Source organism: Kitasatospora sp. NPDC058218, assembly GCF_042882445.1.
Taxonomy (GTDB): Bacteria; Actinomycetota; Actinomycetes; order Streptomycetales; family Streptomycetaceae; genus Kitasatospora.
Window position 1 is genome coordinate 1 of the sequence record NZ_JBHVWC010000041.1, and the last position, 95,833, is coordinate 95,833.

Sequence of the window (95,833 nt, forward strand, 5' to 3'; positions counted from 1 at the left end):
GGCGCGGCCGGGTGGGCCCGGCCGGGCGGCCCCCGCCCGGGCCCCCCCCCCCCGGGCGCGCCGGCGGGCGCCGTGGCCCCCGGGTGGGGCCCCCCACGGCGCCCTTTTTGTCGCCCGCTCGCGGAGTTCGTCGGCTCGCCTGGGGCCCGGCGTCACCGCGCTGAGCAGGGCCGAAGGGTCGGGACGGGCCCCACGCGATAGCCTGGTCGACGATTGAGCGGGGCCGGGCCCACTGGGTGCGGCGCCCAGCAGCGCCCGGGGGCGCCCCGGGCGGCCGACGAAGCGAGGGGTAGCCCAGCCGTGCGCATTGCCAGGTTTTCCGTCCGAGAGGGGAGCCCTGCCGCCGGCAGCGTCTCCTTCGGTGTGGTCGAGGGCGACCCGGCCCAGCCCGAGTCCCTGGTCGTCCACGCCCTGGCCGGTCACCCGTTCGGGCAGCCCCAACCCACCGGCGAGAGCTACCGCTTCCAGGACGTGCGGCTGCTCAGCCCGATGCTGCCGAACAAGATCGTCGCGGTCGGCCGCAACTACGCCGCCCACGCGGCCGAGCTCGGCAACGACGTCCCGGACGTCCCGCTGACCTTCTTCAAGCCGTCGACCTCGGTGATCGGCCCGACCGAGTCCATCGCGTACCCGCCGTTCTCCTCCGACGTCCACCACGAGGCCGAGCTGGCCGTGGTCATCGGCAGGATGTGCCGCGAGGTCCCGCTGGACCGGGTGCCCGAGGTCGTCCTCGGCTACACCTGCGCCAACGACCTCACGGCGCGCGACGTCCAGCAGCGCGAGGGCCAGTGGGCCCGCGCCAAGGGCTTCGACACCGCCTGCCCGCTGGGTCCGTGGATCGAGACCGATCTCGACCCGAGCGACCTCGCCATCACCTGCACGGTCAACGGCGAGCTGCGGCAGACCGGGCGCACCTCCCTGATGATCCGCTCGGTCGCCGAGCTGATCGTCCACATCTCCGAGGCCATGACGCTGCTGCCCGGCGACGTCATCCTCACCGGCACACCCGCTGGGGTGGGCCCGCTCAACGTCGGCGACGAGGTCGCCGTCTCCATCGAAGGCATCGGCACTCTCGCCAACAAGGTGATCAAGCGTGGCTAACACTGACCCGAGCGTTCGGGTTCGCTTCTGTCCGTCCCCGACCGGCAACCCGCACGTGGGTCTGGTCCGTACGGCCCTCTTCAACTGGGCCTTCGCCCGCCACAACGGCGGCACGATGGTCTTCCGGATCGAGGACACCGACTCCGCCCGCGACTCCGAGGAGTCGTACCGGCAGCTGCTCGACGCCATGCGCTGGCTCGGCTTCGACTGGGACGAGGGCCCGGAGATCGGCGGCCCGCACGAGCCGTACCGCCAGTCGCAGCGGATGGAGATCTACGCCGACGTCGCGCGCCGGCTCCACGAGGCCGGCCACGCCTACCACTGCTACTGCTCCACCGAGGAGCTCGACGCCCGCCGCGAGGCCGCCCGCGCGGCCGGCCGGCCCTCCGGCTACGACGGCCACTGCCGGGAGCTGACGGACGACCAGGTCGCCGTCTACAAGTTGGAGAAGCGCGAGCCGATCCTGCGGTTCCGGATGCCCGACCGCACCATCTCCTTCGACGACCTGGTGCGCGGCACGCTCACCTTCGAGCCGGAGAACGTGCCCGACTACGGCATCGTCCGGGCCAACGGCGCGCCGCTCTACACCCTGGTCAACCCGGTGGACGACGCCCTCATGGGCATCACCCACGTGCTGCGCGGCGAGGACCTGCTCTCCTCGACCCCGCGCCAGGTCGCGCTGTACGCCGCGCTCGCCGAGATCGGCGTCGGCGACGGCAGCACCCCGCGCTTCGGCCACCTGCCGTACGTGATGGGCGAGGGCAACAAGAAGCTCTCGAAGCGCGACCCGCAGGCCTCGCTCAACCTGTACCGCGAGCGCGGCTTCATCCCCGAGGGCCTGCTCAACTACCTGTCGCTGCTGGGCTGGTCGCTCTCCGCGGACGACGACATCTTCTCCGTGGAGCAGTTGGTCGCGGCCTTCGACATCGCGGACGTCAACGCCAACCCGGCCCGCTTCGACCTCAAGAAGTGCGAGCACATCAACGCCGAGCACCTGCGCCGGTTGGCCCCGGAGGACTTCGTCCGCCGGCTGGTGCCGTACCTGCAGGCGCCCGGTCTGCTGCCGGCCGAGCCGACCGCCGAGCAGCTGGAGCTGCTGGCCAAGGTGGCACCGCTCACCCAGGAGCGGATGGTCGTGCTGAGCGAGATCGTCACCATGGCGGGCTTCCTCTTCGTCGACCCGGCGGACTTCGCGCTGGACGCGGACGACGCCGCCAAGGTGCTGACCGCGGACGCCCGTCCGGTGCTGGAGGCCAGCATCAAGGCGCTGGAGGAGCTGGCGGACTTCTCGCCCGAGCCGATCCAGGCCGCACTGCGCGCGGCGCTGGTGGAGGGGCTGGGCATCAAGCCCAAGTTCGCCTTCACGCCGCTGCGGGTGGCCGTCACCGGCCGTCGGGTCTCCCCGCCGCTCTTCGAGTCGATGGAGCTGCTCGGGCGCCCCGAGACGCTGCGCCGGCTGAACGCCGCGCTGGCCGCCGTCCCGGCTGCCTGAGGCCGTCGCGGGCGGCTGCGGGCCAGGTTCTGACCTGGTCCGCAGCCGCCCCGGCCGCTGCCTGGGGTTATCGATTTTGGACCGGGGCCGGACGTCGGGTAATGTTCTTTCTGCGCCGCCCGGGAGGGAACGGACGAGGGAGTGAAACCCCGTCGGGACCGAGCGAGGGGCGCAACGCCTGAGAAGGGCCCGCAGGGGTTCAACTCTGGTGGGGTATGGTGTAATTGGCAGCACGAGTGATTCTGGTTCATTTAGTCTAGGTTCGAGTCCTGGTACCCCAGCGCAGTACGAGCAGTACCGCAGTACAAACAAAGATCAAGCCCCCGTTGTGTAGCGGCCTAGCACGCTGCCCTCTCACGGCAGTAGCGCCGGTTCGAATCCGGTCGGGGGTACTGATCCCGCAAGGGATCACCTGGAAAGCCCCCGTTGTGTAGCGGCCTAGCACGCTGCCCTCTCACGGCAGTAGCGCCGGTTCGAATCCGGTCGGGGGTACTGATCTCGCAAGAGGTCGTTAGGAAGCCCCCGTTGTGTAGCGGCCTAGCACGCTGCCCTCTCACGGCAGTAGCGCCGGTTCGAATCCGGTCGGGGGTACCAGAGCATTAAGCCGGTGGGCTTGACCCATCGGCTGATTGCTTTGTTGGGGTATGGTGTAATTGGCAGCACGAGTGATTCTGGTTCATTTAGTCTAGGTTCGAGTCCTGGTACCCCAGCCAGTAGTGAAGCAAGGCCCTGGTCCGCCAGGGCCTTTTGTGTTTTCCGGTCGCATTTCCGGGTGATTCCTCGGAAAGGGCCCGCGCACCTCGGTGCGCGGGCCCTTTCGGTGTTGTGGGGGTGGTCAGCCGCGGCGCAGGGCCTCGGTGAGCCGGTTGGCGGCCTCGATGATGGCCTGGGCGTGCAGCCGGCCCGGGTGGCGGGTCAGGCGCTCGATCGGGCCGGAGACGGAGACGGCGGCCACGACCCGGTTGGAGGGGCCGCGGACGGGCGCGGAGACGGACGCCACGCCCGGCTCCCGCTCCCCGATCGACTGGGCCCAGCCGCGGCGTCGGACGCCGCTCAGCGCGGTCGCGGTGAAGCGGGCGCCCTGGAGGCCGCGGTGGAGCCGCTCGGGCTCCTCCCAGGCCAGCAGGACCTGGGCGGCGGAGCCGGCCTTCATCGGCAGGGTGCTGCCGACCGGGACGGTGTCCCGCAGACCGGAGAGCCGCTCGGCGGCGGCGACGCAGATCCGCATCTCGCCCTGCCGGCGGTAGAGCTGTGCGCTCTCGCCGGTGACGTCGCGCAGGTGGGTCAGGACCGGGCCCGCGGTGGCGAGCAGCCGGTCCTCGCCCGCCGCGGCGGAGAGTTCGGAGAGACGGGGGCCGAGGATGAACCGGCCCTGCATGTCCCTGGTGACCAGTCGGTGATGTTCGAGTGCGACGGCGAGCCGGTGGGCCGTGGGCCGCGCCAGACCGGTGGCGGCGACCAGCCCCGCCAACGTGGCGGGGCCCGACTCCAGTGCGCTCAGCACCAGAGCGGCCTTGTCGAGAACGCCGACGCCGCTAGAGTTGTCCATGCCCTAAGACTGCAGTCTCATTCCGCGAGACGCAAGTTCAATCTTCCGAGAAAAGCGCCACTCTGGATGCAGCAGCCCGGGAGACATCCAGGATGCGGCCTCAACAGAGTGTCCGCATGGTGGACACCGATCCGGCGTGCAGGTCACGCGGCGCGCCTCACAGGGCGGCGGAAGCAGTGACCCCGATGACACGAGAAGGCCGGCAACGCGGCCGGCTGGAGGGAATCCGATGGGACGGACACTCGCAGAGAAGGTCTGGGACGACCACGTCGTGCGGCGCGCGGAGGGCGAGCCCGACCTGCTCTTCATCGACCTGCACCTGCTCCACGAGGTGACCAGCCCGCAGGCCTTCGACGGCCTCCGGCTGGCCGGACGCACGGTCCGCCGGACCGATCTCACGATCGCCACCGAGGACCACAACACCCCGACCCTGGACATCGACAAGCCGATCGCCGACCCGGTCTCCCGGGTCCAGCTGGAGACGCTGCGCCGCAACGCCGCCGAGTTCGGTGTCCGGATCCACTCCCTGGGCGACGTCGAGCAGGGCGTCGTGCACGTCGTCGGCCCGCAGCTCGGTCTGACCCAGCCGGGCACCACCGTGGTCTGCGGCGACTCCCACACCTCCACCCACGGCGCGTTCGGCGCGCTCGCGTTCGGCATCGGCACCAGCCAGGTCGAGCACGTCCTGGCCACCCAGACCCTGCCGCTGGCGCCGTTCCGGACGATGGCGATCACCGTCGAGGGCGAGCTGCCCGAGGGCGTCACGGCCAAGGACCTGATCCTGGCGATCATCACCAAGATCGGCACCGGCGGCGGCCAGGGCTACGTCCTGGAGTACCGCGGCTCGGCCATCCGCAGCCTCTCCATGGAGGCCCGGATGACCATCTGCAACATGTCCATCGAGGCGGGCGCCCGGGCCGGCATGATCGCCCCCGACCAGACCACCTTCGACTACCTGCAGGGCCGCCCGCACGCACCCCAGGGCGAGGACTGGGACGCCGCGGTCGAGTACTGGAAGACCCTGGGCACCGACGAGGACGCGGTCTTCGACCACGAGATCTTCATCGACGCCACCCAGCTGACCCCGTTCGTCACCTGGGGCACCAACCCGGGTCAGGGCGCGCCGCTCGGCGCCAACGTCCCGGACCCGGCCTCCTTCGCCGACCCGCAGGAGCGGACCGCCGCCGAGAACGCCCTGAAGTACATGGGCCTGGAGGCCGGCACCCCGCTGCGCGAGGTCAAGGTGGACGCCGTCTTCGTCGGCTCCTGCACCAACGGCCGGATCGAGGACCTGCGGGCCGCCGCGGCCGTCCTGGACGGCCGGAAGATCGCCGACGGCGTGCGGATGCTGGTCGTCCCCGGCTCGGTGCGGGTCGCCCTGCAGGCCGTCGAGGAGGGCCTGGACAAGGTGTTCACCGCCGCCGGTGCCGAATGGCGCCACGCGGGCTGCTCGATGTGCCTGGGCATGAACCCCGACCAGCTGGCCCCCGGCGAGCGCTGCGCCTCCACCTCGAACCGCAACTTCGAGGGTCGCCAGGGGAAGGGCGGCCGCACCCACCTGGTGTCGCCGCAGGTCGCCGCCGCGACCGCGCTGCTCGGCCGACTGGCCGCACCCGCCGATCTCTCGTCCAACGTCGCTGTGGAGGCCTGAGCAGCATGGAGAAGTTCACCACCCACACCGGCCGGGCCGTTCCGCTGCGCCGCAGCAACGTCGACACCGATCAGATCATTCCGGCCCATTGGCTCAAGAAGGTCACTCGTTCCGGTTTCGAGGACGGACTGTTCGAGGCCTGGCGCAAGGACGAGTCGTTCATCCTGAACCGGCCCGAGCGGCAGGGCGCGACCGTCCTGCTGGCCGGCCCCGAATTCGGTACCGGCTCCTCCCGCGAGCACGCCGTCTGGGCCCTGCAGAACTACGGATTCCACGCGGTCGTCTCGTCCCGCTTCGCCGACATCTTCCGCGGCAACTCGCTGAAGAACGGCCTGCTCACGGTCGTGCTGCCGCAGGAGACCGTGGAGCGGCTCCAGGAGCTCGTGGAGGCCGATCCGACGGCCGAGATCACCGTCGACCTGGAGGCCCGCGAGGTGCGCGCCGAGGGCATCACGGCCCCGTTCGAGCTGGACGACAACGTTCGTTGGCGGTTGCTGAACGGCCTGGACGACATCAGCATCACCCTGCAGAACGAGGCCGACATCGCGACCTTCGAACAGACCCGGCCCGCCTTCAAGCCGCGTACTCTGCCGGTCGCCTGAGCCCCGTGAGAGAACAAGCATTCTGACGTTCCACCGGATGGTCCGCCTCCCCTCGGGGGGGCGGACCATCCGCCGTTCCGGGCCCGGAGTTACCGTCCGGAGCCGGCCCCCGATTGCCGATTTGGCATTGCCGCAGAGGCCCCGCGCAAGCACAACTGCGGGTAGATGGCACAATCAGTACATGCACCGGCACCATGAACCTCCGTACGCGGGCGGCGAACCCGCGTCACCGGAGTCCACGGGCCGGGGATCCGAACGCCGAATTGACGATCGGCCGGACGCCGCCACCTCACCTGCTGAGGGGCCGGACGACCCGGAAGTCGCAGCGCTCTACGCGCTTGTGGCCGAGCGGTTGAAGCAAGCTCACGCCCGCGTGCATGCGCTGAACGTGTCTGCCGATGCAAAGACCGCTCTCACCCGTCAACTCCTCATCGTCACCGAGGCCGCCAAGCGCGATCTTCCGGAGGCGGCAAGGCGGTTGAGTCGCTTTGTGCATGACCTCGACGAGGGGCGCCCGCCCGTCGCCTGAGGTCGCCGACGCGCAAATCCATTGCGACACTAGGGTGATTCGCGCGTTTGGTAATTGAAAGTCCGCAGATACATACCTAACGTGCGAAATGAACGGATGGAATCATCCGGCGCCCGTTTCCGAAGGGGAAGACGTGAACAAGGCTCAGCTTGTCGAAGCGGTGGCCGAGCAGCTGGGCGGTCGCAAGGCTGCCGCAGAGGCCGTCGACGCAGTGCTCGACACCATGGTCCGTGCCGTTGTGGCCGGTGACCGGGTGTCGGTCACCGGTTTTGGCACCTTTGAGAAGGTGGAGCGCTCCGCGCGCTTCGCCCGCAACCCGCAGACCGGCGAGAAGGTCAAGGTCAAGAAGACCTCGGTGCCCCGCTTCCGTCCCGGCCAGGGCTTCAAGGACCTGGTCAGCGGCAGCAAGAAGCTGCCGAAGGAAGGCCCCTCGGTGAAGAAGGCCCCCAAGGGCTCCCTCACCCCGGGCAAGAGCGGTGTCGCCGCGACCCCGGCCGCCAAGCGCGCCGCCACCAAGCGTGCCGCCGCGGCCGCCGCGACCCCGGCCGCCGCGACCAAGAAGGCCGCTGCCAAGAAGACGGCGACCACGGCCGCCGCCAAGAAGACCACGGCCACCGCCGCCAAGAAGGCGACCGCCACCAAGAAGACCACGGCCGCCGCCGCCAAGAAGACCACGGCCGCCGCGACGAAGAAGACGGCCGCCGCCGCCAAGAAGACGGCGACCACCGCCGCCGCCAAGAAGACCACGGCCACCGCCAAGAAGGCGACCGCCACGGCCAAGAAGACGGCTCCCGCGAAGAAGACCGCCACCCGCAAGACCACCGCGCGCAAGACCAGCGCGAAGTAGTCGTCGGACGGCTTTCCAGGGCCGTGGCGCACCCCCACCCGGAATTCCGGGTGGTCGGGCCGCCACGGCTCTTCCGTTTTCCGGGCCCGGTGGTCCGCTCGGCAGGTCTCCCGCACCGGCCGGCGGGGAGAACGGGGAGGGAAACCGCCGGGGCGCCCGTGCGGGGCCGGTCAGGCCTCGGCCGGGTCCGGGAAGGTCTGCAGCGTCAGGAAGACCACCCGGCGGGCATCGCCCGCGCCCTCGGTGCGGATCCGCACCCGCTGGCCGGGGCGCAGCAGCCGCAGGCCGCCGGCGTCGAAGGCGGCCGCGTCGAACGGCACCGGGGTCCCGTCGTCGAGCAGCACGGAGCCGGCCCGGGTGGCGGGGTCGAAGGTGAACGCGGTGGCCTGCATGGAAGCAGCATAGCGAGCACCACCGACAGGCCCGGGAGGCAGTTCAGCGCCGGCCGCGGGGGCTCCCGGAGCGCTTCGGCGCGGGGAGCCCGAGCGCGTCCGCGAGCCGGGCCGACAGGGCGCCGGTGTGCGGGCCGACGCCGAGCGCGAGGGCCTCGCCGAGGTCGGCGCCGGTGTCCACGTCCCGGCGCACCGACTCCACGCCGTCCAGGCGCAGTTCGCGGGCGCCGCCGGCCGCGTGCCGGGCCCGGGAGCCGTCGCCGAAGGCGGGGGCGAGCGGACGGCCGGGGGCGCAGGCGAGCAGGGTGGTGCCCAACCCGGGGGTGTCGGCCAGGAACGCCCGCCCGGCGGGTCCGGCCGCGGCCAGCACCCGGGCCAGTTCGGCCGGGCGCAGGGCCGGCAGGTCGGCGGAGAGCGCGGCCAGCGGGGCGCGCGGGGCGAGGGCCAGCGCGGCCGCCGCGCCGTGCGCCAGTGCGTCGTTGAGGCCGCCGCCCGGTTCGTCGCCGACGACGACCGCGCCGAGCGCGGCCAGGCGCTCGCCCGCCGCCGCGTCGCGGGTGACCACCAGGACCCGGGACACGCCCGGGGTGGCCAGCGCGGCGGTCACGGTGTCCAGCGCGAAGGAGAGCGCCAGGTCCGCGCGGTGCGGTCCGGCGAAGGGCGCCAGGCGGGTCTTCGCCAGGGCGAGCCGCTTGAGCGGCAGCACCAGCGACCAGCCGGCGGTGGGTGCGGGGGGCGCGACGGGCCCGCTGGGGCGTACGGTGTCCTGGGTCATCGGCGTCATTGTGACGCCGGTCCCGGAACCCTCGCCAGGCCGTCCGAACTGTGCGGACGTGCGTTTGGTCACGCCCGCCCGACGTGCTGGCGGGGTTGCTCGACAGCCGGTTCGCGGTCGGGCGAGACTGTTCCGCGCCCGGGCCCCGTCCGACGGGGGTCGCGGGAGGCGAGAGACTGCGGCACCCCACGTGCCGCACCGGATGAGGAGGACCTGGGGTGGCCCGCCGCTCGTACGCCAGCTTCGGCAACGCCGACTACGGCATCTGGTACCGCTTCGCGGCCGTGCTGGTGAAGCCGGTGACGACCGCGCTGGTCAAGCCCGACTGGCGGGGCTGGGAGCACCTGCCGAAGGAGGGCGGCTTCATCGCCGCGGTCAACCACAACTCGATCATCGACCCCGTGGTGTACGCGCACTGGCAGTACAACAGCGGACGCCCGCCGCGCATCCTCGGCAAGTCCTCGCTGTTCTCGGTCCCGTTCATCGGCTTCATGCTGCGCAAGACCGGGCAGATCCCGGTGTTCCGCGAGTCGACCGACGCCGCGCACGCCTTCCGGGCCGCCATCGACGCGGTGAACGGCGGGCAGTGCGTCCAGTTCTACCCGGAGGGCACGCTCACCCGGGACCCGGACCTGTGGCCGATGACCGGCAAGAGCGGGGTGGCCCGGGTCGCGCTGATGACCGGTGCGCCGGTCATTCCGGTGGCGCACTGGGGTGCGCACGAGATCATCCCGCCGTACGGCCGGGGCGGCTCCGGGAAGAGCCGGTTCAACCTGTTCCCGCGCCACCGGGTGACGGTGGCGGCCGGGCCGGCCGTGGACCTGAGCAAGTACCAGGGCCAGGAGCTGACCGCCCAGGTGCTCCGGGACGCCACCGAGGACATCATGCAGGCGATCACCGAGGTGCTGGCCGGGATCCGCGGCGAGGAACCGCCGCCCGAGCGCTACGACATGCGCGCCGCGGCCCGGCACCGGGCGGAGGCGGCCGCGGCCGAGCGGCAGCGGGCCGCCGGAACGCGCAGGAACGGTACCGAGGAGGCCGGCAAGTGACCCGATGTGCGGTGTTCGGAACGGGGTCCTGGGGGACGGCGTTCGCGATGGTGCTGGCCGACGCGGGCTGCGAGGTGACGCTCTGGGGGCGCCGGTGGGAGCTGGTGGACGCGATCCACACCACCCACGTCAACCCGGACTACCTGCCCGGCGTCCCGTTGCCCGAGTCGATCCGGGCGACCGTGGACCCGGCACTGGCGCTGGCCGGCGCCGACTTCGCGGTGCTCGCCGTGCCCTCCCAGACGCTGCGCGAGAACCTGGCCTCCTGGGCCTCGCTGATCGAGCCGCAGACCGTGCTGGTCAGCCTGATGAAGGGCATCGAACTCGGCACCGCCAAGCGGATGAGCGAGGTCATCGCCGAGGTCGCCGGGGTCGTGGCGGAGCGGGTGGCGGTCGTCAGCGGCCCCAACCTGGCCCGGGAGATCGCCAACCGGCAGCCCGCCGCGAGCGTGGTGGCCTGCACCGACGAGGCGGTCGCCAAGCGGTTCCAGGCGGCCTGCCACACCCCGTACTTCCGCCCGTACACCAACACCGACGTGATCGGCTGCGAGCTGGGCGGCGCGGTGAAGAACGTGATCGGCCTGGCGGTCGGCATGGCCAACGGCATGGGGCTCGGCGACAACACCAAGGCGACGCTGATCACCCGCGGGCTGGCCGAGACGACCAGGCTGGGGCTGGCGCTCGGCGCGGACGCCCACACCTTCGCCGGACTCGCAGGGATGGGCGATCTGGTGGCGACCTGCTCCTCGCCGCTCTCCCGCAACAACACCTTCGGCACCAACCTGGGCCGCGGGATGTCGCTCGCCGAGACCATCGCGGCCACCCGGCAGACCGCGGAGGGCGTCAAGTCCTGCGAGTCGGTGCTCGACCTGGCCCGGCGCAGCGGCGTCGACATGCCGATCGTCGAGGCCGTGGTGGACGTGGTGCACAACGGGCGCCCCACCCAGGAGGCGCTGCAGACGCTGATGTCGCGCTCGGCCAAGGCCGAGCGGCACTGACGCCCGGGGCGCGCGGGCCGGGTGGCTGACTCCTCCGGAAACCCCTCGCACGGTAGTCTCAAACCCGATATGAGCATCGAACAGACCCCCCCGAATCCGTCCGCGAAGCCGCGCGTAGCGCTCGTCTTCGGTGGCCGCAGCTCCGAGCACGCCATCTCGGTGTCCACCGCGGGCAGCGTGCTCAGGGCGATCGACCGCGAGAAGTACGACGTGCTGCCGATCGGCATCACCCATGAGGGCCGCTGGGCGCTGGTCAGCGACGATCCGGCCCGGATGGCCATCACCGACGGCCGGCTGCCGGACGTCGCCCAGGTCGCCGAGGCCGTCGACGGCCAGGTCGTGCTGCCGGTGAGCCCGGACAGCCGCGAGGTGGTCTGGAGCGAGCCGGGGGCCGCTCCCAAGGTGCTCGGCGAGGTGGACGTGGTCTTCCCGCTGCTGCACGGCCCCTGGGGCGAGGACGGCACCCTGCAGGGTCTGCTGGAGCTGTCCGGCGTGCCCTACGTCGGCAACGGCGTGCTCTCCAGCGCGGTGGGCATGGACAAGGAGTTCACCAAGCGGGTCCTGGCCTCGCACGGTCTGGGCGTCGGCTCGTACACCATCGTCCGGCCGCGGGAGTGGGAGAGCGAGGCCGGCCGCGCCGCCGTCCGCGAGCGGGTCGGGCAGCTCGGCCTGCCGCTGTTCGTCAAGCCCTGCCGGGCCGGCTCCAGCATCGGCATCACCAAGGTCAAGGACCTCGCCGACCTGGACGCCGCGATCGAGGAGGCCCGCCGGCACGACCCCAAGCTGATCATCGAGGCCGGGGTCTCCGGTCGCGAGATCGAGTGCGGGGTGCTGGAGTTCGAGGACGGCCCGCGCGCCAGCGTCCCGGCCGAGGTCCTGGTCGGCGGCGACTACGAGTTCTACGACTTCGAGGCCAAGTACATCGACTCCTCCGAGGTGCGCATCCCGGCCGAGCTGGCCGGGGCCGAGCTCGCCGAGATCCGCCGTCAGGCGGTCGCCGCGTTCGAGGCGCTCGGTTGCGAGGGCCTGGCCCGGGTGGACTTCTTCCTGCTGGACGACGGCAGCTGGATGATCAACGAGGTCAACACCATGCCCGGCTTCACCCCGATCTCGGCCTACCCGAAGATGTGGGAGGCCAGCGGCCTGTCCTACCCGGAGCTGATCGACCGGCTGCTGCGGGCGGCGCTGCGCCGCTCGACCGGTCTGCGGTAGGCGCACGCGGCACGGAGAAGGGCGGTCCGGGAACCTCCGGACCGCCCTTCTCCGTGCGGCCGCTACGGGATGTTGGCCTTCACCGCGCCGTTGACGGCGGCGACCGGGTCGAGCGGGTTGGCGAAGGCCCCGCCGGGGACGGTCACCTCGACGTTCGCCCGGCGCAGCGTCGTGGTGAAGCGGTAGCCGCCGTCGTCGAGCTGCTGCGACCACCAGGTGACGCCGTCGATGGTGGGGGAGAGGTCCTTGGCGTGCTCGCCGTTCAGCTCCTCCGGCCGGTCCACGCCGCAGCGCAGCACGGTGCGGGGCGAGCTGGCCCAGGCGGCCACGTACGGGGACGCGGGCGACGGGTCCTTGCGGGCGTGGCCGAGCACCTCCGACGGCAGTGCCGCGGCCAGCGCCTCGCAGTACGCGGCGACCTTGCCGGTGGGGGTCGGCACTTCGATCTTCTCGGGCGCGCCCCAGCTGCCGAGCAGCACCACGACGGTGCAGCTCAGCGCCAGGGGCAGGGCCAGCCACCGGATGGGTGCGGGCAGAGCCGTCAGGAAGCGGGGACAGCGCAGTTCTCGGGCCACCCGCCGATGTTAGCCGGGGCTTACAGGTGGACCACCGGACAGGTCAACGTCCGGGTGATGCCCTCGACCTGCTGGACCTTGGCCACGACCAGGCGGCCGAGGTCGTCCACGGTCTCGGCCTCGGCCCGCACGATCACGTCGTACGGGCCGGTCACGTCCTCGGCCTGGAGGACGCCGGGGATCTCGGAGATGGACCGGGCCACGGCGGTGGCCTTGCCTACCTCGGTCTGGATCAGGATGTATGCCTGTACCACGGGGGGACCTCCCGGCGGCTGGGTACGGGGAACGGCGCCGTGATCGCCCGCTCGGGCGTCGGGGGTGGGGAACGGGCTCACCGGCATTCCGATCACCACGCTACCGCGCAGCGGGCCGGGGAGGGGAGACTTCTGCACCCCCGGAGGGCGTACGCTGCGCGCGGGGGAGCGGGGGGCACGAGTTCTGATTCCGATGGAAACGCGAGAGGACGGCAGATGCAGGGGACCGTGGGCGAGCTCGGCGAGTTCGGACTCATCAGGGAGCTGACGGCCCGGGTACCGCTCACCGACGCGGTCGACCTCGGTCCGGGCGACGACGCCGCGGTGGTGAAGGCGCCGGACGGCCGGGTGGTCGCCACCACGGACGTGCTGATCGAGAACCGGCACTTCCGCCGGGACTGGTCGACCGCCTACGACGTGGGCCGCAAGGCCGCCGCCCAGAACCTCGCCGACGTGGCCGCGATGGGCGCGGTGCCCACCGCGATCCTGCTCGGTCTGGTCGCCCCCGCCGACCTGCCCACCACCTGGGCCACCGAGCTGATGGACGGGCTGCGCGACGAGTGCCAGGTGGCCGGCGCGACGGTGGTCGGCGGCGACGTGGTGCGCGGCGACGTCATCACCCTGGCCATCACGGCGCTCGGGGATCTCCAAGGGCGCGCGCCTGTGACGCGCGCCGGGGCTCAGGTGGGCGACGTGGTCGCGGTCACCGGCTGGCTCGGCTGGTCCGCCGCCGGACTGACCGTGCTGCAGCGCGGCTTCCGCTCGCCGCGCGCCTTCGTCGAGGCGCACCGCCGGCCCGAACCGCCGTACCACGCGGGCCCGGCCGGGTCCGAGTTGGGCGCCACCGCGATGGTCGACGTGAGCGACGGGCTGGTGGCCGACCTCGGCCACGTCGCCCGGGCCAGCGGGGTGGACATCGACCTGCGGGCCGCCGACTTCGACGTCCCGGCGCAGATGGCCGACATCGGTCAGGCGGTCGGGGTGGACCCGCTGGTCTGGGTGCTCTCCGGCGGCGAGGACCACGCGATCGTGGCGACCTTCCCGCGCGGTGTCCAACTGCCCGCGCGCTGGCGGGTGATGGGCGAGGTGACCGGTCGGGCCCGGCCGTCCCGCGGCGGCCGGGTGACGGTGGACGGCGAGCCCTGGGACCGGGTCGGCGGCTGGGACCACTTCGCCGAGTGACCCCGGCCCGCTCGCCCCGGCCCGCCCGGCGCCCCGGTGCGCGGATGGCGCGTGACGCTCCGGGCGAGCGGCGCACGGGCCCGGGCGGGGGGACGGCGTAGGCTTGCGCTCAACCGGGCCCACCCGCGTCCACACGCGAGTGGTCTGAACCACTGCGGAGCGGGAGAGCACAGCCACCATGCGCATCGGTGTCCTGACCAGCGGCGGCGACTGCCCCGGTCTCAACGCGGTGATCCGCTCCGTGGTGCACCGGGGAACCGATGTGCACGGCGACGAGATCGTCGGTGTCGAGGACGGCTTCCTCGGTCTGATCGAGGGCCGCGCCCGGTCGATCTCGCACGACGACGTCACCGGTCTGCTGACCCTCGGCGGCACCATCCTGGGCTCGGCCCGGGTCCAGCGCGACCGGATCGCCTGGGCGGTGGAGAACGCGCAGACCCTCGCCCGCGACATCGGCATCGACGCGCTGATCGCGATCGGCGGCGAGGGCACCCTGACCGCGGCCAAGATGTTCAGCGACGCCGGCCTGCCGGTGGTCGGCGTGCCGAAGACCATCGACAACGACATCGACGCGACCGACGTCACCTTCGGGTTCGACACCGCGGTGCACGTCGCGACCGACGCGATCGACCGGCTGAAGACCACCGCCGAGTCCCACCAGCGCGTGATGGTGGTGGAGTTGATGGGCCGGCACACCGGCTGGATCACCCTCACCGCCGGGATGGCCGGCGGCGCCCACGGCATCCTGATCCCGGAGAAGCCGTTCGACATCGAGGCGGTGGCCCGGATGGTCGAGGACCGCTTCTCCCGCGGCAAGAAGTTCGCCATCATCGCCGTCGCCGAGGGCGCGGCCCCGATGCCCGGGACGATGCGCTTCGACCACGGCGCCGTCGACCAGTTCGGCCACCGGACCTTCGGCGGGATCGGCAACCGCCTCGCCAACGAGCTGGAGAACCTGCTCGGCAAGGAGGCCCGGCCGGTCATCCTCGGCCACACCCAGCGCGGCGGCACCCCCACCGCCCGGGACCGGGTGCTCGCCACCCGGTTCGGCTGGCACGCCGTGGAGGCCGTCCACAAGGGTGCCTTCGGCCACTTCACCGCGCTGCGCGGCAACGACATCGAGCTGGTGCCGGTCGCGGAGGCGGTCACCCGCCTCAAGACCGTGCCGCAGGACCGCTGGGCGGAATCGGAAGCCGTGCTCTGAGGCGGCGCGGGTAGGTTGGGGCCCATGTCCCTCCCGTCTTCCGCCCCCGCACCCGGCGGCCGCCCCCCGGCCGGCCCCTCCACCGCACCCCCGCGGGTGCTCACCGTCGCCGGCTCCGACTCCGGCGGCGGCGCCGGCATCCAGGCCGACCTCAAGGCGATGCTGGCCCTCGGCGTCCACGGCATGAGCGTGATCACCGCCGTCACCGCGCAGAACTCGCTCGGCGTCCAGGGCTACTGGGAGCTGCCGGCCGAGGCCGTCCGGGCGCAGTTCCGCAGCGTGGTGGACGACATCGGCGTCCAGGCCGTGAAGACCGGCATGCTCGCCTCGATCGAGCTGGTCGAGACCGTCTCCGAGCTGCTGGCCGGGGTGGACGCCCCGGTGGTGGTCGACCCCGTCGGCGTCTCCAAGCACGGCGACGCGCTGCTGGCCGCCGAGGCCGTCGCCACCGTCCGGGAGAAGCTGCTGCCGGTCGCCACCCTCGCCACGCCCAACCTGCACGAGGTGACGCAGCTCACCGGGCGCACCGTCGAGGACGAGGCGCAGATGCTCGACGCGGCGAAGGCCCTGCTCGACCTCGGGCCGCGCTGGGTCCTGGTGAAGGGCGGGCACCTGGAGGGCGAGGCCGCCGACCTGCTGTACGGCGGGGCGGGGGAGGAGCACTGGTACCGCGCACCCCGCTACGACAACCGGCACACCCACGGCACCGGCTGCACGCTGGCCAGCGCCATCGCCGCCGGACTGGCCAAGGGCGAGCCGCTGCCCGGGGCGGTGGCCTCGGCGAAGGCCTACATCACCGGCGCGATCGCCGGCGGTTTCGCGCTCGGGGCCGGCATCGGCCCGGTCGACCACGCCTGGCGCTGGCGCTGAGCGGTCCGGCCGCGAACGACCACGGGCGGGCCCGAGGGCCCGCCCGTGGAGGCTCCGAGCGAGCTCGGAGAAACCGGCCGGTACTGAGAAACAGGAAGCCGGCCCATCCGAGGATGGACCGGCTTCCTGGAGGACCGGCTTACCGGTCTGCGCGTCAGCGCGAGACCTTACCGGCCTTGATGCACGAGGTGCAGACGTTGAGCCGCTTCGGCGTCCGCCCAATCACAGCGCGCACCGTCTGAATGTTGGGGTTCCAACGACGGGGGGTACGGCGGTGAGAGTGGGAGATGCTGTTGCCGAAGCCCGGCCCCTTGCCGCAGACGTCGCAGTTGGCAGCCACAGGAGTCACTCCAAGACTTCAGATCATTTACGTTCGAAACCCCGCCAACCCACCGGAGCACTCACGTGAACCAGATCAGATCAATGGGGTGAGCCTGGACTGTTCCAGGCAACCGGAAGAGCATACAACGCTTGCTTCCGTTCAACGAAACTACCACGTCTGCGCAGGTGATCGCTGCGCTCGCTGCTTCCGGCAGCCGCCCCCGGCCCCCGATAACCTGCCGGTACCACCCCTCGCCGTTCATTCTCAGGCCATCACGGCGTCCCATCCGGAGGAGACCTGGTGCTGACCACGCTCGACGCCCCGGCCGTGCGCAGCTGGTGCCAGCTGGCCCTGCGCGCGCTCGGCCAGGCCCGCGAGGAGATCGACGCACTCAACGTCTACCCGGTCCCGGACGGTGACACCGGCACCAACCTGTACCTGACCGTGGAGTCCGCCGCCGCCGCGGTGGAGAGCCGCTTCACCGATCCGGCGGGCGGCCCGGTCCCCGGCCTCGCCGAGACCGCCAGGGCGATGGCCCGCGGCGCGCTGATCGGCGCCCGGGGCAACTCCGGCGTGATCCTCGCCCAGTGGCTGCGCGGCACCGCCGAGCAGCTGGCCCAGGGCGGCGGCGCCGACCAGCTGCGGGCCGCCCTCCAGCGGGCCGCCGAGTCCGCCTACCAGGCGGTCGCCGAGCCGGTCGAGGGCACGCTGCTGACCGTCGCCCGGGTGGCCGCCCGGGAGGCGACCAGGGCCGGCGACGGCCTCGGCCAGGTCGCCGACACCGCCTACCGGGCGGCCCGGGACGCGCTGCGGCACACCCCCGAGCAGCTCGCCGTACTGGCCGAGGCCGGTGTGGTGGACGCGGGCGGGCGCGGCCTGGTCGCCGTCCTCGGGGCGCTCGCCGACGCGGTGGCCGGCCACCAGCCGATGGGCCCGGTCGCGCTGCGCGGGGACGTCCGGCCGGCCGAGGGCTGCGGGAGCCACGTCCGACCCCCCGGCCCGGGCCACCCCGCCTTCGAGGTGATCTACCTGCTGGACGCCCCCGACGAGGCGCTGCCCGCGCTGCGCGAGCGGCTCGCCGGACTGGGCGACTCGCTGGTGGTCGGCGGCGGCGACGGCCTCTGGAACGTCCACGTCCACGTGGACGACGCGGGGGCCGCGGTGGAGGCCGGCCTCGGGGCCGGCCGGCCGCACCAGATCCGGATCACGCACTTCGCCGAGGCCGCCGCCCGGGCCGGCGCCGCCGACGACCGGGGCGAGCGCGAGGAGCGCACCCGGGCGGTGCTCTCGGTGGTCTCCGGCGCGGGCCTGGCCGAGCTCTGCGAGCAGGCCGGCGCCGTCGTCCTGCACGCCGACCCGGACCGCCCGCCGGCCAGTGCCGAACTCGCCGCCGCCGTCCGCCGGGCGGGTGCCCGCGAGGTCGTCCTGCTGCTCAACGACCCCGAGCTGCGGGCCGCCGCCGGGGCCGCCGCCGACCAGCTGCGCGAGGAGGGCGTGCGGATCGCCGTGCTGCCCACCCGCTCGCCGGTCCAGGGCCTGGCCGCGCTCGCCGTGCACGAGGCCGGCCGGCGGTTCGACGAGGACGTGGTCGCCATGACCTCCGCGGCCGGCGCCACCCGGTACGCCGAACTCGCCGTCGCGGAGGGGGAGTCCTGGACGATGGCCGGGGTCTGCCAGGCCGGGGACGTGCTCGGGCTGATCGACGGGGACGTGGTGGTGATCGGCACCGGCCCGACCGAGGTCGGAACGAGGGTGCTCGACCGGATGCTCGGCGCGGGCGGCGAACTCGTCACCCTGATCCTCGGCGAGGGCGCGGACGAGGAGCTGGCCGAGCGGCTGGTCGCGCACGCCCGGCACCGGCGGCCGGAGGTCGACGCGGTGGTCTTCCACGGCGGCCAGGAGTCCGCGCCGCTGCTCATCGGTGTGGAGTAGCGGGCCGGGCGGCGGGCCACCCGGCCCGCCGGGCGCCGCCGGGCAGCGGGTGGCGCCCGGAATGTCGGTCCGGTGGTGTAAACAAGGGCCTGATGGGCGCTCTCGATGAATCACTGACCAAGCTCGTCGGCGACCGTACCGCCAAGGTGCTCGCCGACAGCCTCAAGCTGCGCACGGTCGGTGACCTGCTGCACCACTACCCGCGCCGCTACGTCGAGCGCGGCCAGCTCACCAGCCTGGACGAGCTGGAGATCGACGAGCACGTCACCGTGCTGGCCCGGATCGAGAAGGTCACCCTGATCCCGTTCCGCGGCCGCAAGGGGGACCGCCTGGAGGTGGTCGTCACCGACGGCCGCAGCCGGCTCTCGCTGGTCTTCTTCAACCAGGGCTGGCGGCAGAAGGAGCTCCGGACCGGCGCCCAGGGCCTGTTCGCCGGCAAGGTCGGCGTCTTCAACCGGACCCGCCAACTGGTCTCGCCGGACTACCAGCTCCTCGACGAGGAGGCCGGGTCGGACGCCGCGCAGCAGTTCGCCGGCCGGCTGATCCCGGTCTACGGCGCCAGCGCCCAGATGCCCAGCTGGAAGCTGTCCATCTGCATCGAGACCGCGCTCACCAAGCACCTGGCCGACGTCGGCGAGCCGCTGCCCGCGGAGCTGCGCGAGCGGCACGCCCTGATCCCGTTGCCCGAGGCGCTGGAGCTGATCCACCGCCCGCGCAACCAGGCCGACCGCGAACGCGCCCAGAGCCGGCTCCGCTGGGACGAGGCCTTCGTCCTCCAGGTCGCGCTGGCGCAGCGCCGGGCCGCCGACTCCGCGCTGCCGGCCAAGCCGCGCCGGGCCCGTGAGGGCGGACTGCTGGACGCCTTCGACGCCCGGCTCCCGTTCACCCTCACCGACGGCCAGCACAAGGTCTCCGCCGAGATCGCCGCCGACCTGGCCACCGAACACCCGATGCACCGGCTGCTCCAGGGCGAGGTCGGCTCCGGCAAGACGCTCGTCGCCCTGCGCGCCATGCTCGCCGTGGTCGACGCGGGCGGCCAGGCCGCCCTGCTGGCGCCCACCGAGGTCCTGGCGCAGCAGCACCACCGCTCGATCGTCGAGATGATGGGGGACCTTGCCGAGGGCGGCCTGCTGGGCGGCTCGGACCTCGGCACCCGGGTGGTGCTGCTGACCGGCTCGATGGGAGTGCCGGCCCGCCGCCAGGCGATGCTGGACATGGCCTGCGGGGACGCGGGCATCGCGATCGGCACCCACGCGCTGATCGAGGACAAGGTGCAGTTCCAGGACCTCGGCCTGGTCGTGGTGGACGAGCAGCACCGCTTCGGCGTCGAGCAGCGGGACGCGCTGCGCGCCAAGGGCGATCAGCCGCCGCACCTGCTGGTGATGACGGCCACCCCGATCCCGCGCACCGTCGCGATGACCGTCTTCGGGGACTTGGAGACCTCGGTGCTGGACCAGCTGCCGGCCGGCCGCTCACCGATCTCCACCCATGTCGTCCCGGCGCTGGAGAAGCCCAACTTCCTGGCGCGGGCCTGGGAGCGGGTCCGCGAGGAGGTGGCCAAGGGCCACCAGGCGTACGTGGTCTGCCCCCGGATCGGGGACGAGGAGCCCGCCGACCCCAAGAAGAAGCGCAGGTCCACGCCGGCCGAGGACCTGGAGGAGCTCACCGGCGCGGAGCCGGACGCGGGCGCCGGCAGCGACGACCGGCGCCCCCCGCTGTCGGTCGTCGAGACCGCCGAGAAGCTGGTGAAGGGCCCGCTGGCCGGGCTCCGGGTGGAGATCCTGCACGGCCGGCTCGCGCCCGACGCCAAGGACGAGGTGATGCGCCGGTTCGCGGCCGGCGCGGTGGACGTCCTGGTGGCGACCACGGTGATCGAGGTCGGGGTCAACGTCCCCAACTCCACCGCGATGGTGATCATGGACGCCGACCGCTTCGGCGTCTCCCAGCTGCACCAGCTGCGCGGCCGGGTCGGGCGCGGCAGCGCCGCCGGCCTCTGCCTGCTGGTCAGCGACATGCCGGCGGGCAGCCCGGCCCGGGCCCGGCTGGAGGCGGTCGCCGCCACCCTGGACGGCTTCGAGCTGTCCCGGATCGACCTCGAACAGCGGCGGGAGGGCGATGTGCTCGGCCAGGCGCAGTCCGGGGTGAAGTCCTCGTTGAAGGTGCTCTCCGTCCTGGAGGACGAGGAGGTCATCGTGACCGCCCGCGCCGAGGCCACCCGGCTGGTCGCCGAGGACCCGGGGCTGACCGACCACCCGGACCTGCGCACCGCGTTGGAGAGCCTGCTCGACGCCGACCGCGCGGCCTACATGGAAAAGGGATAGGCACCCGGAGCCGGGCCGAGCCTTCGGGGAGCCCGTCGGCGGAGCCCGATTGTCAGACCCCCGCGAGAGAATGTAGTTGTTCAGGACGCACCCTCAAGGTGCGTACCTGGCACGACACTTGGGGGTCCTGCCATGGCATTCCGTCATCTCAACGAGCTCCCGCTGGGCGACAAGGTCTTCCGGATCGAACTCGCCAGCGACGACGACCGCGAGGTCACCCTCACCCTGACCGGCTGGCGCGAGGGGGCGGCCGCCGCGCCGCTCGCCTCGGGCAAGCTCCGCCTGCCGGTCGAGGACGTCGCCTCGCTGCGGATCGCGCTCAACCGCGCGCTCCGGGCGCTGGCGATCGTCGCCGATGTCTCCGAGCCCATCCCCGACCGCGACGTGCTGCGTGAGCTCTACCCCGGACACGGCGCCCCCTGGGTGCCGCAGCACGAGGAGGAACTGGTCCGGCGGTTCCACGACAGTGAGACCGTCGCCCGGATCGCCGCCCGCTTCGGCCGCACCCCCGACTCCGTCCGCACCAAGCTGCGCGAGCTCGGGCACGACCCGCGCCGCCCCGAGTTCTGCCCGCCCGACGGCTGCCTCTCGTGGTCCCGCTACGCCTCGCCGGCACTGCTCGGCGCGGCGATCCCGCCCCAGGCCACCTCGGCCGACGCCAGCTGACCCGGGGTGAACGCGACGCCCCGCCGGTCCGGCCGGCGGGGCGTCGCCCGCCCTGCGGCGCGCCCCTTCGACCCGGGGCGGGAGCGGGCCGTATAGCGTGGTCGGGCAGCGACGAAAGGACCTCCCACCACCATGACCCGCGTCATCGCCGGGGCGGCCGGCGGCCGCCGGCTGGCCGTACCGCCCGGCCGGGGCACCCGCCCGACCTCCGACAAGGCCCGCGAGGCGATGTTCTCCACGCTGGAGGCGTTGCGCGGCACCCTGCACGGCGCCCGGATGCTGGACCTGTTCGGCGGATCGGGCGCGGTCGGCCTGGAGGCGCTGTCCCGCGGCGCCGAGCACGTCCTGCTGGTCGAGGCCGACGGCCAGGCGGCCCGGGTGATCCGGGAGAACGTCCGGACGGTCGATCTGCCGGGCGCGGTGGTGGCGGCCTCCCGGGCCGAGAAGGTGATCGCCGGCCCGCCCCCGGAGACCCCGTACGACCTGGTCTTTCTCGATCCGCCGTACGTCGTCACCGACGACGAGGTGCGCGAGATGCTGATCACACTCCTGGCCGGGGGCTGGCTCGCGGCCGACGCACTCGTCACCGTGGAGCGCAGCACCCGAGGCGGCGAGTTCGGCTGGCCCGAGGGCTTCGACGTGCTGCGCTCCCGCCGCTACGGCGAGGGCACGCTCTGGTACGGTCGCGCCGCCGCCGAGGCCCGCCCACACTCGTAGCGGGCCGAGGCCCGCAGGACCCGTCACCCCACGAGGGAGCATCCACGCCATGCGCCGCGCCGTCTGCCCCGGATCGTTCGACCCGATCACCAACGGTCATCTCGACATCATCGAGCGGGCCTCGAAGCTGTACGACGTGGTTCATGTCGCGGTCGCGATCAACCGGAACAAGCAGGGCATGTTCACCATCGAGGAGCGGATCGCGCTCATCGAGGAGACCACCGCCAAGTACGGGAACATCGTGGTCGAGTCGCACCTCGGTCTGCTGGTGGACTTCTGCCGGGAGCGCGGCATCCCGGCGATCGTCAAGGGCCTGCGTGCCGTCAGCGACTTCGACTACGAGCTGCAGATGGCCCAGATGAACCACGGGCTGACCGGCGTCGAGACGCTCTTCCTGCCGACCTCGCCGACGTACAGCTTCCTGTCGTCCACGCTGGTCAAGGAGGTCGCCTCGTACGGGGGCGACGTCTCGCACCTGCTGCCGGAGACGGTGCACCGCCGGCTGGTCGAGCGGATCGAGCAGCGGAAGGCCCAGTAGCGGTCCGGTCGGCGCCCGGCCGGTCCGTTTCTGCCGATTCGTCACCACTTGTCCCGAGCCCGGTCCGGCGGGCCGGTCCGGGCGTTGTGACCTCGCCCCGCAGTGGCCGTAAAGTCTGTCTTCCTGCCCTGCGGTGAGGTCCACCGCGCCGGGCCTGCCTCCGCCGGACCGTCGGCGGCACACGGAAAGACGAAGCCCCGTGGACGTGCAGAACAAGGTCGACGAGATCGTCGCGGCCGTCGAGAACGCCCGCTCGATGCCGATGTCGGCCTCCTGCGTGGTGAACCGAGCCGAGCTGGTCGGGCTGCTCCAGGACCTCAGGGCTGCGCTGCCCGCCGAGCTGGCCCAGGCCCAGTCGGTGATGGCCGACCACGAGCAGGTGGTCGCCGGCGCCGAGGCCGAGGCCGACCGGATCATCCAGGGCGCGCACGCCGAGCGCGGCTCGTTGATCTCCGACACCGAGGTGGTCCGGCGGGCCCAGGCCGAGGCGGACCGCATCCTCGCGGAGGCGCGGGCCGAGGTCGAGACCAAGCGCGCCGAGGCCGACGACTACGTGGACAGCAAGCTCGCCAACTTCGAGGTCGTGCTCACCAAGACGCTCGGCGCGGTCGGCCGTGGCCGGACCAAGCTGCGCGGCGACTCCAGCGTCTTCGAGACCGGGTACGAGGGCGAGGGCGACGGCGAGGAGTTCCGGCCGCAGCCGCGGATCACCCCGAGCCCCGAGGTCGACGAGTACGTCGATGTGAAGCTCGCCACCCTGGAGAACGTCCTCAGCGCGACCCTGGAGGCGGTCGGCAAGGGCCGCGACAAGCTGCTCGGCAAGGCCCCGATCGACGAGCTGGGCGCCTACCTGGCCGCCGCCGACCAGGCCCAGCAGGCCAAGAACCGCGCCGAGGCGGTCGCGGCGGGCTTCGCTGCCGACCCCGACGGCGAGGAGGTGCCGTGGTACCGCGAGGAGGTGCCGCAGCAGCAGACCTGGCCGGAGCAGACGCCGGCCGCGGCCGGCTGGCAGGCCCCCGGCACGGACCAGTACGCCGCCGCGCAGCAGCCCGGCGGGCAGTACGCCGAGGTGTACGGCGGCGGCTTCGACCCGGCGGGTCAGGGCGATCCGTACGGCGGGCAGTACGGGTACGGGCAGCAGCCGCAGCAGCAGCCGCAGGGGTACCCGGTCGCGCAGGAGCAGGGCGGCTACGGCTATCCGCAGCAGGGCTACCCGGCGCAGCAGTACGACGCGTGGGGGCACCCCCAGCCGGAGGCCGGGGGAGGCTACCCGCAGCAGCCCGCCAATCCGCCGGCCGTCCCGCAGCAGCAGCAACAGCCGGGCCTGGACGAGACCAGCTTCTTCGACACCAGCATGATCGACATGACCAGGCTCCGGGAGCTCGGCGGCCGCTGAGGCCTCCCGCCGGCCGGGACCGAAGTTGGGCCTGGCGGGAGACTCCGGTAGTCTGACCACTCCGGCCTCTCCGTGTCGGGCCGTCGGTCTGCCCACGCATCGTCCGGTGAGCAGCGCCGCACATCAGTTTTCTCAGGAAGTCAGGACACCTTGAACCGCCTCGACCACCGCGACCCCCTCGTGTTCGACACGCACGAGCTCGGCCGTCGCCCGGGCTCGCTGCGCAAGGTGTCCCGCACCCTGGAGGCCCCCGAGGGCCTCGGGATCATCGATGTGATCGGCGTCCCGGAGAAGAGCGAGCTGCGGCTGGAACTCCGCCTGGAGTCGGTGGTCGAGGGCGTGCTGGTGACCGGCACCGCCGAGGCCCTGATCGAGGGCGAGTGCGTACGGTGCCTTGAGCCCGTCGAGGACGACATCGACGTGGACTTCCAGGAGCTGTACTACTACCCGGAGTCCGACGAGCGCCACCGCGCCCGGACCGCCGGTGCCGAGGACCTCGACGAGGACTCGGAAGAAGAGACTTACCGTCTGGAGGGCGACTTCTTCGACCTCCAGCCGGTGCTGCGTGACGCGGTGGTGCTCGCACTGCCGCTGCAGCCGGTGTGCCAGGAAGACTGCCTGGGCCTGTGCTCCGAATGCGGAGCGCGCCTGAGCGACGACCCGACGCACCACCACGACGCCGCCGACCCCAGGTGGGCGGCTCTGCAGGGACTCTCCGCCGCCCCCGGCGACGAGGGTGACGGAATCAAGAACAGCGACACCCGTGAGGGTGCCGCCGAGAACCAGGAGAAGTAGCCGTGGCTGTTCCGAAGCGGAAGATGTCGCGCAGCAACACGCGCCACCGCCGTTCCAACTGGAAGGCCGTCGTTCCGGCCCTCGTGGCGTGCGACCGCTGCCACGAGCCGAAGCTCGGCCACATCGCGTGCCCGAGCTGCGGCACGTACAACCGCCGCCAGGTCCTCTCGGTCTGATCGGCGGGTGTACGGATCGATGTCGGACGGTAACTCTTCCCGCAAGGCGGCCATCGCCCCGAAGGCTTCTTCGGGCGGCGGAAAGGCCGGCGGGCCGGCTTCGACCGAATACGACGTCCTGGAAGGGCGCCTCGGGTACACGCTCGAGCGCGCCCTTCTGGTGCGTGCCCTGACCCACCGCTCGTACGCGTACGAGAACGGCGGGCTGCCCACCAACGAGCGCCTGGAGTTCCTCGGCGACTCGGTGCTGGGCCTGGTGGTGACCGACACCCTCTACCGCGTCCACCCGGACGTCCCGGAGGGCACGCTCGCCAAGCTCCGCGCCGCGGTGGTCAACTCCCGCGCGCTCGCGGACGTCGGCCGGGGCCTGGAGCTCGGGACGTTCATCCGCCTCGGCAAGGGTGAGGAGGGCACCGGCGGCCGCGACAAGTCGTCGATCCTCGCCGACACCGTCGAGGCCGTGATCGGCGCCGTCTACCTGGACCAGGGTCTGGACGCGGCCACCGAGTTCGTCCACCGCCTGTTCGACCCGCTGATCGAGGAGTCCTCTCAGCTGGGCGCCGGCCTGGACTGGAAGACCAGCCTCCAGGAGCTCACCGCCTCGGTGGGCATCGGGGTGCCGGAGTACGTGGTCGAGGAGTCCGGTCCGGACCACGAGAAGACGTTCACCGCCGCGGCCCGGGTGGCCGGCGAGGACTTCGGCAGCGGCGTCGGCCGCTCGAAGAAGGAAGCCGAGCAGAAGGCCGCGGAGAGCGCCTGGCGGGCGATCAAGGAGAAGTACGCCGACCGCCTGCCCGCCGGCGCCTGAGCACGCAGTAGCCTTCCTCCTGCAGATCACTGTCGCAGGAGGCTTGTTCCCGTGCCCGAACTCCCCGAGGTCGAGGTCGTCCGCCGAGGTCTGGCGAACTGGGTCGCCGGACGGACCGTCGCCGGCGTCGACGTGCTCCACCCGCGCGCGGTTCGCCGTCAGCCGGCCGGCGCGGCCGACTTCACCGCTCGGCTGACCGGCACCACGCTCGGCGCCGCCCAGCGCCGGGGCAAGTACCTCTGGGTGCCGCTCTCCGGCGCGGCCGGCAGGACGTCGGCCGGGGGGTTCTCGCTGATCGGCCACCTCGGCATGAGCGGCCAACTGCTCGTCCAGGACCCGTCGGTGCCCGACGAGAAGCATCTGCGGGTGCGGCTGCGGTTCACCGACGGCGGGCGCGAGCTTCGCTTCGTCGACCAGCGGACCTTCGGCGGGCTGGCCGTCGAGGAGGCCGAGGAGGGCGACCCGGAGGGCACCCCGCTCTCCATCGCGCACATCGCCCGGGACCCGCTCGATCCGCGCTTCGACGACGCCGCCTTCGTGGCCGCGCTGCGGGCCAGGCGCACCACGGTCAAGCGGGCGCTGCTGGACCAGACCCTGATCAGCGGGGTCGGCAACATCTACGCCGACGAGGCGCTCTGGCGCTCCAGGCTGCACTACGACCGCCCGACCGCTTCGCTCACCCGCCCGCAGGCCGCCGTGCTGCTGGCCCACGCGCGGGACGTGATGACGGCGGCCCTGGCCGTCGGCGGCACCAGCTTCGACAGCCTCTACGTCAACGTGAACGGCGAGAGCGGCTACTTCTCCCGCGACCTCGACGCCTACGGCCGCGAGGACGAGCCCTGCCGTCGCTGCGGCACCCCGATCCGCCGGGCCGCCTGGATGAACCGCTCCAGCTACTTCTGCCCCCGCTGCCAGCGCGTCCCCCGGGCGCGCAGCGGGGGCTGAGAGCCGCTACCGCTTGCTGAGTTCGGGCTGCGGGTGCTCCGACCCGGCCGGGCCGTGGGTGTCCTGGCCGAAGTAGGCGACGCCGACCGCCGAGACCACGGCGAGCAGGAAGCCGGCCGCACCGAGCCAGGCCAGGCCGTCCTTGGAGGAGTCCCCGAGCCAGATCACGCCGACGGCCCCGGGCAGCACCGTCTCGCCGACCACCAGCGCGGCGGTCGCGCCGTTCACCGAGCCGATCTGCAGCGCCACGGTGTGCACGTACATGCCGCCGATGCCGCCGACCAGGATCGCGTACAGGGCCGGGTCGGAGAGCAGCGCGCCGAGTTCGAACGGCTCGACGCCGTTGAGGATCCGCACGCCGACGCCGAGTGCGCCGAAGCCGAGTCCGGAGAGCAGACCGGCGACGATCGCGCCGTTGGCGCCCATCCGCCGGACCAGCAGCCCGCCGCCGACCAGCAGCACGGTGGTGATCAGCAGCAGCCACCAGTGGAAGGACATCTCCGCGTGGTGGCCGCCCTCCGGCCCGGCGGAGACGGCCAGCAGCACCAGCGCCGAGCAGAGCACGCCGATCGACGCCCACTCCAGCTGCTTGAGCCGGATACCGAGCAGCTTGATGCTCAGCACCGCGGTGATCACCAGGTTGGCGCTGATGATGGTCTGGGAGAGGAACAGCGGCAGCAGTCGCGCGGCCAGTGCGCCGAGTCCGAAGCCGATGAAGTCGAGGACCGTGCCCAGGATGAACTCCCAGGTGACGGCGGCCTTCGCGGTGGAGGCGAGGCTGGGCCCGCCGTGTGCGGTGACCCCGGCGGAGTCGCCCCCGGCGGCGGCCTCCTCCCGGGCGGAGCGACGTGATCCGACGGCCTGCAGGACCGAACCGGTGCCGTAGCAGGCGGAGGCCGCCACGGCGGTGACGAGGCCGATGAACACCCAGTTGCTCCGATCGAGAGAAGCGGTCAAGAGTAGGTAATGGGACGCAGGTCCGGCCACCACTATGCCTGGTCGCGGGGTAGGGTCCGATCGCCCCGTGACTGCCCTGTGCCCGCCGGGACGGACGACCGGGCCGGTCGCCGGGTTCCCGTCGCGGGCCGGCCTCAGGGGCGGCCGGGGGAAACATCATCCCCGAGGAGGGGAGCGACCCCGGCGGTCGGTGGGGGTGCACCGGGTCGCCCGTACGCGGCGGGGATGCCCTGCCGATGCGCCCGGAGGGGTAGCGTCGATGACATGAGAACCCTTGCTCGACGACGTTCCCGGAGCGCCGGGCCGGCGGCCCTGGTGGCGGTGCTGCTCGGGCTGCTGCTCCTGCTGGCCCCGGCGGCCTCCGCGGCCGGCGGGCTGGACGACGCGGCCGCCGCGCTCAAGCAGGGCCAGGTGTACGTCGACCCGGCGATGACCAGCCGGTTCAGCCAGAGCCAGGCCGATGCCCTGACCGAGAAGATCCGCAAGACCGACAAGCCGATCTTCATCGCGGTGGTCCCGGCCGCCGACCCGTACGGCGCGAACACGGTGTTCCCGGACCTGCGCACCAAGGTCGGCATCGCCGGTGTCTACGGCATCTGGCGCGGTGACCAGTTCCAGGCCCGCTCCGACCGGGGCGCGCTGCCGACCGGGAGCGCCGAGCGGATCGCGGGCGCCTCGGTGCGCTCGCACCCGGGCGACATCGACGCGGCCCTGAACGACTTCGTCGACACCGCCGCACCCCAGGTCAAGGGCCACGGGGTGAACAGCACCTCCGGCGGCATCTCCACGGCGGCGGTCGTCGTCCCGCTGGCCCTGCTGGCGCTGGCCGGTACCGGCGTCTTCCTGCTCTTCCGCCGCTCGAAGAAGCGCAAGGAGGAGCAGCGCCGGGCCGAACTGGCGCAGCTGCGCCGGGTGGTGGACGAGGACATCACCGCCTTCGGCGAGGAGCTGGACCGGCTCGACTTCAACCCGGGCGCCCCGGCCGCCGACGACGTCCAGCGCGCCGACTACGCCCACGCCCTCGACTCCTACGAGCGGGCCAAGCGCAGCATGGACGAGGCCAAGGGGCCGGGGGACGTCAAGCCGGTCACCGAGGCGCTGGAGGACGGCCGGTTCGCGCTGGCCACCCTGGACGCCCGGCGCGAGCGGCGGCCGCTGCCGGAGCGGCGTCCGCCGTGCTTCTTCGACCCGCGGCACGGCCCGTCGGTGCAGGACGCCGACTGGGCCCCGGCCGGCGGTGCGGCGCGCACCGTCCCGGTCTGCCGGGCGGACGCCGACCGGCTGGCCACCGGGCAGGACCCGGAGATCCGGACCGTGCCGACCGAGCACGGCCCCCAGCCGTACTGGAACGCCGGCCCGGCGTACGGCCCCTGGGCGGGCGGGTACTTCGGCGGCTTCGGCGGCGGCGGACTGCTGCCGGGCCTGCTGGTCGGCACCATGCTCGGCTCGATGATGAGCTCCCCGGCCTACGGGGCCTCGCTCGACGGCTCCGGGTACGAGGGTGGCGACTACTCCGGCGGCGACTTCAACTCCGGTGACTTCGGCGGCGGCTTCGACGGCGGCGGCGGTGGGGGCGACTTCGGGGGCGGCGGCGACTTCGGCGGCGGCTTCTGACCCCGTCGACGCGACCACCCGGGCGGGGCCGCACCGATCGGGTTTGAGAACGCAACCCTGTGTGGCAGGCTGGCCGTGTGACCTCCCACACGCCTTCGGCCCCGCCCGCGCTCCCCGGCCGGCCCTGCTCGATCGCCGCCGCGCTCCACGTGGTCGGCGAGAAGTGGGCCCTGCTCGCCGTCCGCGAGCTGTTCTACGGCAACCACCGCTTCGACCGGATCGCCCGCAACACCGGCGCCCCGCGCGACCGGCTCACCGCCCGGCTGCGCGCACTGGAGGAGGCCGGCGTGGTCGAGCGACGCGCCTACAGCGAGCGGCCGCCGCGCTACGAGTACCACCTGACCGAGGCCGGCCGCGATCTCGCCCCGCTCACCCAGGCGCTGCTCGGCTGGGGCGACCGCTGGCTGCTCCCGGAGCCGCCGGTGAGCCTCGAACACACCCCCGGCGGGCACGAGCCGCACCCGTACGACCCGGCCTGGGTCTGCCGCACCTGCGGCGAGGAGGGCCGGCGCGCGGACCTGAGGGTGGAGATCCACAGCCCGGACTGGACGATGGCCGGCCCCACGGCGCCGTAGCGCGGGCCGTGACCCGGCCGGATAGGGTCGGGGCCATGCACGGTCGCGACGCACACAGTGATGAACCGGTCCGGGTGACCGCCTGGGTGCGGGGCAAGGTCCAGCAGGTCGGCTTCCGCTGGTGGACCAGGGCGCGGGCGTTGGAGATCGGTCTGACCGGCTACGCGAGCAACCTCGGCGACGGCCGGGTCCAGGTGGTGGCCGAGGGGCTCGCCGCCGACTGCGAGGACCTGCTGGCCCTGCTGCGCGGGCCGGACACGCCCGGCGGCGTCACCGGTGTGACCGAGATCTGGACGGCCGTCGGTACCGGCTACCCGGGCTTCGAGATCCGCTGAGCGGGGTGCCGCGGGCCGTGGCGGGCCCGCCGGGGTCCGCTCCCGTGAAATGATCGGCGGCCGTCGGTGTCATACGGTTGCCATCTGGGCAGACTCGTGGTTGACTCCGCATCGAACGATGATCCACGAGCACATGGTGGACCGGCCCGAGACCGCCTGGTGTGACCACACCGCCAGGCAGGTGACAGGGGCGCGGTAGCGTGCGGTGATCGTGTTGACCCTTTCCGTCTTTGGTGAGACGCTGGAAGCCCGCGCACACGACCGCGTTTACCCGGTAGGCGCACGCCCTCGTGAGCCCAGCTCACGGTGGTTGTGCCGTAGTGCCCAGCCAGCACTGCCGGTGGCGCGCCGCGCGTGCGTCCCCCTTCCCCCTAGACCTGTACCGTTCCGGTTCGGTCACTCAGCGTGGAGGACCATTCATCATGGCAAAGGCGCTTCTCGGGTACGTCGGCGGCCCCGACCCGCGAATGCTCTCCGAGATGCGACGGCTTCAGCAGCGCGTCCAGGATCTTGAGTCCGAGCTCCTTCGGATGCAGGCTGAGAACGACGCGCTCACCGCTGTCGCTGACGAGCACTCGCTGCTCAACAGCATCGACCTGGATCAGCGGGAGCCGGCTCTCACCTGAGTCCCGCCCGGTCCTCGCAGATCGACGCCGTTGTGCACTGAGCCGCCCCGATAAGGGACGCAGCTTGCAAGGGACGCCCTGTGTGGCGTCCCTTCGTCGTGTCCGGACGCCGTTGCCGCTGGTCCGGCCGGATACAGTCGCCGCTGGGGCCCTGGCGAGCGACGAGGAGACCGGCGCGTGCACCTGAAGAGTCTGACGCTGCGCGGGTTCAAGTCCTTCGCCTCCGCCACCACCCTGCGGTTCGAGCCCGGGATCACCTGCGTGGTCGGCCCCAACGGCTCCGGCAAGTCCAATGTCGTCGACGCGCTCTCCTGGGTCATGGGGGAGCAGGGCGCCAAGTCGCTGCGCGGCGGCAAGATGGAGGACGTCATCTTCGCCGGGACCAGCGGGCGCGCCCCGCTCGGCCGCGCCGAGGTCAGCCTGACCATCGACAACTCCGACGGCGCGCTGCCGATCGAGTACGCCGAGGTGACCATCACCCGGACGATGTTCCGCAACGGCGGCAGCGAGTACGCGCTCAACGGCGACACCTGTCGGCTGCTGGACATCCAGGAACTGCTCTCCGACTCCGGCATCGGCCGCGAGATGCACGTCATCGTCGGGCAGGGACAGCTCGACTCCGTGCTGCACGCCGACCCGATGGGCCGCCGCGCCTTCATCGAGGAGGCGGCCGGCGTGCTCAAGCACCGCAAGCGCAAGGAGAAGGCGCTGCGGAAGCTGGACGCGATGCAGGTCAACCTCAACCGGGTGCAGGACCTGGTCGCCGAACTGCGCCGCCAGCTCGGACCGCTCGGCCGGCAGGCGAAGATCGCCCGCCGGGCCGCCGGCATCCAGGCCGAGCTGCGCGACGCCCGGCTGCGGCTGCTCGCCGACGACCTGCTCGCCCTGCGCCGGGCCGTCGAGGCCGAGGTCGCCGACGAGCTGGCACTGAAGCTGCGCCGCTCCACCGTCGAACAGGAGCTGGCCCGGGCGATCCAGCGGGAGGCCGTCCTGGAGGCGCAGGTCCAGCAGCTCGGCCCGAGCCTGGAGGCGGCCCGGCAGACCTGGTACCGACTCTCCGCCCTGGCCGAGCGGACCCGCGGCACCGTCGGGCTGGCCGAGGCCAGGGCCCGGCACGCGGTCGCCGGGGGAGCGGTGGAGGAACGGCGCGGCCGGGACCCGGAGGAGCTGGAGCGGGAGGCCGAGCACGTCCGGGAGGAGGAGGCGGCGCTGGCCGAGGCCCTGGAGGAGGCCCGCTACGCGCTCGCCGAGGCGGTCGAGTCCAGGGGCGGGCTGGAGCGTGAACTCGCCGCGGAGGAACGGCGGCTGAAGGACGCCGCCCGGGCCATCGCGGACCGCCGCGAGGGGCTGGCCCGGCTGCAGGGGCAGGCCGCGGCCGCCGGCTCCAAGGCGGCGGCCGCCGAGGCGGAGATCGGCCGGCTCACCGAGGCCGGGGACGAGGCGCTGCTGCGCGCCGAGGCCGCCCTGGCCGCCTACGAGGAGCTGCGGGCACAGGTCGACGCGCTGGCGGGGGACGACGAACGGGCCGACGCCGCGCACGAGGCCGCCCGGGCGCGGCTCGCCGCCGTCGAACGCGAGCTGGCCGCCGCCCGCGAGAGCGCCGGCGCCGCCGAGCGCGAGCGGGCCGGGCTGATCGCGCGGCACGAGACACTGGCGCTCGGGCTGCGCCGCAAGGACGGCAGCGGCGCGCTGCTGGCGGCCGGTGACCGGCTGGCCGGGCTGCTCGGCCCGGCGGCCGCGCTGCTGCGGATCGAACCCGGACACGAGAGCGCCGTCGCGGCGGCGTTCGGCGCCGCCGCGGACGCGGTGGCGGTCGACTCGCCCGCCACGGCCGCCGAGGCCCTGCGCCTGCTGCGCACGCAGGACGCTGGCCGGGCCGCGCTGCTCATCGCGGGTGCGCCCGAACCGTCCGCGCCCGAACCATCCGCGCCGGCACCGGAGTTGCCGCCCGGTGCCCGTTGGGCCGCCGAACTGGTCGACGGCCCGGCCCCGTTGCTGCCGGCCGTGCGGGCACTGCTGGCGGCGGTCGCGGTGGTCGGCTCGCTCGACGAGGCGGTGCGGCTGGTGACGGAGCACCCGTCGCTGAGCGCCGTCACCGCCGAGGGGGACCGGCTCGGCGCGGGCTTCGCCCACGGCGGCGCGGGCGGTGCGCCGAGCCTGCTGGAGACCCAGGCGGCGGTGGACGAGACGGCCCGGGCGATCGGTGAACTGGACGTCCGCTGCGCGGAGTCCGCCGAACGGCTGGCCGAACTCACCGGACTGCGGGGGGAGTCGGCCGCCGAGCTGGAGCAACTGGCCGTCACCCGACGCAAGGCCGAGCGGGAGCGGGCCGAGGTGGCGGGCGCGCTCGGCCGGCTCGGCGGGCAGTCCCGGGCCGCGGCCGGCGAGGCCGAACGGCTCACGGCCGCCGCCGCCCGTGCCGAACAGGGGCTGGCCGATCTGCTCGCCACCGCCGAGGAGCTGGCCGAACGGTTCGCGGCCGCCGAGGAGTCGGCCGACGCGGGGGAGGACGAACCCGACGCGGCCGAGCAACAGCGGCTCACCGAGGCAGCCGTCGGCGCCCGGCAGGCCGAGCTGGAGGCCCGGCTCGCCGTGCGTACGCACGAGGAGCGGGTGCGCGCGCTCACCGGCCGGGCGGACCAGCTGGACCGGGCCGCCCGGACCGAGCGCGAGGCGCGCGCCCGGGCGGCCGAGCGCCGGTCGCGCGCCGAGCACGACGCCCGGGTGGCGAACGCCGTCACGGCCGGCGCCCGGCAACTGCTGGCCTGTCTGGAGGTGTCGCTGGCCCGCGCGGACGCCGGGCGGGCCGCCGTCGAGCAGGCCCGTGCCGAGCGTGAGGCGCAGCTCCGTGAGCACCGCGAGCACGGCCGGGAACTCAAGGCCGAGCTGGACAAGCTGGTCGACGCCGGCCACCGGGACGAGGTGCTGCGCGCCGAGAAGCGGCTGCGGATCGAGCAGTTGGAGGCCCGGGCGCTGGAGGAGTTCGGCATCGAGGGCGGTGAGCTGCTCGCCTCGTACGGGCCGGACCGGCTCGTGCCCGCGCCGGCGCACGAGGAGGGCGAGGAGCCCGGCGAGCCGCGTCCCTACGTCCGGGCCGAGCAGGAGAAGCGGCTCCGGGCGGCGGAGAAGGCCTACCAGCAGCTCGGCAAGGTCAACCCGCTGGCGTTGGAGGAGTTCGCGGCGCTGGAGGAGCGGCACACCTTCCTCGGCGAGCAGCTGGACGACCTCAAGCGGAGCCGGCGCGACCTGCTCGACATCGTCAAGGACGTGGACGAGCGGGTCGAGCAGCTGTTCACCTCGGCGTACCACGACACCGCCGCCCAGTTCGAGGGCGTCTTCTCGCGGCTCTTCCCCGGCGGGGAGGGGCGGCTGGTGCTGACCGACCCGGACAACATGCTGACCACCGGGGTCGAGGTCGAGGCCCGACCGCCGGGCAAGAAGGTCAAGCGGCTCTCGCTGCTCTCCGGCGGGGAGCGCTCGCTGACCGCGGTGGCGCTGCTGGTGTCGATCTTCAAGGCCCGGCCCAGCCCGTTCTACGTGATGGACGAGGTGGAGGCGGCGCTGGACGAGACCAACCTGCGCCGGCTGGTCGGGATCATGGAGGAGCTGAGGGAGAGCTCCCAGCTGATCGTGATCACCCACCAGAAGCTGACCATGGAGTCCGCCGACGCCCTCTACGGCGTGACCATGAAGGGCGACGGCATCTCCCAGGTGATCAGCCAGCGGCTGCGCGAGGCGGCACCGGCCGCTCGGCGGGCCGGCGGGGAGCACCGGGAGCGCCCCCCGGCGAGCCGTACCGTTTCCGCCTAGTCCGCCTGCGGTCCGTCCGCGCCGCCGTCACGGATACTGGACGGGTTATGGAATACGTGATCCTTGCCGTAGTCATCGCCGTGGTCGCCGTCGGCGCGATCGCGGGCCTCGTCGTTTCCGGCAGACGACGCCAGCAGCTCCCCCCGAAGTCGCAGGCGCCGGTCATCACGGCGCCCGGGACCCCACAAGAGCCCCAGGTCGGCGAGGAGGCCGCGCCGCCGACCCAGGAGCCCCGTCGCACCGTCGAGGAGGTCGAACTCCCCGAGGCCGAGGCCGTCCCCGAGACGGTCGAGGCGGTCGAGGCCGAGCAGGTCCCGGCCCTCGAAGTCCCCGAGCCCACCGCCGGCCGGCTGGTCCGGCTCCGCTCCCGGCTCTCCCGCTCGCAGAACACGCTCGGCAAGGGGCTGCTCTCGCTGCTCTCCCGCGAGCACCTCGACGAGGACACCTGGGAGGAGATCGAGGACACCCTGCTGACCTCCGACGTCGGCGTGGCCCCCACCCAGGAGCTGGTCGAGCGGCTGCGCACCCGGGTGAAGGTGCTCGGCACCCGCACCCCGGACGAGCTGCGCGCCCTGCTGCGCGAGGAGCTCGTCGAGCTGATCGGCAAGGACGCCGACCGCACGGTGCACTCCACCAAGCACGAGGACGGCCCGGCCGTCGTCCTGGTGGTCGGCGTCAACGGCGTCGGCAAGACCACCACCACCGGCAAGCTGGCCCGGGTGCTGGTCGCCGACGGTCGCACGGTGGTGCTCGGCGCGGCCGACACCTTCCGGGCCGCCGCCGCCGACCAGCTGCAGACCTGGGGCGAGCGGGTCGGCGCGCGGACCGTCCGCGGCCCCGAGGGCGGCGACCCGGCCTCGGTCGCGTTCGACGCGGTCAAGGAGGGCATCGCCGAGGGCGCCGACACCGTGCTGGTGGACACCGCCGGCCGGCTGCACACCAAGACCGGCCTGATGGACGAGCTGGGCAAGGTCAAGCGGGTCGTGGAGAAGCACGGTCCGGTGGACGAGGTGCTGCTGGTGCTGGACGCCACCACCGGCCAGAACGGTCTGATCCAGGCCCGGGTCTTCGCCGAGGTGGTCGCCATCACCGGCATCGTGCTGACCAAGCTGGACGGCACCGCCAAGGGCGGCATCGTGGTCGCGGTGCAGCGTGAGCTGGGCGTCCCGGTCAAGCTGATCGGGCTCGGCGAGGGTGCCGACGACCTGGCGCCGTTCGAGCCGGGTGCGTTCGTGGACGCACTGATCGGGGACTGAACCCCGTCTTCCCGATGAAGGGTCCGCTCCCGTGGGGGCGGGCCCTTCGGCGTTCCGCCCGAACGGGCGAGCCCGCTCGTCTTGAGCTCCGCCCCGCGCCGAACCCGCCCCGAGCCGAAGGGCCGCGCCGGTGCCGAAAGGGAGAAGGGACGGAGTGACGCAGGAGCGACGGAGCGCCGACCGTCGGCACCGGGTCGAGCGGCCCGGAGGCGAGCGGGCGAAGTTTACGAAGCGAGCCAGGCGGGCTCGGCGCTGCGCTCGCGGCCGCGGTGGCAGGCGTAGGCGAGGGTACCGAGCAGCAGCCGGGCCTCGGGCGGACAACCGGCGTTGTCGCGGGTGGGCCGACGCAGCCAGCGGACCGGGCCGAGGCCGCCGAGCACGGTGGGCGGAGCGGCGACGTAGCTGCCCTCGCCGTGGCAGGTGAGGTCGAGCGCGGCGTCGTCCCAGCCCATCCGGTACAGCAGGTCGGGCAGCCGGAGGGCGGTGCCGGCGGCGACCAGGAACTGCAGCCGGCCGGTGGGCGAGGCCAGCACCGGGCCGACCTGGGTGCCCATGCGCTCCAGCCGGACCAGTGCCTGGAGGCCGGCCTGCTCGGGGACGTCCAGGACGTCGAAGGCGCGGCCGGTGGGGAACAGGACGGAGACGTCCGTCTCGGTGCGGGCCGCCGGCGCGCCGGCGGGGGCGGGGTGCAGACCGGGCGCGGCGCAGTGGGTGGCGCCGCAGTGGCAGCGGGCCGCGGTGGCGGCCGGGCCGGCCGGGTTGCCGACGGTGACCGCCCAGCCCCAGCGACCGGTGTACTCCGCGGCCGCCCGGGACGCGGTCACCCGGGTGCGGCGGCGCGCGCCCAGCGGGGCCAACCGCAGGTGCCCCAGTCGAAGTTCGCCGAACAGGTTGTCCATGCCTCCCCCAACAGGATCTCGTTGCCGATGGTTACGGGATGGTGACTTTGTGTTGATTGTCCGTTGCGTGGTGCGTGGTGCGGTGGCGGCGCGCAGCGCGTGGCGTGCGCCTATTGCGGTGCTGTGCCTCGGGCGCCGCCTTGTGGGGGGCGGTGCCGATGCCGGATCGTCGTCTGCGCGAGGTGGCCGTCGACCGGAGTGGGCGGCAAACTCGCCTGGGGCTGCTGTGGGTTGCAGGTGACGGACGGTGGTGCCGGTGGGGACTTGGCGGCCCGCATATGCCGGACCGCCGGGACTATCCAGTGAAGCGTGTGCGGACTTGGATCGGTTCACTCCTGGGGGTGGCGAAAGGTGGCGTTTCGCCAGGGCCGCTCCCCCGGACCCCGCGCGGGGCATTACGTTCAGCACGCAGACATCGTCGTGGAGTCCGCTTCCGCCCCTGTGGGGGCGGGAGTTGGGGAATCTGACGCCTCGTCCGCGAGGATGGCACACCAGTGCGACGAGTGGTCCGGCAGGCGGTCTCGACAGCACCTCGGAAGCAGCACGTCTGGCAAGAGCCCGCAACCGTCGGGCGGTCACGATCGGGGGCCCCGCAGCAGGGGCCGGGCGGGATGGGGACGTTCCCATGGCAGAGAAGCAACCCAATGAGAAGCTGACCACGTGGTTCGCCCGCAGCGGCTGGTCCAAGGGCGAACTGGCCCGCCAGGTCAACCGCCGGGCCCGCCAGATCGGCGCCCACCACGTGTCCACCGACACCTCGCGGGTGCGGCGCTGGCTCGACGGGGAGCAGCCCCGCGAGCCGATCCCCAAGATCATGTCGGAGTTGTTCTCCGAACGCTTCGGCTCCGTGGTCTCCATCGAGGACCTCGGGCTGCGCGCCGCCATCCCGGTCTCCACCGTGGGCGGCGGCGTCGACCTGCCGTGGAGCGCGCCGCAGACCGTCCAGCTGATCAGCGACTACTCGCGCAGCGACCTGATGCTCAACCGGCGCGGCTTCCTGGGCACTTCGCTCGCCCTCACGGCCGGCGCCGCGCTGATCGAGCCGATGCAGCGCTGGCTCGCCCCCGGCCCGAACGGTACCCCCACCCCGATCCTGACGGCGGCCAACGGCGGCGAGCCGTTCACCGGCCGGCTCTCCGAGCCCGAGCTGGAACTGTTGGAGCAGACCACCGTCATGTTCCGGCAGTGGGACGCGCAGAACGGCGGCGGGCTGCGCCGCAAGGCCGTCGTCGGCCAGCTCCACGAGGTCACCGACCTGCTCCAGGAGACGTACCCCGAACAGACCACCAGGCGGCTGTTCCGGCTCACCGCCGAGCTGGCCCACCTGGCCGGCTGGATGTCCTACGACGTGGGCATGCACCCCAGCGCGCAGAAGTACTACGTGCTGGCGCTGCACGCCGCCAAGGAGGCCGGCGACCGCCCGTTCGGTGCGCTGATCCTCACCGACATGAGCCGCCAGATGATCCACCTCAACCGCGGCGAGGACGCCCTGGAGCTGATCCACCTCGCCCAGTACGGCAGCCGCGACACCGCCACCCCGCGCCAGCAGTCCCTGCTGTACGCGATGGAGGCGCGCGCGTACGCCACCATCGGCGAGGTGAACCGCTGCGCCCGGGCGGTCCGGCTGGCCGAGGACACCTTCACCGACATCCGTGACGGTGACGGCGACCCGGACTGGCTGAAGTTCTTCTCGCCGGCCGAGCTGAACGCCGAGAACGCCCACTCCTTCCGCGACCTCGCCTACCACTCCGACCGGGCCGAGCTGTACGCCTCGATGTCCGCGCCGGTCATGGAGCGGGCGGTCGACCTCTTCCGGCAGGACGGCGACCACGTCCGCTCGTACGCCTTCAACCTGATCGGCATGGCCAGCGTGCACCTGCTGCAGCGGGAGCCGGAGCAGGCCGTGGTGATGGCCGAGCAGGCGGTGGACATCGCCACCAAGGTGCGCTCGGAGCGGCTGAACTCCCGGGTGCGCAAGACCACCGAGGCCGCCGCCGCCCGGTACGGCGGGGTGGACGCGATCAGCCGGCTCAAGGAGCGGGTGGTCCAGGACATCCCGGAGTACGTCTCGGTCGTCTGACCTGCACCGACGCACCTCCCCAGCCCCCACCGACCGTGACGGCCGCCGCCGCCACGGTCGGTGGTGTGTCCGGCACTCCTCGTGCCGCGCGGCGGCACGGTAACCCATCGCACCCGGCGGCACGGCCGTGGTTCACGTAGGCGTAACCCGCGCGTCGCCGTCGTCACGGTCGCGAAACACCGGGCCGCATCGGCCGAAACCCGCCTTCGGCACGCTCCTTCCCATCGCCGACACCCCGGGTGGCACGGGACAGGTATCCCGGGTGTGGAGCGGCTTCCATTCATGAGGAGACGCCGATGCCGGACGGCTTCAGCGCGGGTGATACCGCCTTCGTGCTCATTTGCGCGGCCCTGGTCATGGTGATGACCCCGGGCCTGGCCTTCTTCTACGGGGGCATGGTCAGGGCCAAGAGCACCCTCAACATGCTGGCGATGAGCTTCCTCTCGCTGGGCATCGTCAGCGTGCTCTGGGTCCTCTACGGGTACTCGCTCAGCTTCGGCCCCGACGCGGGTGCCGGGCTGATCGGCAACCTGGACTTCCTCGGGATGCACGGCATCGGGCTGAACGACCTGACCGGGACGATCCCGGTCACCGCGTTCTCCGCCTTCCAGCTGATGTTCGCGATCATCACCCCGGCGCTGATCAGCGGGGCCGTCGCGGACCGCGCCAAGTTCACCGCCTGGGGACTGTTCATCGCACTCTGGGTGACCGTCGTCTACTTCCCGGTCGCGCACTGGGTCTTCTTCTTCGACGGCGGCAACGGCGGCTGGCTCGGGGACCGCAACGGCGTGATCGACTTCGCCGGCGGCACCGCGGTGCACATCAACGCCGGTGTCGCGGGCCTGGCGCTCTGCCTGGTGCTGGGCAAGCGGGTCGGCTTCCGGAAGGACCCGATGCGCCCGCACAGCCTGCCGCTGGTGATGCTCGGCTCCGGGCTGCTCTGGTTCGGCTGGTTCGGCTTCAACGCCGGCTCGGCCCTGGCCGCCAACGGCGTCGCCGCGATGGCCCTGGTCAACACCCAGGTGGCCACGGCGGCCGCGCTGCTCGGCTGGCTGATCTACGAGAAGCTGCGGCACGGCGCGTTCACCACGCTGGGCGCCGCCTCCGGCGCGGTGGCCGGTCTGGTCGCCATCACCCCCGCCTGCGGCTCGGTCAGCCCGCTCGGCGCGGTCGCGATCGGCCTGATCGCCGGTGCCGTCTGCGCCGCGGCGATCAGCCTCAAGTACCGCTTCGGCTTCGACGACTCGCTCGACGTGGTCGGTGTGCACGCGGTCGGCGGCGCCATCGGCTCGCTGCTGGTCGGGCTCTTCGCCACCGGCACCGTCGGCCAGAGCGCCAAGGGCCTGTTCTACGGCGGCGGCCTGGAGCAGCTCGGCAAGCAGGCGATGGGCGTGGCCGTGGTCGGCGCCTACTCCTTCGTCCTCTCCTGGCTGCTGGCCAAGGCGATCGACAGCACGATCGGCTTCCGGGTCGCCGAGGAGGTCGAGGTCGCCGGTATCGACCAGGCCGAGCACGCCGAGTCCGCCTACGACTTCAGCGCGCTGGGCTCCGGTCCGGCCAGGATCGCCCCCGCCCCGGCGGTGGCCGTGGTCGCCGAGTCCGCCCCCGGCACCGCCCCCAGGACCGCTGACAAGAACGCCGAGAAGACCGAGGTCGACGCCTGATGAAGCTCATCACCGCAGTCATCAAGCCGCACCGCCTGGACGATGTGAAGGCCGCCCTGCAGGCCTTCGGCGTGCACGGCCTGACCGTCACCGAGGCCAGTGGTTACGGCCGGCAGCGCGGCCACACCGAGGTCTACCGTGGCGCGGAGTACACCGTGGACCTGGTGCCCAAGGTCAGAATCGAGGTCCTGGTCGAGGACGACGACGCCGACCAGCTGATCGACGTCCTGGTGAAGGCCGCCCGGACCGGCAAGATCGGCGACGGCAAGGTCTGGAGCGTTCCGGTCGAGACCGCGGTCCGGGTCCGGACCGGTGAGCGCGGCCCCGACGCCCTCTGACCGGGACCCCCTCCCCCCGGGACAGGGCCTAGCATTCAGCACGATCCCGCAGGCGGGCCCGTGACCACCCCGTGGTCGCGGGTCCGCTGACGGCGTATCAGCGCTCTTCGTTCGAATCGGTGCTCCTCGCTCGAAATCAGCGCTCACGCTCAACCGGACGACGACGGACGGGGACCCCGTATGACCACGCAGCCCGACCCGCCCTCCCGGCCCGCCGCCGGGCCCGGGACCTCCTCCGGTGACCCGGCCGGGGGCGACGGCCCGACCGACCACGCCACCGCCCGTGCCCGGCTGCTGGACACGCCCGGTCTCGCCGGCACCGCCCGCCGCACCGCGCTGGCCGCGCTCACCGACGACTGGCTGGCCGGCCTTCTCGCGGCGGCCGGTGCCCCCGCCGGCGTCGCCCTGGTCGCGGTCGGCGGCTACGGGCGGGGCGAACTCTCCCCGCGCAGCGACCTCGACATCCTGCTGCTGCACGACGGCCCGCTCGACCCGGAGCTGCCCGAACGCGTCTGGTACCCGGTCTGGGACGCCGGTGCCTCCCTCGACCACTCCGTCCGCACCCCCGCCGAGGCCCGGACCGTCGCCGCCGCCGATCTCAAGGCCCAGCTCGGCCTGCTCGACGCCCGGCACATCGCCGGTGACCCGGCCCTCACCGCGGGGCTGCGCTCCGCCGTCCTCGCCGACTGGCGCACCGGCGCCCCGAACCGCCTGCCCGAGCTGCGCGAACTCGGCCGCGAGCGGGCCGAGCGGCACGGCGAGCTCTCCTTCCTGCTGGAGCCGGACCTCAAGGAGGCCCGGGGCGGCCTGCGCGACGTGGTCGCGCTGAACGCGATCGCCGCCACCTGGCTGGCCGACGCCCCGCGCGACGGCCTGGACGCCGCCGCGCTGCGGCTGTCCGACGTCCGGGACGCGCTGCACCTGGTCACCGGCCGGGCCACCGAGCGGCTCAGCCTGCAGGACCAGGACCAGGTCGCCGAACGGCTCGGTGTGCTGGACGCCGACACCCTGCTGCGCCAGGTGTACGAGGCCGCGCGGACCGTCGCCTACGCGAGTGACGTCACCTGGCGGGCGGTGGACCGGGTGCTGGCCGCCCGCACCACCCGGGGCCGGCGCTCCTCCCGGCTCTCCTTCCCGTTCACCGGCACCGGACGGGGCGCCGGCGCGGTGGCCCGCGGCGCCGTCCAGCGCCGCCCGCTCGCCGAGGGCGTGGTCGAGCAGGACGGCGAGGCGGTGCTCGCCCAGGGCGCCCGCCCGGCCGCCGACCCGGTGCTGCCGCTGCGCGCCGCGGCCGCGGCGGCCCAGAACGGGCTCACCATCTCCTACGCGACGGTGCGTCGGCTGGCCGCCGAGTGCCGCCCGCTGCCGGTGCCCTGGCCGGACGAGGCGCGCGAGCAGCTGGTCACCCTGCTCGGCGCCGGCGAGGCCTGCCTACCGGTCTGGGAGGCGCTGGAGGCGGAGGGCCTGATCACCCGGTTGCTGCCGGACTGGGAGCGCGTCCGCTGCCGCCCCCAGCGCAACGCCGTGCACCGCTGGACCGTCGACCGGCACCTGGTGGAGACGGCCGTGCGGGCCGCCGCGATGACCCGTCGGGTGGCCCGGCCGGACCTCCTGCTGGTCGCGGCCCTGCTGCACGACATCGGCAAGGGCTGGCCCGGCGACCACAGCGAGGCGGGCGAGGTGATCGTCCGCGACGTGGCCGTCCGGATGGGCTTCGACCACGAGTCCGTCGAGACCCTGGCCGTGCTGGTCCGCCACCACCTGACCCTGGTGGACACCGCGACCCGGCGGGATCCGGACGACCCCGCCACCGTGGAGGCGATCACCAAGGTGGTCGCCACCCTGCCGCAGCTGGAGCTGCTGCACGCGCTGACCGAGGCCGACGCGACCGCCACCGGCCCGGCGGCCTGGAGCCGCTGGCGGGCCTCGCTGGTGGACGGGCTGGCGGCCCGGGCCGCCGCTCAGCTGGCCGGCGCGTACCCGTCGCCGGCCCCGGGCCGTTGGGGCTCCCACGCGGGGGAGGCGGCGCCGACCGCGGAACAGGAGCGGCTCGCCGTCGAGGCCGCCCGGACGGCCGGTCCGGCGCTCTCCCTGCTGGCCCAGGCCGAGGTCGACGAGCCGGGCACCGAAGCGATGGGCGTGCGGCTGACCCTCGCCGTACCCGACCGGCCGGGCCTGCTCGGCACGGTCGCCGGGGTGCTGGCCCTGCACCGGCTGACCGTCCGCTCGGCGGGCCTGCGCGAGCTGGACCCGATCGGCGCCGGCCCGGTGCTGCTGCTCTCCTGGACGGTGGCGGCCGAGTTCGGCGAGCTGCCGGAGGCGGCCCGGCTCCGGGCCGACCTGCGCCGGGCGCTGGACGGGTCGCTGGACGTCTCGCGCCGGCTCGCCGAGCGCGACGCGGCCGCCCCGCGCCGGCGCGGCATCCCCACCCCGCCGCCGCTGGTCGCGGTGGCGCCCGCGGTGGCCTCGGCCACGGCGACCGTGCTGGAGGTGCGCGCCCACGACGCCCCCGGCCTGCTGCACCGGATCGGGCGGGCGCTGGACGGCGCCGGCGTCCGGGTGCGGACGGCACACGTCAGCACGCTCGGCGCGGAGGCCGTGGACTCCTTCTACCTGACCGACCAGGCGGGCCGGCCGCTCGCCGCCCAGCGGGCCGGGGAGGTGGCGGCGGCCGTCCGGGCGGCGCTGGGCTGAGCACGCCCCGCCGGGGCGGGCGGCCCTTCCGTTCCGGGCGGCGCCGGACGGCGGCGGCCCGCCGGAGCGCCCCCGTCGGAGCGCCCCCGGGGCCGGTTCGCCCGGGGGTGGAGACCGTTGCCAGGGCGGCCGGATACGCTTGGGGGCGACGACCGTACTGATACCGATGCCGCAAGGGACCCGCGACGACGTGTTCGACACCCTTTCCGATCGCCTCGCAGCGACGTTCAAGAACCTCCGGGGCAAGGGCCGCCTCAGCGAGGCGGACATCGACGCCACCACCCGCGAGATCCGCATCGCGCTGCTGGAGGCGGACGTCGCGCTGCCGGTCGTGCGGGCCTTCATCAAGAAGGTCAAGGAGCGGGCCCTCGGCGCGGAGGTCTCCGGCGCGCTGAACCCCGCCCAGCAGATCATCAAGATCGTCAACGAGGAGCTCATCGCCATCCTCGGTGGCGAGACCCGCCGGGTGAAGTTCGCCAAGAGCGGCCCGACGGTGATCATGCTCGCCGGCCTCCAGGGCGCCGGTAAGACCACCCTCGCGGGCAAGCTCGGCCACTGGCTGAAGCAGCAGAAGCACACCCCGCTGCTGGTCGCCTGCGACCTCCAGCGCCCCAACGCCGTCAACCAGCTCCAGGTGGTCGCCGAGCGCGCCGGCGTGGCCTTCTACGGCCCGCAGCCGGGCAACGGCGTCGGCGACCCGGTGCAGGTCGCCCGCGACTCGATCGAGTACGCCAAGCAGAAGCAGTACGACGTCGTCGTCGTCGACACCGCCGGCCGTCTGGGCATCGACGCCGAGCTGATGCAGCAGGCCGCCGACATCCGGGCCGCGGTCGACCCGGACGAGGTCCTGTTCGTCGTCGACGCGATGATCGGCCAGGACGCGGTCACCACCGCGCAGGCCTTCCTCGACGGCGTCGACTTCACCGGCGTGGTGCTCTCCAAGCTCGACGGTGACGCCCGCGGTGGCGCCGCCCTGTCGGTCGCGCACGTCACCGGCCGGCAGATCATGTTCGCCTCCAACGGCGAGAAGGTCGACGACTTCGACGCCTTCCACCCGGACCGGATGGCCTCGCGCATCCTCGGCATGGGCGACATGCTGTCGCTGATCGAGAAGGCCGAGCAGACCTTCTCGCAGGCCGAGGCCGAGAAGATCGCCTCCAAGCTGCAGGGCGGCGGCAAGGACTTCACGCTCGACGACTTCCTGGACCAGCTGGAGCAGGTCCGGAAGATGGGCTCGATCTCCAAGCTGCTGGGCATGCTGCCCGGCATGGGCCAGATCCGCGAGCAGATCAACAACATCGACGACAAGGACGTCGACCGGGTCGGCGCCATCATCAAGTCGATGACCCCGGCCGAGCGGACCGACCCGAAGCTCATCAACGGCTCGCGCCGGCTGCGCATCGCCAAGGGTTCCGGTGTCCAGGTCGGCGAGGTCAACAACCTGGTCGAGCGGTTCTTCGAGGCCCGCAAGATGATGTCGGCGATGGCCTCCGGCAAGGGCATCCCCGGCATGCCGGGCATCCCGGGGATGGGCGGCGGCTCGAAGAAGTCCGCCAAGAAGGCCCCGGCGGCCAAGGGGAAGCGCAAGAGCGGCAACCCGCTGAAGCGGGCCCAGGAGGAGGCCGCGGCCGCCGAGCGCCGCGCGCTCGGCCCGGGCGCCGGCCAGGCTCCGGCCCAGGGCGGGGCGTTCGGCCTGGGCGCGGGCAAGGGCCCGGCCGACTTCGAGCTGCCCAAGGAGTTCAAGGACCTGCTGTAGGTCCGCCCGCCCCGTGCGTCCGGCCCCGCGGCCGGCGCGCCCGTCGGGCACGAGTGCGGCCCGCCGCCCCGGTACATCCCGGGCGGCGGGCCGTTCGCATGTCCGATGATGGTGGGGTGAGAGTGACGATCAGGGCCCCGCGGGCCGAGGACGAGGTTGTGTACGCCGAAGCGGTCCGCCGGTCCGCCGAGCACATCGGGCGGTGGAACCCGGTCGAGCCGAACGGGCTTCCCGACCTCCTGGAGCGCCAGGGTGCCGGTCTGCGGACCTTCCTGATCATCGATCAGGCGACCGGCGGGCTGGTCGGCAAGGTGAACGTCGCCAACATCGTGATGGGCCGGTTCTGCAACGCCGCGCTCGGCTACGACTCGTACCTGCCGTTCGCCGGGACGGGCCGGATGGCCGAGGGCATGCGGCTGGTGGTGGACCGCTGCTTCGCCCCGCAGGCGGCCGGCGGCCTCGGCCTGCACCGGTTGGAGATCAACGTGCAGCCGGACAACGGGCGTTCGATCGGGCTGGCCAAGCGGCTGGGGTTCCGGCACGAGGGGTACACGCCCCGGATGCTGTTCCTGAGCGGTGCCTGGCGGGACCACGAGCGGTTCGCGCTGACCTCCGAGGAGTGGCCCGGGCCGGGGGAGTAGCGGGCGCCCGGGCGGGGGGTTCGGGGCGCGGCGTTGCGGCTGTATCGCCCGAGTGAATGTCCGTATTGTCCGACAGGTGACCGATCCCGTGCCGCCGCGCCAGACCCCCGACCAGCCCTGGCGCTCCGAGGGCGCCCCACCCCCGCCGCCGCCCCGCCGCAGGATGCCCGGCGGCTGGACGGGTCTCGTGCTCACCGCCCTCGTGGTGTTCCTGATCACCGACCTGCTGCTGTCCTTCTTCGGCACCGCCGGCGCGACCACGATCTCCTACACCGAGTTCAACAACCAGCTGAACAACGGCAACATCACCAAGATCTACTCCAAGGGCGACTCCATCGAGGGCACCCTCAAGAACGCGGCGCCCAAACCGGACGGCGGCAAGGGCGACTACACCGAGTTCGACACCCAGCGCCCGTCCTTCGCCGGCGACAGCCTCTGGACCACCCTCCAGCAGCAGGGCGTCGAGGTCACCGCCAAGCCGGTGGTCCAGCAGCGCAGCTTCCTCGCCAACCTGCTGATCTCGCTCGCGCCGATGCTGCTGCTGATCCTGATCTGGGTGCTGCTCGCCCGCCGGATGGCCGGTGGCATGGGCGCCGGCGCACTCGGCCGCAAGGCCCCGCCCAAGCCGATCACCGCCGAGCCGGGCAAACGCACCACCTTCGCCGACGTGGCCGGCATCGACGAGGTCGAGGCCGAACTCGCCGAGGTGGTCGACTTCCTGAAGAACCCGCAGCAGTACCGCCGGCTCGGCGCCAAGATGCCGCGCGGTGTGCTGCTCGCCGGTCCGCCCGGCACCGGCAAGACCCTGCTGGCCCGGGCCGTCGCCGGCGAGGCCGACGTGCCGTTCTTCTCGGCCTCCGCCTCGGAGTTCATCGAGATGATCGTCGGCGTCGGCGCCGGCCGGGTCCGGGAGCTGTTCGCGGAGGCCCGCAAGGTCGCCCCCGCGATCGTCTTCATCGACGAGATCGACACCATCGGCCGCCAGCGCGGTGGCAGCGGCGCAATGGGCGGCCACGACGAGCGCGAGCAGACGCTCAACCAGATCCTGACCGAGATGGACGGCTTCACCGGCTCCGAGGGCGTCATCGTCATCGCCGCCACCAACCGGGCGGACGTGCTCGACCCGGCCCTGCTGCGCCCCGGCCGGTTCGACCGGCGGATCACCGTCAGTCCGCCGGACCGCGACGGCCGCGCGGCCATCCTGCGCATCCACACCCGGACCGTCCCGCTCGCCGGGGACACCGATCTCAACCGGCTGGCCAAGGTCACCCCCGGCATGACCGGCGCCGAACTGGCCAACCTGGTCAACGAGGCCGCCCTGCTCGCCGTCAAGCGCAAGCAGGACGCGGTGGGGGAGCGGGACCTCTCGGACGCACTGGAGAAGGTCCAGCTGGGCGCCGTCCGGCCGCTGGTCATGCCGCAGGTCGAGCGGGAGCGCACGGCGTACCACGAGAGCGGCCACGCCCTGCTCGGCATGCTCCAGCCGGGAGCCGACCCGGTCCGCAAGATCACCATCGTGCCGCGCGGCCGCGCCCTCGGCGTCACCCTGTCCACCCCCGAGACCGACCGCTACTCGTACACCGAGCCCTACCTGCGCGGCCGGATCATCGGTGCGCTCGGCGGGATGGCCGCCGAGCAGGTGGTCTACGGCGTGATCACCACCGGCGCGGAGAGCGATCTGGAGCAGGTCACCAACATCGCCCGCGGGATGGCCGGCCGCTGGGGCATGAGCGAGCGGGTCGGTCGGCTCACCGCCGTCCCCTCCGACCCGCAGGGCGCGTACGGACTCTCCGCCGCGCCGACCACGCTGGACGCGGTCGACGAGGAGGCCCGGCGGATCGTCGCCGAGTGCTACGAGGAGGCGGTGCGGCTGCTGACCGAGCAGCGGGCCCGGCTGGACGCGCTGGCGGCGGCGCTGCTGGAGGGCGAGACGCTGGACGAGGAGGCGGCCTACCGGGCCGCCGGGGTGCCCCGGAAGGCGCTCGACCAGGCGTGATCCGGCCGAACGGGGGCGTCCGCGACGGCTGCGGGCGCCCCCGCCCGGTGTCTTCGACGTGCCGGGTGTGTCCGATGTGCGGTGTGTGTCCGACGTGCCGGGTGTCTCCGACGCGCGGTGTGTGTCCGCCGTGCCTGGTCTTCGAGGTGCGGTCGTCTCCGGGCTGCCGGGGTCGCCGGGACCGGGCGGGTCACCGGGGCTGATCGGCGACCAGGTACCGGAAGACGTTCTCCATCCGGACCGAGCCGTCCGGGCGCAGGTACGGATGCAGTGCCTCCTCCAGCTCCTTCGCCACCAGTGACAGCCCGGAGAACTCCGCCGCCGCGTCGTACAGGCCGGTGGAGAGCAGCCCGCGCACCGCGCTGTCCAGGTCCGGATAGGCGAACGGGCAGCTCACCCTGCCACTGCCGGCCGGGCGCAGGCGGGCCGGTGCGAGCAGGTCCTCCAGGGCCCCGGGCGTGCTCAGCCCGAACGGATCGCGCGCGGTGGTGCGCCCGGCCATCCGCCGGGCCACGTCCAGGACGGACGCGCTCTCGCAACGCTCCGACGGCCCCCAGGCGGCCAGCACCACGTGCCCGCCCCGAAGTGTCAGCCGTGCCGCCTCGGTCACCACGCGCTGCGGATCGGCGGCCCCCGGCAACTGCTCGAAAACCGTGACCAGCGAATAGGCCGAGCGGGGGACGGCCGCCGCCGGCCGGGCGCCCCCGCCGACCTGCAGTCGGCGGCCCCTCGCCAGCTCGCGCAGCTCGTCGTGCGGCTCCAGGCCGGCGACCTGGGCACCCCGCTCGGCGGCGAGCAACAGTGCCAGGCCGGAGCGGCAGCCCAGGCCCAGCACGCTGGTCGCCGGGCCGACCTCCAGCCGGGCGTACACCGCCTCGTAGAGCGGCACCAGCATGCGTTCCTGGATCTCCGCCCAGTCGCGCGCCCGCGCGGGCCAGGCGTTCGCGGACTGCCGGTCGTGCGGTCGTGCGCCTGCGGGTCGTACGGTCGTGCCGGTCGTTCGAGCTGAAGCCATCGCGGCCTCCCATCCGGTCCTTCGGTGTCCTGCTACGGCTCCCCCAAAGTCCCGCCCCACTCCAGCGAACAGCGGCTCGGGCGCGGCGTCCAGAGGGGTGCAGGGTGGTGCGCGCGTGTCGCGGTCGTGCGCCCCCTGGCGGAGCCGGGGCGCCCTTCGCCCGACGCGCCGGTCGGGCGCCGTCGCGGCCCGGGCGGGACGGGGACTGCTTGCGGGCGAACGGGTTCCGCGGAACGGATTCGAAGTCAGGCCCCTTGGCCCCGTACCATTCGCCCCATGGCAAAGGCACCCGTTCTCACCCCCCAGGCGGACGACTTCCCGCGCTGGTACCAGGACCTCATCAACAAGGCCGAGCTGGCCGACAACGGTCCGGTGCGCGGCACCATGGTCATCCGACCGTACGGCTACGGCCTGTGGGAGCGGATGCAGCAGGAGATGGACGCCCGCATCAAGAAGGCAGGCGCGCAGAACGCCTACTTCCCGATGTTCATCCCGCAGTCGTACCTGACCAAGGAAGCGGAGCACGTCGAGGGCTTCGCCCCCGAGCTCGCCGTGGTCACCCACGGTGGCGGCAAGCTGCTGGACGAGCCCGTCGTCGTCCGGCCCACCTCCGAGACCATCATCAACGAGTACTTCTCGAAGTGGGTGCAGAGCCACCGCGACCTGCCCCTGCTGATCAACCAGTGGGCCAACGTGGTCCGCTGGGAGCTGCGCCCGCGGGTCTTCCTGCGCACCACCGAGTTCCTCTGGCAGGAGGGCCACACCGCCCACGCCACGTACGAGGACGCCCGCGAGTACGCCTCGATGATCCACACCCAGGTCTACGGCGACTTCATGACCAACGTGCTCGGCATCGACGTCGTGCTCGGCCGCAAGACCGCCAAGGAGCGTTTCGCCGGCGCGATCAACACCCTCACCCTCGAGGGCATGATGGGCGACGGCAAGGCGCTGCAGATGGGCACCAGCCACGAGCTGGGCCAGAACTTCGCCAAGGCGTTCAACACCACCTACCAGCTCCAGGGCGCCGAGCGCGAGTACGTCTGGCAGACCTCCTGGGGCGTCTCGACCCGTATGGTCGGCGGCCTGATCATGTCCCACGGCGACGACAACGGCCTGCGGGTGCCCCCGCGCCTGGCCGCCGTCCAGGCCGTCGTCCTCGCGATCAAGGGCGACGACGCGGTCATCGCCAAGGTGCGCGAGATCGGCGCCCGGCTGGAGGCCGTCGGCATCCGGGTGGTCGTCGACGACCGCACCGACACCCCGTTCGGCCGCCGTGCCGTGGACTGGGAGCTCAAGGGCGTGCCGCTGCGCATCGAGGTCGGCCCGCGCGACCTGGAGAACGGCACCGCGATGCTGGCCCGCCGGATCCCCGGGGGCAAGGAGCCGGTCTCGATCGACGCGCTCGCCGAGCTGCTCCCGGGCATCCTGGAGGAGGACCAGGCGCTGCTGCTGCGCCAGTCCCGCGAGCGCCGTGAGGCCCGCACGGTCGACGTGACGAACCTCGACGAGGCCGTCGAGGCCGCCGCCACCGGCTGGGGCCGGATCTCCTGGGCCGAGCTGGGCCCGGAGGGTGAGGCCAAGCTGGCCGAGCAGGGCGTCTCGGTGCGCTGCATCGTCGCCGCCGACGGCTCGGTGCCGCAGACGGACGACCAGGACGGCAACATCGCGATCGTCGCACGCGCCTACTGACCGGCGCGTGCATCCGCCGGCGCGCCGACCGCGGCGCGCCGGCGGCGGTGTGTCGACGGACGTTCGGCACCTCGGACGCGTCGACGGATGCCGGTGGTCGGCGGTGTCGGAAACCGACAGGTACTGGCGATTGCTGGCGATTGCTGGCGGCCGGTGGCAATGATCCGGTAGCTGCCCGACAACCGTCGGACATCCGTCGGACATCCGGTCGACAACCGCCGTCGGAAATTCCGGCGGTAACCGTCCGGGGTCCGTCTCACCAGTCGACATCCCTACTGGCCGGTCAACTGCCGGTATTAACGGAATAGCGGTACGGTGTACGGCCCGTGGCCCTGTCAACTCGACAGGACCGCGGGCCGTACGTCCTGGGGGCGACAGCCCGTCCCCCGGACGGAAAATGACGAGGCCCGCCGAGCTGCGACGGGCCCAAACCGGCAGGGGGTTGGTCTTGCGTCAGATCCGGAACGCGCATTTCGCGCGGGCTCGTACATTCCTGAGAGTTTCCTGGGAATTCCAGGCGAACGGGAACACGCGGAACATCGGCTCGCACTCCATCGTTGGTCTAGCGTGAGCACGACACAGCCCCTCGTTCTCGCGGCCGAACTGGCCGCCGCCTGGAGTGACATCCAGGCCTTCCATCAGGATCTCCCCGACCTCGCCTCGCCCGAGGCGTTGATCGGCGAATCCTCCTCGGCCTGTGGCACGCGGCTCGGTTTCGAGCGGCTCCTCCACGAGGCTGCCCACGGTCTGGCCGCGGCCCGGGACATCCGGGACACCTCGCGGGCCGGCCGCTACCACAACCGGCGCTTCCTGCTCCTGGCTTCCGAGCTGGGCCTGGCGCACCCGGTCGAGCCGCACGCGAGCAGCGGCTTCTCCCAGGTGACCATGCTCAAGGAGACGCAGGAGCGGTACGCCGAGACCATCGAACGCCTGGATCGCGCCCTCGGCGCCCACCAGGAGGCGGTGGCCGGCGACGGTGTGTCGCGCGCCTTCCGCGGCCCGGCCGCCCGACACGGTTCCTCCGGGGGCGGCGTCCGGGTCAAGGCGGTCTGCGGATGCGGGCGGAACGTCCGCGTCGTGCCGTCGGTGCTCGCGCAGGCGTCCATCGTCTGCGGTGCCTGCCAGCAGCCGTTCAAGATCGCGTAGCGTGGGGAGCCGGCCGGCGACTGTGCGGGCAGCGCGTCCGGCCGGAGCGATCGACGGCCCTGGTCGGCAGGGCTGATCGGCACGGCCGATCGACAGCCCTGATCGACCTCTGTGGTGTGTTGGGCTGACCGGGAGCGGGGGCTCCCGGTCGGACCGGTTCCCTCCGGGGCGGCCTCGGGCCCTCCGATTCTCGGCGGCCCCGCTTCGGCGCTTCGCTCCCTCCGCCGCCTTCTTCGGCTTCTTCGACGTCGGCTGTCTCGTCGGCGCCCGGCCCGTTCGACCGGCCTTTCCGGTCCGGGTCGGTCCCGTCTGGCCCTGTCCGGTGCCCTTCGGCTGCTCTCCAGGCCGACCGGCCGTCCTTCGCTCCGTCTCGATCCTTTCTCGGACCGCGCCCCGTCGGGGTTGTCCCGGCCGGGTTCCTGCGGTCCGTATGCGGCCCGTGGGTGGATGCGTACGTGGTCCGTGTGCGGGTCGGCGCGTGCTCCGCGCGCGGCCGGCCGGGGTCGGGCCGTGCGGGCGGCGTCGAGGCGGTTCGCGCCGGTATGGCAGAATGGACAGCTGAGTACTCGGCAGCCGAGCAGGACCCCTCTCTCCTACGGCTGGCGTGTCCCTTGAACGGCCAGCCTCGCAACCCCACGCGACGGTGCGGCCGCTCACCCACGTCAACACCAGGAGAATCCACTCCCGTGGCAGTCAAGATCAAGCTCAAGCGTCTCGGCAAGATTCGCTCCCCGCACTACCGCATCGTCGTCGCCGACGCCCGCACCAAGCGTGACGGTCGCGCGATCGAGGAGATCGGCATCTACCAGCCGACCTACAACCCCTCGAAGATCGAGGTCGACGGCGAGCGCGCCCAGTACTGGCTGTCCGTCGGCGCCCAGCCGACCGAGCCGGTGCTCGCCATCCTCAAGCTGACCGGCGACTGGCAGAAGTTCAAGGGTCTGCCGGCTCCGGCGCCCCTGCTCGTTGCCGAGCCCAAGGTCGAGGACTTCTCGCACCTGTTCGCGAAGGCCGTTGCCGGCTTCGAGGACGCCACCACCGGTGTTGCCATCACCCCGAAGGCCAAGAAGTCGGACAAGGCCGAGGCTGACGCCGACGCCGCCGCCGAGGCCTGATCGTGATCGAGGACGCCCTCGACCACCTGGTGAAGGGCATCGTCGAGCACCCCGACGAGGTGCAGGTGCGTTCGCGCAACCTGCGTCGGGGTAACACCATCGAGGTGCGTGTGCACCCCGATGACCTCGGCAAGGTGATCGGCCGGGGCGGCCGCACGGCGCGCGCACTGCGCACCGTGGTCGGCGCCCTCGGCGGTCGCAACGTCCGGGTCGACCTGGTCGACGTGGACAGCATTCGCTGACGCTGCTGCTCGTTCAGCCGCCAGGCTTGAGGCCGACCGGGACGCATGTCGTCCCGGTCGGCCTCTCCTTTTTCCCAGCAGCTTTCTCGCAGCGCCCTCGCCTTCCCGGCCCTGCACTCCCGGCACCAGCACCCAGCGCCGGCACCCAGTACCCAGTACCCAGTACCCAGTACCCAGCACCCATCCAGGAGAACGATCACCGTGCAGCTCGTCGTCGGCAAGATCGGCCGCGCCCACGGCATCAGGGGGGACGTCAGCGTCGAGGTCCGCACCGACGAGCCGGAGCTCCGGCTCGGCCCCGGTGCCGTCCTGCTCACCGACCCCGCGTCGGCCGGACCGCTGACCGTCGAGTCCGGCAAGGTGCACAGCGGCCGGCTGCTGCTGCGTTTCGCCGGTGTCAAGGACCGCAACGACGCGGAGGCGCTGCGCGGCACCATCCTGATCGCCGAGATCGATCCGGAGGAGAGCCCCGAGGACCCGGAGGAGTACTACGACCACCAGCTGATCGGTCTGGACGTGGTCCTGCTCGACGGCACCCCGGTCGGTGAGCTCACCGAGGTCGTCCACCTCCCGTACCAGGACCTGCTCACGGTGGAGAAGCCCGACGGGACCGAGGTGCTGGTGCCGTTCGTCACCCGCATCGTGCCGACCATCGACCTGGAGAACCAGCGCATCGTGATCGACCCGCCGGGCGGCCTGATCGACCCTGAGCAGGCCGAGGTCGTGCGGGACGAGTCGAACGGCTCGGACGAGTCGGATGAGTCGGACGAGTCGGGTCGGTCGGCGGATCCGGAGGAGTCGGAGTGACCGCCGAGGAGCTCTCCCCGCAGGAGCCGACCGCAGTCCAGGAGCCCACCGCAGTGCAGGAGCAGCCCGTCGTGCAGGGGCAGCCTGCGACGCAGGGTGTCCAGGACGGGATGCGGATCGATGTCGTCACGATCTTTCCCGAGTACCTCGAGCCGCTGAACATCTCCCTGGTCGGCAAGGCCCGCGCGCGCGGCCAGCTCGATGTGCACGTCCACGACCTGCGCGAGTGGACGTACGACATCCACCGGACGGTCGACGACAGCCCGTACGGCGGCGGCCCCGGCATGGTGATGAAGCCCGAGCCGTGGGGCGAGGCGCTGGACGGCGTGCTGAGCCGGGGCCCCGAGGGAGAGGTGCCCACGCTGGTGGTGCCCACCCCGAGCGGGCGCCCGTTCACCCAGGAGCTCGCGCAGGAACTCGCCGGGCGTCCGTGGCTCACCTTCACCCCCGCCCGGTACGAGGGCATCGACCGGCGAGTGATCGAGGAGGCGGCCACCCGGATGCCGGTGGTCGAGGTGTCGATCGGCGACTACGTCCTGGCCGGCGGCGAGGTCGCCGTTCTGGTGATGGTCGAGGCGATCGCCCGGCTGCTGCCCGGGGTGCTCGGCAATGCCGAGTCCCACCGGGACGATTCCTTCGCGCCCGGTGCCATGGCCGACCTGCTGGAGGGTCCGGTCTACACCAAGCCCGCCGAGTGGCGCGGTCGGAGCGTCCCGGACGTGCTGCTCAGCGGCAACCACGGTCGGATCGCCCGCTGGCGCCGAGAACAGGCCTTCGCCCGGACCCTGGCGAACCGGCCCGATCTGGTCGAGCGCTGGCAGTACGGCAGCTTCGACAAGAAGGAGCGCGAGGCTCTGAGCATTCTCGGCCTGGCCTGGGACGAGCGGCTCGGCCGATTTCGGTCTGTGGTCGATGGTGTGGAAGAATAGGTCGCTGCTGTCTGTCGCTGGGTCCCTCTCGTAGGGGTCACGTGGTCCGGTGCCCCCGCCACGGGGGGATCATCGCCAGCCGATGCGGCCCGCAGCTAACCCCATTGTGACGAACTTCCGTGGGCGGCCCGTGGCGCCTGCGATGGAGAGCAACATGAGCAACAAGCTCGCTGCTGTCGACGCGGCCTCGCTGCGTAGCGACATTCCGGCCTTCCGCGCCGGTGACACCCTGAAGGTCCACGTCCGGGTCATCGAGGGCAACCGCTCTCGTGTCCAGGTCTTCCAGGGCGTCGTCATCCGCCGCCACGGCGCCGGTGTCGGCGAGACCTTCACCGTTCGCAAGGTCAGCTTCAACGTCGGCGTGGAGCGCACCTTCCCGGTGCACACCCCGGTCGTCGAGAAGATCGAGGTCGTGACCCGCGGTGCGGTTCGCCGCGCCAAGCTGTACTACCTGCGTGACCTCCGCGGCAAGGCCGCGAAGATCAAGGAGAAGCGCGACCGCTGATCCACCGGCCCCCGGTTCTTCCGGGGGATCGGAGCGCTCTAGGGGGCGCGGCTGCCGCACGGTAAGCTCAGCCCCCGATGAGCACGCACGAACCATCCGCGGACCGCGACGGCTGTCCCGCACCCACCGGTGCGGACTCGCCGTCGCGGTCCGCGGCCGTTTCCGCAGTCGTACCTGCTGTACCTGCGGTGGAGCCGCCGGTTGAGCCGGCCGCTGGGCCGGGCCCCCGGTCGGCCACCGAGGCGCCCCGGGAGGCTGCCCGGGGGACCGAGCAGGATGCGGACGGCGACCCGGCGGACGAGCCGGGGGCGTCGCCCCGTTCGCGCTCGCGTGAGCTCCTTCTGCTGGCGGGTACTTGCCTGCTCGCCCTGCTCCTGGTGAACGCCTTCGTGGCACGGCCGTTCGCGGTCCCGTCGGGGTCGATGGAGAACAGCCTGCGTACGGGCGACCGCCTGATCGCGAACCAGCTGGCCTACTCCTTCGGGGGCCATCCGCAGCGCGGCGATGTCGTGGTCTTCGACGGGACGGGTTCCTTTCGGCGTGGATCGGCCGAGCCGACCGGGTTCGGAGGGGCGTTGCGCACGCTCGGTCGGGACCTCGGACTGGCACCGGCCGGCGACTCGGTCTACGTCAAGCGCGTCATCGGCGTCGGTGGAGACCGGGTGACCAGCACCGGGCCCGGTGAGCGGATCACCGTCAACGGTGTGCCGATCGACGAGTCCTCCTACCTCGCGCCGGGGGACGAGCCGTCGAACGTGGCCTTCGACGTGCTGGTTCCGGCCGGCAAGCTGTGGGTCATGGGGGACCACCGCAGTGCCTCCCGCGACTCGCGGGACCACCTGGGCGAGCCCGGGGGCGGCTTCGTTCCCGAGGGAAAGGTGATCGGACGGGCGGAGTGGGTGGTCTACCCGGTCGGTCACTGGGCCGGCTTGGACCGGTCGGCGGCGTTCGCCGCAGTAGGGGGGACCGGTGGCCATGGGGACCAGAGGTAGGGGCCGACTGGCCGACCGACCGGCTGCCGCGTCCTTGGACGAACCGGCGGGAGTGGCCGGGCCCGAGGCGTCGGCGCCCGCACGCGGTCGGGCCGACCGTCGTCGCACCGCGCGCCGGGCCGCCCGCCGTCGCAAGCGCTCCCTCCTGCACGAGATCCCGTTGATCGTCCTGGTGGCGCTGCTGGTGGCACTGGTGATGAAGACCTTCATGGTGCAGGTCTTCGTCATTCCGTCCGGCTCGATGGAGCAGACCATCCAGATCGGTGACCGTGTGCTGGTGGACAAGCTCACCCCCTGGTTCGGCGCCGAACCGGAGCGCGGCGACGTGGTGGTGTTCAAGGACCCGGGTGGTTGGCTGGAGGCCGACCACAAGCCGTCCACGGACGGCCCGGTGCTTCGCGGGGCCAAGCAAGTCCTCACCTTCGTCGGGCTGCTGCCGTCCGACAGCGAGCAGGATCTGATCAAGCGGGTGATCGGTGTCGGCGGGGACACCGTCGAGTGTTGCGACGAGCAGGGCCGTCTCAGCGTCAACGGCACGGCGGTGGACGAGCCGTACCTGGCGCCGGGGAACCCGCCGTCCCGCCAGCCCTTCAAGGTGAAGGTGCCGCAGGGGCGACTCTGGGTCATGGGTGATCACCGGGACGTGTCAGCCGACTCCCGTTTCCACATGGGGAATCCGGGGCAGGGCACCATCCCGCTGAGCGGTGTGGTGGGTCGGGCGTTCGTCATCGCCTGGCCGGTCGGCCGGGTTCATCAACTTGATGCGCCGGGTTCACTCTCCTCGCTGGCGCGGTCCCGTAACGCCCCCGGAACTGGGCCGGATTCGATGAGTGTTGGGCCGCTTCCGATGGAACCTCCGCTCGTTATGGGTGTGTTGGGCATCCTTCCGCTCGTCGGCCGAAGGCCGGGGCGGCCTCCGGAGTAGGCCCGGTCGACCCCCGGCCTGCCGGGCAGCGCGCGTGGGAGCGCGAGCCGGATGTCTGGGAGTGATAGAGAAGTGCTGGTGCGGCCGGTACGCGACAACGGCCGCGTCCGGAGGCTGTGCCGGTGTCAGGTGTCCCCGAGGAGGGCGGCCCTGGGGCCGCGTCACGGTCGATGGTGGAGGTAGTGCCCGCTGTGCGGCACTGTGAGCGCGGACGCGCAGGCGTCCGCACAGCTGGGAGGAGACGTTGTGGGGGATTTGGTGATCGGCGCCCGCTCAGGCGCCGGAGAGCCCGAGGGCTCCGGTCATCGGGCGGAACGGTCGACGGAGTCCGCGGTGTCTTCGAGTTCTGTGGAGGATGCGGCGGTGCAGTCCGCCGACGAACAGGGCAGCGGCGCGGACGACGCCTCCGACGGCTTTCGGGACGAGGTGAGCTCTGAGGGCGAGTCGGACGAGAAGACGGCCGGCAAGGAGCACAAGCAGCGCTCTTTCTGGAAAGAGCTGCCGATTCTGGTCGGTATCGCGCTGGTGCTGGCTCTGGTGATCAAGACTTTCTTCGTCCAGGCGTTCTCCATTCCGTCGGAGTCGATGCAGAACACGCTTCAGGTCGGCGACCGTGTCCTCGTGGACAAGCTGACCCCGTGGTTCGGGGCCGAGCCCGAGCGTGGCGAGGTCGTGGTGTTCCATGACCCGGGCGGCTGGCTGGCGGACGAGCCGACCAAGCAGAGCAGCAACTCCTTCGTCCGGGGTGTTCAGGACGTGCTCAGCTTCGTTGGCCTGATGCCCTCCGAGAACGAGAAGGATCTGATCAAGCGGGTCATCGCGATCGGCGGGGACACCGTCGAGTGCGAGGGCGAGGGACCGGTCAAGGTCAACGGGATCGCCCTCGACGAGCCCTACGTCTACCCCGGCAACACCCCCTGCGGGACGAAGCCCTTCGGCCCGGTGAAGGTGCCGGACGGTCGGATCTGGGTGATGGGCGACCACCGAGCTGACTCGCTGGACTCCCGGTTCCACATGGACCAGCCGGGTGGGGGCACCGTTCCCGTGGACGAGGTCATCGGTCGAGCCTTCGTGGTGGCCTGGCCGATCAACCACTGGGCGACGCTGCCGGTGCCGGAGACCTTCGATCAGAAGGGGCTGGCGGCGGCCGTGCCGTTCGTGCCGCCCGCGGCCGGGGCGGTCGGCGCGGTCGGCCTGCTTCCGCTGGTCCGGCGGCTGAGGGACCGGTCGGAGCGCGAGAAGCAGTCCTGACCACCACCGGGTCGCCCCCGGGTCTTGCGCGGGCCGTGGTACCGACGAGTAATCTGCTCGGACGTGCCACGGCCCGCCGGGTTTTCTGCCTGTGGCCCCGGCGTGTCATGAGCGTCTCCGGGTCGGGCAGGGGTGGATGGTTTCGATGAGCAGTGTCGTGACAGAGGCGGCGGGTCGCCCGCCCGCGTCCGCGCGGTCCCGGCGCAAGCCTTCGGCCGTGCTGCAGGGCGTGTTGATCGGGCTCGGTCTGGCTCTGCTGGTCGGTGGCTTCGTGGTCATGGTGCTGGACTACCGGCCGTACGGCATTCCGACCGGTTCGATGACCCCGACGCTGAAGGTCGGGGACACCGTCGTGGCCCGGCAGATCGACGGCGGGGCCGTCGGCCGGGGCGACGTGGTGGTCTTCCGTGACCAGGCCTGGGGCGGGGAGCTCATGGTCAAGCGGGTGGTCGCGGTCGGCGGCGACACCGTGGCGACCAGCGGGGACGACCAGCGGCTGACCGTCAACGGCAAGCCGGTGGACGAGCCGTACCTGGCGGCGCAGGGCCCGCAGGGGAGCGCGTTCAGCGTGGAGGTGCCGCCAGGTCGGCTCTTCCTGCTGGGGGACAACCGGCAGGGGTCGCTCGACTCCCGTCTCCACCTGGAGATCGACGGCGGCACGATCCCCGTCACCGAGGTCGAGGCCCGGGTGGAGGCCACCGTCCTGCCGTTCGGCCGGACGGGCCTGTTCGCCCGCACCACGGCCTTCGACGCACTCGGCGGGCCGAAGGCCGGCGAACCGGGACCGTTGGAGCCGGCCTTCTACGCCACCGTTGTAGGCGCGGCGCTGATCGTCGTGACCTGCGCGGTGGGAAGCGTGGCCGGCGTGGCTCGCCGGCTGGGTCGCCGCCGCGCAGCCTGACCGCTGCTGGTGCTCCCGCGCCGGGCGCGGTCGCAGCCGACGCCGCAGCCTCAGCTCGCGTCGAAGCCGACGCGACCGCTGCCGGCCGTGGCCCGATTGCTCTGCCGAACATCGCCCCGGACGGTCCTGCCGGGTGGCAGGATCGGGGGAGCCGGCCGGACGGACGAGGGGAGGGGAGAGAGCAGCGATGACGGCCAAGCGCCGAAAGGCTTCACGGATCCTGCTGCTGGACGAGCGGGATCGCCTGCTCCTCTTCCAGGGTTCGGATCCGGCGGTGCCGGACGTCACGTGGTGGTTCACTCCCGGAGGAGGCCTGGAACCGGGGGAGGGCATTCGCGAGGCCGCGGTGCGTGAGCTCGGCGAGGAGACCGGGCTGCGAGGAGTGGAGCTGGGGCCCGTGGTGGCGTACGGCACGGCTTCGTTCTCCTTTCGAGAGCAGTACTACGAGCAGGAGCAGTGGTTCCACCTGGCCCGGACCGTGGAGACGGTGCTCGATCATTCGGGAATGGGCAGGGACGAACACGCCCAATTGCTCGCGGCGCGCTGGTGGACGGTCGAGGAGCTGAAGGAGACCGCCGAAACGATCTATCCGGTCGGGCTGGCGGACTTCCTGGGGCGACTGTTGGCCGAGGGGCCGCCGGTCACGCCGGTAAGGCTCTGAGGGTGAGTGCGGTGGTCCACAATGGGTGGACGTGACAAGTTGAGGGGACGCCTGGATGAGTGCCGAAGATCTCGAGAAGTACGAGACCGAGATGGAGCTCAAGCTCTACCGGGAGTACCGGGACGTCGTCGGCCTGTTCAAGTACGTGATTGAAACCGAGCGGCGTTTCTACCTCACCAACGACTACGAGCTGCAGGTGCACTCGGTCCAGGGCGAGGTCTTCTTCGAGGTGTCGATGGCGGATGCGTGGGTCTGGGACATGTACCGGCCGGCCCGGTTCGTCCGCAAGGTCCGGGTGCTGACCTTCAAGGACGTGAACATCGAGGAGCTCGCGAAGAGCGATCTGGAGCTGCCCTCGGACGACTCCGGGTTCGGGAACTGACGTTGGACCGCTCGGTCCTGTGGTGTCCAGGGGAATTTCGACTTTCCCCGGATTCTCACCCCTGCGGGTGACAGAAGTTATCCACAGGCCCGGGTTATCCACAGGAAATAGCAACTCTCTGGCCCTGCTCCGGGCCGCACGGCAACCTCCGCAGCGGAGGTGGTCACCGTGCAGGACACCAAGCGCACCACGCGCAAGCAGAGCGGCACAGCGAAGGCCCGGCCGGGTGGGCAGGCCCGGCGCGAGGCGGCGCGCCCGCCGGAGGAGCACCCGGCCGAGCTGCCCCGGCTCGACGAGGGGCAGGCTTCGCCGCGCTCGGAGCGGGCCGCTCCGAAGCAGGTCGCGCCGGGGCGCGGCACGAACAACGGCCTTGGCCGCTACGGGGAGCGGGTCGCCGCCCGTCGGCTCGCCGAGAGCGGGCTCAGGATCCTGGACCGCAACTGGCGCTGCGTCGAGGGCGAGCTGGACATCGTCGCCCTCGACGGCGACACGCTGGCGGTCTGTGAGGTGAAGACCCGCTCCGAGCGGGGATTCCAGCAGCCGAGCGAGGCCATCGACCGGGCCAAGGCCGCCCGGCTCCAGCGGCTGGCTGAACGCTGGGTGGCCGAGCGCTGGCCCGACCACTTCGCCCGGCTGGCGGGCCCCGGGTACCGGCCCCCGCCGGCGGATCCGCAGTGGCCGCCCGTTCCGCCCGGTGGTGTTCGGATCGACCTGGTGGCCGTCATCAACCGGGCCCGGGGCGCCGCCTCGGTGGACCACCTGCGGGGGGTGGTCTGAGATGGCCTTCGCCCGTACCTGCTCCGTGGCCCTGGTCGGCGTCGACGGCGTGATCGTCGAGGTCCAGGCGGATCTGGAGCCGGGAGTCGCCGCGTTCACCCTGGTCGGCCTGCCCGACAAAGCGCTCTCCGAGGCTCGCGACCGGGTGCGCGCGGCCCTGGTGAACAGCGGCGAGGTCTGGCCCCAGCGAAAGCTCACCGTCGGGCTCAGTCCCGCTTCGGTGCCCAAGAGTGGTAGCGGCTTCGACCTCGCGGTGGCCTGCGCCGTCCTCGCCGCGGCCGAGCGGCTGGATCCGTCGTCCATCGCCGATCTGTTGATCATCGGCGAGCTCGGGCTCGACGGACGGGTGCGCCCGGTGCGGGGCATCCTGCCGTCGGTGCTCGCCGCCGCCGATGCCGGCTACCAGCGGGTCGTGGTGGCCGAACAGACTGCTGCCGAGGCCTCGCTGGTCCCGGGCGTCACCGTCATCGGCGTGCGCAGCCTGCGCCAGCTCATCGCCGTCCTCACCGGCGCCCCCGAGCCGGACGAGCCGCCCGACCCGATCAGCGGCCGCCCGGATCCGCTGATGGCCGGGCTGATGTTGCCCACCGCAGGGGTGCGCGGGCTGCCCGACGACAGAGCCGCCCGGCTCGACCTGGCCGACGTGGCGGGCCAGTACGAGGCCCGGCGCGCCCTGGAGATCGCCGCAGCGGGCGGTCACCACCTGTATCTGAAGGGCCCACCGGGTGCGGGCAAGACGATGTTGGCGGAGCGATTGCCGGCGCTGCTGCCGCCGCTCACCCAGAAGGAGGCCCTGGAGGTCACCGCGGTGCACTCGGTGGCGGGGCTGCTCCCGGCCGGCCGGCCGCTGATCGGCTGCGCGCCGTACTGCGCCCCGCACCACTCCACCACCATGCCGGCGATCGTCGGCGGTGGTAGCGGCCTGCCCAGACCGGGTGCGGTCTCGTTGGCCCACCGGGGCGTGCTGTTCCTGGACGAGGCTCCGGAATTTCCGGTCAGGGTGCTCGACGCGCTGCGTCAGCCGCTCGAATCGGGTGAGGTGGTGATCGCCCGATCGGCCGGATCGCTCCGGCTGCCGGCCAGGTTCCTGCTCTGCCTGGCCGCGAATCCCTGCCCCTGTGGGCGGTACTCGCGGCGGGGTGAGGGGTGCGAATGCACTCCGGCGATGGTCAGTCGCTACCAGGGGCGGCTCTCCGGGCCGCTGCTCGACCGGGTCGACCTCCAGGTCCAGGTCGCGCCGGTGACGAGGGTCGAGCTGATGGAGCGGGACACCACGGCGGAGAGCACCACGACCGTCGCCGCCCGGGTGCTGGCCGCGCGGGAGCGCGCGGCGGCCCGGCTGGCGCACACGCCGTGGCGGACCAACGCCGAGGTACCCGGCCATGAGCTGCGGACACGCTGGCAGCTCGGGCCCAACGCGCTGAACGACGCCGCGCGACAGCTGGAGCGCGGCCTGCTGACCGCCCGTGGCCTGGACCGGGTGCTCCGGGTCGCCTGGACGGTCGCCGATCTCGCCGGCCGGGACCGTCCTGACCAGCGGGACGTGCGGACGGCGCTCGTGCTCCGTACCGGTGTCGAGCAGGGGCTGCCGCTGGTCGAGCGCTCCTCCGGCCGGTTCGGCAGCGGTCCGGTGCCGCAGACCGGGGCGAAGAGCGACCAACTGCTCCGGGCCGACCCATCCGCCGTCACCCCCGACCAGCGGCCGAGCGACAAGGAGATCTGAGCATGAACCAGACGATGAACCATCCTCAGCACCCCGCCGAAGCCGCCCGGGAGGCCGGGCCCGAGCGTCGCGCCAGGGCGGCGCTGAGCAGACTCAGCGAACCCGGCGACGCCGTCCTGGGCCGGTGGCTCACCCAGCTCGCCGCCGCCGATGTCGTCCGGGCGATCAGGGACGGCACCGTCCCCGACCACCCGGGTCTGGACGCGGACCGGCTCGCCGCCTACCGGGCCAGGCTCGTCGACGTCGACCCCGTCGCCGATCTGGAACGAGTGCGAACCGTCGGTGGACGCTTCATCATTCCGGGCGACACGGAATGGCCGAGCCAACTGGACGACCTGGGGGACGGCAGACCGCTCGGACTCTGGGTGGCCGGGACGGGTTCACTGCGGCTGCTCGCCCTTCGATCGGTCGCGGTCGTCGGTGCGCGGGCCTGCACGGCCTACGGCGCACACGTCGCGGGGGAGCTGTCGGCGCAGCTGGCCGAACGAGGGTGGGTCGTGGTTTCCGGGGCGGCGTACGGGATCGATGCCTCCGCCCATCGGGGTGCGCTGGCCGTCGGGGGAATGAGCATCGGGGTCCTCGCCTGCGGTGTCGATGTGGCCTACCCGAGGGGCAACGCCCAGCTGATCAGTCGGATCGCCTCCCAAGGGCTGTTGCTGAGCGAGCTTCCGCCGGGGGAACACCCGAACAGGTTCCGGTTCGTGCTGCGCAATCGTGTGATCGCGGCACTCACCCGAGGCACGGTGGTGGTCGAGGCGGCGTTGCGCAGCGGGGCGCTGAGCACGGCCAGACGAGCCCGTGACCTCAACCGGCACACGATGGGTGTCGCCGGGCCGGTGACGTCGGAGCTTTCGGCCGGAGTGCACGCCCTGATCCGCGGTGGCGCCACGCTGGTCACCGACGCGGCCGAGGTCGCCGAACTGATCGGGGCGATCGGTGACGATCTCGCACCGCAGCGCAGCGGGCCGGTGCTGCCGAGGGACCTCCTGGAGCCGGCCGTGGCGAGAGTGCTGGAGGCCGTGCCGGCCACGGCGGAGGGCTCGCCGGTCGAGCGCTTGGCCCGGCAGTCGGGGCTCCCGCCGGACGAAGTGCTCCAGCGGCTCTACGAGTTGGGGTCGCTCGGTTTCGTGGAGCGGCACGGCGCCCACTGGCGGTTGGTACGGGGGAGGTGACCGACCGGGGCGGATCAGGACGAATCGGGGCGCGCCCGGGGAGTGGTGGCAGGTGGGTGATGGGGGTGGATCGGTGGACGCGGCGTTCACCCTCCGGTGCGGGGCTGCGACGACACGAACGCCACCGGATCGGGGGACGACCGAGTGGCGGTAGCACATTGCAGTGAGTCGGTCACGCTACGCTCGCCATGCCTTCCCTATCAGCACATGACTCGGCAGAACGGCGCAGACCAACGCATGCCCACACACATTCCCGGACACAGAGTGACCGGTGGCGCCCGGTCCTCGGGAGGGCCGCGGACCGAGCGGCGCCCCGTGACCGAGTTCCCGCCCAAGGCGACGGGTGCGATGGGGGCCCTGGCCCGGCAGGGTGGCCGACCGGCGCACGCCGGCGCGTACGCCGGTCGGCCGGACGAGCCCGGTACGCCTGATGCCCCTGAGGCGGCCGCCGCCCCCGCCGCCGCCCCCGCCGCCGCCACCCCCGACGCGCCCGGCGTCCCCGGACCAGGCCAGGGCGAGGGGCAGGGCGAGGGCCCGGCGCCCGCGCCCGTCGCGACGCCGGCGCCCCGGCGGGAGCCCGGCGGCCATGAACGCACAGCGCTGGAAGAGCTCTGGCGCTCCTACAAGGAAACGGGTGACCAGCGGCTGCGGGAGCAGCTGATCCTGCATTACTCACCGCTCGTCAAATACGTGGCGGGCCGGGTCGGGGTCGGGTTGCCCTCCAATGTCGAGCAGGCCGACTTCGTCTCCTCGGGAGTCTTCGGACTGATCGACGCGATCGAGAAGTTCGACATCGATCGGGCCATCAAGTTCGAGACCTACGCGATCAGCCGGATCCGTGGCGCGATCATCGACGAGCTGCGGGCACTGGACTGGATCCCGCGCTCGGTGCGGCAGAAGGCGAAGGCGGTCGAGCGGACGTACGCGACGCTGGAGGCCAGGCTGCGCCGCACTCCGCACGAGCCCGAGGTCGCAGCCGAGATGGGCATCGCGATCGAGGACCTGCACGCCATCTTCAGTCAGCTCTCCCTCGCCAACGTGGTGGCGCTGGACGAGCTGCTCCACCCGGTGGGCGAGGGCGGGGACCGTCCGAGCCTGGGCGACACCCTGGAGGACCGCGGCGCGGACAACCCCGTCGAGGTGGCCGAGGACCGGGAGCTGCGCAGGCTGCTGGCACAGGCGATCAACACCCTGCCCGAGCGGGAGAAGACCGTCGTGACGCTCTACTACTACGAGGGCCTCACCCTCGCGGAGATCGGTCAGGTGCTGGGGGTGACGGAGAGCCGGGTCAGCCAGATCCACACCAAGTCGGTGCTGCAGTTGCGAGCCAAGCTGTCGGACATCCGGTAGCACCTCTTTCCGCGGCTCCTCCGCTGCGGAGCTTGAGCCGGGTGTGCCGGGTTGGTCCACCGGGTTGCCGGTCCGTCCGTGCCCGGCCGCCTCCCCGTCAATGCGCGGCGCCGTATCGGTGGCGTGTAGGGCTCCGTACAGTGGGACAGTGCCGAAGATCCGAGCGGCCACTCTGGCCGAGCACCGACAGCTGCAGCGCGCAGCCCTCCTCGATGCTGCCCGCAGCCTGCTCAGCGAGGGGGGAATGGATGCCCTGACCTTTCCCGCGCTCGCGGCGCGGACCGGGTTGGCGCGCTCCTCGGTCTACGAGTACTTCCGTTCCCGTGCCGCCGTGGTCGAGTTGCTCTGCGAGGTCGACTTCCCGCTCTGGGCGGCCGAGATCGAGGCCGGGATGGAGAGCTGCGACACCGCGGCGGCCCGGATCGAGGCCTATGTCCGGGGTCAGCTCGCGCTGGCCGGGGACCCTCGGCACCGGGCGGTGGCGGCGATCTCCGCGCTGGAACTCGACGAGGCGGCCCGGGAGCGGATCCGGGCAGCCCACGGAAAGCTCGTCGGCCTGGTGGTCCAGGCCCTCCAGGACCTCGGTCACGAGCAGCCGCGGCTGGCGGCGGGTCTGCTCCAGGGGATCGTGGAAGCCGCCGTCCGACAGGCCGAGCAGCGCGCCGCAGGCGGACCGGCCGAGAGCCCGGACGTGATCGCGGACGCCGCTGTCGCGCTCGCCCTGCACGGCCTGGGCGGGAGCTGACCCGAGCCGGCCTCACCGCCCCCGTCCGAGCGGGAGCAGCCGGGCCGCACCGACGCCGAACAGCGCGAGGGGATCGAGGTACCGGTCGCCGCGCAGCAGCCCCCAGTGGAGGCAGTCGCGGCCCGCGCAGTGAGCGGCGCCCGGGGTGAGTCGCCCGATCACCTCGCCGGCCAGGACGGTGGTGCCGACGGGGACGGTCCCGGAGACGGGCAGGTAGGTGGTCCGCAGCGGCGGAGTGCCGGAGGCCGGGTGCGTGACGGTGACCACCGGTCGGCCCGCCACCAGGCCGGAGAACGAGACCACTCCGGGGGCCGCCGACCGGATGTCCGCACCGCTGTCGGCGGCGAGATCCACGCCCCGGTGCCCGGCGGCCCACGCCTTGGCCGGTGCCTCGAACCGCTTGATCAGCCCACCCGGACCGCCCACCGGCCAGACCCTTCCGGGACCGGGACCGGGACCGGGACCGGGACCGGGACCGACACCGGGCCCAACAGCTGCGCCGCCGCCGGCGTTCACCACCCCACCACCGGCGGCACCGCGCAAGCCCCTTCCCGCCACCCCCGCGGCGTGGCCCACCGACCCGGGCAGGACGGTCAGCAGGAGGGCCGTCACCGCCAGGAGCGCGAGCAGCAGCAGTCGATGATTGCGCCCGGGTCCCGGCCCGAGCGGTGGGGGCAGCGCCAGCGCGGCGGCCCGGCCCACACCGTCGCGCGACGCTCCGCCCACCGCGCCGGCGAAGGCACGAGAGCGGCCGGAGGACGTGGGGGCAGTGCCGGCACCGAGGACAGTCGTCATGCCGCCGAGGCTCTCCGCAGGGCGCGGACCCGACCACCCCCGCCCCGATTCCTGTGGATAACCGGCCCCTGTGGACAGCCACCGTCCCCCCAACGGGTGACGCGCCCCCGAGCGGGCTTCCGCAGTGGCTCCGTGGGCCCGGCGCGACGGCACGGAGCACGCCCGCCGACCCGCCCCACCGGCCGTCCCACCCGTCTCCCCACCCAGCTCCGGTCCCTGTGGAGTCGCCCGCCGCTCGGCGCTTCCCGTACACTTCACACGCGACCCGGTCCGCCGGGTCGACTTCGCACGCCCCGCCACCGGTGGACGGATGCGGCTCAGCCGCCGCCCCCGCCAGGTGCGAGTGCCGCTCGGTCCGCCGAGCCCGAACCGGTCCCCGGACCGCTCGGGCCGAAGCGGCTCGGCACGTTCGGGGCGTCAGGCGTGGCTGTCACCTGGCTGCCACGGACAAAACCGAGCCTGACCCGGCCGTACGCAGACGCCGAGCGGGGAGCGCCACCGCGCGAACCACGACGTCGACTGCGCGGGAGCCGGGCGCAACACCTTAGGAGTACGGCTATGGCCGTCGTCACGATGCGGGAGCTGCTGGAGAGCGGCGTCCACTTCGGTCACCAGACCCGCCGCTGGAACCCGAAGATGAAGCGCTTCATCATCACCGAGCGCAACGGCATCTACATCATCGACCTCCTGCAGTCGCTGAACTACATCGACCGCGCCTTCGAGTTCATCAAGGAGACCGTTGCCCACGGCGGCAGCGTCCTCTTCGTCGGCACGAAGAAGCAGGCCCAGGAGGCCATCGCCGAGCAGGCCACCCGCGTGGGCATGCCCTACGTGAACCAGCGCTGGCTCGGCGGCATGCTGACCAACTTCTCGACCGTCTACAAGCGTCTGCAGCGCCTCAAGGAGCTCGGCGAGCTGGACTTCTCGGACGTGGCCGGCTCCGGCCTCACCAAGAAGGAGCTCCTGGTCCTCCAGCGCGAGCACGACAAGCTGGAGAAGACCCTCGGTGGTATCCGCGACATGCAGCGCGTTCCCAGCGCTGTCTGGATCGTGGACACCAAGAAGGAGCACATCGCGGTCGGCGAGGCCCGGAAGCTCAACATTCCGGTCGTCGCCATCCTCGACACCAACTGTGACCCCGACGAGGTCGACTACAAGATCCCGGGCAACGACGACGCGATCCGCTCCGTCACCCTGCTGACCCGTGTGATCGCCGACGCCGTCGCCGAGGGCCTCAAGTCCCGCGCTGGTGTCGCCAAGGGCGACGCCAAGGTCGAGCCGGGTGCCGACCAGCCGCTGGCCGACTGGGAGAAGGACATCCTCGAGGGCGAGAAGAAGGCTGAGGAGGCCCCCGCCGCCGAGGCTGCCGCCGAGGTCGAGGCGCCCGCTGCCGAGGTCGAGGCCCCCGCCGCCGAGGCTGCTGCCGAGGTCGAGGCGCCCGCCGCCGAGGCTCCGGCCGCTGACGAGGCCCCGGCCGAGCAGGCCTGACGTACCAAGGGTGAGGGGCACCCGCCGGTGCGACACCGGTAGGTGCCCCTCTCTCCCGCGCCGGAGCCGAACCATCGGCTCCGGCGCAACTCCACGCAGACACGCGAGACGCGAGAAGAGATTCACACCATGGCGAACTTCACCGCCGCGGACGTCAAGAAGCTCCGTGAGCTCACCGGCGCCGGCATGATGGACTGCAAGAAGGCTCTGGACGAGGCCGAGGGCAACGTCGACAAGGCCGTCGAGCTCCTGCGCATCAAGGGCCAGAAGGGCGTCGCCAAGCGCGAGGGCCGTGACGCCTCCAACGGCGCCGTCGCCGCCCTGATCGCCGAGGACAAGAAGTCCGGCGTTCTGGTCGAGCTCAACTGCGAGACCGACTTCGTCGCCAAGGGTGACAACTTCGTCAAGGTCGCCGACGCGATCGCCGCCCACGTCGCCGCCACCGCGCCGGCCGACCTGGACGCCGCGCTGGCCTCCGAGATCGAGGCCGGCAAGACCGTCCAGCAGTTCGTGGACGAGGCCAACGCGACCCTGGGCGAGAAGATCGTCTTCCGTCGCTTCGCCCAGTTCTCCGGTGACGGCTTCGTCGCCGTCTACCTGCACAAGACCAGCCCCGACCTGCCGCCGGCCGTCGGCGTCCTGGTCGAGCTGGACAAGGAGAACGCCGAGGTCGCCAAGGACGTCGCGCAGCACATCGCCGCCTTCGCGCCGAAGTACCTCTCCCGCGAGGAGATCCCGGCCGAGGAGATCGAGAACGAGCGCCGCGTCGCCGAGGCCACCGCTCGCGAGGAGGGCAAGCCGGAGGCCGCCCTGCCGAAGATCGTCGAGGGTCGCGTCACCGGCTTCGTGAAGGAGAACTCCGTTCTGGAGCAGGCCTTCGCCAAGGACAACAAGAAGACCGTCGCCAAGGTTCTCGAGGAGAACGGCGTCGCCCTCAAGCGCTTCGCCCGCTTCCGCGTCGGCGCCTGAGCCACGTTCCACCGGACTCCCGGCACGCTTAGGCTGGGAACCGCCCCCGCCCGCTGACCAGGGCGGGAGGGACGCGCCGAACGGGCTCACCCAGCGTCATCCGTCTATGGGCGGGCCGCGTCGGCACCATGAACGACGAGGAGGCCATTGCCGTGCAGGACACCGTACCGGTTCCCGCGGCAGTGGCCTCTTCGCGTGTACGCGCAGGCCGGGGATCCGCACACCCGCGCCTGTGAACCAGTAGGTGTAGAAGGAGAAGTCCATGCAGGAGACGCAGGAGACCGCACAGGACCCCCAGGCCGGCTCGCCCCGCCGGGTGCTGCTGAAGCTGTCCGGTGAGGCCTTCGCCGGTGGTGGCGGGCTCGGCGTCGACCCGGACGTCGTGCACGCGATCGCCCGTGAGATCGCCACGGTCGTCCGCGCCGGTACCGAGGTCGCGGTGGTCATCGGTGGTGGCAACTTCTTCCGTGGCGCCGAGCTGCAGGTGCGCGGCATGGACCGGGCCCGTTCCGACTACATGGGCATGCTCGGCACCGTGATGAACTGCCTGGCGCTGCAGGACTTCCTGGTCAAGGAGGGCATCGAGACCCGGGTCCAGACCGCGATCACCATGGGCCAGGTCGCCGAGCCTTACCTGCCGCTGCGCGCCGTCCGGCACCTGGAGAAGGGCCGTGTGGTGATCTTCGGTGCGGGTATGGGCATGCCCTACTTCTCCACCGACACCACGGCCGTCCAGCGCGCGCTGGAGATCCACGCGGACGTGCTGCTGATGGGCAAGAACGGCGTGGACGGCGTCTACGACTCCGACCCCCGGACCAACCCGGACGCGGTCAAGTTCGACGCACTGGAGTACTCCGAGGTCATCGCGCGCGACCTCAAGGTCGCCGACCTCACCGCGATCACGCTGTGCAAGGACAACAACCTCCCGATGCTCGTCTTCGAGCTGCTGGCGGAGGGCAATATCGCGCGTGCGGTGAAGAGTGAGAAGATCGGCACACTCATCAGCCAGGATTCTGTCCGGGCCTGAGCAGCAATCAGCCGTACGGGACGGCGCCGAAACCGTGTTCGGCGGCGTCCGCACCGCGACCGGTTCGGACGCCGACACCGGTCGGGACAACAGCAGATGAACCGGACAGGGAGTACACAGTGATCGAAGAGACCCTCCTCGAGGCCGAGGAGAAGATGGAGAAGGCTGTCGAGGTCGCCAAGAACGACTTCGCCGCCATCCGGACCGGCCGCGCGCACCCGGCGATGTTCGCCAAGATCGTGGCCGAGTACTACGGTGCCGTGACGCCGATCAACCAGCTGGCCTCCTTCTCCGTGCCGGAGCCGCGGATGGCGGTCGTCGCGCCGTTCGACAAGACCGCGCTGAAGGCCATCGAGCAGGCGATCCGCGACTCCGACCTGGGCGTCAACCCCTCCAACGACGGGTCCATCATCCGGGTGGTGCTTCCCGAGCTCACCGAGGAGCGCCGCCGCGAGTACATCAAGGTCGCCCGCGGCAAGGGCGAGGACGCCAAGGTCTCGATCCGCTCCGTGCGCCGCAAGGCCAAGGACGCCATCGACAAGCTGGTCAAGGACGGCGAGATCGGTGAGGACGACGGCCGCCGCGCCGAGAAGGAGCTCGACGACACCACGGCCAAGTACGTGGCCGCCGTCGACGAGCTGCTGAAGCACAAGGAAGCCGAGCTGCTCGAAGTCTGATGAACGACGCCCCTGACGCCCCTGGCTACTGGGGCCCATCCGACGAGCAGTACCAGCAGTACCAGCCGCACCCCCCGTACCGGCCCGCGCACGCGCCGCAGCCGGCCGCACCGGGCGCTGCGGGTGACCCCGGCCACCGAACGGGTCACTCGCAGCAGCCTCCGGTGTACTGGGGCGGTGACGCGGAGGAGACTCAGGTCATGCCCCCCGTACCGGCCGACCCAGGGTCCGACCCCGCCGAGGGGCCGACCCGGGAGGCCGGGCGGTTGAGCGGCCCGCTGTTCCGGGACGAGCAGCCCCGGACGGCGGTGCCGGGTGCGGCGGAGACGGTCGTGCTGCGCGCGATCACCGACGACGCCCCCACCCCCGGCCGCGGCGGTCCGCCGTACCCGGGGGCCCCGGCGTATCCCGCGCCGCCGCAGAGCCACCCGGCGGCCGGGCAGCCCCACCCTGTGCCGTTGTCCCACCCAGGGCAGGAGACACCCGTGGCCCAGCCCGACCCGCAGCCGCAGCCGCGCAAGCAGCGCGGCGGTCGCAACCTCCAGGCCGCGATAGGCGTGGGCGTCGGCCTGGGGGCGGTGATCATCGCCTCGCTGTTCGTGGTGAAGGCGCTGTTCCTGTTCGTGGTGATGGCGGCCGTGTCGGTCGGGATCTGGGAGCTGACCAGCCGACTGGCCGAGCGCAAGCAGATCAAGGCGCCGCTGGTCCCGCTGGTCGCGGGCGGCATCGCGATGATCGCCACCGGTTACTGGGCCGGGGTCCAGTGGGCGGCGGCCTCGCTGGCGCTGACCGGGCTGGCGGTGATGGTCTGGCGGATGGCCGAGCCGCCGGAGAACTACCTGCGGGACATAACGGCGGGTATCTTCACCGCCTTCTACGTGCCGTTCCTGGCCACCTTCGTGGCGATGATGCTGGCGGCGGACGACGGCCCGCAGCGGATCGTGCTGTTCCTGATCGTCACCGTCTGCAGCGACACCGGGGCCTACGCGGTGGGCTACAAGTTCGGGAAGAACAAGCTGGCCCCGACGATCAGCCCGGGCAAGACCCGCGAGGGTCTGGCCGGCGGCATCGGCCTGTCGATGCTGGCCGGCGCGCTGCTGATGCAGCTGATCATCGACGACGGCAGCTGGTGGCAGGGCCTGATCCTGGGCGGCTGCGCGGCGGTCGTGGCCACCCTGGGCGACCTGGGCGAGTCGATGATCAAGCGCGACCTCGGCATCAAGGACATGGGCACGCTGCTGCCCGGCCACGGCGGCATCATGGACCGGCTGGACTCGCTCCTGCCGACCGCCCCGGTGGTGTGGCTGCTGCTGGCGGCCTTCGTCGGCAGCTGAGCCCCGGGCCGCAGTTTCGACCTCGCACCCGGGCAGCGTGCCCGGGCCGTGCGAGCCGGGCAGCGCGGCCGGCCGGGCCGTGACGGTGAGTGAGGGCCCCGGGCGCCAGGCGTCCGGGGCCTTCGCCGTCTGCCGAGGTCCGAACGTCTGCGACACTGGATGAACCATGCCTAAGCCCGGAGAACTCACCTTTGTCGCGCCGCGTGGCGCCAAGCCCCCGCGACACCTCGCCGACCTGAGCCCCGCCGAGCGCAAGGAGGCCGTCGCCGAGCTGGGCGAGCAGCCGTTCCGCGCGAAGCAGCTCTCCAACCACTACTTCGGCCGGATGTCGAACGACCCGGCGAGCTGGACGGACATCCCCGCCGCCAGCCGGGAGAAGCTCACCGAGGGCCTGCTCCCCGAGCTGATGTCGGTCGTCCGCCACGTCTCGTGCGACGACGACACCACCCGCAAGACGCTCTGGAAGCTGTTCGACGGCACGCTCGTCGAGTCCGTGCTGATGCGCTACCCGGACCGGGTCACCATGTGCATCAGCTCGCAGGCCGGCTGCGGCATGAACTGCCCGTTCTGCGCGACCGGCCAGGCCGGGCTGACCCGCAACCTGTCCACCGCCGAGATCGTCGAGCAGATCGCTGCCGGGATGCGCGCGCTCAAGGCGGGCGAGATCCCGGGCGGCGAGGCCCGCCTCTCCAACGTGGTCTTCATGGGCATGGGTGAGCCGCTGGCGAACTACAACCGGGTGCTGGCCTCGATCCGCCGGCTCACCGACCCGGCGCCGGAGGGCTTCGGCCTCTCCCAGCGCGGGGTCACCGTCTCCACCGTGGGCCTCGTCCCGGCGATGAACCGACTCGCGGACGAGGGCCTCTCCTGCCGTCTGGCGCTGTCGCTGCACGCCCCGGACGACGAGCTGCGCGACGAGCTGGTGCCGGTCAACACCCGGTGGAAGGTCGCCGAGGTGCTCGACGCGGCGTGGAACTACGCGGAGAAGTCCGGCCGCCGGATCTCCATCGAGTACGCGCTGATCAAGGACATCAACGACCAGGCGTGGCGGGCGGACCTGCTCGGCCGGCTGATCAAGAACCACCGGGTGCACGTCAACCTGATCCCGCTGAACCCGACCCCGGGTTCCAAGTGGACGGCCTCCCGGCCCGAGGACGAGCGCGAGTTCGTCCGCCGGCTGCAGTCGCACGGCGTGCCCACCACCGTCCGCGACACCCGGGGCCAGGAGATCGACGGCGCCTGCGGCCAGCTCGCCGCAGCGGGCTGAGGCACCGGACGGAGCGAAGCACCGGACGCTCCGAGGGCCCGGGCCCTCGGAGCGGTTCAGCGCAGGCCGGCCGCCGCAAGGGCGGCGGTCAGCCCGCCGGTGACCAGCAGCACGGTGCCGACCGCAAGGGTCCGCAGGGCCACCGCGCCGAACAGCAGCCGGGGCGGGGTACCGATCCGCAGCAGCACGCCGGCGACGTCCCGGCGGGCGGTGCGGAGTTCGGCCAGCCGGGCCGCCACGGCGGCAGCCGCGCAGGTCAGCACCAGGCAGGCCTCGACGGCGGGCAGGGCGTCGGCGCTGCCGGGCGCCCCGATCCAGTAGCGGATGGTGGTGAGCACCACCGCGACCGCCAGGGTCAGGACGGCCAGGGGCGAGCCGAGCCGGCGGGCCTGCGCGGTCAGGCCCCGCCCGGCGAGCAGCCGCAGCGGGGTCGGCCGGCCGACGGCGAGCAGCAGTCCGGTCCAGGACAGCAGCGGCCCGGTGAGCAGTGCGAGGCCGACGGCGCTCGCGGCCCAGCCGCCGAGGGCGGCGATGCCGGTGGTGCCGAGCCCGGCCGGCAGGTGGATCGGGCGGCCGTCGGCGGCGGCGCCCGGGCGCAGCGCGATGAGTTCGAGGGCGAGGCCGATCACGGCCAGTCCGATCGGCAGGGCGATCCGCAGCGGACCGAAGCCGGTCGGCGCGGGTTGGCGCCCACCGGGCAGGGTCTCGGCGATCGGCACGGCGCCGGCGGCCGCGATCCCGGCGGTGATCGGGACGAGGGCGATCAGGGTGATCGGCGCGGCGGCCGGCAGCGGCAGGCCCATGCCGACGTCGGGGGCGAGCGAGGGACCGGCGATGTCGTTGCGCAGGACCAGGAAGAGCAGCAGGGTCAGCGCGGAGCCGAGGGTGCAGGCGAGCGCGACCTCGCCGGCGATCATGGCTCGGATCCGGGCGCGGCCGGCGCCGGCCGCGGTGAGGCCGGCGATCCGCTCGGGCCGCCGGGCCGGCACCGCGCGGGCGGCCACGGCGGCGAACCAGGCGACCGCGGCCAGCGGCGGCAGGCACCAGAGCAGTCGGGTGACGGCGTCGGTGCCGCCCACCGGGTCGCTCATCGCCCGGCCGAGGGCTCGTAGCAGGAAGGCGGCGACGACCGCGCCGGCCAGTGCGGTCAGCAGCCAGCGGCCGAGGTCGAGCACCCGGTAGCCCCGGGCCAGACGGAGATAGAACACGTCGACTCTTTCAGCGGCGGGGCGGCGTCATCGGCGCGTGGCCGACACGGCGGACGCTGCGGTGACGCCCGGCGCGGCGGCGGTCCCGGTGGGTCCGGGAGTGCCGCGCGGGACGGGGGCGGCGGGGGCGGCCAGCCGTCCGTCGACGAGGGCGACGGCGCGGTCCGCGTACCGGACGAGCTCGGGGTCGTGGGTGGCCAGGACGAGGGTGAGCTGGTGCGAGCGGGCCGCGCTGGTCAGTATCCGCAGGACCTGTTCCGAGGCCTCGCGGTGCAGCGGGGCGGTGGGGTCGTCGGCGAAGACGACCGGCGGCAGGGGGGCGAGCGCGCGGGCGACGGCGATCCGCTGGCGCTGGCTCTGGAGCAGCCGGTCGGGCCGCAGCCGGGCGATGTCGCCGATGTCGAGCCGCTCCAGCCACTCGGCGGCGGCGGTGTACGCGGCCTTGTTGCCGGCGCCGGCCAGCAGCAGGGGCAGGGCGACGTTCTCCCGGGCGGTCAGCTCGGGAACCAGGTGCGGTTCGGAGCCGACGAAGCCGAAGCGGTCGCGGCGCAGTCGCTCGCGGCCGCCCCGGCCGAGGGTGTGGACGGGGGAGCTGTTGAACCAGACCTCGCCCTCGTCGACCGGGATGAGGGCGGAGAGGCAGCCGAGCAGTGTGCTCTTGCCGGAGCCGCGCGGGCCGGTGACGGCCAGTACCTCGCCCTCCCGGACGCCGAGCGAGATACCGCGCAGGGCGGGGGTGCCGTGATGGGACTTGACGATCCCCCGGGCCCACAGCACGTCGTTGTCAGGCGGGGCCGCTGACATGAGGTTCCATCCTGGATGGCCGCAGGGATATGACAGTCGTCAGATTAGAACGATCGGGACCGGGTGCGGGTGCGGCGCACTGGCCCATCAGGGGCAAATCACCCGCAATCAGGCGTGTTTGATCGGAGAGATCACGCAGGAAACACCGAAGGGCGGTCCCGCGGGTGGCGGGACCGCCCTTCGGCGGAGGGTGGGGAAGAAAGATCAGGTCGTCAGATCTTGGCCCACGCGTCGGTGAGGCTGGTCCGCAGGATCTGCTCGATCTCGTCGAAGGTCGACTGGTCGGAGATCAGCGGCGGGGCCAGCTGGACGACCGGGTCGCCACGGTCGTCGGCGCGGCAGTACAGGCCGTTGTCGAAGAGGGCCTTCGACAGGAAGCCGTAGAGCACGCGCTCGACCTCGTCGTCGTTGAACGACTCCTTGGTGACCTTGTCCTTCACGAGCTCGATGCCGTAGAAGTACCCGTTGCCGCGGACGTCGCCGACGATCGGCAGGTCGCGCAGCTTGTTCAGGGTGCCGAGGAAGTTCGCCTCGTTGTCCAGCACGTGCTGGTTCAGGCCCTCGCGCTCGAAGATGTCGAGGTTGGCCAGCGCCACCGCGGAGGAGACCGGGTGGCCACCGAAGGTGTAGCCGTGCAGGAAGGTGTTGTCACCCTTGTAGAACGGCTCGGCCAGGCGGTCCGAGATGATCGTGGCGCCGATCGGGGAGTAGCCCGAGGTCATGCCCTTGGCGCAGGTGATCATGTCGGGCTGGTAGCCGAACTTGTCGGCGCCGAACATGGTGCCCAGGCGGCCGAAGGCGCAGATGACCTCGTCCGAGACCAGCAGCACGTCGTGGCGGTCGCAGATCTCGCGCAGGCGCTGGAAGTACCCGGGCGGCGGCGGGAAGCAGCCACCGGCGTTCTGCACCGGCTCGACGAAGACGGCGGCGACGGTCTCGGCGCCCTCGTTGAGGATCGCGACCTCGATCTCGTCGGCGCACCAGCGACCGTAGGCCTCGGGGTCGACCGTGCCGTCCGGGCCCTCGAGGAAGGCCGGGGCGCGGAAGATGTTGGTGTTCGGGGCCTTGTGGGTGCCCGGCACCAGCGGCTCGAACGGGGCCTTCAGGCCCGGCAGCCCGGTGATGGACAGGGCGCCCTGCGGGGTGCCGTGGTAGGCGACCGCACGCGAGATGACCTTGTACTTGGTGGGCTTGCCGGTCAGCTTGAAGTACTGCTTGGCCAGCTTCCACGCGGTCTCGACGGCCTCGCCGCCACCGGTGGAGAAGAACACCTTGTTCAGGTCGCCCGGGGCGTAGTTGGCCAGGCGCTCGGCCAGCTCGACGGCCTTCGGGTGGGCGTAGCTCCACACCGGGAAGAAGGCGAGCTCCTTGGCCTGCTTGGCAGCGGCCTCGGCGAGCTCGACGCGGCCGTGGCCGGCCTGCACCACGAACAGGCCGGAGAGGCCGTCGATGTACTTCCGGCCCTTGTCGTCCCAGATGTAGGTGCCCTCGCCCCTGGCGATCGTCGGCACGGGGGAGTTCTCGTACGACGACATGCGGGTGAAGTGCATCCACAGGTGGTCGTAGGCGGTCTTGGAAAGGTCCTTCTGCGCCGGGTCGGCTGTCATCGGGTGCCCCAGGTGTAGGTCTGTTTCCGGAGCTTCAGGTAAACGAAGCTCTCGGTGCTCCGCACGCCGGGAAGCGCGCGGATGCGCTTGTTGATCATTTCGAGCAGGTGCTCGTCGTCCTCGCAGACCAGTTCGGCCAGGAGATCGAACGAGCCTGCGGTGCAGACGACGTAGTCCACCTCGTCGAGGGCGGCCAACGCGTCGGCGACGGGCTCGATGTCGCCCTCGACCCGGATCCCGACCATCGCCTGGCGGGTGAAGCCGACGGTGAGCGGGTCCGTGACGGCGACGATCTGCATCACGCCTTGGTCGAGCAGCTTCTGGACGCGCTGCCGTACGGCTGCCTCGGACAGGCCCACGGCCTTGCCGATGGCGGCGTACGGGCGTCGCCCGTCCTCCTGCAGCTGCTCGATGATCGCCTTGGAGGCGGCGTCGAGGGGAACGCTGGCGTTCCGGTCGCGGTTGGCCACGCCGCCACTGTGCCTGATCGTTCCTCTGTTCGCAAGCGCGGGAGCTGCTGATTTCGTCGTGATCTTGGAAATCATGTACGGATTTCATCGCCGCATCGGAGTTGTCCTGTCGATACCAGCAGTCGTGCGGCTACCCTGGTCGGGTACGCGCGCGGCTTCGCAGCGCAGCGCGCGTTCCCCCGAACAGTGGACCGCGCCGTGTCCGGCCCGGCCACTCGGCGCTCTTCGCCCGTCGGACGTGCCGACGTACCATGGCGCCGGAATCTGCAATGCCGCAGGCCCAGACCGAGGAGAGACCCGTGAGCGACCTTCGTACGCTGCGCAACTACATCAACGGTGAGTTCGTCGATGCGGCGGACGGCCGCACGCTCGACATCGTGGACCCCACCACCGGCGAGGTCTACGCGACGTCCCCGCTGTCCGGTGCCTCCGACGTGGACGCCGCCATGGCCTCCGCCGCCGCTGCCTTCCCGGTCTGGCGCGACGCCACCCCCAGCACCCGCCAGAAGCTGCTCCTCAAGATCGCCGACGCGGTCGAGGCGCGTGCCGACGAGATCGTGGACGCCGAGGTCCGCAACACCGGCAAGCCCCGCGCGCTGACCCTCTCCGAGGAGATCGGCCCGATGGTGGACCAGATCCGCTTCTTCGCCGGTGCCGCCCGCCTGCTGGAGGGCAAGGCCGCCGGTGAGTACATGGACGGGATGACCTCGATCATCCGCCGTGAGCCGGTCGGCGTCTGCGCCCAGGTCGCGCCGTGGAACTACCCGATGATGATGGCCGTCTGGAAGTTCGCCCCGGCCATCGCCGCGGGCAACACCGTCGTCCTGAAGCCGTCGGACACCACCCCGGCCTCCACGGTCCTGCTGGCCGAGATCATCGGTGGCATCCTCAAGGACCTGGAGCTGCCGGCCGGCGTCTTCAACGTGATCTGCGGCGACCGTGAGACCGGGCGGGCCATGGTCGAGCACCCCACCCCGGCGATGGCCTCCATCACCGGCTCGGTGCGCGCCGGCATCTCGGTCGCCGAATCGGCCGCCAAGGACGTCAAGCGCGTCCACCTGGAGCTGGGCGGCAAGGCCCCGGTCGTGGTCTTCGAGGACGCGGACATCGCCGAGGCCGTCGAGGGCATCTCGGTCGCCGGCTTCTTCAACGCCGGCCAGGACTGTACGGCCGCCACCCGCGTGCTGGTGCACGAGTCGATCCACGACGCCTTCGTCGAGGCGCTGGCCAAGGCCGCGGCCGAGACCAAGACCGGTGGGGTGGACGACGAGGACGTGCTCTACGGCCCGCTGAACAACGCCAACCAGCTGAAGCAGGTCACCGGCTTCATCGACCGCCTGCCGGCGCACGCCAAGGTCGAGGCCGGCGGCCACCGGGTCGGCGACAAGGGCTACTTCTACGCCCCGACCGTCGTCTCCGGGCTGAACCAGGACGACGAGATCATCCAGAACGAGGTCTTCGGCCCGGTCATCACCGTGCAGAAGTTCTCCGACGAGGACCAGGCCGTCGGCTACGCCAACGGTGTCGAGTACGCGCTGGCTTCCTCGGTGTGGACCAAGGACCACGCCCGCGCCATGCGGATGTCGCGCCGCCTGGACTTCGGCTGCGTCTGGATCAACACCCACATCCCGCTGGTCGCCGAGATGCCGCACGGCGGCTTCAAGAAGTCCGGCTACGGCAAGGACCTCTCCTCCTACGGGTTCGAGGACTACACCCGGGTGAAGCACGTCATGACCGCGATCTGAGCGGGTCGTGACCATGCAGTGCGGTATGACCGCGATCTGAGCGGGTCGTGACCATGCAGTGCCGTACGACCACTGTCCAGTAGGTCTCACGGCGTGACGGTGGGCCCGGGTCGGGAACGACCCGGGCCCACCGTCTTGCCATCCTGTCGGCCGTTCGTGTGACCGCCTGACAGGATGAACCTGCACTTCGGCGCCGGGACTCCCTAGCCTTGCCGCATGAGCATCCCCACCGCTGACTCGGCTGCCGGCCGGGCCGTCAAGGCCGCCGACCGCGCGCACGTCTTCCACTCGTGGTCCGCCCAGGCGCTGATCGACCCCCTCGCGGTGGCCGGCGCCGAGGGCTCGTACTTCTGGGACTACGACGGCAACCGCTACCTCGACTTCTCCTCGCAGCTGGTGAACACCAACATCGGGCACCAGCACCCGAAGGTGGTCGCCGCGATCCAGGAGCAGGCCGCGAAGCTCTGCACCATCGCCCCCGGCTTCGCCGTCGAGTCCCGCAGCGAGGCCGCCCGGCTGATCGCCGAGCGCACCCCCGGGGACCTCGACAAGATCTTCTTCACCAACGGCGGCGCCGAGGCCAACGAGAACGCCATCCGGCTGGCCCGGCTGCACACCGGGCGGCAGAAGGTCATGGCGACCTACCGTTCGTACCACGGCGCCACCGCCAACGCGATCGCCCTCACCGGCGACCCGCGCCGCTGGGCCAACGAGACCGGCGTCTCCGGTGTCGTGCACTTCTGGGGCCCGTACGCCTACCGCTCCAACTTCCACGCCGAGAACGAGGCGCAGGAGTGCGAGCGCGCGCTGCAGCACCTGGAGCAGGTGATCGCGTTCGAGGGTCCGGGCACGATCGCGGCGATCATCCTGGAGACGGTGGTCGGCACCGCGGGCATCCTGATCCCGCCGCCTGGCTACCTGGCCGGGGTGCGCGAGATCTGCGACCGCTACGGCATCGTCTTCATCCTGGACGAGGTGATGGCCGGCTTCGGCCGTACCGGCGCGTGGTTCGCCGCCGACCACTGGGGCGTCACCCCGGACCTGCTGACCTTCGCCAAGGGCGTCAACTCCGGCTACGTCCCGCTGGGCGGGGTGGCGATCAACGCGGAGATCGCCGCGACCTTCGCCGAGCGGCCGTTCCCCGGCGGGCTCACCTACTCGGGCCACCCGCTGGCCTGCGCCTCGGCCGTCGCCACCATCAACGCGATGGCGGAGGAGGGCATCGTCGAGAACGCCGCGCACATCGGTGAGAACGTGCTCGGCCCGGGCCTGCGCGAGCTGGCCGAGCGCCACCCCTCGATCGGCGAGGTGCGCGGGCTCGGGGTGTTCTGGGCGCTGGACCTGGTCAAGGACCGGGCCACCCGCGAGCCGCTGGTGCCGTACAACGCGGCCGGCCCCGCCAACGCGCCGATGGCCGAGCTGGCCGCCGCCTGCAAGCAGCGCGGGCTCTGGCCGTTCGTCAACATGAACCGCTTCCACGTCGTGCCGCCGTGCACCGTCACGGAGGAGGAGGCCAAGACCGGTCTCGCGGTGCTGGACGAGGTGCTGTCGCTGACCGACGAGCACACCGTCTGACGAGCACGCCGCCTGACGACGCACCAGACCCGACAGGACGGCCCCGGGTGCCCGCGCGCCCGGGGCCGTCCCACGCCCCGGAGGCCCACCTTGTCCCGCACCACCCTCACCCGTCGCAGCGTGCTCGGCACCGCCGGGCTGATCGGCGTCGGTACCCTGACCGGCTGCGGCATCCCGTCCGCCTACGTGGCCGAGGACCGCCGCTCCGCCCCCGACCGCTCGGACAGCGAGAAGCGGCTGGCCTTCTCCAACTGGACGCAGTACATCGACGTCGACGACGACGGCGGCGGCCGCCCGACCCTGGACGCCTTCACCGAGCGGACCGGGATCAAGGTCAGCTACACCGAGGACATCAACGACAACGACGAGTTCTTCGGGAAGATCGGCCCGGTGCTCACCCAGGGCACCGACCCCGGCCGCGACCTCATGGTGGTCAGCGACTGGATGGCCGGACGCTACGTCTCGCTCGGCTGGGTGCAGGCCATGGACCGGGCCAACCTGCCCAACGTCACCGCCCAGTTGGACCCGCAGCTGGCCAACCCGGCCTTCGACCCCGGGCGTCGGCGCAGCGTGCCGTGGCAGTCCGGGATCACCGGGATCGCCTACAACCGCAAGGAGCTGGGCCGCGAGATCAAGTCCACCGCCGACCTCTGGGCCCCCGACCTGAAGGGCCGGGTCACCCTGTTCGCCGGGCTGGACGAGGCACTCGGCCTGTTGATGCTCGGCCACGGCGCCGACATCGCGGCCTTCACCGAGGACGACGCGCACCGGGCGATGGACCTGGTGCAGAAGATGGTCGACAGCCGGCACATCCGCCGTTTCACCGGCAACGACTACACCAGCGACCTGGCCTCCGGGGCCGCGCTGGCCTGCCAGGCCTACTCCGGTGACGCCGTCCAGCTCACCGCCGAGAACCCGGACATCGCCTTCGTGGTGCCCGAGGAGGGCGGGGAGCTCTGGGCGGAGAGCCTGCTGATCCCCAACCGGGCGACCCACAAGCAGAACGCCGAGCTGCTGATCGACCACTACTACCAGCCCGAGGTGGCCGCCGAACTGGCCGCCGCCGTGCAGTACATCTGCCCGGTGCCGGCCGCCCGTGAGGTGTTGGCGGCCAGCGGGGACAAGGAGAAGGCCGCGCTGGCGGAGCACCCGCTGCTCTTCCCCACCGACGAGATGCGGGCCCGGCTGCACACCATGCGCGACGTCACCTCCGCCGAGCGTCCCGGTCTGCACAAGGTCTGGGGCCGGATCACCGGGGTGTAGCGGAGCGGGGCCGGCCGGTCCGGCGGCTCAGCGCCGGACGGCGTCCAGCGCGAGCAGGGCGACGTGCAGCGAGAGGCAGGACTCGACCTGGTCGAGGTCGACGCCGAGGATCCGCTCGACCTTGTGCAGCCGGTCGTAGAAGGACGGCCGGGACAGGTGCGCGGCATCGGCCGCCGCGGACTTGTTCCGGCCCTGTTCCAGGTAGATCCGCAGCATCTGAACCAGCTGGGCGTTGTGCTCGGCGTCGTAGGCGAGCAGCGGGCCCAGCTCGCGCTCCACGTAGGTCTGCAGCCGGGCGTCGTCACGCAGCAGGTGCAGGAGGCCGCGGAGCCGGACGTCGGGCAGCCGGTAGTACGCGGCCGCCCGCCCCCCGGGGGCGTCGTGCAGCGCGGCGTCGGCGACCTGGGTGGCCTCCAGCAGGGTGCGCCGGGCGTCGCGGACCGAGCCGACCGAGGAGCCGGCGGCGACCACCGGTGCCGGTGCGGGGGCGGCGTCCCGGTTGGCCTCCGCCGTCAGCCGGCGCAGCGCCGCGGCGAAGGCGTCCAGCGAGGCGTGCTCGTCCTGCTGGGCGCCGAGTGCGATCAGCACGCCCACGCCCTCGTCGTCCAGCGCGCCGACGAGCGCGGAGAGGCGGCAGCTGCGGATCGCGGTGGCCGCCAGCTCGGTGAAGTCGCGCAGCCGGGCCTGGGCCTCCAGCGCGGCCGGGATCGGCCCGCGCCGCTGCCGCAGGACCACTCCGACCAGCCGCCGGCCCTCCAGCGGCACGCCGAGTGCCTGGGCGCGCAGCGCCACCTCGGAGACGGTCAGGGCGTGGGTGAGGATGCCGGAGAGCAGGGTGCGGTGGGTCTGCCGCTCCAGGCTCTCGCGGTCCCGGACCACCAGCCGGTTGAGGGCGAGGGCGGAGGCGCCGCGCTCCAGCAGCATGGTGTGCGGGTGCGCGGTGCCCTCGGGCAGCGGCCCCGGATCGGCGACCAGGACCAGCCGGCCCCAGTCCTGCCCCCGGGCGCCGACCGTGGTGACCAGCCAGCCGCTGCGCGGGTCGTGGCCGGTGCGGCCGGGTGGGCGGACCCCGCGCGAGCGGCGTTCCCAGTCCTCCAGCAGCTCCGTCTCGGGCCGGCCGGCGGTGTCGTGCGCCAGCACCTGGTGGGCGAGGTTCTCCAGGACGACGGGCCCGCCCGCCATCCGGGCCACCTGGCGGACCACCTCGGCCGGCTCGGCGCCCTCCACCACCAGCTCGTTGAAGACCTGGTGGACCGCCTCCGAGGTGCGCAGCTGCTCCAGCTGGGCGTTGACCACCAGGGCGTGCACGGCCTCGGTGACGGCGACGAAGCGCAGCTCGCGGCGGAGCGCGATCAGCGGCAGGCCGCGCTGCTCGGCGGCGTGCACCAGGGCGCGCGGCAGCGAGTCGAAGTAGCGCCGGCCGAACTCGATGACCAGGCCGGCCACGCCGACCTCGTCCAGCTCGCGCACGTACCGGGCCAGCCCTTCGCGGTCTTCGGGCAGCGCGATGCCGGTGGTCAGCACCAGCTCGCCGCCCTGGAGCACACCGGCGACATCGGGCAGTTCGCTGACGTGGACCCAGCGGACCGGGCGCTCCAGACGGTCGGTGCCGGCGACGACCTGGGGGAGGCCGCGCCGCATCACCTCCAGATCGAGCACACGGGCGACGGTGGGGAGCATCGCGGGCCTCCAGGGTTCAGAGTGTCAGGTAAATCATCGCTCCTGGCGACGATCTGTCGCCCTGGGGGAACCCTTGCACCCTGTAAGGCCCTGTGTGCCTAGCTTTCCGGGGTGACCCTTGTCCCGCCCGGGCGGCAAAGGGCATGGTCAGCGGGTCGGCTGTGGCGAAAGACGGCACAACCGTGGGAATCCGTCGCGTAACCGGAAAGAAACAGCAGGATCCCTTGCCGGGGTAACGCGGGGCTGTCAGGATCGCGCATCCCGGTGAACGACCGGACCGGATTCCCCCGTACCGCAGACGCGGCGACTCGACCAGTCGTACGACGCCGGTGCGGTCCCCTGCCCGCCGGCCCGTGCAGCATGGCGGAATCAGGCGGTCCCACGCCTTGCGGGCAGTCGAACCACCGGCACTTGGAGGAACCAGATGGACCTGACCGACTTCGGCGCGGGCGCGCAGTACATCGCCGGCCGGCAGAGCCGGGGGAGCGGCGACCCCTTCCAGGTCGTCAACCCGGCGGACGGCAGTGTGGTCGAGCAGATCTCCCTCGCCTCCACCGAGCAGGTGGACGCCGCCGTGGCCGCCGCCCGTGCCGCGCTGCCCGAGTGGGCCGGCGCCACCCCCGGGGCCCGCTCGGAGGCGCTGACCAGGCTGGCCGCCGTCCTCACCGGCGCCGGCGCCGACCTCGCCCGGGTGGAGACCGCGCAGACCGGCAAGCCGGTCAAGCTCTCCACCGAGTTCGACGTCCCCGGCACCATCGACAACGCCGCGTTCTTCGCGGGAGCCGCCCGCAACCTGGAGGGCAAGGCGGCCGGCGAGTACTCCGGGGACCACACCTCGTACGTGCGGCGCGAGCCGATCGGCGTGGTCGGCTCGATCTCGCCGTGGAACTACCCGCTCCAGATGGCCGCCTGGAAGATCCTCCCGGCGATCGCGGCGGGCAACACCATCGTCCTCAAGCCGGCCGAGCTGACCCCGCTGACCTCGGTGATGTTCGCCCGGGCCTGCACCGCGGCCGGCATCCCGGACGGTGTGGTCAACGTGGTCACCGGCGCCGGGCGCACCGCGGGCGAGCGCCTGGTCGCGCACCCGGACGTCGCGATGGTCTCCTTCACCGGCTCCACCCCGGTCGGCCGGCGGGTCGCCGAACTCGCCACCGCCACCGTCAAGCGCACCCACCTGGAGCTCGGCGGCAAGGCCCCGTTCGTGGTCTTCGACGACGCCGACCTGGACGCCGCCGTGCACGGCGCGGTCGCCGCCTCGCTGATCAACAGCGGCCAGGACTGCACCGCCGCCACCCGCGCCTACGTGCAGCGTCCGCTCTACGACGCCTTCGTGGCCGGGGTCGCCGAGCTCTACGGCGCGATCCGGCTCGGCGACCCGCTGAACCCGCGGACCGACCTCGGCCCGCTGGTCTCCCACACCCACCGCGACCGGGTGGCCGGCTTCGTCGAGCGCGCCCGCGGGTACGGCGCCACCGTCGTCACCGGCGGCCGCGCCCCCGAGAAGGGCCACGACGGCACCGACCTCACCCGCGGCGCCTACTACCTGCCCACCCTCGTCACCGACGCGGCGCAGGACAGCGAGATCGTCCAGGGCGAGATCTTCGGCCCGGTCCTGGTCGTGCTGCCCTTCGACGGCGACGACGAGGGGCTGCGGCTGGCCAACGACACCCCGTACGGCCTGGCCGCCTCGGCGTGGACGAGCAACGTGCACCGCTCGCTGCGCGCCACCCGGGAGATCGCGGCCGGCTGTGTCTGGGTCAACGACCACATCCCGATCATCAGCGAGATGCCGCACGGCGGCTACAAGTCCTCCGGCTACGGCAAGGACATGTCGCAGTACTCGCTGGACGAGTACACCCAGGTCAAGCACGTCATGTTCGACACCACGGCGGTGGCCCGCAAGGACTGGCACCGCACCGTCTTCGGAGACAGATAACCCCTTCCAGGGGCGTTCCCCCACCGCCCCGTCCCGACCTCTCGCCCCCAGGAGGCCCGTTCCATGGCGTTCAACGAGCTCACCGACGGTCTGCCCGAACCGGTCCGCAAGGCCTGGGAACGCAGTCTGACCAGTGGCCGGGCCTCCCTCGGCAGGCGGACGCTGCTGCGCGCCGCCGCCCTCACCGCCGGTGCCGGCACGCTGGCGGCCTGCGGCATCCCGGCGGCCGGCACCGCCGGCACCGGGGACTCCACCGCGAACGCCGCCCCGGACCTCTCGGAGAGCGAGCGGGAGGTGAGCTTCTCCAACTGGCCGCTCTACGTCGACACCGACGAGAACGACCCGGAGAAGCACGGCTCGCTGGAGGCCTTCACCGCGGCCACCGGGATCAAGGTCAAGTACGCCGAGGACATCAACGACAACGTCGAGTTCTTCGGCAAGGTCAAACCGCAGCTCGCGGCCGGCCAGGACACCGGCCGCGACCTGGTGGTCCTCACCGACTGGATGGCCGCGCGGCTGATCCGCCTCGGCTGGGCGCAGAAGCTGACCCCGGCCAACGTCACCACCGCGATCACCACCGTGGACGCGCGCTTCCGCGCCCCCGACTGGGACCCGGGCCGGCTCTACTCCTACCCGTGGGCCGGCATCCAGACGGTGGTCGCCTACAACAAGAAGGCCACCAGGGGGAGGGAGGTCACCAGCGTCGCCCAGCTGCTGGAGGACCCCGACCTCAAGGGCCGGGTCACCTTCCTCTCCGAGATGCGCGACACCGTCGGGATGACCCTGCTGGACATGGGCAAGGACCCGGCGAAGTTCACCGCCGACGACTACGACGCGGCGATCGCCCGGCTGCAGAAGGCCGTGGACAGCAAGCAGATCCGCCGCTTCACCGGCAACGACTACGGCCAGGAACTCTCCTCCGGCGACATCGCGGCCTGTGTCGCCTGGGGCGGCGACCTGATCCAACTGAGGGCCGACAACCCGGACATCGAGTTCGCGATCCCGGAGAAGGGCTTTGTCACCGCGACGGACAACATGCTCGTTCCGGCCAGGGCCCGGCACAAGGCCAACGCCGAGAAGCTGATCGACTTCTACTATCAGCCCAAGATCGCGGCGCAACTGGCCGCGGGCATCGGCTACGTCTCCGCCGTCACCGGGATGGAGAAGGAGCTCGCGATCCTCGCCCCGGACAGCGCGGCCAACCCGCTGGTCGTCCCCACCCCTGAGATGGCGGCGAAGGCGCACGTGTTCCGAAGCCTGACCGAGGCCGAGGAGAGCTCCTTCGAGGAGAAGTTCTCCAAGCTCATCGGCGCCTGACCCCCACTGACGGCAGAGAACCAGAGAGACACCACCCATGACAGAGCAGCTGCGCTCCGCGGCCACCGGCGGCGACGTCCGCCTCACCGGCATCGGCAAGACCTACGGCTCCTTCACCGCCGTCCACCCGCTCGACCTGACCGTCCCCCAGGGCTCCTTCTTCGCGCTGCTCGGTGCCTCCGGCTGCGGCAAGACCACCACCCTGCGCATGATCGCCGGGCTGGAGGAGCCCACCAGCGGGACCGTCCTGATCGGCGGCCAGGACGTCACCGCCCTGCCCCCGTACAAGCGGCCGGTGAACACCGTCTTCCAGAGCTACGCGCTCTTCCCGCACCTCGACATCTTCGAGAACGTGGCCTTCGGACTGCGCCGGCGCGGCAAGAAGGACGTCAAGAAGCAGGTCGACGACATGCTGGAGCTGGTGGAGCTCGGCCAGTACGCCCGCCGCAAGCCGCACCAGCTCTCCGGTGGCCAGCAGCAGCGCGTCGCCGTCGCCCGCGCCCTGATCAACCACCCGCAGGTGCTGCTCCTGGACGAGCCGCTCGGCGCCCTCGACCTCAAGCTCCGCCGGCAGATGCAGCTGGAGCTCAAGCGGATCCAGACCGAGGTCGGCATCACCTTCGTCCACGTCACCCACGACCAGGAGGAGGCCATGACCATGGCCGACACCATCGCGGTGATGAACGGCGGCCGGGTGGAGCAGCTCGGCGCCCCCGCCGAGCTCTACGAGAACCCCGGCACCACCTTCGTGGCCAACTTCCTCGGCCAGTCCAACCTGCTGCCCGCCGACGTGACCGGCCAGGAGGGCGGTGACCTGCTGCTCAGCGCCGCCGGCGCCCGGCTCGCCGTGCCCAGGGCCCGGTGCGCCGCCGACGCCAAGAAGGTCCACCTCGGCGTCCGGCCGGAGAAGATCACCATCGAGCACGCCTCCGCCGAGGTCGCCGCCGGTCGCAACCGGCTGGGCGGCACCGTGGTCGACTCCAGCTTCATCGGCGTCTCCACCCAGTACCTGGTGCGCACCGACGGCGGCCAGGAGGTGACCGTCTTCGAGCAGAACATGGAGCGCGACACCCGGATCGTCCCCGGCGCGCCCGTCGTCCTGCACTGGAACCCGGCGCACTCCTTCGCCCTGGACGCCGCGCAGGCGATCGACGCGGGCACCGGGGAGGCTGCGGCATGACCACCACGACCGCGGCGGCGCCGCCGCAGGCCATACCCCCCGACGGCAGCCCGCTGCCCGAACCGGCCGCGCGGCCCAGGCGCAAGCTCACCCCGTACTGGCTGCTGCTGCCCGGCATCGCCTGGCTGGTCGTCTTCTTCGCGGTGCCGATGGTCTACCAGGCCTCCACCTCGCTGCAGACCGGCTCGCTGGAGGACGGCTTCAACGTCACCTGGCACGTCGCCACCTACTGGGACGCCCTGGTCGAGTACCGCTGGCACTTCGTCCGCTCGTTCGGCTACGCCGCGACCGCCACGCTGTTCTGCCTGGCCATCGGCTACCCGCTCGCGTACACGATCGCCTTCAAGGCGAGCAAGCGCTGGCGCAACGTCATCCTGATCCTGGTGATCGCGCCGTTCTTCACGAGCTTCCTGATCCGCACGCTGGCCTGGAAGACCATCCTCTCGGACGGCGGCCCGGTGGTCGGCGCGCTCAACGCGCTGCACGTCCTGGACCTCACCAGCGCCGTCGGGCTCACCTCCGGCGACCGGGTGCTGGCCACGCCGCTCGCGGTGGTCTGCGGTCTGACCTACAACTTCCTGCCGTTCATGATCCTTCCGCTGTACACCTCGCTGGAACGGATCGACCCGCGCCTGCACGAGGCGGCCGGAGACCTGTACGCCCGCCCGTTCACGACCTTCCGCAAGGTGACCTTCCCGATCTCGCTCCCCGGCGTGGTCGCGGGCACGCTGCTCACCTTCATCCCGGCCTCCGGCGACTACATCAACGCCCAGCTGCTGGGCTCGCCGAGCGAGCAGATGGTCGGCAACGGCATCCAGAAGCAGTTCCTGAACGTGCTCGACTACCCCACGGCCGCCGCGCTGAGCTTCATCCTGATGGCCCTGATCCTGGGCATGGTGACGGTCTACATGCGCAAGGCCGGGACGGAGGAACTGGTCTGATGTCCCGAGTGATCAAGTGGATCCGGGCCCACCTGGTGGTGCTGGCCGGCCTGCTGGCCCTGGCCTACCTGGTGCTGCCCAACCTGGTGGTCCTCGCCTTCTCGTTCAACAAGCCGGTGGGCAAGTTCAACTACGAGTGGTCCGAGTTCTCCACCGACGCCTGGACCGACCCCTGCGGCGTGGCCGACATGTGCCAGTCGCTGTCGTTGAGCCTGGAGGTCGCGGTGCTCGCGACCGTCGGCGCCACCGTGCTCGGCACCATGGTCGCCTTCGCGCTGGCCCGCTACCGCTTCCGCGGCCGCTCCGCCACCACCGCGATGATCTTCCTGCCGATGGCCATGCCCGAGGTCGTGATGGCCGCCTCGCTCGGCACGCTCTTCCTCAACATGCGCATCCCGTTCGGCTTCACCACGATCCTCATCGCGCACATCATGTTCTGCCTGAGCTTCGTGGTGACGGCGGTCAAGGCACGCGTGATGAGCATGGACCCGAGGCTCGAACAGGCCGCCCAGGACCTCTACGCGACCCCGGTCCAGACCTTCCTGCGGGTCACCCTGCCGCTGGCCGCCCCGGGCATCGCCGCCGGCGCGCTGCTCAGCTTCGCGCTCTCCTTCGACGACTTCATCATCACCCAGTTCAACTCGGGCCCGACCACGGTCACCTTCCCGATGTTCGTCTGGGGCGCCTCGCAGCGCGGCATCCCGGTGCAGGTCAACGTCATCGGCACCGCGATGTTCATCGCCGCGGTGGTCCTGACCGTCGCCGGTCAGTGGCTCGGGAACCGCCGGAAGGCCACCGCCTGACCGCCCGGGCCGCCTCCCGGGCATACCGTCGAGAGGTGGCCCCCACCACCACCATCAATGTGCAGAAAGTGGCTGATAATGCATGGACTCCGCCCGCGCACTCAGTGACGCCAGGCCCACCCCCTTCTGGCTGGAGGACCCGGGCCGGCCGGCGGCGCTGCCCGCTCTGGTCGGTGACGTCAAGTGCGACCTGCTGGTCGTCGGCGGCGGCTACTCCGGCCTCTGGACCGCCCTCGTCGCCAAGGAGCGCGACCCCTCCCTGGACGTCGTCCTGGTCGAGGGCAACGAGGTGGGGTGGGCCGCGTCCGGGCGCAACGGCGGATTCTGCGCGGCCAGCCTCACCCACGGCTTCGGCAACGGACTGCAGCGCTGGCCCGCCGAACTCGCCCAGCTCGAACGCCTCGGCGCCGCCAACCTGGACGGCATCGAGGCGACCCTCAAGCGCTACGACATCGACGCCGAGTGGGAGCGCACCGGCGAGATCGACGTCGCCACCCAGCCCCACCAGCTCGCCGAGCTGCAGGAGGTCGCCGAGGCCGTCGCCGAGTACGGACTCGACGTCACCGTGCTCGACCGCGACGAGCTGCGGGCCCAGGTCGACTCGCCGACCTTCCTCGGCGGGCTCTGGGACAAGGAGGGCGTGGCGATGGTCCACCCCGCCAAGCTGGCCTGGGGCCTCAAGGCCGCCTGCCTCACCCAGGGCGTGCGGATCTTCGAGCACACCCGGGCGACGGACCTCAAGGAGTACGGCAGCGGCATGGCCGTCCGCACCCCGTACGGGCGGGTCTTCGCCCGGCGGGTCGCCCTCGGCACCAACGTCTTCCCCTCCCTGGTCAAGCGGGTCCGCCCGTTCGTCGTCCCGGTGTACGACTACGCGCTGATGACCGAGCCGCTCAACGAGGAACAGCTCACCGCGATCGGCTGGAAGGGACGGCAGGGGCTCGGCGACAGCGCCAACAAGTTCCACTACTTCCGGCTCTCCGCCGACAACCGCATCCTCTGGGGCGGCTACGACGCCGTCTACAACTACGGCGGGAACGTCCGGCACGAGTACGACCAGCGGCCGGAGACCTTCCGCACCCTGGCGCACAACTTCTTCCGCTGCTTCCCGCAGCTGGAGGGGCTGCGCTTCACCCACGCCTGGGGCGGTGCGATCGACACCTGCACCCGGTTCTCGGCGTTCTTCGACACCGCCTACCGCGGCCGGGTCGCCTACGCCGCCGGGTACACCGGGCTCGGCGTCGGCGCCACCCGGTTCGGCGCCGAGGTGATGCTCGACCTGCTGGCCGGGGAGCGGACCGAGCGCACCTCCCTGGAGATGGTGCGCTCCAAGCCGCTGCCGTTCCCGCCCGAGCCGGTGCGCTGGGCCGGCATCGAGATCACCACGCGTTCGCTGGAGCGCGCGGACCGGACCGGTGGCCACCGCAACCTTTGGCTGCGCACCCTCGACCGGCTGGGGCTGGGCTTCGACAGCTGAGCGTCCGACCGATCGATTGCTTGTTTGATCGGTCGGCGTGTTGGTCCGGTGGCCGCTTGATCCGGCGGCCTCTTGGACCGATCACCGGCCGAACCGATGAGCAGCCGTACCGATCACCGGCTGATCCGGTGATCAGTACGGTGCCCGGCCGGATTGCGCCGTCCGGCCAGGTGATCGCGTTACCCGTGTAAGAGAGACCCGCCGTCCCCCTCTCGTTGGTGACGGCGGGTCTCGGTTCCCGTCGCGCCACGATCAGCAGCCGCGCTGAGAAACGGGGACAGCACCATGGAGAGCACCGGACTGCACTGGCTCGCCCAGGCGGCACCGGACCCGGACGCCTTCCGGGAACAGTGGGAACGCAGCGGACTGGGCCTGATGCTGCTGCCCGCCGGCCGGCGCTGGGACGTCCTCTCGGTGCCCGGCCGGCTCGGCCGTCCCGTCCTCGACATCCTCGACTCCCGCTCCTGCGGGCCGGTCCTCAGCGACTTCGCGGGCGAGAGCATCGGCTTCCTCGTCCCCGTCGGCACGGCCACGCGCTGGATCGGCACGGGCGTCCGCTGCGCCGGCGACGGCACCTGGATCGTCGTGCCGCACCCCGAACGGCGCAGCCGGGGCGTGCGCTGGCTCATCCCGCCCGACGGCTCCGGGCGGCTCAACGACCCGGTCCTGCTGGAGCTCGCCCTGCACGAGGCCGCTGCCCGGCTCAGCGACTGGTGAGACCGGCCGAGCGCTCGGAGCTCCGGGCACCGGGCGCGGACTCGGGGCGCCCCGGCGGCGGACCGGCCCGGACGCACGGCGTGGGCGGTCGCGTCAGACTGGGAGGGTGACCACCGCCCCGGACACCGTCGACGCCTCCCTCCGCCCGGGCCCGGCCCAGCTGCGGCTCGCCGAGCTGGCCCGTCCCGTCTGCGACCGGCTCGGGCTCGCGCTCGCGGGTGGGCACGCACTGCGCGCCCACGGTGTGCCGGCCTGCGCCCAGGACGGGCTGACCCTGGTGACCAGCGGTGATACCGACCTGCCGCAGGCCGCGGCCGAGCTGGCCGCCGCCTACCGGGCGGCCGGCGGCGGGGTCGCCGAGCGCCCGGGCACGCCGCGCCTGGAGCAGCTGTCCGTCCGCCTGTCGCTCGGCGGGCGGACGCACACGGTCGAGCTGCGCAAGGAGCCGCTGGGCCGTCGCCCGGTCCGCCTCGACCTCGGCGCACCGGCACCCGCGGAGACCCCGCTGACGATGACGGTCGTCGCCCTGGAGGACGCGGCCGCGCTCGCCACCGCACTGCTCGCCGACCGGGGCCTGCCGCGCGACCTGCTCGACGTGCACGCCTTGACCGCCTGGTACCGGGAGGGGGAGCTGCTCGCGCTGGCCACCGCGCTGGACGCGGACTTCCCGCCCGCGGTGCTCGCGGACCGGCTGGAGACCCTCGCCGATGCCGCCGACGGGCGGTACCGGGCCCGGGGAACGGCGGGCAGCGCGGTGGGTGGCCTGAAGCGGTGGGCCCTGGCGTGGGCGCAGGACCTTCGGCTCGATCTGCTGGAGACCCAGGAGGCCGCGGACGGGCTGCACGATCCGTACCTGGAGGACGTGGAGGCCCTGGAAGACGCCGAGGAGGTGGCACCCGTCGACGCGGTGCCGGGCGACGACGGGGCTGTGGAGTCGGGCGGGGCCGTGCAATCGGACGGGGCCGTGGAGCCGGGCGGGGCCTGAGCTTCGCCTGTTCGGCCGATACGGCCGACGACCTGTAAGGCTGAATCCACGATCCCCGTCAGCCTGTTCGTTGAGGCGGGCGGTGGCGGCCACCAGACTGGGTGATGAGCGCGGTAGCCCCGTGATCCCGTCGCCCGGCCCCCTCGCGGGCGGCGCCACACAAGGGACCGGCGGCAGGACGCCGCCCGGGACTTCGGAGGCAGACGGACCATGAGCAAGCACATCATTCACTGGATCGGTGGCCGGTCGGTCGCCACCGCCGGCGCTGCGCCCCGCCGCGGTGACATCTTCGACCCGGCGACCGGCCAGGTCTCGGGCCACGTCGACTTCGCCGAGATCGCCGAGGTCGACCAGGCCGTGGCCGCCGCCGCCTCGGCCTTCGCCGAGTGGCGCAACGCCTCGGTCGCCAAGCGCAGCACGGTGCTCTTCAACTTCCGCGAGCTGCTCAACGCCCGCCGGGACGAGCTGGCCGCGATCATCGTCTCCGAGCACGGCAAGGTGCACTCCGACGCGCTCGGTGAGATCGCCCGCGGCCTGGAGGTCGTCGAGTACGCCTGCGGCATCCCGCAGCTCGTCAAGGGCGGCTTCACCGAGCAGGCGTCCACCGGGATCGACGTCTACTCGATCCGCCAGCCGCTCGGCCCGGTCGCCATCATCTCGCCGTTCAACTTCCCGGCCATGGTGCCGATGTGGTTCTTCCCGATCGCCATCGCGGCCGGCAACTCGGTCGTGCTGAAGCCGTCGGAGAAGGACCCGTCCGCCGCCAACTTCCTCGCCGAGCTGTGGAAGGAGGCCGGCCTGCCGGACGGCGTGTTCAACGTCGTGCACGGTGACAAGGCCGCCGTCGACCGCCTGCTGGAGCACCCCGACATCAAGTCGGTCAGCTTCGTCGGCTCCACCCCGATCGCCCGCTACGTCTACGAGACCGGCACCCGCTACGGCAAGCGCGTGCAGGCGCTCGGCGGCGCCAAGAACCACATGCTCGTCCTGCCGGACGCCGACCTCGACCTCAGCGCCGACGCCGCCATCAACGCCGGCTTCGGTGCGGCCGGCGAGCGCTGCATGGCCATCTCGGTGCTGGTCGCCGTCGACCCGATCGGCGACGAGCTGGTCGAGAAGATCAAGCAGCGGATCGCCAACCTGAAGGTCGGCCCCGGCTGCAACGGCGACTCCGAGATGGGCCCGCTGGTCACCGGCCAGCACCGGGACAAGGTCACCTCCTACGTCGAGTCCGGTGTCGCCGACGGCGCCGAGCTGGCGGTCGACGGCCGGAAGCACCCGGTCACCGCCGAGGACCGGAACGGCGCCCCGACCACGGACGGCTTCTGGCTCGGCCCCACGCTGTTCGACCACGTCAAGCCCGGCATGTCCGTCTACAACGACGAGATCTTCGGCCCGGTGCTGTCGGTCGTGCGCGTCGCCTCCTACGAGGAGGGCGTGGCGCTCATCAACGCCAACCCCTACGGCAACGGCACCGCCATCTTCACCAACGACGGCGGCGCCGCCCGGCGCTTCCAGTACGAGGTGGAGGTCGGCATGGTCGGCATCAACGTGCCGATCCCGGTGCCCGTCGCCTACTACTCGTTCGGTGGCTGGAAGGCCTCCCTGTTCGGTGACGCCCACGCGTACGGTCCGGACGGCGTGCAGTTCTTCACCCGCGGCAAGGCCGTCACCCAGCGCTGGCTGGACCCGTCGCACGGCGGCATCAACCTCGGCTTCCCGACCAACAGCTGAGCCACCGCTCCCTGCGGCCGCCGGTCGGACCCTTCCCCCGGGGGTCCGGCCGGCGGCCGTTCGCCGTTGGTCCTGGGCTACGAGCCCGCGACGGCACGGCAGGGCCGTTTGCATCGCCCGGCCGACCGGCGTAGTGTTCCCTAGTCGCTCGACTGGGAGCACCGGACACGCGTCTGCGCGGACGGTCCCGGAGCGGCCAATCCCTAGAAACATCACTTCCCGGTTCGGGCTGGGTTGCGCTTTGTCATTTTGACGGTGCGGCTCGGGTCTTATTCGGTGTGCCCGTTTATATGGATTGCGGCCGGATTCGCCTTTCGGGGCGGGGATCGGCTAGAGTTTGAAACGTCGGACGGGGCGTCAAGCCG

The 95,833-nt window shown here is 72.2% G+C and carries 86 protein-coding genes and 5 tRNA genes; 76 read left to right on the forward strand and 15 right to left on the reverse strand.

Going from position 1 to position 95,833, the window contains the following annotated elements:
• Positions 1–300 precede the first annotated feature (300 nt).
• From ACFVYI_RS24870 to ACFVYI_RS24900, 7 genes are all read left to right on the forward strand, one after another.
• Positions 301–1,101, forward strand: coding sequence for a fumarylacetoacetate hydrolase family protein (locus tag ACFVYI_RS24870; RefSeq protein WP_387889251.1), 801 nt, complete (start codon positions 301–303; stop codon positions 1,099–1,101).
• A complete protein-coding gene (gene gltX / locus ACFVYI_RS24875; RefSeq protein ID WP_387889254.1) occupies positions 1,094–2,593 on the forward strand; it encodes a glutamate--tRNA ligase in 1,500 nt (499 codons plus the stop codon). Before ACFVYI_RS24870 ends, gltX begins: the two co-directional genes overlap by 8 nt.
• A gap of 209 nt (positions 2,594–2,802) precedes the next feature.
• Positions 2,803–2,874 (forward strand) — tRNA-Gln (locus tag ACFVYI_RS24880).
• 38 nt (positions 2,875–2,912) lie between these two features.
• Positions 2,913–2,985: transfer RNA gene (locus ACFVYI_RS24885), tRNA-Glu, on the forward strand.
• A gap of 27 nt (positions 2,986–3,012) precedes the next feature.
• A tRNA-Glu gene (locus ACFVYI_RS24890) sits at positions 3,013–3,085 on the forward strand.
• Positions 3,086–3,111: 26 nt separating this feature from the next.
• Positions 3,112–3,187: transfer RNA gene (locus ACFVYI_RS24895), tRNA-Glu, on the forward strand.
• Between the two features lie 44 nt (positions 3,188–3,231).
• Positions 3,232–3,306, forward strand: a tRNA-Gln gene (locus tag ACFVYI_RS24900).
• 122 nt (positions 3,307–3,428) lie between these two features.
• Here ACFVYI_RS24900 and ndgR read toward each other — a convergent pair.
• A complete protein-coding gene (ndgR, locus tag ACFVYI_RS24905; RefSeq protein ID WP_148642806.1) occupies positions 3,429–4,142 on the reverse strand; it encodes an IclR family transcriptional regulator NdgR in 714 nt (237 codons plus the stop codon).
• A 229-nt stretch (positions 4,143–4,371) separates the two neighbouring features.
• Here ndgR and leuC point away from each other — a divergent pair, with 229 nt between their 5' ends.
• From leuC to ACFVYI_RS24925, 4 genes are all read left to right on the forward strand, one after another.
• Positions 4,372–5,793, forward strand: a complete 1,422-nt coding sequence (gene leuC / locus ACFVYI_RS24910) for a 3-isopropylmalate dehydratase large subunit (RefSeq protein WP_387889257.1) — start codon at positions 4,372–4,374, stop codon at positions 5,791–5,793.
• Between the two features lie 5 nt (positions 5,794–5,798).
• Complete coding sequence (leuD, locus tag ACFVYI_RS24915) at positions 5,799–6,395, forward strand: 3-isopropylmalate dehydratase small subunit (RefSeq protein WP_387889259.1); 597 nt, start codon at positions 5,799–5,801, stop codon at positions 6,393–6,395.
• A 181-nt stretch (positions 6,396–6,576) separates the two neighbouring features.
• On the forward strand, positions 6,577–6,924 hold the full coding sequence (locus ACFVYI_RS24920; RefSeq protein WP_380388343.1) for a hypothetical protein: 348 nt from the start codon (positions 6,577–6,579) through the stop codon (positions 6,922–6,924).
• Positions 6,925–7,057: 133 nt separating this feature from the next.
• Positions 7,058–7,771, forward strand: a complete 714-nt coding sequence (locus ACFVYI_RS24925; protein ID WP_387889261.1) for an HU family DNA-binding protein — start codon at positions 7,058–7,060, stop codon at positions 7,769–7,771.
• Between the two features lie 170 nt (positions 7,772–7,941).
• On the opposite strand, the gene ACFVYI_RS24930 is transcribed toward ACFVYI_RS24925, so the two are convergent.
• Both ACFVYI_RS24930 and cofC read right to left on the reverse strand, forming a co-directional pair.
• A complete protein-coding gene (locus tag ACFVYI_RS24930; RefSeq protein WP_329489734.1) occupies positions 7,942–8,163 on the reverse strand; it encodes a hypothetical protein in 222 nt (73 codons plus the stop codon).
• Positions 8,164–8,206: 43 nt separating this feature from the next.
• Positions 8,207–8,938 carry a 2-phospho-L-lactate guanylyltransferase gene (gene cofC, locus ACFVYI_RS24935; RefSeq protein ID WP_387889263.1) on the reverse strand — a complete coding sequence of 244 codons (732 nt, stop codon included), beginning with the start codon at positions 8,936–8,938 and terminating at the stop codon, positions 8,207–8,209.
• 218 nt (positions 8,939–9,156) lie between these two features.
• On the opposite strand from cofC, the gene ACFVYI_RS24940 reads away from it, so the two are divergent.
• From ACFVYI_RS24940 to ACFVYI_RS24950, 3 genes are all read left to right on the forward strand, one after another.
• On the forward strand, positions 9,157–9,987 hold the full coding sequence (locus tag ACFVYI_RS24940; RefSeq protein ID WP_387889265.1) for a lysophospholipid acyltransferase family protein: 831 nt from the start codon (positions 9,157–9,159) through the stop codon (positions 9,985–9,987).
• A complete protein-coding gene (locus tag ACFVYI_RS24945) occupies positions 9,984–10,985 on the forward strand; it encodes an NAD(P)H-dependent glycerol-3-phosphate dehydrogenase (protein WP_387889267.1) in 1,002 nt (333 codons plus the stop codon). The genes ACFVYI_RS24940 and ACFVYI_RS24945 overlap by 4 nt, the downstream gene beginning before the upstream one ends.
• 69 nt (positions 10,986–11,054) lie before the next feature.
• Positions 11,055–12,197: a D-alanine--D-alanine ligase family protein gene (locus tag ACFVYI_RS24950; protein WP_387889269.1), complete on the forward strand. Its 1,143-nt coding sequence runs from the start codon at positions 11,055–11,057 to the stop codon at positions 12,195–12,197.
• A 62-nt stretch (positions 12,198–12,259) separates the two neighbouring features.
• On the opposite strand, the gene ACFVYI_RS24955 is transcribed toward ACFVYI_RS24950, so the two are convergent.
• Both ACFVYI_RS24955 and ACFVYI_RS24960 read right to left on the reverse strand, forming a co-directional pair.
• Positions 12,260–12,772, reverse strand: a complete 513-nt coding sequence (locus tag ACFVYI_RS24955; RefSeq protein ID WP_387889271.1) for a DUF3515 family protein — start codon at positions 12,770–12,772, stop codon at positions 12,260–12,262.
• A 20-nt stretch (positions 12,773–12,792) separates the two neighbouring features.
• The gene (locus ACFVYI_RS24960) at positions 12,793–13,026 is read right to left on the reverse strand and encodes an Lrp/AsnC ligand binding domain-containing protein (protein ID WP_329489740.1); all 234 of its coding nucleotides are present in this window, start codon (positions 13,024–13,026) and stop codon (positions 12,793–12,795) included.
• A 216-nt stretch (positions 13,027–13,242) separates the two neighbouring features.
• Between ACFVYI_RS24960 and ACFVYI_RS24965 the strand changes: the two genes are divergently transcribed.
• From ACFVYI_RS24965 to thiD, 3 genes are all read left to right on the forward strand, one after another.
• Positions 13,243–14,208 carry a thiamine-phosphate kinase gene (locus ACFVYI_RS24965; protein WP_387889274.1) on the forward strand — a complete coding sequence of 322 codons (966 nt, stop codon included), beginning with the start codon at positions 13,243–13,245 and terminating at the stop codon, positions 14,206–14,208.
• A gap of 178 nt (positions 14,209–14,386) precedes the next feature.
• Positions 14,387–15,412 carry a 6-phosphofructokinase gene (locus ACFVYI_RS24970; RefSeq protein WP_387889277.1) on the forward strand — a complete coding sequence of 342 codons (1,026 nt, stop codon included), beginning with the start codon at positions 14,387–14,389 and terminating at the stop codon, positions 15,410–15,412.
• Between the two features lie 24 nt (positions 15,413–15,436).
• Positions 15,437–16,282, forward strand: a complete 846-nt coding sequence (gene thiD / locus ACFVYI_RS24975) for a bifunctional hydroxymethylpyrimidine kinase/phosphomethylpyrimidine kinase (protein WP_387889280.1) — start codon at positions 15,437–15,439, stop codon at positions 16,280–16,282.
• Between the two features lie 154 nt (positions 16,283–16,436).
• Here the strand turns inward: thiD and rpmB are convergent, their stop codons facing one another.
• Positions 16,437–16,622, reverse strand: a complete 186-nt coding sequence (rpmB, locus tag ACFVYI_RS24980; protein ID WP_014138233.1) for a 50S ribosomal protein L28 — start codon at positions 16,620–16,622, stop codon at positions 16,437–16,439.
• A gap of 282 nt (positions 16,623–16,904) precedes the next feature.
• Between rpmB and ACFVYI_RS24985 the strand changes: the two genes are divergently transcribed.
• From ACFVYI_RS24985 to mutM, 10 genes are all read left to right on the forward strand, one after another.
• Entirely contained in the window at positions 16,905–18,536 is a 1,632-nt protein-coding gene (locus ACFVYI_RS24985; RefSeq protein WP_387889283.1) for a DAK2 domain-containing protein, read from the forward strand.
• Positions 18,537–18,628: 92 nt separating this feature from the next.
• Positions 18,629–20,857, forward strand: coding sequence for an ATP-dependent DNA helicase RecG (gene recG / locus ACFVYI_RS24990; protein WP_387889286.1), 2,229 nt, complete (start codon positions 18,629–18,631; stop codon positions 20,855–20,857).
• Positions 20,858–20,989: 132 nt separating this feature from the next.
• Positions 20,990–21,523 (forward strand): hypothetical protein, encoded by a 534-nt coding sequence (locus ACFVYI_RS24995; protein ID WP_387889288.1) that lies wholly within the window; start codon positions 20,990–20,992, stop codon positions 21,521–21,523.
• A 132-nt stretch (positions 21,524–21,655) separates the two neighbouring features.
• Entirely contained in the window at positions 21,656–22,240 is a 585-nt protein-coding gene (gene rsmD, locus ACFVYI_RS25000; RefSeq protein WP_387889291.1) for a 16S rRNA (guanine(966)-N(2))-methyltransferase RsmD, read from the forward strand.
• Positions 22,241–22,289: 49 nt separating this feature from the next.
• Positions 22,290–22,778, forward strand: coding sequence for a pantetheine-phosphate adenylyltransferase (coaD, locus tag ACFVYI_RS25005; protein ID WP_360641241.1), 489 nt, complete (start codon positions 22,290–22,292; stop codon positions 22,776–22,778).
• Between the two features lie 199 nt (positions 22,779–22,977).
• Positions 22,978–24,174: an ATP synthase F0 subunit B gene (locus ACFVYI_RS25010; RefSeq protein WP_387889293.1), complete on the forward strand. Its 1,197-nt coding sequence runs from the start codon at positions 22,978–22,980 to the stop codon at positions 24,172–24,174.
• Between the two features lie 150 nt (positions 24,175–24,324).
• The gene (locus tag ACFVYI_RS25015) at positions 24,325–24,969 is read left to right on the forward strand and encodes a YceD family protein (protein ID WP_387889295.1); all 645 of its coding nucleotides are present in this window, start codon (positions 24,325–24,327) and stop codon (positions 24,967–24,969) included.
• A 2-nt stretch (positions 24,970–24,971) separates the two neighbouring features.
• Positions 24,972–25,145, forward strand: a complete 174-nt coding sequence (gene rpmF, locus ACFVYI_RS25020) for a 50S ribosomal protein L32 (protein ID WP_030056747.1) — start codon at positions 24,972–24,974, stop codon at positions 25,143–25,145.
• Positions 25,146–25,164: 19 nt separating this feature from the next.
• Positions 25,165–25,953 carry a ribonuclease III gene (gene rnc, locus ACFVYI_RS25025; protein ID WP_387889297.1) on the forward strand — a complete coding sequence of 263 codons (789 nt, stop codon included), beginning with the start codon at positions 25,165–25,167 and terminating at the stop codon, positions 25,951–25,953.
• A gap of 51 nt (positions 25,954–26,004) precedes the next feature.
• Positions 26,005–26,898, forward strand: a complete 894-nt coding sequence (mutM, locus tag ACFVYI_RS25030) for a bifunctional DNA-formamidopyrimidine glycosylase/DNA-(apurinic or apyrimidinic site) lyase (protein ID WP_387889299.1) — start codon at positions 26,005–26,007, stop codon at positions 26,896–26,898.
• A gap of 6 nt (positions 26,899–26,904) precedes the next feature.
• Here mutM and ACFVYI_RS25035 read toward each other — a convergent pair whose 3' ends face one another.
• Positions 26,905–27,825, reverse strand: a complete 921-nt coding sequence (locus tag ACFVYI_RS25035) for a hypothetical protein (RefSeq protein ID WP_387889406.1) — start codon at positions 27,823–27,825, stop codon at positions 26,905–26,907.
• 294 nt (positions 27,826–28,119) lie between these two features.
• Between ACFVYI_RS25035 and ACFVYI_RS25040 the strand changes: the two genes are divergently transcribed.
• From ACFVYI_RS25040 to ftsY, 6 genes are all read left to right on the forward strand, one after another.
• Positions 28,120–29,469 (forward strand): transmembrane domain-containing protein, encoded by a 1,350-nt coding sequence (locus ACFVYI_RS25040; protein ID WP_387889301.1) that lies wholly within the window; start codon positions 28,120–28,122, stop codon positions 29,467–29,469.
• 77 nt (positions 29,470–29,546) lie between these two features.
• Complete coding sequence (locus ACFVYI_RS25045; RefSeq protein ID WP_387889302.1) at positions 29,547–30,044, forward strand: winged helix-turn-helix transcriptional regulator; 498 nt, start codon at positions 29,547–29,549, stop codon at positions 30,042–30,044.
• Between the two features lie 35 nt (positions 30,045–30,079).
• The gene (locus ACFVYI_RS25050) at positions 30,080–30,379 is read left to right on the forward strand and encodes an acylphosphatase (protein WP_387889305.1); all 300 of its coding nucleotides are present in this window, start codon (positions 30,080–30,082) and stop codon (positions 30,377–30,379) included.
• A 422-nt stretch (positions 30,380–30,801) separates the two neighbouring features.
• Positions 30,802–31,005 (forward strand): hypothetical protein, encoded by a 204-nt coding sequence (locus ACFVYI_RS25055; protein WP_030243474.1) that lies wholly within the window; start codon positions 30,802–30,804, stop codon positions 31,003–31,005.
• Positions 31,006–31,182: 177 nt separating this feature from the next.
• Positions 31,183–34,815, forward strand: coding sequence for a chromosome segregation protein SMC (smc, locus tag ACFVYI_RS25060; RefSeq protein WP_387889308.1), 3,633 nt, complete (start codon positions 31,183–31,185; stop codon positions 34,813–34,815).
• A gap of 47 nt (positions 34,816–34,862) precedes the next feature.
• On the forward strand, positions 34,863–36,071 hold the full coding sequence (gene ftsY, locus ACFVYI_RS25065) for a signal recognition particle-docking protein FtsY (RefSeq protein WP_387889310.1): 1,209 nt from the start codon (positions 34,863–34,865) through the stop codon (positions 36,069–36,071).
• 224 nt (positions 36,072–36,295) lie between these two features.
• Here ftsY and ACFVYI_RS25070 read toward each other — a convergent pair whose 3' ends face one another.
• Positions 36,296–36,970 (reverse strand): bifunctional DNA primase/polymerase, encoded by a 675-nt coding sequence (locus ACFVYI_RS25070; protein ID WP_387889312.1) that lies wholly within the window; start codon positions 36,968–36,970, stop codon positions 36,296–36,298.
• A 625-nt stretch (positions 36,971–37,595) separates the two neighbouring features.
• Here ACFVYI_RS25070 and ACFVYI_RS25075 point away from each other — a divergent pair.
• The 7 genes from ACFVYI_RS25075 (at position 37,596) to ftsH (ending at position 48,139) form a co-directional block, all read left to right on the forward strand.
• A complete protein-coding gene (locus tag ACFVYI_RS25075) occupies positions 37,596–39,050 on the forward strand; it encodes a hypothetical protein (protein WP_387889315.1) in 1,455 nt (484 codons plus the stop codon).
• 296 nt (positions 39,051–39,346) lie between these two features.
• Positions 39,347–40,714, forward strand: a complete 1,368-nt coding sequence (locus ACFVYI_RS25080) for an ammonium transporter (RefSeq protein WP_387889318.1) — start codon at positions 39,347–39,349, stop codon at positions 40,712–40,714.
• Positions 40,714–41,052 carry a P-II family nitrogen regulator gene (locus ACFVYI_RS25085; RefSeq protein WP_329489763.1) on the forward strand — a complete coding sequence of 113 codons (339 nt, stop codon included), beginning with the start codon at positions 40,714–40,716 and terminating at the stop codon, positions 41,050–41,052. The genes ACFVYI_RS25080 and ACFVYI_RS25085 overlap by 1 nt, the downstream gene beginning before the upstream one ends.
• Positions 41,053–41,232: 180 nt before the next feature.
• Positions 41,233–43,746, forward strand: a complete 2,514-nt coding sequence (locus tag ACFVYI_RS25090; protein ID WP_387889321.1) for a [protein-PII] uridylyltransferase — start codon at positions 41,233–41,235, stop codon at positions 43,744–43,746.
• A 190-nt stretch (positions 43,747–43,936) separates the two neighbouring features.
• Positions 43,937–45,502: a signal recognition particle protein gene (ffh, locus tag ACFVYI_RS25095; RefSeq protein WP_387889409.1), complete on the forward strand. Its 1,566-nt coding sequence runs from the start codon at positions 43,937–43,939 to the stop codon at positions 45,500–45,502.
• Positions 45,503–45,600: 98 nt separating this feature from the next.
• Positions 45,601–46,143, forward strand: a complete 543-nt coding sequence (locus ACFVYI_RS25100; protein ID WP_387889324.1) for a GNAT family N-acetyltransferase — start codon at positions 45,601–45,603, stop codon at positions 46,141–46,143.
• 76 nt (positions 46,144–46,219) lie between these two features.
• Complete coding sequence (gene ftsH / locus ACFVYI_RS25105) at positions 46,220–48,139, forward strand: ATP-dependent zinc metalloprotease FtsH (RefSeq protein ID WP_387889327.1); 1,920 nt, start codon at positions 46,220–46,222, stop codon at positions 48,137–48,139.
• A 190-nt stretch (positions 48,140–48,329) separates the two neighbouring features.
• Here the strand turns inward: ftsH and ACFVYI_RS25110 are convergent, their stop codons facing one another.
• Positions 48,330–49,154, reverse strand: a complete 825-nt coding sequence (locus ACFVYI_RS25110; RefSeq protein ID WP_387889330.1) for a class I SAM-dependent methyltransferase — start codon at positions 49,152–49,154, stop codon at positions 48,330–48,332.
• A gap of 276 nt (positions 49,155–49,430) precedes the next feature.
• Between ACFVYI_RS25110 and proS the strand changes: the two genes are divergently transcribed.
• The 18 genes from proS to ACFVYI_RS25200 all read left to right on the forward strand — a co-directional run bounded on the left by proS (position 49,431) and on the right by ACFVYI_RS25200 (position 66,466).
• Positions 49,431–50,843: a proline--tRNA ligase gene (gene proS / locus ACFVYI_RS25115; protein WP_387889333.1), complete on the forward strand. Its 1,413-nt coding sequence runs from the start codon at positions 49,431–49,433 to the stop codon at positions 50,841–50,843.
• 567 nt (positions 50,844–51,410) lie between these two features.
• Entirely contained in the window at positions 51,411–51,989 is a 579-nt protein-coding gene (locus ACFVYI_RS25120) for a hypothetical protein (RefSeq protein ID WP_329489769.1), read from the forward strand.
• A gap of 686 nt (positions 51,990–52,675) precedes the next feature.
• Positions 52,676–53,104, forward strand: coding sequence for a 30S ribosomal protein S16 (rpsP, locus tag ACFVYI_RS25125; RefSeq protein WP_360641223.1), 429 nt, complete (start codon positions 52,676–52,678; stop codon positions 53,102–53,104).
• A 2-nt stretch (positions 53,105–53,106) separates the two neighbouring features.
• Positions 53,107–53,346, forward strand: a complete 240-nt coding sequence (locus ACFVYI_RS25130) for an RNA-binding protein (RefSeq protein WP_030306741.1) — start codon at positions 53,107–53,109, stop codon at positions 53,344–53,346.
• Between the two features lie 201 nt (positions 53,347–53,547).
• Positions 53,548–54,153, forward strand: coding sequence for a ribosome maturation factor RimM (gene rimM, locus ACFVYI_RS25135; protein WP_387889338.1), 606 nt, complete (start codon positions 53,548–53,550; stop codon positions 54,151–54,153).
• 110 nt (positions 54,154–54,263) lie between these two features.
• The gene (gene trmD, locus ACFVYI_RS25140; protein ID WP_387889412.1) at positions 54,264–55,082 is read left to right on the forward strand and encodes a tRNA (guanosine(37)-N1)-methyltransferase TrmD; all 819 of its coding nucleotides are present in this window, start codon (positions 54,264–54,266) and stop codon (positions 55,080–55,082) included.
• Positions 55,083–55,236: 154 nt separating this feature from the next.
• Positions 55,237–55,587, forward strand: a complete 351-nt coding sequence (gene rplS / locus ACFVYI_RS25145; RefSeq protein WP_063347674.1) for a 50S ribosomal protein L19 — start codon at positions 55,237–55,239, stop codon at positions 55,585–55,587.
• A 77-nt stretch (positions 55,588–55,664) separates the two neighbouring features.
• Positions 55,665–56,579: a signal peptidase I gene (lepB, locus tag ACFVYI_RS25150; protein ID WP_387889341.1), complete on the forward strand. Its 915-nt coding sequence runs from the start codon at positions 55,665–55,667 to the stop codon at positions 56,577–56,579.
• A 160-nt stretch (positions 56,580–56,739) separates the two neighbouring features.
• Complete coding sequence (gene lepB, locus ACFVYI_RS25155; protein ID WP_387889343.1) at positions 56,740–57,504, forward strand: signal peptidase I; 765 nt, start codon at positions 56,740–56,742, stop codon at positions 57,502–57,504.
• Positions 57,505–57,750: 246 nt separating this feature from the next.
• Complete coding sequence (gene lepB / locus ACFVYI_RS25160; RefSeq protein WP_387889345.1) at positions 57,751–58,755, forward strand: signal peptidase I; 1,005 nt, start codon at positions 57,751–57,753, stop codon at positions 58,753–58,755.
• A 217-nt stretch (positions 58,756–58,972) separates the two neighbouring features.
• Positions 58,973–59,656 carry a signal peptidase I gene (gene lepB, locus ACFVYI_RS25165; protein ID WP_387889348.1) on the forward strand — a complete coding sequence of 228 codons (684 nt, stop codon included), beginning with the start codon at positions 58,973–58,975 and terminating at the stop codon, positions 59,654–59,656.
• A 187-nt stretch (positions 59,657–59,843) separates the two neighbouring features.
• Positions 59,844–60,317: an NUDIX domain-containing protein gene (locus ACFVYI_RS25170; protein ID WP_387889350.1), complete on the forward strand. Its 474-nt coding sequence runs from the start codon at positions 59,844–59,846 to the stop codon at positions 60,315–60,317.
• Positions 60,318–60,372: 55 nt separating this feature from the next.
• The gene (locus tag ACFVYI_RS25175) at positions 60,373–60,699 is read left to right on the forward strand and encodes a DUF2469 domain-containing protein (protein ID WP_148642766.1); all 327 of its coding nucleotides are present in this window, start codon (positions 60,373–60,375) and stop codon (positions 60,697–60,699) included.
• Positions 60,700–60,978: 279 nt separating this feature from the next.
• On the forward strand, positions 60,979–61,476 hold the full coding sequence (locus ACFVYI_RS25180; protein ID WP_387889414.1) for a YraN family protein: 498 nt from the start codon (positions 60,979–60,981) through the stop codon (positions 61,474–61,476).
• A gap of 1 nt (position 61,477) precedes the next feature.
• On the forward strand, positions 61,478–63,199 hold the full coding sequence (locus ACFVYI_RS25185) for a YifB family Mg chelatase-like AAA ATPase (RefSeq protein WP_387889353.1): 1,722 nt from the start codon (positions 61,478–61,480) through the stop codon (positions 63,197–63,199).
• Between the two features lie 2 nt (positions 63,200–63,201).
• The gene (dprA, locus tag ACFVYI_RS25190) at positions 63,202–64,371 is read left to right on the forward strand and encodes a DNA-processing protein DprA (protein WP_387889355.1); all 1,170 of its coding nucleotides are present in this window, start codon (positions 63,202–63,204) and stop codon (positions 64,369–64,371) included.
• 315 nt (positions 64,372–64,686) lie between these two features.
• Positions 64,687–65,721, forward strand: coding sequence for an RNA polymerase sigma factor WhiG (whiG, locus tag ACFVYI_RS25195; protein ID WP_387889358.1), 1,035 nt, complete (start codon positions 64,687–64,689; stop codon positions 65,719–65,721).
• Between the two features lie 172 nt (positions 65,722–65,893).
• Complete coding sequence (locus tag ACFVYI_RS25200) at positions 65,894–66,466, forward strand: TetR/AcrR family transcriptional regulator (protein WP_387889417.1); 573 nt, start codon at positions 65,894–65,896, stop codon at positions 66,464–66,466.
• A gap of 12 nt (positions 66,467–66,478) precedes the next feature.
• Here ACFVYI_RS25200 and ACFVYI_RS25205 read toward each other — a convergent pair whose 3' ends face one another.
• Complete coding sequence (locus ACFVYI_RS25205; protein WP_387889361.1) at positions 66,479–66,892, reverse strand: M23 family metallopeptidase; 414 nt, start codon at positions 66,890–66,892, stop codon at positions 66,479–66,481.
• Positions 66,893–67,819: 927 nt separating this feature from the next.
• Here ACFVYI_RS25205 and rpsB point away from each other — a divergent pair.
• The 6 genes from rpsB (at position 67,820) to rlmN (ending at position 74,023) form a co-directional block, all read left to right on the forward strand.
• On the forward strand, positions 67,820–68,749 hold the full coding sequence (gene rpsB / locus ACFVYI_RS25210) for a 30S ribosomal protein S2 (RefSeq protein ID WP_387889363.1): 930 nt from the start codon (positions 67,820–67,822) through the stop codon (positions 68,747–68,749).
• Positions 68,750–68,878: 129 nt separating this feature from the next.
• Positions 68,879–69,718, forward strand: a complete 840-nt coding sequence (gene tsf, locus ACFVYI_RS25215; protein WP_387889366.1) for a translation elongation factor Ts — start codon at positions 68,879–68,881, stop codon at positions 69,716–69,718.
• Between the two features lie 262 nt (positions 69,719–69,980).
• Positions 69,981–70,745: a UMP kinase gene (gene pyrH / locus ACFVYI_RS25220; protein ID WP_329489781.1), complete on the forward strand. Its 765-nt coding sequence runs from the start codon at positions 69,981–69,983 to the stop codon at positions 70,743–70,745.
• Positions 70,746–70,864: 119 nt separating this feature from the next.
• Positions 70,865–71,422 (forward strand): ribosome recycling factor, encoded by a 558-nt coding sequence (gene frr / locus ACFVYI_RS25225; protein ID WP_387889369.1) that lies wholly within the window; start codon positions 70,865–70,867, stop codon positions 71,420–71,422.
• 200 nt (positions 71,423–71,622) lie between these two features.
• Complete coding sequence (locus ACFVYI_RS25230; protein WP_387889371.1) at positions 71,623–72,756, forward strand: phosphatidate cytidylyltransferase; 1,134 nt, start codon at positions 71,623–71,625, stop codon at positions 72,754–72,756.
• A gap of 166 nt (positions 72,757–72,922) precedes the next feature.
• The gene (gene rlmN, locus ACFVYI_RS25235) at positions 72,923–74,023 is read left to right on the forward strand and encodes a 23S rRNA (adenine(2503)-C(2))-methyltransferase RlmN (RefSeq protein ID WP_387889374.1); all 1,101 of its coding nucleotides are present in this window, start codon (positions 72,923–72,925) and stop codon (positions 74,021–74,023) included.
• A gap of 56 nt (positions 74,024–74,079) precedes the next feature.
• Here rlmN and ACFVYI_RS25240 read toward each other — a convergent pair whose 3' ends face one another.
• The 4 genes from ACFVYI_RS25240 to ACFVYI_RS25255 form a co-directional block, all read right to left on the reverse strand.
• Positions 74,080–75,231, reverse strand: coding sequence for a hypothetical protein (locus ACFVYI_RS25240; protein WP_387889376.1), 1,152 nt, complete (start codon positions 75,229–75,231; stop codon positions 74,080–74,082).
• A gap of 27 nt (positions 75,232–75,258) precedes the next feature.
• On the reverse strand, positions 75,259–76,035 hold the full coding sequence (locus ACFVYI_RS25245) for an ABC transporter ATP-binding protein (RefSeq protein WP_387889378.1): 777 nt from the start codon (positions 76,033–76,035) through the stop codon (positions 75,259–75,261).
• Between the two features lie 212 nt (positions 76,036–76,247).
• Positions 76,248–77,642 carry an aspartate aminotransferase family protein gene (locus tag ACFVYI_RS25250; RefSeq protein ID WP_387889380.1) on the reverse strand — a complete coding sequence of 465 codons (1,395 nt, stop codon included), beginning with the start codon at positions 77,640–77,642 and terminating at the stop codon, positions 76,248–76,250.
• On the reverse strand, positions 77,639–78,112 hold the full coding sequence (locus tag ACFVYI_RS25255; protein WP_030306695.1) for an Lrp/AsnC family transcriptional regulator: 474 nt from the start codon (positions 78,110–78,112) through the stop codon (positions 77,639–77,641). Before ACFVYI_RS25255 ends, ACFVYI_RS25250 begins: the two co-directional genes overlap by 4 nt.
• Positions 78,113–78,381: 269 nt before the next feature.
• On the opposite strand from ACFVYI_RS25255, the gene ACFVYI_RS25260 reads away from it, so the two are divergent.
• From ACFVYI_RS25260 to ACFVYI_RS25270, 3 genes are all read left to right on the forward strand, one after another.
• Positions 78,382–79,857, forward strand: a complete 1,476-nt coding sequence (locus ACFVYI_RS25260) for a gamma-aminobutyraldehyde dehydrogenase (protein WP_387889382.1) — start codon at positions 78,382–78,384, stop codon at positions 79,855–79,857.
• A 216-nt stretch (positions 79,858–80,073) separates the two neighbouring features.
• Positions 80,074–81,432 carry an aspartate aminotransferase family protein gene (locus ACFVYI_RS25265; protein ID WP_387889384.1) on the forward strand — a complete coding sequence of 453 codons (1,359 nt, stop codon included), beginning with the start codon at positions 80,074–80,076 and terminating at the stop codon, positions 81,430–81,432.
• Positions 81,433–81,522: 90 nt separating this feature from the next.
• Entirely contained in the window at positions 81,523–82,695 is a 1,173-nt protein-coding gene (locus ACFVYI_RS25270) for a spermidine/putrescine ABC transporter substrate-binding protein (protein ID WP_387889386.1), read from the forward strand.
• A gap of 27 nt (positions 82,696–82,722) precedes the next feature.
• On the opposite strand, the gene ACFVYI_RS25275 is transcribed toward ACFVYI_RS25270, so the two are convergent.
• A complete protein-coding gene (locus tag ACFVYI_RS25275) occupies positions 82,723–84,375 on the reverse strand; it encodes a PucR family transcriptional regulator (RefSeq protein WP_387889389.1) in 1,653 nt (550 codons plus the stop codon).
• 424 nt (positions 84,376–84,799) lie between these two features.
• On the opposite strand from ACFVYI_RS25275, the gene ACFVYI_RS25280 reads away from it, so the two are divergent.
• The 9 genes from ACFVYI_RS25280 to ACFVYI_RS25320 all read left to right on the forward strand — a co-directional run bounded on the left by ACFVYI_RS25280 (position 84,800) and on the right by ACFVYI_RS25320 (position 95,468).
• The gene (locus ACFVYI_RS25280) at positions 84,800–86,314 is read left to right on the forward strand and encodes a gamma-aminobutyraldehyde dehydrogenase (protein ID WP_387889392.1); all 1,515 of its coding nucleotides are present in this window, start codon (positions 84,800–84,802) and stop codon (positions 86,312–86,314) included.
• A gap of 63 nt (positions 86,315–86,377) precedes the next feature.
• The gene (locus ACFVYI_RS25285) at positions 86,378–87,631 is read left to right on the forward strand and encodes a spermidine/putrescine ABC transporter substrate-binding protein (RefSeq protein ID WP_387889394.1); all 1,254 of its coding nucleotides are present in this window, start codon (positions 86,378–86,380) and stop codon (positions 87,629–87,631) included.
• Positions 87,632–87,668: 37 nt separating this feature from the next.
• A complete protein-coding gene (locus tag ACFVYI_RS25290; protein WP_387889396.1) occupies positions 87,669–88,811 on the forward strand; it encodes an ABC transporter ATP-binding protein in 1,143 nt (380 codons plus the stop codon).
• Positions 88,808–89,752 (forward strand): ABC transporter permease, encoded by a 945-nt coding sequence (locus ACFVYI_RS25295; RefSeq protein WP_387889398.1) that lies wholly within the window; start codon positions 88,808–88,810, stop codon positions 89,750–89,752. The genes ACFVYI_RS25290 and ACFVYI_RS25295 overlap by 4 nt, the downstream gene beginning before the upstream one ends.
• A complete protein-coding gene (locus ACFVYI_RS25300) occupies positions 89,752–90,555 on the forward strand; it encodes an ABC transporter permease (protein ID WP_360642342.1) in 804 nt (267 codons plus the stop codon). Before ACFVYI_RS25295 ends, ACFVYI_RS25300 begins: the two co-directional genes overlap by 1 nt.
• Before the next feature lie 82 nt (positions 90,556–90,637).
• A complete protein-coding gene (locus ACFVYI_RS25305; RefSeq protein WP_387889400.1) occupies positions 90,638–92,032 on the forward strand; it encodes an NAD(P)/FAD-dependent oxidoreductase in 1,395 nt (464 codons plus the stop codon).
• A gap of 285 nt (positions 92,033–92,317) precedes the next feature.
• Positions 92,318–92,749 carry a hypothetical protein gene (locus ACFVYI_RS25310; RefSeq protein ID WP_387889401.1) on the forward strand — a complete coding sequence of 144 codons (432 nt, stop codon included), beginning with the start codon at positions 92,318–92,320 and terminating at the stop codon, positions 92,747–92,749.
• Positions 92,750–92,855: 106 nt separating this feature from the next.
• Entirely contained in the window at positions 92,856–93,734 is an 879-nt protein-coding gene (locus ACFVYI_RS25315) for a hypothetical protein (protein ID WP_387889403.1), read from the forward strand.
• A 210-nt stretch (positions 93,735–93,944) separates the two neighbouring features.
• Complete coding sequence (locus tag ACFVYI_RS25320) at positions 93,945–95,468, forward strand: CoA-acylating methylmalonate-semialdehyde dehydrogenase (protein ID WP_387889405.1); 1,524 nt, start codon at positions 93,945–93,947, stop codon at positions 95,466–95,468.
• Positions 95,469–95,833 lie beyond the last annotated feature (365 nt).

Excerpts from the sequence above, each read along its gene's own strand:
- ndgR (WP_148642806.1), bottom strand. The coding sequence starts at position 4,142 with ATGGACAACTCTAGCGGCGTCGGCGTTCTCGACAAGGCCGCTCTGGTG.
- leuC (WP_387889257.1), top strand. The coding sequence starts at position 4,372 with ATGGGACGGACACTCGCAGAGAAGGTCTGGGACGACCACGTCGTGCGG.
- leuD (WP_387889259.1), top strand. The coding sequence starts at position 5,799 with ATGGAGAAGTTCACCACCCACACCGGCCGGGCCGTTCCGCTGCGCCGC.
- ACFVYI_RS24920 (WP_380388343.1), top strand. The coding sequence starts at position 6,577 with ATGCACCGGCACCATGAACCTCCGTACGCGGGCGGCGAACCCGCGTCA.
- ACFVYI_RS24930 (WP_329489734.1), bottom strand. The coding sequence starts at position 8,163 with ATGCAGGCCACCGCGTTCACCTTCGACCCCGCCACCCGGGCCGGCTCC.
- cofC (WP_387889263.1), bottom strand. The coding sequence starts at position 8,938 with ATGACCCAGGACACCGTACGCCCCAGCGGGCCCGTCGCGCCCCCCGCA.
- ACFVYI_RS24950 (WP_387889269.1), top strand. The coding sequence starts at position 11,055 with ATGAGCATCGAACAGACCCCCCCGAATCCGTCCGCGAAGCCGCGCGTA.
- ACFVYI_RS24965 (WP_387889274.1), top strand. The coding sequence starts at position 13,243 with ATGCAGGGGACCGTGGGCGAGCTCGGCGAGTTCGGACTCATCAGGGAG.
- ACFVYI_RS24970 (WP_387889277.1), top strand. The coding sequence starts at position 14,387 with ATGCGCATCGGTGTCCTGACCAGCGGCGGCGACTGCCCCGGTCTCAAC.
- thiD (WP_387889280.1), top strand. The coding sequence starts at position 15,437 with ATGTCCCTCCCGTCTTCCGCCCCCGCACCCGGCGGCCGCCCCCCGGCC.
- recG (WP_387889286.1), top strand. The coding sequence starts at position 18,629 with ATGGGCGCTCTCGATGAATCACTGACCAAGCTCGTCGGCGACCGTACC.
- ACFVYI_RS24995 (WP_387889288.1), top strand. The coding sequence starts at position 20,990 with ATGGCATTCCGTCATCTCAACGAGCTCCCGCTGGGCGACAAGGTCTTC.
- rsmD (WP_387889291.1), top strand. The coding sequence starts at position 21,656 with ATGACCCGCGTCATCGCCGGGGCGGCCGGCGGCCGCCGGCTGGCCGTA.
- coaD (WP_360641241.1), top strand. The coding sequence starts at position 22,290 with ATGCGCCGCGCCGTCTGCCCCGGATCGTTCGACCCGATCACCAACGGT.
- rnc (WP_387889297.1), top strand. The coding sequence starts at position 25,165 with ATGTCGGACGGTAACTCTTCCCGCAAGGCGGCCATCGCCCCGAAGGCT.
- ACFVYI_RS25040 (WP_387889301.1), top strand. The coding sequence starts at position 28,120 with ATGAGAACCCTTGCTCGACGACGTTCCCGGAGCGCCGGGCCGGCGGCC.
- ACFVYI_RS25050 (WP_387889305.1), top strand. The coding sequence starts at position 30,080 with ATGCACGGTCGCGACGCACACAGTGATGAACCGGTCCGGGTGACCGCC.
- ACFVYI_RS25055 (WP_030243474.1), top strand. The coding sequence starts at position 30,802 with ATGGCAAAGGCGCTTCTCGGGTACGTCGGCGGCCCCGACCCGCGAATG.
- ftsY (WP_387889310.1), top strand. The coding sequence starts at position 34,863 with ATGGAATACGTGATCCTTGCCGTAGTCATCGCCGTGGTCGCCGTCGGC.
- ACFVYI_RS25070 (WP_387889312.1), bottom strand. The coding sequence starts at position 36,970 with ATGGACAACCTGTTCGGCGAACTTCGACTGGGGCACCTGCGGTTGGCC.
- ACFVYI_RS25075 (WP_387889315.1), top strand. The coding sequence starts at position 37,596 with ATGGCAGAGAAGCAACCCAATGAGAAGCTGACCACGTGGTTCGCCCGC.
- ACFVYI_RS25080 (WP_387889318.1), top strand. The coding sequence starts at position 39,347 with ATGCCGGACGGCTTCAGCGCGGGTGATACCGCCTTCGTGCTCATTTGC.
- ACFVYI_RS25085 (WP_329489763.1), top strand. The coding sequence starts at position 40,714 with ATGAAGCTCATCACCGCAGTCATCAAGCCGCACCGCCTGGACGATGTG.
- ACFVYI_RS25090 (WP_387889321.1), top strand. The coding sequence starts at position 41,233 with ATGACCACGCAGCCCGACCCGCCCTCCCGGCCCGCCGCCGGGCCCGGG.
- ACFVYI_RS25100 (WP_387889324.1), top strand. The coding sequence starts at position 45,601 with ATGTCCGATGATGGTGGGGTGAGAGTGACGATCAGGGCCCCGCGGGCC.
- ACFVYI_RS25110 (WP_387889330.1), bottom strand. The coding sequence starts at position 49,154 with ATGGCTTCAGCTCGAACGACCGGCACGACCGTACGACCCGCAGGCGCA.
- proS (WP_387889333.1), top strand. The coding sequence starts at position 49,431 with ATGGCAAAGGCACCCGTTCTCACCCCCCAGGCGGACGACTTCCCGCGC.
- trmD (WP_387889412.1), top strand. The coding sequence starts at position 54,264 with ATGCGGATCGATGTCGTCACGATCTTTCCCGAGTACCTCGAGCCGCTG.
- rplS (WP_063347674.1), top strand. The coding sequence starts at position 55,237 with ATGAGCAACAAGCTCGCTGCTGTCGACGCGGCCTCGCTGCGTAGCGAC.
- lepB (WP_387889341.1), top strand. The coding sequence starts at position 55,665 with ATGAGCACGCACGAACCATCCGCGGACCGCGACGGCTGTCCCGCACCC.
- ACFVYI_RS25170 (WP_387889350.1), top strand. The coding sequence starts at position 59,844 with ATGACGGCCAAGCGCCGAAAGGCTTCACGGATCCTGCTGCTGGACGAG.
- ACFVYI_RS25175 (WP_148642766.1), top strand. The coding sequence starts at position 60,373 with ATGAGTGCCGAAGATCTCGAGAAGTACGAGACCGAGATGGAGCTCAAG.
- ACFVYI_RS25185 (WP_387889353.1), top strand. The coding sequence starts at position 61,478 with ATGGCCTTCGCCCGTACCTGCTCCGTGGCCCTGGTCGGCGTCGACGGC.
- dprA (WP_387889355.1), top strand. The coding sequence starts at position 63,202 with ATGAACCAGACGATGAACCATCCTCAGCACCCCGCCGAAGCCGCCCGG.
- rpsB (WP_387889363.1), top strand. The coding sequence starts at position 67,820 with ATGGCCGTCGTCACGATGCGGGAGCTGCTGGAGAGCGGCGTCCACTTC.
- tsf (WP_387889366.1), top strand. The coding sequence starts at position 68,879 with ATGGCGAACTTCACCGCCGCGGACGTCAAGAAGCTCCGTGAGCTCACC.
- pyrH (WP_329489781.1), top strand. The coding sequence starts at position 69,981 with ATGCAGGAGACGCAGGAGACCGCACAGGACCCCCAGGCCGGCTCGCCC.
- ACFVYI_RS25230 (WP_387889371.1), top strand. The coding sequence starts at position 71,623 with ATGCCCCCCGTACCGGCCGACCCAGGGTCCGACCCCGCCGAGGGGCCG.
- rlmN (WP_387889374.1), top strand. The coding sequence starts at position 72,923 with ATGCCTAAGCCCGGAGAACTCACCTTTGTCGCGCCGCGTGGCGCCAAG.
- ACFVYI_RS25245 (WP_387889378.1), bottom strand. The coding sequence starts at position 76,035 with ATGTCAGCGGCCCCGCCTGACAACGACGTGCTGTGGGCCCGGGGGATC.
- ACFVYI_RS25250 (WP_387889380.1), bottom strand. The coding sequence starts at position 77,642 with ATGACAGCCGACCCGGCGCAGAAGGACCTTTCCAAGACCGCCTACGAC.
- ACFVYI_RS25260 (WP_387889382.1), top strand. The coding sequence starts at position 78,382 with ATGCCGCAGGCCCAGACCGAGGAGAGACCCGTGAGCGACCTTCGTACG.
- ACFVYI_RS25265 (WP_387889384.1), top strand. The coding sequence starts at position 80,074 with ATGAGCATCCCCACCGCTGACTCGGCTGCCGGCCGGGCCGTCAAGGCC.
- ACFVYI_RS25275 (WP_387889389.1), bottom strand. The coding sequence starts at position 84,375 with ATGCTCCCCACCGTCGCCCGTGTGCTCGATCTGGAGGTGATGCGGCGC.
- ACFVYI_RS25280 (WP_387889392.1), top strand. The coding sequence starts at position 84,800 with ATGGACCTGACCGACTTCGGCGCGGGCGCGCAGTACATCGCCGGCCGG.
- ACFVYI_RS25285 (WP_387889394.1), top strand. The coding sequence starts at position 86,378 with ATGGCGTTCAACGAGCTCACCGACGGTCTGCCCGAACCGGTCCGCAAG.
- ACFVYI_RS25290 (WP_387889396.1), top strand. The coding sequence starts at position 87,669 with ATGACAGAGCAGCTGCGCTCCGCGGCCACCGGCGGCGACGTCCGCCTC.
- ACFVYI_RS25295 (WP_387889398.1), top strand. The coding sequence starts at position 88,808 with ATGACCACCACGACCGCGGCGGCGCCGCCGCAGGCCATACCCCCCGAC.
- ACFVYI_RS25300 (WP_360642342.1), top strand. The coding sequence starts at position 89,752 with ATGTCCCGAGTGATCAAGTGGATCCGGGCCCACCTGGTGGTGCTGGCC.
- ACFVYI_RS25305 (WP_387889400.1), top strand. The coding sequence starts at position 90,638 with ATGGACTCCGCCCGCGCACTCAGTGACGCCAGGCCCACCCCCTTCTGG.
- ACFVYI_RS25310 (WP_387889401.1), top strand. The coding sequence starts at position 92,318 with ATGGAGAGCACCGGACTGCACTGGCTCGCCCAGGCGGCACCGGACCCG.
- ACFVYI_RS25320 (WP_387889405.1), top strand. The coding sequence starts at position 93,945 with ATGAGCAAGCACATCATTCACTGGATCGGTGGCCGGTCGGTCGCCACC.